This window comes from Paraburkholderia phytofirmans PsJN, from assembly GCF_000020125.1.
Lineage (GTDB): Bacteria > Pseudomonadota > Gammaproteobacteria > Burkholderiales > Burkholderiaceae > Paraburkholderia > Paraburkholderia phytofirmans.
In genome coordinates, this window is record NC_010681.1 from 1,944,849 (window position 1) to 2,054,748 (window position 109,900).

Sequence of the window (109,900 nt, forward strand, 5' to 3'; positions counted from 1 at the left end):
CGCGGACGCCACCGCGCGCGCGAGCGTTTCGCCGTCAACGCCGGAGTGAGAGAGCGGAAGCACAGCGCGAGCGTTGCGCTGCCGTTCAGCTCGATGTCCAGATCGTGCGCGACGAACATCGAATCGGAATCGAGACGCTTCACCCCGTCGAGCCAGACTTCGGCGATGGTGGCGAGGCCATGCAGACGCAAGCGGCGACGGCCGGTGCCTTCGAGCGCGAGGCAATACCAGTGGTCGTCGAAAGCGAGCGGCGGCGGGTGCGCGAGGTCCAGCAGACCCGCGGCGCGGCGCGCGCTCGCAACGGTGCCGGGCACTTGCGCGGCGAGCCAGCCGTGCGTGGGTAAATCGGCGGGCGAGGCGCACGCGCCCGCGGGCGTGCTGACACACTGCCAGCCGGTATCGAGACGCCGCGGCCAGAGCGTTTGCGATACGCGCGCCAACGATGCGCCATTGGCATCGGCATCGGTTTGCGCGGCCTCGTCAGGCGTGGGCGCGAGCACACCGCTCGCGCCCCCTTCATCAGGCACAAGGTCTATCGTCAGTCCATCCACGGCAAATCCCCGAGAAGTCCGCGAAGCCGCGCAAGGCGTGTTACAGCACCAGCGCGGCGAGCGGCGGCAGCGTCTTTTCGTAAGCGCTTTCGAGCACGTCGAAGCAGTCTTCGCACAGATCGCGGCGCCCGCGGGTAATCGCCCGCACGAGCCGGAACTGCATCACCATCGACTCCGACGCGATGCTCTGCGCCGCTGCCGGAATCGACGCCGGCACCTCGAAGCCTTGCGCGGAGAGCCACGTCAGATACTTCGAGAGAAACTCGAAGTTCGCGCCGAGTTGCCGCATCAGGTTGAACGAGTACGGGTGGAAGAACTTTTCGCCACGTTCGAGCAACGTCTCGAGATGTGCGGGAAATGCGGCACGCCACTGAGTAATCGGATTGCTAAGCGGCCGGCGGCTCAGGTGCGCACACAGCAGTTCCGCCGAAGCCTCCGCGAGCGCGGTGCCTTCGAGCGCGGGCCGCGACTGCTTGGCGAACTCCACATACGGAAACAGCAGATCAGCCTGCTGCTGGAACTGCGGCAGCTTGCGGAACACGCCGTCGTAGTCTTCACCGTCGAGCAGATGATAGCCGGTGTTGTGAAAGTAGCCGAGACGGCGCGCGTCCGGATCGATGAAGTCGATGCCCACAGTGGTCTTCGGATGCTCGCGCCGGTACGACGTGGCGCGCGTATTCGGCAGGTAATAGCCGTCCACTTCCACCAGCACCGTATGACCGCGCAAGGTCTGCGCGAGCACGCGTGCTTCGAGCGAATCGTAGATGGCCAGTTCCTGCACCTGAGTGCCGTAGAGCCGTTCGAGATCTTCGAGCGGAAACTTGAAGAACGTAAACTGATCGCCTTCGAAATCCTGCGTGACGGTAAAGCCGAGCGCCGCGCGCGGTTCTAGCCCGAAGCCGTGCAGCAGTTCGATCCACAGATCGACGTAGCAGTTTGTCTCCTGCCATACACGCTCGCCCTGATGCAGCGCGTGCGGCGCATGCTCGCGCAAGCGCGCTGCGGGCGCTGCGGGCGAGGTAACGGCGCCGCCGGCAGCGGGCAGATCGACGTGGCGGCTCAGCGGAAAAGCGCCATTTGCGCCGTTCGCGCCATTCGGCACGGGTATCAGAGACGGATTCATACGCGCTCTCCGGAATCGTGCTCCGTGTCATCGGACGCCGTTCGCATGGTTTCCATGCCATGCGCCACACGCGCCTGGGTATCGCCCCACAGCAGCGCACGCACGTCGTCTGGCCACGCGTTCACGTCGAGCCCATGATGACGGAATAGCGCGAGGGTGATCCGTTCCATGCCGAAACCGACACAACCCGTATGCGCGATCGCGCCGTCTTCGCACTCGATCTTCCAGATCGCGCCGAAGTGCTCCATGTGATAGTTGAACGACAGGCACGCCGTCTTGCCGCGCGGATCGGCCACCGGAATCAGCAGTTCGAACTTCAGCGCCTGGGCACGCTGGCTATCGGCGACGATCTTGCCGCCGCGGCCGAAGAACGGGTCGTTGGCGAGATCCACTTCGACCGGCAATTGCAGCAGATCGATAAGCAGCGAGCCGCGCTCGATCCACATCTGCCGGAACGCCATCACCTGCTCGGCGTTGCCCAGGCGCACGTATTCGCGCTGGCGGAACATCTGCATGCGGCCCGGATCCAGCGACGGCTCGTGACGGAAGCAATACGACAGCACATCGATCGTGCGGCCGCCGGCCGGCAACGGACCGCGCCGCGCCATCACCGGATAGATCGGGTAGCAGGCGGCCGGCGTGAGCACGACGCGAGTCGGCTTCTGCTGCGCCATCCAGTCGTCGCTGCGATCGTCGTCGCGTTCGGTCATGGCGTCGTCGAGCGCGCGCAACAGGCGTTGGTGGCCCATGTCGTTGCCGCAGAACGAGTGAATCGTGCCGGCCAGGTTCGGGAAGCTCTTCAGATACTCGCTGTCTTCGAAGTCGGTGCGGCGCATGGCGGGCGGGAAACGCAGCAGTTCCGGCTGCTGATCCGCGCCGAGATGCGTGATCGCCACGTTCAGGCGGTCCACCACGTCTTCGAAAATCTGACTGCGGCCATACAGGCCGTTTTCGCCGGTGTCGATCAACAGGCCCGCGGCCAGCAGTTCGTCGCGAAAGCTCGGCGCCTCGGCTGCCTGAGCAGCGGCGGCAAGGGCGGCGGTATCGGTCATCGTGTTCATATCAGGCTCTCCCCGGGGCGGCAGGTCGTTGCGCGAGCAACAGGCTCGCGGTGTTCTGCGCAATGCGGTCGTTATTGATCATCAGCGGCGCGGAATGCAGGTCGCGCAAATGGCGCCCGACGCTGTACGGCGTGCCGTTCTTGTAGCCCGCCATGCCGCAGATCATCAGCACTTCGTGCACGACCTGCAGCCCGGTGGTGGAGATACTCGTCTTCAGCGTGTTCATGTCGGAGGCAAAGCCGAGCATGGCCGCGAGCGGCGCGTCGGCTTGCGAGCCGCCATGGCGCGCGTGGTGAGCGGTGCGTGCCGCCTCCAGCGCGACCGCGAGGCGCGCCTGCATCATCTGCAGCAGACCGACCGCTTCAGCAAGGCGCAAACCGGCCGGCGGTACCACACCCGGCTTCGCGCGCGCCTGCGCGCGGAAGAACGCTTTCGCGCGATTCACGGCGTCCGTGGCCACGCCGGTCCACACCGAGGCCCACAGCGTGTGCGAGACCGGCAGCATGGTCTGATCGGCGATCTCGGCGAAGGGCGTCGGCAGGATCTGTTCGGCCAGACCCGTGGCGACGAGCCGGAAGCCCTCGCTGCAGGTGCCGCGCATGCCCATCGAATCCCAGCCGCCGCGCTTTTCCAGTTGCGTATCGGAGCGCAACGCGACGATCAGCACCTGGTCGGCTGCGGCCGATTCGGCGGTGCGGCGAGCGGTGACGAGAATGCCATCGGCGTGCGCGCCATACGAAATCGTCGGTGCGAGCTTTTCGATGCGAAAGCGCGCACCGTCGAGTTCGACCGAGCAGGCGCTGGTGCGCATATTGCCGCCGATGGTTTCCTCGGACGTGGCCGACGCCAGCAGCCACTGCTGCTTGACCAGTTGCACGAGCAACTGCCGATGCCATACCGCGTCGCTGCCGTGCGCCTCGATGCACGCCACCTGGATCTGGTGCATTGCATACACCATCGCGGTGGAGGCGCAGCCTTGCGCGAGCGTTTCGCAGATCGCGCCGACGTCCGCGAGCGAGAGGCCCGCGCCGCCGAACTCGGTCGGCACCATCACCGAGAGCAGGCACTCGCGCTTGAGCGCCTCAAATGCTTCGCTCGGGAAACGCGCCTCGCGATCCACCGAATCCGCGAACTGCGCGGCCACCGCCGCACAGCGTTGCGCGGCCGCGCGCCAGCCTGGTTCGGTTTCGACCGCGGTTAAGCCGAGCGACGTATCGGCGCCTTGCGCCGCACCGTGCGCGTGCCTCGAGGCGGGCTCTGCCGCCGCATCCAGCAGCGGGGCGTTCATGCTGCCGCCTTCGCCTGTTGCAGCTCGGTGACTGCGGCGGCCATCGAATCGATGCTGGAGAACAGGCGCCGCGTCAGCAGACGGTCCGGAATCTCAATGCCGAATTCGTCTTCGATTGCGAGCATCAGATGCACGGTCGCGAGTGAGGAGAGGCCTGCGGCGTAGAGGTCGGCGTCGTCGGCCAGCGTCTCCGCCGGGACGTCCAGGCGGGCCGATTCGGAAAGGATGCGGCGCAAGGCGTTTTTCATGATGTGGTCCCCTAGTTGTTCAACGTTCTCGGATGGTGCGGACTTCGATCGAACCCACGTGATCGTTTTTTTGTCCATTGCCACGACGCATACCGGCGTGGTCCATATGTGGGGCTGCGTTTCAGGCGGCGTGCCGTGATGCCATGCCCCGACGTCCGTATTTAAGATTTGTCAACGCCCAGCGTCAGTGCGATGGCGCACGGAAGCACGCGTTTCACGGACGTACCTTGTAGCCATCAGAACGGGCCAGCCTATGCAGCCAGGCCGTCAAAGCCGGCGCGCCGTGTCGGCGTCGTTGAACTTATTGACCGCTGGGGGAAGGCGATGAACTGGAAAACGCTGGAATTCGATCAGCTTTCGGCACGCGAGCTGTATTTGATCTTGCGGGCGCGCAGCGCGGTGTTCGTGGTCGAACAGTCGCATGTCTGTCTCGACGCCGATGGCCGTGATGAAAACGCGGTGCACGTCTTCGCCGTGGAGGACATGTCGCGGCCGATGCCGATTCTTGCCTACGCGCGCCTGCAACCCGGCGACGCCGAAGATCCGGAGATCACCATCGACAAGGTGCTGACGAGCCCGCTGCGGCGCGGCGACGGCACCGCCGAACTGTTGATCGAACGCGTGCTGCAGGCGATTGTCGAGCGTTGGCCGGGCCATGCCGTGCGTGTCAGCGCGCCGCTCGGTCTGCGCGGCTTCTACGAGCAATTCGGTTTTCGCAAGACGGAAGGGCCTTATCTGGAACACGGCGTGCCCTTCATTGGCCTGACGCGCCAGGTGCGCGGCAGTCAGCCGCTTTTCGGCGGACGGCGCCGTGAGCGTGACAGCGCGGTGCTCGTCAATACGTTCGAGATGCTGTGATCGGGTGGATGCGCGTCATGCCTGCCAGCGCACGGAATGTCTTTTCCCAAGCCAATGCCGCGCGCTCGATGTTCGCGCGGTGCGGGCCGTATGACAGCCGACTGCGTTGCCATGTTTACGCAAACGCGTGCGACGCGCATTCTCCTTTGCATCGGACTCCGAGACAATGTGGCGGGACGTACATATCAACCATGCAACGTTTGTTGTAATGGCTTGAAAAGCGGGAACCTTGTGAGGAGCGTGGCGTGCGGCCAGTAGCGTTCGATGACCGTTTCGGCTGGCGCCATCCGGCGAGCGGGCCGGGCGGCGGCCGGCGGCCCAAGGTCACGGCTATGGCCACGCAACGCTTTGTAAAGCGCTCGCGCAGGTTTCGTCTATTCGGGGAAGCGTAATGCATGCGCAAGGATTGTCCAGCGCACATACGCTAAGGGGAGCGCGTAGTGAACAGTCAATCCGAGTTGGACCGCATCAATCGAGTTGCATGGAATTCGTCCGACGCCGAACGCGTGATGACGTTCGGGAAGAACTTCTCCGATCCCGGGGAACAGGCTGCCTTCGATTGGCTCGCACCGCGTTGCGCGGGTCAGCCCTTACTCGATATCGGGATCGGCGCCGGCCGCACGATTCCATTGATGACGTCCATCTCCGACGACTACATCGGCGTCGACTACACACAGAAACTGCTCGATCTCGCGAAGGCGCGCCATCCCGGACGCGACCTTCGGCATATGGACGCGCGTGACATGTCCGAGCTGCGTTCGGATCATTACGGGCTTGCCGAATTTAGCTGGAACGGTATCGACTGCGTCGACTACGACGATCGCGTGAGGATTCTCGAGGAGATGTATCGGGTGGTGCGGCCCGGCGGGTATGTGCTGTTTTCGTCGCACAACCGCGGCGGCCCCGGCTACCGCGAGAACATCTGGCAGCTGCTGCCGCAATTCTCGTTCAATCCGCTCAGACTCGGCTGGCGCACGCTGCGCTCCGCACGGCGCTTCCAGCTCGGCACGCTGAACTATCTGCGCAACGTGAAGCTGAATCACGACTACGGCGGCTACGCGGTCAAGACCGCGGCGGCTCACAACTTCGGCATTGTGATCGTCTACACGACGCTGCGCGAGCAGCGCCGGCAACTGGCGCAAGTCGGCTTGCAAATCGATGCCGTGTTCGGCAGTTCCGGCGGCGAGCGCATTCCCGACGACGTGGAAGAGAGCGACGCGTGGTGGTTTCACTTCATCGCGCACAAACCGCTCGCCGCCCGTCGCTTCGACTGACGATGTCCTTCGGACGAAGGCACGCCGTATAGGTAGCACGGTAGTACGCACGGCAACATAGAACAATGAACCGGACCAGTTAGACCGGATAGGGGACCCGCACATGAATCGCATCGTAGAACCAGGCAATCCGCTTGCGTCGACCAGGGACGTCAGCGAAACGGCCACACGTTTATCCGTGCAGCCGGTGATTTTCGCAGATGGCTTGGGCGCACGATCGTGGCCGTTGTCGCGCGAACGCAATCCGAAACGCTCGGTCGACCGCATGGGCGACGCGTCGCTGCTTGAATCCACGCTGAGAACCACGCTGAGCCGGCTCGACGCGTCGTTCGTCGCGGCGCACCACGTTACGCCGGCGTCCAGTCCACGATCCATTGCGGCACCCTTGATGGTCTGCTGCGAAGACCTGCATCGGCAATCGCGCGAACCGCTGGAGCGGCTCGCCCGTTCGGGCCGGTCGGTGCGCATGGTGCTCCAACCGATAGCTCGCGATACCGCGCCCGCGCTGACCATCGCTGCGCTCGCCGCGCGCGCGGCGGCCGTGGAGGGCGACGATCCGCTCATCGTCGCGTTGCCGGCGGATCATCCGATTGCCGATCACGTTGCGTTCGGCGTGGCGCTCGCCGAGGCGCTCGAGCACGCGACGCACGGTGCGCTCGTCGCGCTCGGCGTGCCGCCCAGGCGCGCGGAAACCGGCTTTGGCTACATCCGCACGGGGGCCGCGCTCGGCAAACGGGGCGCGCGCGTCATCGAACGGTTCGTCGAGAAGCCCGATCCGGAACTGGCTGAACGCTATGCCGCATTGGGCAATTACTGGTGGAACAGCGGCCTGTTCGTGGTGCGCGCGTCGGTGTGGCTCGCGGCCATCGCGCTCTGCCATCCCGCAATCGCCGAGGCCTGCGCGGCCGCGTTCGAGCGTGCCACGGTCGACGGCGACGGCACGCTGCACGTGGCGCGCGATCAGTTGGCCCTGTGCCCGTCCCGTTCGATCGACTACGCGGTGATGGAGCGCGTCGGCAGCGACGCGCGCGTGGCAGGCGTCACCGTGCCGTTCGTCGCGGGGCGCGCGCAAGCGTGCGCCTGGGATTCGGTGATACGCGTCGCGCGCGGCGAGGAATGTTTCATGCTCGCGGAGGAAAACCCGTCGACGTATGCTCCGCCCGGCGTCACGCACCGGCTGGCAAATACGGGCAGGACGCCGCGAGAAATGATCGAAGTCCAATCAGGCGGCCATCTGGGCGAAGACGACATCGTGCGTTTCGAGGACCCGTTCGGTCGCAATCTGGAGAGCGCTCATGCACGCAAACGTACTTCAGGCTGAGACGCAGTGCGTCTCGCAGGCGAGTTTCGACGAGCGGCGCTTTCGTCACGCGTTGGGACGCTTCGCGACCGGCGTGGTGGTGATCTCGACCGGCAGCGGCGACGACTTGCACGCGATGACCGCTAACGCCTTCATGTCGGGTTCGCTCAAGCCGCCGCTGATCGTCGTCTCGGTCGGGCACCGGGCGCGCATGCACGAGCGTCTGATGGACAGAGCGCTATTCGGTGTGAGCGTATTGTCGGAGGCGCAGGAGCCGCATAGCCGCCACTTTGCCGGCGAGCCGCAGAGCCGGCTCGCGCCGCGCTTCGCGCCGGTCGAAGGGCTCGCGGACGTGGTGCTGCTCGAACACGCGGCAGCGCGGTTCGCCGCGCGCGTGGTGGACCGGCATCCGTGCGGCGACCATACGCTGTTTGTCGGCGAGGTGCTGGTGTTCTCGCTCGATGAACACGCGCCGCTGATCTTTTTCGGCGGACGTTATGGATCGGTCGCAGCGTCGGATTCTATTCAGCGATCCACTGCCGCATGCGCGCAGGAATCGCCGCCCATTGCCGCGAGCGCCTCCTGATGCGCACGTCATCCGTCGTTTTCCGCCAGGTCCTGTCCGCCGACGCCGGGTGGATCAGACAAATCGTCTCGCAACGTGCGTCTTCGCACCATGCAAATTCCGCAACGCAGGCACGCTTGAGGCGCAAGCTTATGGCCCATCAAAATATGCGGCGTTACAAGGAAGAAACAATTCTTCAGAGGGATAACCCTGTCAGGAAGTTTCCCAACTGGCGCAACGGTTTTGAAGCTAGCAACGTATCGTAGAAGAACTAAGCGACATCAATAAAACGAGACATAAGGGCCGCACGACCAACAGGCTACGCGGGGGCAAACACCGCTTCGGGGAGAGTGTCATGGAACAGGGAAACAAAGATCGATCGCTCGTGAGCAAAGTCATGGATGGGCTGGTCACGGGCATCGTCGAAGAGAAATACGGCGCCATCCTGCCACCGCAGGATGTGCTGTCGAAGGAGTTCGACGTCAGCCGCACCGTCATGCGCGAGGCGCTGTCGATGCTGCTCGCGCGCGACATGCTGGACGTGCGGCCGAAAATCGGCACGCGTATCCGGTCGATGAGCGACTGGCGCATGATCGACGAAGACGTCGTGAACTGGCGTTTTCGCGCGAAACCGGATCCGCTGTTTCTGCGCGACGTGATCGAGTTTCGTATCCTGATCGAACCGCGCGCCTCGGCGCAGGCGGCCGCGCGCGGCAGCGCGGCGGATATTGCCGCGATCCGCGAGGCCTTCGAGGCGTTCCGCACGATCCGGCCGGATGAGCCGGGCTATCAGGAAGCGGACGAAATTTTTCACACCCGCATCGTGGTGGCGAGCGGCAACCAGTTCTTCAAGCAGATGGCGGCGATCATTCGCGGCGCGCTCTCGACTGTCAATCCGATCGTCACCAAAAGGGACGGGGAGGGACTGTGGGAAACCGCGGTGAAATCCCATCAGCGCGTGGTCGAAGCGATCGAACGGCACGATCCCAAGGAAGCGGAACTTGCCTCGCTTGCAATGATCGACTACACCGCGGAAGAAGTCGGCGGCCAGTTTTCAGCGGAACCGCCGGCACGCGGTTGAGCGTCGCCGCCGCGGCGGCACGCTGGTTCTTTTATTTTTTCTTGTGAGACTGTGCGATACGAAAGGGCGCGCGTTCACGCCCACGCGAGAGCGTGTGGCATGCGCGACAATAGCGCCTGTTCTGAACCGCATGGACTCGAAGGAACGATGACAATCGCAACGCAGGAAATCCCCCCGGACGGCACGATCCGCTGGGGAATCGTCGGGACGGGCCGCATTGCCCGTCGCTTCGCGGCAGGTCTCGCTCATGTGCCGCACGCGCAACTAACCGCGCTGTGGTCGCGCCGCGCGGAGCCGGCCGTGGCATTCGCCGGGGAATTCGGCGGCGAGGTGTGCGCGAGTTTCGACGCGCTGCTCGCGAGCGGTATCCACGCGATCTATATCGCCACCGTCCAGGACAGTCACGCCGACTACGCGATCGCCGCGCTGCAAGCCGGTCTGCACGTGCTGTGCGAAAAACCCGCCACCATCAATCAGCCGCAACTCGAGCGCGTGCTCGACGCCGCGCGCGACGCGCAGCGGCTCTTCATGGAAGCCATGAAGCCGCCCTTTTATCCGCTCTACAGAAAGTTGCGCGCGCATCTAGATGCCGATCCGATCGGCGCGGTCGGGCTGGTGCGGGCCGGCTGCTCGGTGCCGGGCGTACCGGACGATCATCCTTCGCTGTCGTTCGAGCATGCGGGCGGCGCGTTGCTCGACATTGGTATCTACGAGATGTTTCTCGCCGTCGACTGGCTGGGCGCGCCGCTCGAGGTGCAGACGCTTGGGCGGCTCGGGGCGACGGGTGTCGATACGTTCGCGAGCCTGAACAGCCGGCACGAGAGCGGCATCGCCCAGTTGTTCTGCGGGCTCGATCTGCACGGCAAGGGCGATGCGCTGCTGATGGCCAAAGGGGGCCACGTCACGATTCATGAGCCATGGTGGAATCCGTCGCGCGCGACGATCCGCTATACCGATGGACGCGTGGTCGAACTCGACGAACCGTTCGAAGGCGGCGGCCTGAACTACGAGACCGCGCACTTCTGCGAACTGATCCGGGCGGGGAAAATGGAAAGTCCGGTCATGCCGCACGCCAGGTCGCTGCAGATGATCGCGATGGCCGACGCGGCGCGCGCGGCGCTCGGGTTGAAGTTCGCGGGAGAGTAGTGTCGCCGGCGTCGCCGGCGTTGCCGCGTTGCGACCAGCAGCGGTGGTAGGATTTGCGCGGGCATGCGGAGAGAAAAACGCTCCACGTGCCCGCCGCTTTCGAATTCCTTCCATTGGAGCCGCCTGCCATGCGCATGCTCGGAAAACTGTGGCGCGACAACAAGAGCGTCGTCGCGTTTCTCTTCCTGATGGTGTTGTTTCGCAGCGCCGTGGCCGACTGGAACGTCGTGCCGAGCGGCTCGATGCTGCCGACGATCCGCGAGGGCGACCGGATCTTCGTCGACAAGATGGCCTACGATTTGCGCGTGCCGCTCACGCATATCGCGATCGCGCATCTGCACGATCCGCAGCGCGGCGATATCGTGACGATAGATTCGTCGGCGGCGCATGAGCTGATCGTCAAGCGCCTGATCGGCTTGCCCGGCGACAGCGTGGCGATGCGCGAGAACGTGCTGTATGTGAACGGCGTGCGCGCCGATTACCAGCCGCTCAAGCTCAAGCCGCTGCCTGGCGACGCCGCATCGCCCGGCGACTATCTGACGGAGCGCTTCGACGGCGTCACGCATACGGTGCGGCTCGCGCCGCAGGCGCCGAGCCCGCGGGATTCGTTCGGGCCGGTGGTCGTGCCGCCCGGCGAGTATCTGATGCTCGGCGACAATCGCGACGACAGCGCCGATTCGCGTTACTTCGGCTTCTTTCCGCGCAAGGAATTGATGGGCCGGACGCGCCATGTCGCGTTTTCGCTCGATCCGGACCACTACTACACGCCGCGCTTCGAACGCTTCGGCGCGCCGCTGGATGCGGCGTCTTCTGTCGCCAGCCGCTAAATCAAAAGCGTTGGGTGCTCAGTGGCGCGACGGCAGCGCAAGGCGCCGTTCGTACCAGCGTTGCACGCTTTCGAGCACCTGACACAGCACCCAGTAAACGGCGGCCGCGGCAAGATACAACGGCAGCGGCTGATAGGTCGATGCGATGATCTCCTGCGCGCTGCGCAGCAATTCGGTCACGGTGATTACCGACACCAGCGAAGTGTCCTTGATCAGGCTGATCAGACTGTTCGACATACTCGGCACGGCAATGCGCAAGGCTTGCGGCGCGATCACGTAGCGCAGCGTCTGGCGTCGCGAGAGTCCGAGACTATAGGCCGCGAGCCATTGGCCATTGTGGATCCCCAGGATCGCGCCGCGCATGCTCTCCGACAGATACGCGGCCACATTCGCGGACAGCGCGATCACGCCGGCCGGCGTCGGGTCGAGTGAAATGCCGAAACTCGGCAAGCCGTAATAGATCACGAAAATCTGCACCAGCAGCGGCGTGCCGCGCATCACGCTCACATAAATGCGCGCGATCCAGTTCAGCACGCGGTTGTGGCTGACGCCCATCAACGCGAGCACGGCGCCGGCAATCAGGCCGAAGATCATCGACAGAACCGCGAACTTGACCGTCAGGACGGCGCCCTGCGCGAGCACGGGCAGCGATTCAACGAGCAGGGAAGTGGTGGACATGAGCTGGGCGGAGGACGGGTTAGGCGCGCAAAAGCGCACATCATAAACTTGGCTGCAGAAGCGCGAAGGGCGGCATCGTCGACGATGCCGCCCTTCGGTTCAGCGAGCGTGTCTTACTTGATCGGCTTGCTGACGTCGATGCCGAACCACTTGTCCGAGATCTTCGAGAACGTGCCGTCGGCTTCGAGTTGAGTCATCGCGTCGTCGATCGCCTTGGCGAACTTCGGGTTGCCCTTTCTGAACGGAATGCCGGAAGGGTTGCCCGCGCCGACATTCGCGCCGGTGCGCAGCGGCAACTGCGAGTTCTTCATCAGGTAGGCGAGCATCAGACGGTCGTTGAGCGCCGCGTCCAGACGCCCGGCGGCCAGATCGCGCAGGTACTCGGGCGCGCCCGGATACGTCTTCACGTCGATGCCCGGCACCGACTTCGCCATGTCCATGTAGTTCGTGCCCAGACCGACGCCGAGCTTCTTGCCCTTCAGATCGTCGAGCGACTTGAACTGGCGCGTGTCGTCCTTGCGCTGGATCAGTTGCGCGGCCGAATACGTGTAGGCCGGCGAGAAGTCGAGCGCCTGCTTGCGTGCGTCCGTGATGCCGACCTGGTTGACGATCACGTCGAACTTGTTCGCCTGCAGACCGGCGATGATGCCGCTCCATTCCGTCGTAACGAATTCCGGCTTCACGCCGAGCTTGGCGGCGACCGCCTTGGCGATGTCGACGTCGTAGCCGACCAGTTCGCCCGACGGCGCTTTCGAATTGAACGGCGGGAAGGTGCCTTCCAGACCGATGCGCAGCGTGCCGCGCTGTTTGACCTGATCGAGCAGGTCGTCGGCGTGGGCGGCGACGGCGGTGAACGACGCGCCGATCAGGCCGGCGACGAGAATCTTTTTCAGCAAGCCAATTTTCATCGAGTTCCTTTTTTGTTCGTCTGGCGTTTCAGCAGACGAAAGCATACCAAAGCAGACTATCGAAATTAAAATATCGTTTGTTTATGTCTATATTACTGGCGCGGGGCGCGGGACACGAAGCTAGGGCCTGAGGCGCGGGCGCTAACGCGGTGCCCCGGGCAGGGCATAGCGTCGGAGGCAGGCGCGACGTTCAGCGCCGCTACGCTCAACGCAGCGCCTGCGCACATTCGGCGACCAGCGCCGGTCCGCGATAGATAAACCCGGTATAAAGCTGCACCAGCGACGCCCCGGCCGCGATCTTCGCGCGCGCATCGTCTCCCGAAAAAATCCCGCCGACGCCGATGATCGGCACCGTTTCGCCGACTTCCGCGCGCAGCTTGCGGATCACTTCATTCGACGCGTCGAACACCGGCTTGCCCGACAGGCCGCCGGCTTCGTCGCCATATTGCATGCCGGCGACGGCCGTGCGCGACAGCGTGGTGTTGGTGGCGATCACGCCTTCGAACTGGTGACGCAACAACGTGTCGGCAATCGACTTGATCTGCTCGTCGTCGAGGTCCGGTGCGATCTTCAGCGCGAGCGGCACGAGCTTGCCGTGCATGTCGGCCAGACGCTGCTGCTTGTCCTTGAGCGCCGCGAGCAGCGCGTCGAGTTCGCCCGCGCCTTGCAACTGGCGCAGATTCTTCGTATTCGGCGACGAGATATTGACCGTCACGTAGCTGGCGAATGGATACACGCGTTCGAGACAGTACAGATAATCTTCGGCGGCGCGTTCGATCGGCGTGTCGGCGTTCTTGCCGATATTCAGGCCGAGAATGCCGCGATAGCGCGCGGCCTGCACGTTCTTTACGAACTGGTCGACGCCCGCATTGTTGAAGCCCATCCTGTTGATCACGGCGTTCGCTTGCGGGAGCCGGAACATGCGCGGGCGCGGATTGCCCGGCTGCGCGCGCGGCGTGACCGTGCCCACTTCGATGAAGCCGAAGCCGAGCGCGGCCAGGCCGTCGATGCAGGCGCCGTCCTTGTCGAGACCCGCGGCAAGTCCCACCGGGTTGCGGAACGTCAGTCCCATCACGGTGCGCGGCGCATCCGGCACGCGCGGCGCAAACGCGCCGGCCAAGCCGGTGCGGCCGGCGGCGCCGAGCATGCGCAAGGTGAGATGGTGAGCGTCTTCCGCGTCCATGCGAAAGAGTTGGGCGCGTACAAGCGGGTAGAGGGAACTGAACACGGGACGAAGCCGGGCGGCCGGAAAATGGGAACCCGCCATTTTACCGGCTTTGGCGCCTTAATGAGACCGACTGGCTGAGACCGACTGGCGCGATCGGCGCGACCCGTCCCGCTCGCGCCTTCGCAACGGCCCGGCTACGGCTTGAGCGGCGGCCGCTTGCCGTGTATCGCCAGGTCGACCGGCGGCAGGTCCACGCTGGTGGGATCGAGCACGCACCAGGCGCCGTCGATCAAGCCTTCGAGCGGCCGGAAATTCGCCTTGTACGCCATCTTCGGACTCTCGCGAATCCAGTAGCCGAGGTACACGTAGGGCAGCTTGAGGCTGCGCGCCTGCTCGATCTGCCAATAGATGTTGTAGGTGCCGAAACTCGTGTTGGGCAGCCCCGGCTCGAAAAACGTGTACACCGACGAGAGCCCGTCACCGAGGATGTCGATCATGCTGATCATGCGCAGAATGCCCGGGGCATCCGCTTGATCGCGCAGCGGTTCGCGGAATTCGACCAGCCGCGAGTTGATCCGGCTCTGCAGCAGAAACTGTTCATATTGGTCGCGGCTGTCGCGATCCATGCCGCCGCCCGCATGCCGAGCCGATTGATAACGCATGTAGAGCGCGTAGTGCTCTTCGTCGTAGTGGAGCGGCGCGACGGTGGCGATCAGTTCGCCGTGTTTTTTCCAGACGCGGCGCTGTGTGCGGTTCGGCTCGAACTGGTCGACCGGCACGCGCACCGGCACGCAGGCGCGGCAGCCGTCGCAATACGGCCGGTACGTGAACACGCCCGAGCGCCGGAAGCCGGCCTTGACAAGGTCGGTGTAGACGTCGGAGTTGATCAGGTGACTGGGGGTGGCGACTTGCGAGCGCGCAATGCGCCCGTCCAGGTAACTGCAGGGATAGGGCGCCGTTGCATAAAATTGCAGCGCCGAAAGCGGTGAAAGAGGCAGCTCGTTGGGATGAGTCACGTTGGCAGCTCTCGAAGCGTCTCTGGTAATGCAAACCCGGCGCCTTGCGGTTGACGACGCGCGGCTCACGACCCGCGGCTCGGTAGGCGGCGGATCCGGATTCGGCCTGATTCTTTCCTACGACGCCGGCGCGACGACCTCGAGCAACGCGGTCTTGTCGAAGCGCCAGGGAATCGGCGGCGCCTCGACCGACGCGCGAACATGCGCGATGAACGACTTGCGCGTTATCTCGCGACCGCCTAGCGACGCCAGATGCGACGTGTTCTGCTGGCAGTCTATCATTTCTATTTCGTGACGGCGTAAGTGTCCGACAAGCGCGGCCAGCGCCATTTTCGACGCATCCGTGACCTCCGCGAACATGGATTCGCCGAAGAACATTTTGCCGAACGACACCCCGTATAAACCGCCCACGCGCTTGCCTTCGAACCAGGTTTCGATGCTGTGCGCGTCGCCCACGCGATGCAGCGACGAGTACGCTTCGACCACATCGGCGGTGATCCAGGTGCCGCGCTGTCCACGTCGCGGTGCCTGCGCGCAGGCGCGCATCACCGAGGCAAAATCATGGTCGACGCGGATTTCCCACGCGTCTTCACGCAGCACGCGCCTGAGCGTTTTGCGCAGCGACGGCGCCACCTTGAATTCGGCGGGGCGCAGGACCATGCGCGGGTCGGGGCTCCACCACAACACCGGCTGACCGTCCGAATACCACGGGAAAATGCCGCGCCGATAGGCGTCGATCAGGCGCGACGGCAACAGGTCGCCGCTGGCGGCGAGCAGGCCGGGCGCGCCGCTGGTCGCGCCGAGGGCGCGTTCGACGGGCGGGAACGGATCGTCAGGTCCGAGCCAGGGAACCATGCGCGCCGCTCAACCTTCGCGCAGCGAGCGGAAGATGTCGCCCGTGTGCAGGCCGAAGCTGCCGGCGGCGCGGTCGGCGAAAAAGAAACGCAGGGTCTGGCCGACCGTGGGAAAGGCAATCTCGTCCCAGGGGACTTCGTGTTCTTCGAAGAGCTTTACTTCCAGGCTTTCTTCGCCGGCGGCAATGTCGAGATCGAGCAGGCGCGCCATATAGAACAGATGCACCTGATGCACGTGCGGCACGTTCAGCAGCGAGAAGAGGTTTTGCACTTCGACGCGCGCGCCGGCTTCTTCCAGCGTTTCGCGCGATGCCGCTTCGGCGGTGGTCTCGCCCATTTCCATGAAGCCCGCAGGCAGCGTCCAGTAGCCGTAGCGCGGTTCGATCGCGCGACGGCACAGCAGCACTTTGTCGTCCCACACCGGGACGGTGCCGACCACGTTGCGCGGATTCTGATAGTGCACCGTGCCGCAACTGCCGCATACGAAACGCTCGCGGTTGTCGCCCGGCGGGATGCTCAGGCTGACGCCCTGGCCGCAGACAGAACAGAATTTCATAGGAAGGGGACGAGAAAGGGTGATAGGAGTTTATCACCGGGGCGAAGTTTTTCTCAGGTCGCAAAATCGCGGCGAGCGGGATTTGGCGTGAGGCGAGGCCGATGCTGAGGAACAAGCCGAAAACTGCGTGCGCGCGGCGTGATTGTTTTGTTCGGAATCCGGAGTATCTTGCGCGCGAGGCTCGATCCGCGGGCATGCATGGTGTCGCAAGCCAGTGGTGGGATCGGTGCTGAAAGAAAGGCACTACGACTGCGGCTGGTAATGCGCTACGCGTCGTAAAAAAACAGCGGGAAAGAAACAAAAAAGGCCTGCCGGTTAGGCAAGCCTTCAATGTTGTCTTCGACGTCTCCAACCAATTTGGTGCGCTTGGTTGCGGGGGTAGGATTTGAACCTACGACCTTCGGGTTATGAGCCCGACGAGCTGCCAGACTGCTCCACCCCGCGTCCGTCGAAGAAAAGATTATAGAACAAAGCGGATAGGGTTGCAATAGCTATTTAAGAACCGGCTTCAATCCATGAGCCTTGCATCGGCACGTGAGCGCTGAAGTCGCCGCGCGCATGGCTTGCGTCGCATGCCGGAAGGCCCGCGTAAGGCGCTGCGCTAGAATTCAGGTTCCTCTCGCGACGCCACCCCGCACGCACGGCGGCGCGCTCCAACTCTTACCTTGTTCTGAACTCCATGGATATCGCTCACGATCTGCAGGTGATTGCCGCTCAGGAACACACGCTGGTGTTCCCCCAATTCGACGCCGACCGCGCGTGGCAAGTCGGCGCGTATCTGCACGAGGTCGCCAAGGCGCGCGGTATCCCCGTCGCGATCGACGTGCGCACCTTCGGTCAGCCGCTGTTTTTCAGCCTGCTCGACGGCGCCACGCCGGACAATATCGATTGGGTGCGCCGCAAGAGCAACACGGTCGCGCATTTCCGCCGCAGTTCGTACGCGATCGGCTTGAAGTTGCAGCAGGCCGGCGGCACGCTCGCGGATAAGCACGCCCTGGCCGCGTCGGAATATGCGTCGCACGGCGGCGCGTTTCCGTTGACGGTGGCGCACGCGGGCGTGATCGGTTCGATCACCGTGTCGGGTCTGCCGCAGCGCGCCGATCACGAACTGGTGGTGGAAGCGCTGTGCGCGCATCTCGGCCACGACTACAGCAAGCTCGCGCTTGCAAAGGCCTGAGCCGATGCGGCTGCCTCCTTATGCCTTGCTCGGCATCGCCATCGTGGCCGAAGTGATCGCGACCTCCGCGATGCGGGCGTCGGAGGGTTTCTCGCGGTTGCTGCCTTCGGCGGTGGTCGTGCTCGGCTATGGCGTGGCGTTCTATTGCCTGTCGCTCACGCTCAAGAGCATTCCGGTCGGCATCGTCTACGCGGTGTGGTCCGGCGCCGGCATCGTGCTGATCACGCTGGTCGCGGTGCTGCTGTACCGCCAGGTGCCCGACGTGCCGGCCGTTATAGGACTCGGGCTGATTATTGCCGGGGTTGCCGTACTGAACATGTTTTCGAAGATGCAGGCGCACTGAGCCGCTGCATAGACACGGGCGCCGCGGGTGCTTACTTGCAGCGCACGATCATCGAACGGTTTTTCACGTTGGCCGAGACGACGTTCGTGACGCTGCCGCCCGCCGTGCCGCCTTCGTCATTGTCTTTGGACACGATGTCGTAGCCCGTCGCGCCGCAGGCCTTGCCGGCCTGCACGTAGCACGACGCCCAGCTGGAAGCGGCGTCGGCGCCGCTGCAATTCACGGCGAAGCCGGTCTGGCCGTTCGGCAGATTGATCAGCGACGTGGTGTTCGACGATGCGCAGCCGGCGAGGCTCGCCGCGCCGATCAGCACGGCGGCGGGCAGGGCGGCCACGAGCGGGCTGCGGCGAACGAGAGCAAGCGCTGCGGCGCCGGTTCGATGGCGGTTGAAGCGGCCGGCGCGGCGCAGTTGCGTCATGAAATGCATCGTGATGTTTCCTTTCAGATTGATATTCGGGTCGCCACGTGGACCGGGAGCGCCTGTCGACGCTCGGGAAGCTCACGGCGTTTCGATCGTGATGCCCGCAGCGCTGACCATCCGGCGGCTTTCCCCGCCTTCTCTCGTGGCCGCGTCTTCCCAGATGCTGATGGCTTTTGCAATGTCGATGCCGTGACTTTCGGCGTACGCAAACCATGTGTTCGCCGCATCCGGCTCGGGCAATTCGTGGTTTTGCAGAAAATATTTTCCCATATTGCGCTCGGTGAACTCGAAAAGGCGTTTTCGTGACAGCACGGTCCGTGCCGATGATCCGGTTCGACCGGCGCGGGCCGAACAAGTGCGATCGGTTGCACCGCCGGGCGGCGCCGTAGAACTAATCGGCTCGCGACGCGCCTTACTTACTGGTTGGCCGCGCGTCAATGCCGGCGACGCACTGGCCGCGCGGACGCAAGCGGTGACATGAAGGTCGACGCACAGGCAGGCGCATCGAACGCCGCTGTGCGCGGCATCCACCCTGAATTACAACGAGGAGAACGAATATGGCTGAACGGGTCAGCGGCCCTTACCGCGGTTATTACATCAGCGCCGCCGCGCGCCTCGTACCGGCGGCCGACGCGCCGGCTACGACCGCAGGCAGCGCGAGCGGGACTTACGTCGGCTCGGTGAGCCTGGCTGAACACGGTCCGGACGATCCTCATCGTATGGAAACCTTGCTCGAACTCGGCGACGGCCAGCGCTTCGGCAGCGAGGAGGAGGCGCTCGCCTTCGTCGAGCAGGCGGCGCGCGATTACATCGACCGCTTGCTGGGAGGCGCTTGATGGCGGGGCGTAAGGTGGAGCAAAGCGTCGCCGGGCGGGTCGGCAAAACTGCCGATGAAAGCTTGGCCGCAGGCTGGACCTCGGTCCGGCCGCGCGAGTACCATATCGACGTTCTCCGGCGCCGGCCGGTTCTCGCCGGCGCCGGTTTCCCGCCGGATCTTTCTGATGAGGCAACCATGGAAATTCGGTTTCCCGCGGACGCGCCTGCTTACCGCGACTCGAATCTGACCGTTGTCTTCCCCGCACTGGTGGATGGCGAACCGGTGCCGTGCGCGATCTCCGTGGAAGCGCTCGAAGATCACTTCGGCGCCTATTCCGAGGACCTGGAAGGCTGGATGCGTGCTTTCGACGCCGGACGTCCGCGCATCGAAGCGGTCGCGCGCGAGCACTTGCAGATCAGTAACGGCACGCCTGTGCTGCTGAAGAGCGGTCACTTTCCGCCGGGCAATGTCGCGGGGTGATGGCGCTGTCCGAAAGAGAATGCGGCTGCGCGGGCCGCATCGTAATTGCAGCGGATTGGCGGTCAGACGCGTTATCGTTGATGAGCATTTGCGACTGAGCGAGCCATAGCGCATTTGCATGCGCTGACCTGAAGTGCCGCACGCTGCAAATCCTCGCGCAGCTCGCCAACGCCACCCGCCACCCGCCGACTGGCTGGTGAACAGTTGCGACTGAGTGGGCCGTGCGAGAGCCATGGCGAATTTGCACGCGCTGACTGAAGTGCCGCACGCCGCAAATCCACGCAGTTCGCCAACCCAACGCAGCTCGCCAACCCAACGCAGCTCGCCAACCCCACGCAGCTTGCCAACCCAACGCCACTTGCCACACCCCGACGACCTTCGCGCCGTTGTTCAAACCGCGCTCGCGGCGCTGCCGTTTGCTCCCGCATTCGCCGATGCCGCTTCGCGCGCGGCATCGAATGCATGGCGGATCCCTTCTTCGTAGGACGTTCTGGCGATCGGGCCAATCAGTTCGGTCAACGCCGAGTCGTCGAGCACGAGCGGTTCGGTCATCAGGTAATTCATTTCCACCAGTTCCCGCATCAACGGATTGAACAGGCCGAGCACGCGCAGCAGCGTCTTGCCGGCCACCATCAGCTTGGGTTGGCGGCCCGCCAGCGCATAGGCCTGCCGTGCCACTTCGCGCTGCGTGATGGTCCCCGCGCCGGCGAGGTGCCACCAGCGTCCATATGCCTCGGGCGTGCGCGTGAGCTTTTCGACCACCGGCCCGATATCCGGCAGATAGATGAATTCATGCGGCACATCCGCAGGCCCGATCACCTGCGCGCGCTTGCCGTTTGCCGCGGCTTCGAACACGCCGTTCAGCAGGCTGCGCTCGATATTCGGGCCGTAGAAGTCGGGCAGGCGCAGCACGAGCGTCGAGAGGCCATTGTGGCCATGCGCCGCCAGCACCAGGTTTTCCTGCGCGAGGCGCATTTGCCCCTTGAACGTGTGCGGCTGCCGCGGATGATCTTCGCGGACCGGGTTGCCGCGCGCGCGGCCGTACGGATACACCGTGCCGATCAGAATGAAGCGTTCGACGCCCGCCGCCGTCACGCCCGCAAGCGTTCTCTCCATGAGCGGCGGATGCGCGGCGAACTGGTCGTAGGGCACGCCGACCAGATAGATCACCGTTTGCAGACCTTGGGACGCCGCGCGGATCGAGGCGGGGTCGTCCGGATTCCACGTGACGATCTCGGCGTGCGGATCGTGGCCGAACGCGGCCTCGAGCGGCTGACGCGAACGGCCGACCACGCGGTAATCGCGACCCGCCGCGCTGAGCGCCGCCGCGATGACCTGGCCGGCCGCGCCCGCGGCGCCGAATAAACCCACCTTGCCTGTCTCTTGCATGACTACTCCCTGAGGCGGCGCCGGATCGCGTCCGCATGATTTTGTGACTGATGGAGAGAAATTTAGTGAACACCGTTCAGTGAACAGTGTTCAGTTTAATTTGACTTTTCAGTTTGTCAACCCGAAAATGTTCGTCATGGGAATCGCTGAACGAAAGAACCGCCAGAAGCAGGCACTGCGCGAACGCATCCTCGATGCCGCGCGGCGCATCGTGATGCGCGAAGGCTTTGCCGCGTTGTCCATGCGCAAGATCGCCGACGCCATCGAATATTCACCGGCCACGCTTTACCTGCACTTCGCAAGCCGCGATGAGATCGCGCAGGCCTTGTGCGCGGAAGGCTATGCGCAACTACTGGAAACGTTTGTGCCGCTCGCGGGCATTGCCGATCCGGCCGAGCGGCTCAAGGCGCTCGGCCGGGCGTATGTGGCCTTCGGCGTTGCGCATCCGGAAACGTACCGGCTGATCTTCATGGAAGATCCGAGCTACACGGGCGCGGCGTTGGGCGGAGCGGTGAAGGGTAAGGCGGTGGCGGATCCGGCTAATGCCGGGGCGGCGTCCGGCGCTGCGGCGACGAGCGAGGACACCGGAGCCAGCGCGGCTGACGAAGCGAGCAGCGAAACGGCCGCTACCGAGGCCGACCCCGGAGAAGCCGCCTTGCACATCATGATTTCCGCGCTCGACGAACTCAAAGCGGCGGGGCGGCTGTCGGCGTCGATGGATGTGGCGGTGTGGGCCGAGGCGTTCTGGGCAAACTTGCACGGCATCGTCGCACTGAATCTGACGTGCCCCGTGTTTCCGACCGCGCCGCTCGATACCGTGGTGGGCGTTGCGCTCGACGCCTGGTTGGGCGCATCGCATGCAGAACAAGCGCCGACGGGCGCCGTGGGCAGCGCCGGCACGCGCAAGAAGAAATCGCCCGGAACGCGTCTCGAATCGGCAGCGCAACCGGACAACGATCTCGACGCTCAACCGTTAGCTAAAAAACCGGCGAAAGCCACAGCGAGCGGTGTCACCGCGCCGCCCGCCAGGCGCAAAATCACGAGCGCGTGATAACGTTCAATTCCACCTCAATTTGCGCGGTTGCGCTTAGCTCTCCATGTCCATTTCCGCCTCGCCCGACGTCAGCGACGAAGTCGCGACTTACGTAGCCAACCGCATCGGTTTCATCGAACTGGACAGGCCGAAGGCGCTCAATGCGCTGTCGACCGGCATGATTCGCGCGATGCACGCGGCGCTCGACCAGTGGCGCGAAGATCCGGACGTGCTCGCCGTCGTGGTGCGCAGCCGGCACCCGCGCGCGTTCTGCGCGGGCGGCGACATCCGCTTTCTCTATGAGTCGGCGCAGCGCGGCGAGCACGATGCGCGCGACACGTTTTTCATCGAGGAATACCGGCTCAATCACGCGATCTTCACCTTCCCGAAGCCGTATATCGCGCTGATGAACGGCGTGGTGATGGGCGGCGGCATGGGCATTTCGCAGGGTGCGCATCGCACAGGCGGTCTGCGAGTCGTCACGAATTCGACGAAGATGGCGATGCCTGAAACCCGCATCGGCCTGTTTCCCGATGTCGGCGCGGGTTGGTTTCTGGCTCGCACGCCCGGCGCGATCGGCCGTTATCTCGCGGTGACCGGCGAAACGATCGGCGCGGCCGACGCGCTTTACGCAGGTCTTGCCGACACCTACATCGACGACGCGGCCTTGCCCGCGCTGGTCGACACCTTGCGCAGCGAGCCTTTCGAGCGTGGTGCGGACGTGGTGGCGTGCATTGAACGCGAGGCGCTCGCGCATCAGGTCGTGCCGCAACCGGAGGCCTCGTCGCTGGCGCACGGGCGTGCGTTGATCGATCGTCACTTCGCGTTGCCCGATGTCGCTCGCATTCTTGCCTCGCTCCAAAGCGAGCGCGAGGCCGCCGATTGGGCCGAACAGATGATTTCGGTGTTGCGCGAACGTTCGCCGTTGTCGATGGCGGTGTCGCTGGAAGTGGTGACGCGCGCCGAAGGTTCGATGGCCGACGTGCTGCGTGGCGACCTCGATCTGACGCGCTCGAGCTTTCTGCACGGCGACACGATAGAAGGCATTCGCGCGCGCATCATCGACAAGGACAACGCGCCGCGCTGGCGCTTTGCGCGCATCGAAGACGTGAACGCCGCCGACGTCGAGAAGATGTTCGAGAGCCCGTGGCCGGCGAACGAGCATCCGCTGCGCGATCTGCGCGGTTAAACCCGAAGGATCAAAGCCGGGCGGCAAGCCATGACGCCGTGGCGCGCGGCATAGCGCTGTTGCAAACGACCGGCGGCTAAGCCGCCGCGCCGCTCATTCCTCGTCTTCGCTCGCCATGAAGGCGCGCATGAACACCAGCGCGCCCCAGCCCCACATCGCATTCGCGGCGAACCCCACGGAGAGGCGCGGCAGCATGTTGCCGCTCGGCCAGATGCCGCGCAGCGGGTCGATCACGAACACGCTCGCCGCCGTCAGCGCAATGCCGCCAAACACGAAGGCCGGCACCCACGGCGCACGCCGATGCGGCGCGACGCGCAACAGCCACGCCATCAGCACGGCCCAGAACGCACTCCAGATTGCGTTGGCGATGAACTCAGGCAAGCCGAGCGGTAAAAACGGCGCAGTGGAAAAACCGGTCGGCTCGATCATCCCGGCTGCGTGCAGCAGCGCCAGCGTCGAGTCGTGGAAGAACAGGGAAGCCAGAAAACCGGCGACGAACGGCAGGATGAGTTTTTGCATGCATTGCACCGCCAGGATACAGGCGGCGTGGTTCGCATGGCCTGTACCGGATTATTCGGAAAACGTGCGCCATTATATATAGACGTACCCCCCTTCCAGCGTACACGCCGCGCAACATCCGTATGCTTTAGCGTCGGGCTAATCACGAAAGTGGAAAACCTAAGCTAAAAAAAATCGTTCAAAAGCCGCAGCCCGATCCATAGACTGTTTCTCCATGCAGACGGCGTTTGCCGCCGTCGCCGTTTAATCGAGCGCATGACGCGCACGTTTGGTCGAGGGAAGCCGTTGCGATGTCCTGCCTGATGCCGATCTTCATCCGCCGCATGGCGCACGCGCGCCGGCCGGTCCGTTGTCGCCGCTAGCGCGCACCGGCACCGCATTTTTCCGTTTCTTTGCGCTGCACCGTCCGGCTGTGTGCCGGAGGCGTGTGCGCGGCCGGCCTGTGCGCGAACGCTCGACGCACCGTTTTCATTTAATCCAGTTTCGTACCTGCAGGAGCAGCAAATGAATGTGTTCTGGTTCATTCCGACTCACGGCGACAGCCGCTATCTCGGTACGTCCCAAGGCGCACGCGCAGCCGATTACGACTATTTCCAGCAGATCGCCGTCGCCGCCGATACGCTCGGCTACGAGGGCGTGCTGCTGCCGACGGGCCGCTCGTGCGAAGACGCATGGGTCGTCGCGTCGAGCCTGATCGCCGCGACCAAGCGGTTGAAGTTTCTGGTGGCGATTCGCCCGGGCATCTCGTCGCCGGGCTTGGCCGCGCGCATGGCGGCGACCTTCGACCGGCTGTCGAACGGGCGGCTGCTGATCAATGTCGTGACCGGCGGCGATGCGGCTGAACTGGAAGGCGACGGCGTGTTCGTCGACCACGACACGCGCTATGAAATCACCGACGAATTCCTGCACATCTGGCGCAAGCTGCTCACTGCGGCGCATACCAACGACGCGATCGATTTCGAGGGCAAGCATCTGAGCTCGAAGGGCGGCAAGGCGTTGTATCCGCCCGTGCAGAACCCCCATCCGCCGCTGTGGTTCGGCGGCTCGTCGCCGGCCGCGCACGAGATGGCGGGCGAGCATATCGATACCTATCTGACGTGGGGCGAGCCGCCCGCCGCAGTCGCGAAGAAAATCGCCGACATTCGCGCGCGCGCCGCGGCGCATGGCCGTCAGATCAAGTTCGGGATACGTCTGCACGTGATCGTGCGCGAGACCGAAGAAGAAGCGTGGGCCGCCGCCGACAAGCTGATCAGCAAGCTCGACGACGAAACCATTTCGCGTGCCCAGGCCTCGTTCTCGAAGATGGACTCTGAAGGCCAGCGCCGCATGGCCGCGCTGCACGGCGGCAAGCGTGGCGGCCGGGCGGAACTCGAGGTCTATCCGAATCTGTGGGCGGGCGTGGGCCTCGTGCGCGGCGGCGCGGGCACGGCGCTGGTCGGCAATCCGGAGCAGGTGGCGGCGCGCATGAAGGAGTACGCCGAACTCGGCATCGACACCTTCATTCTGTCGGGCTATCCGCATCTGGAAGAGTCGTATCGCTTCGCCGAACTCGTGTTTCCGTTGCTGCCGAACCGTCGCAACAAGGTGTCGAATGGACCGCTGTCGGGGCCGTTCGGCGAGATCGTCGGCAACAACTATCTGCCGAAGGCGGCGAGTTCGAGCTGAGTCTCGAACTCGCCATGCATGCCCATCGATAAGCAATGAGGAACGAGAAGCATGGCTGAATCCACTGTGAGCGCCGCGCGGCATGAAGGCGCCGAGGCCGGCTCGGGTTTGAACACGTTGCGCCGGGTTGGCGCGCATCTCGCGCCGTGGCTCGCGCCGCTCGCGATTCTGCTGGCGTGGGAATTCGCCGCGCGGAGCGGCGTGCTGTCGACGCGCGTGCTCCCTGAACCGCTCGCGGTCGTCAAGGCCGCGTGGTCGCTGATCCAGTCCGGCGAAATGTGGACGGACGTGAAGGTCAGCACGTGGCGCGCGGTGTCGGGTTTTGCGATCGGGGGCGGCATCGGCCTCGTGCTCGGACTCGCGACCGGTCTGTTCAAGCCCGCCGAGATCGCGCTCGACTCGACCGTGCAGATGGTCCGCAACATCCCGGCGCTGGCGATGATTCCGCTCGTGATTCTGTGGTTCGGCATCGAGGAGCAGGCGAAGGTGTTTCTCGTCGCGCTGGGCGTGTTTTTCCCGATCTACGTAAACACCTTTCACGGCATCCGTTCGGTGGACGCCAATCTGATAGAGATGGCGCGCAGTTATGGCGTGAAGGGCTTCGCGCTGTACCGGCACGTGATTCTGCCGGGCGCGTTGCCCTCCATTCTGGTCGGCGTGCGCTTCGCGTTCGGGCTGATGTGGGTCACGCTGATCGTCGCCGAAACCATTTCCGCGCAATCGGGCATCGGCTACATGACCATGAACGCCCGCGAATTCCTGCAAACCGATGTGGTGGTGGTCGGCATTCTGCTCTACGCGGCACTCGGCAAACTCGCCGACGTGCTGGCGAAAAGCCTCGAACGCGTCTCGCTGCGCTGGCATCCGGCATATCAACGAGGAGCGAAATCATGAACGCAACGACCTTGTCCGCCTCGTTCGGCGGGATTGCCGGCAGCGATCTCGAAGCCGAGTTGGCGCACGATCGTCATGTCGATCATGACGCGCACGAAGCCGCTGACCTCGAATATGCCGATGCGACGCATCATCATCGACCGCGCGTCGATGCGGGACTATCGCCTGGCGCGCTCGCACGCAACGACGCGCGCCGTGCCGCGGATTATTCGGTGGAATTGCGCGGCGTAGGAAAAAGCTACGGCGAACGCCAGGTGCTGGCCGATTTCAATCTGTCGATCGAGCGCGGCAGTTTCGTGGCGATTGTCGGCCGCAGCGGCTGCGGGAAATCGACCTTGCTGCGACTCGTCGCCGGGCTGGAGAAGACGACCTCGGGCGTGCTCGAAAAGCGCGCCGAAGACGGCGGCCCGATCGACACCCGCATCATGTTTCAGGACGCGCGTCTGCTGCCCTGGAAGAGTGTGCTGCAAAACGTGATGCTCGGCCTCGGCCGCAGCGCGCGTGAGGACGCACGCGCCGTCCTTGCCGAAGTCGGCCTGCTGGAACGCGCCAACGACTGGCCCGCCCAGTTATCCGGCGGCCAGCGTCAGCGGGTGGCGCTGGCGCGGGCGCTCGTGCATCGGCCGCAATTGCTGTTGCTCGACGAACCGCTCGGCGCGCTCGACGCGTTGACGCGCATCGAAATGCACGCGCTGATCGAGCGCCTGTGGCGCGAACATCGATTCACCGCGCTGCTGGTCACGCACGACGTGCATGAAGCGGTGGCGCTCGGCGACCGGATTCTGCTGATCGAAGAAGGGCGCATCGCGCTCGATCAGCCGGTGCCGCTTGCCCGTCCACGGGCGCGCGCGTCGGCCGGTTTCGCCGCGCTCGAAGAACACGTGTTGCAACGCGTACTGAAGACGGCGCCGAATGACGACGCGCTCTCCCATCACGCTTACGACTCGCGTGACGAAGGCCGTCTCAGGCGGCCGACAGAGGTTCGCTGGGCCGTTTGACATTGCTTGACTGACTGTTTCTAAATCGCTTTTCTGGAGTCACTCGATATGGGCATTTCCGCAATCAACGTACGCAATCAGTTCAAAGGCAAGGTCAAGGAAATCATCCGCGGACCGGTCGTATCCGAAGTCGATGTGGATACGCCGTTCGGTATCGTCACCTCGGTGATCACCACGCGCTCCATCGACGAACTCGAACTGACGGTCGGCTCGGAAGTGATCGCGCTGGTGAAGTCCACGGAGGTGTCGATCGCGCGCCTGTGAAGCTCGCGCTATTTCGCATTGGCGCCGCTGGCGGGCGGCGCGTGCATCATTTTGTCGTTGGTCGGCTTGCTCGGGCGCTTGATCGGCATGTTGTCAGGATTGCTCGAAGCGCCTGAGCCGGAGGCGGCCTCGGGCGGCTTGGCCATCGACGAGTTGTCGTTTTGCGGCGGTTTTTGCTGCGTGTGTGCCGGTTTCGCCGTCTGTGCGAATGCCGTCACGGTGCCGTTTATGCCGAGGCCCGTCGCCAGCGCGACGCCTGCTGTCAACACTGCCCATCTGCTTCGCTTCATATCCGTCCTCCCTGGCGCCATCGCCTCACGGTTCGGCGCCGCCGCGCTGGTGGAATCATCTTCGCCACGCATTTCGCGTGCCTCGGCGCGCGCCTGCATACGCCCCCGAAACTTGCTAGGATGAATTGAGCATGCAGACGGAGACGGCCATGTCAAAGTCATTGAGTCCCGAAGCGGTGGAAGCCTTGCGGCGTCTGAACGACGTCGGTGTCGGACAGGATGCGCCGAAGCTGGCGCAGTCCGTGACAGCCGAACTGCTGGCCGGCGGTCTGGTTGCCGAGGCGAGCGGCGGCGACGTCGAAATCACCTGCAACGGCCGGCAATATCTTTCTGGCGATTGCGATTGATCGTCAGGGCGAAGTTGGCATGACGTTCGGGTCGAATCGATCCGCGAGCCGTTAAGCGTGCTCGCCGGACAAGTCTGGCCGTCACATTGGCGGCGAAACATTGGCGACGACACATGGAGGCGAAGATGGAGCCGAAGGGTCTCGACATGGGGGATTACCAGGAGCGCTATCAGGACTACGACATCGAGGTCGCCGTCGAACAGGTGCTGACGGGCGTCAAAGCCCATTTCCGGGTGTTGCGGGGCGAGGCGGTGGTGATCGACTGGCGGCTCGTGCATATCGACACCTTATGGTGCACTGAGCATGCCGCGGCCGAAGCGGGTTTGCGCGCGGCGCGTGAAGCGATCGACGCGGGCGGCCTTGCCGCCTCGCCGCACGTTCCTTCCGCACCCGGATGAAATCGCGCACGCCTTCGGTTAAGCTGGCTGTCCCGCCATGACTAGCCGGAGACCGCTGTGCATCTCGCGCGTGCCATCCCGATCATCCGTATCTTCTCCGAGCAAAAAGCCCGCGAATTTTACGTGGACTTTCTTGGCTTTACTGTCGAATGGGAGCATCGGTTCGACGAGAATTTCCCGCTCTATGCGCAGGTGCGCCGCTCCGATCTGATCCTGCACTTGAGCGAGCATCATGGCGACGCCACGCCGGGCTCGACGATTTTCGTGCCGATGCACGACATCGACGCGTTACATGCCGAACTTCAGCGCAAAGACTACAAATACGGGAAACCGGGCGTAGAAACGTTGCCGTGGGGAAGGGTGCTGGAGACGGTCGATCCATTTGGCAACCGGATCCGGTTTTGCGAATCGCCGAAGGGTGAATAGGCGGGAGATCGGTCGCCGAGCGGTGAGCGGACGGACTCGATGCGGTGCAATGGCGCGTAAACGCAACTAGGCGCCGGCATCGATACTGCATGCGCGGCGCCCAGTTTACCGGCTGCCCTCGTGAGGCACCCGGTTCAACGGCAACTGCTTAGTGGCCGAAGAAAACCGATTGCGGGCCCGAAACCGGCTCTTTGGCACCCGATTGCGACGACACGTTGTTCACGCCGCCGTAGGCATTCGATTGAGCGTTGGCGCGTTCAGCTGCCACGGTTTGTGCGTTCTGGCCTTGTTGCGAAGCCGGTGCGCCGACCGACGGACGGTAGAACGGTGCCGGACCGTAGCCGCTAGCAAAAGCGGGAGCAGCGATCGAGGCAGAAACAGCAACCAGCAGGGCGGCGATGAGCTTGGTCTTCATGGTGTGACTCCGATAATGTTTTCGATTTCAGTTCAGGAAGGCGTTGCAGGGGGCCGGTGAGGTGTGTCTGCAACGTCGATGGAAGGCAGTGTATACCCCTACTATCAAAAATTTGTCCTGATAATCTGAAATTACTGTTCTTGAATCTGAAATAATCGGCGGAAGGCAGGCGGGGCAAGCTTCAGCGGTGGTCCGACCCCGCGGGCCAAGCGGTTTCGGGTGTCAAAGACCCGCGTCGCGGTGCGGGTTAATCGCAATGGATAGCGTGGCGCGAATCGAACGTCGGTTTGAACTCGTCGCCTTGGAGAGGATTTCGATGGACCTGTGGATTCAACCGTGCGCGGATTGCTTCGAGCTTTATGGTTTGCCGTCCGCGCATCGTCCGCATGACAAGCTGACGTTGAATAGCCGTGGAGCGGTGAAGGACGAGCGGGCGGAGGAGCACTACACGTGCGTGCGTTGTAGAGCGGCGTTCGCGCGCGTCCTTGCCGGCGAGCCTCGAAAGCAGATATGGCTGTTGCTGAACGCGGGGCAGCACTGACGGGCAGACCGTTCTGCGAGGGGCAACCGTTTCTCATGCCCTCGTGAATCGGGCTGTAAAGTTTTCGGCGCCGCTGCCGAAAACGTGAGCATGAAATATTTCTTCGACTCCAGGCTCGCCGATCGATACGGCTACGGGATGGCCGTGTATATCGCCGCCGAGACCTCCGATCTGCAGCGCGCTATCGATTTGACAAACGCACGACGTCTGCGCGCCGGCCGCCGCCTGCTCGAAGATGCTCGAATCGAGGACGTGCTTTCGGCCATGCTCAATACCGGGTTGCTGAAGGCTAGAACGGATGAGGGCGGAACGAATGTGTCGGGGGCGACTCGGTGAAGTTCGGCGGTTGGGGGTCAAACAACTGAAGCGCGGTGTAAGAGGCCGATTGTTTTCGGCCCGCGCTAAATCGATTGCAAACTAGCAAGGCCAAAACAAAAACGGCGTTGTGATTTCTCACAACGCCGTTCTTAAAACTTTTACTGCTGGAATTCTTTGGGGTGGCTGATGGGGCTCGAACCCACGACAACAGGAATCACAATCCTGGACTCTACCAACTGAGCTACAGCCACCACTGACATCTGCTTGACTTGCCGTAAAACCTGGCTCGTCGATGAAGAAACGGGATTATACGAACAAGAATTCCGTTTGCCTAGTCCTTTATTCAAAAATTTCGATAGGCTCGCGCAGATGCTGTCTTGCCTCATCGAAGATGGTCAGATCACGCGCGGCGAGGCGCTTGCTATCGGACAACACGCGTCGCCATCCACGCGCCCCTGCTTCACCACGATAAAGGCCGAGCGCATGGCGCGTGATGGCGCCGAGATACGTGCCACGCACCATTTCGGCGGCGCAATACTCGATCAACTTCGCCTCGACCTGCTCGCGCGTGAGCGGCGTTTGCGCCGCCCCGTAGAAGCGGGCATCTACATCGGCCAGCACATACGGATTGTGATAAGCCTCGCGCCCGAGCATCACACCGTCGACGTGTTCAAGATGCGCCTCGACTTCATCGAGCGTCTTGATGCCGCCGTTGATGATGATCTCCAGTTGCGGAAAGTCGCGCTTCAATTGATACGCGTACTCGTATTTGAGCGGCGGAATCTCGCGATTTTCCTTCGGGCTCAAGCCCTTGAGAATCGCGTTGCGCGCGTGAACGATGAACACATTGCAACCCGCCTCCGCAATCGTGCCGACGAAATCGCGCACGAATCCATACTCTTCCACGGCATCCACGCCGATGCGGTGCTTCACGGTTACCGGCACCGACACCGCATCCCGCATCGCCTTCACACAGTCGGCGACGAGTTGCGGCTCGTTCATCAGGCACGCACCGAATGCGCCGCGTTGCACACGCTCGGACGGGCAGCCGCAGTTCAGATTGATTTCGTCGTAGCCCCATTGCTCGCCCAGCTTCGCCGAGCGCGCGAGGTCGTCGGGTTCGCTGCCGCCGAGTTGTAGAGCGACCGGCGCTTCTTCGGGCGTGAATGCGAGATGGCGGGGCACATCGCCGTGCAGCAGCGCGCCGGTCGTCACCATTTCCGTGTAAAGCCACGTATGGCGAGAGATCACGCGATGTAGGGAACGGCAATGACGATCGGTCCAGTCCATCATCGGTGCGACCGATACGCGGCGCGGACTGGGAGTGTGAGGTGAAGACATGGGGCGGCCAGACGGCTTGATTCAAAACACCGATTTTACCGCAAGGCGTGAATTCGCTTGACCGGGGGTATCTGCCGGGAAAATGGAGCCGGGTAGCGCAGCGAGCCGGCTCCGCAGGTGCCATGCAGATCAAGACAGGCAGATCACGACAGGCAGATCACCTCAACGCCCACGTCCCCCGTGGCCGCCACCGCCGCTGCTCCACGAACTTCCCCCGCCGCTGACGCTGCTGCCGCCATGAGACCCGCCGTACCCGCCGCCATGCCAGCCACCGCCTCCGCCGTGCCAGCCGTTTCCGCCGTGCCACCCATGGCCGCCATGCCAATACCCGCCGTGATAGCAGCAGGATCCACCCCAGCCGCCATAGATGCCGACGCTGCCATAAACCGGCGCATACGGTGGCCCGTACGCATAGCCGTAGTCGGGGTAATAAGGTTGCGCGTAGCCATAGTCGTATCCGGGCGCGACCGCGCATCCGGTCAAACTGGCCGTCACCGCCAACAGTGCCATTGATGCAATGAGCCTGCTCACGATTTTCTCCTTCGCATGTGATTGAGAAAAACCGCACGCTCAAGAGTTCAGCAGCATTTGTATCCGCCAATTACGGTTTGCGCATGCCATGCAGCGTCGATCGCCCGAGCGTGTGATCGAAGGCCATGGCAGTCAGGCGCGGCGACAAGCTTTCCAGAACTTACGCATACACGGTGCTGTAACAGTTAGTTAAATTTTCGCAACGAAACTGTAGGGCGCGGCTGATAAGTTGCCTTCAGACAATTACCTTCGACTCCCGACCGCGCCGCTTGCCGGGCCGGATGAAAAGATCGCACTCGCTCACTGTCAGGACCGCTCGATGCGAAGCCTGCAAATATCCAGCCGTCAATGAAGCAAGATCCACAGCCGGCTGTCGCAAGGGAATGGCGCGCCGAAGGCGACGCCTGCGCCGCGCGCGGCGAGCTCGACGCCGCGCTCCAACGTTACGAAAGCGCCCGCGCACTCGATCCCACCGACGCGCTCGTCCAGCAGCGCCTCGCGGCCACGCTCGCCGCGTTGAACCGGTTTCCCGAAGCCGTCGTCCGCTATCACGAAGCGATCGCGCTCGATCCGCGCGACAAGGATTCGCATCACGGCCTCGGCTGGACGCTCGAGCAGATGCATCGCCTTGAACAGGCGGTGGACGCTTATCGCGAGGCGACGCGCGTGAATCCGCAAGCCGACGGCTCGCACAACAACATGGGCAACTGCCTGCAGGCACTCGGCCGTTTCGACGAAGCGCACGAAGCGTATCGCCGTGCGATCGAAGCCGCGCCGCAGGTGCCGCTGTACTACCGCAACTTCGTGCAGTCCAAGCGCCTCGCCGCCGACGATCCCGTGTTCCTCGCGATGGAGCGTCTCGTCGTCGATGCGGCTTCGCTCACGCCGGCCAATCAGGCGGAGCTTCACTTCGCGTACGGGCAGGCGCTGTCCGACGTGGGCTGCAACGACGCGTCGTTCGATCACTTTCTGAAGGGCAATGCGCTGCACCGCGCCGGCGTGCGTTACAACGAAGCGGAAACGCTCGGTCTGTTCGCGCATCTGCCCGAACTGATGACTGCCGAGCTGCTGGCCTCGAAGCGCGGTCTTGGCGACGCATCGCAGGCGCCGATTTTTATCGTCGGCATGCCGCGCTCGGGTTCGACCTTGATCGAACAGATTCTCGCGAGCCACCCGCAAGTGTTCGGCGCGGGCGAGCGCACGGAATTCGGCGAGGCGCTGGTAAACTGCATCCGCCGCGATCTGGATGATCCGTTGCGGATCGATATCGAAGCTTTGGAAGAGGTCGGCGCCGCGCCGTTGCGCGCGCTCGGCGTGGACTATCTGCGCCGCATGCGCAATGCGTTGCCGGAACTCCAGAGCAGGGCGCAAAACGACCAACGCAATCCGGCTGCGAACTACACGCACTTCACCGACAAGTATCCGTTCAATTTCATCAACCTCGGCCTGATCCATCTCGCGTTGCCGAATGCCCGTTTCATTCACAGCAGCCGCGCACCGTTGCCAACCTGCCTGTCGATTTTTTCGCGGATCTTTCACGACGTGCCGTTCAGCTATGATCTCGGCGAACTGGGCCGCTACTACCGCGCGTACGACGCGTTAATGGCGCACTGGCAACGCGTGCTCCCCGAAGGTGTGATGATCGAAGTCAAGTATGAAGAACTGGTCGACGATTTTGAAGCCAATGTGCACCGCCTGCTCGCGCATTGCGGGCTCGAATGGGACGAACGCTGTCTGTCGTTTTATCAGACCGCGCGCCAGGTGAATACGGCCAGTTCCGCGCAGGTGCGCCGGCCGCTGTATAAGACGTCGCTGCAACGCTGGCAGCCGCCGCGAGCGTTGTTGCAGCCGTTGCTCGACGGCTTGGGCTCAGAGTTGGCGGCGGCGCATCGTCACGAGACTGGCGAGGTCGAGGCAAGCGGCACGGAGCATCGCTCATGAGCGCGTCGCGCGGCGCCGTGATCTGGATGACGGGGCTTTCCGGCGCCGGCAAATCGACGCTTGCCAACGCCTTGCATCAGCGTCTGATGGAAGCGGGGCACGCGGCGATCGTGCTCGACGGCGACGTGCTGCGGCGCGGACTGAACGCCGATCTCGGCTTCACGCCCGAGGACCGCACCGAGAACTTGCGGCGGATCGCGCACGTCGCGGCGCTGTTCATGCAGCAGGGCTTCGTCGTGATTGCCGCGGTGATTTCGCCGGAGCATCGGCATCGGTGCTCGGCGCGTGAAATCGTCGGTGACGGTTTCATCGAAGTGTTCGTGAATGCTCCGCTAAACGTCTGCGAAGCTCGCGATGCCAAAGGGCTTTACGCTCGCGCGCGGCGTGGCGAGATTCCGCATTTCACCGGCATTTCCGGGCCTTTCGAAGCGCCGCTCGCGCCGGATGTCGTGATCGAGAGCGACCGGATGCCGGTCGACGAGTCGGTCGATCGCCTGCTCGCGCATCTGGCCGCAATGGGGCGTCCAGGCCATTAACGCGCGTCGTCCTGAAGCGCGGCGAGCCACGCGCAGCGCCTGACCGCACACGCAGATTTTTCACCCGGCCCGCGACGTTTCGCTATACCGTTTCGATTTCTCGGGGACAGAAAGGGTGCAGCGCCAATGCCGACATTGTCGATACGAAAAATCAGGCTGAACGTCGAAACACTGGTGCTCGCAGCCGACCTGGCGGGCACGGTGGTGTTCGCGCTCGAGGGTGCGCTCAGCGCGATCCACGGCGGTCTCGACCTGTTGGGCGTGATGGTGATTGCGTTTGTCGCGGCGCTCGGCGGCGGCGTGATTCGCGATCTGCTGATCGGCGATTCGCCGCCGAACGCGATCCGCGACTGGCGCTATCCGGCGCTCACCTTCATCACCGGGTTGCTCACCTTTATCTTCCATTCGACAGCGCAGCAGTTTCCCGTTGCGCTCGTCACCGTGCTCGACGCGGCGGGCCTCGCGCTGTTTGCCGTGGCGGGCGTGGAAAAAGCGCTGCTGTTCGGCATCCGTCCGTTTATCGCGATGTTGATGGGCACGGTCACGGGCGTGGGCGGCGGGGTGATACGCGACGTGCTGCTGGCACGCGTGCCGCTCGTCCTGCATGCCGACATCTATGCAACGGCCGCGTTCGCGGGGGCGTTCATCGTGGTGGTGGCGCGTCGTGCCGGTCTGCCGCCTGGCGCGGCAGCGTTGGCGGGCGGTTCGGCGTGCTTCGTCTTGCGCGTGCTCGCCGTGACTTACGGCTGGCATCTGCCGAAGGTGGCGCCGGTTTGAGCGAAGCGTGCCGAGCGCAGGCGCGGGCTCCTGCACGGCGCATTTCGAAGCCGCTTCGCGTTACCGCAACAGCCCGGCCGAATGATGCAAAGCCGGGTACACGCCGATAATGAACGCCGCATAGATCGCGGCCATCGTCACGCCGGCGGCGGTGCCCCAGATATCGCGCGATGCGGCGCCCTGGCGGAAATGCACAGGCAGTCCGACGACGAGGTAGCCGATCAGGAAGAAGAGAATCACCGCCCTCACGGGCGAGAGGTCGTGGCCGATAAATTCGAGCAGCGCGGACAAGCTGAATTCAGACATGGACGAACAGGCAAGATGACATGCGGACGATGGCGCGAACCACGCAGTTCGCGCGAAGACCTACGTGGATTAAAGTCCATTCGACGGCCAAGGTGCAAGCAAAAGACTGTATAAATTTGTACAGGCAGCGATTGCTTGCACGATGCCTACAGGCCGACTTTCATCCATGCCTCACGGTGCTTCACTCCGCTTTCACCGCGAGGCGATCAGCGCTTGCGCAACGGCTCGAGCAGCGACTTCAAACCGTTGTGATCGATCTCGTGCATTAACGCCAGCAGCCGGCCGATTTCGCCGGGCGGAAAGCCTTGGCTAGCAAACCAGTTTAGATAATGACCGGGCAGGTCCGCAATCACGCGGCCTTTATATTTCCCGTAAGGCATGATGCGCGTGACCAGCAGTTCGAGGTGTTCGGGATTCATGGTGGACAGGTCGACGCAGGGAAGCCGCAGCGAAATATTTCGCGCGGAAAGAAACGGGTGACATGCGCTGGAACCGCATTTTAGCGCGCCAGGCAGAGGCCGGGCGGACATGGTAACGTCTGCGCTTTTCGTTCAACCAATCCGTTCAACCAATCAACAGGACAAGTTCAATGGAATACCGCAGACTCGGCGACTCCGATGTGCAGGTTAGCCTGATCGGTCTCGGCACCATGACGTGGGGCGAGCAGAACACGGAACAGGAAGCGCATGCGCAGATCGACTACGCACTCGATCATGGCGTCAACCTGATCGACACGGCCGAAATGTACCCGGTGCCGCCGCGTGCCGAGACGCAAGGCGCGACAGAGCGCTACATCGGCACATGGCTCGCACGGCATCGCAGCGCGCGCGAGAAAATCGTGCTTGCCACCAAGATCGCCGGCCCGGCGCGTCAACCGCACAACCCCACTCATATTCGTGGCAAAGGCAACCAGTTCGACCGCAAGAATCTGACCGAAGCACTCGACGGCAGCCTGAAGCGCCTGCAAACGGACTACGTCGATCTGTATCAATTGCACTGGCCGGATCGCAGCACGATGACGTTCGGCCGCCCGGCGTATCCGTGGGTCGACGACGCCTATACGGTACCGATCGAAGAGACGCTGTCGGTGCTCGCTGAATTCGTCAAGGCGGGGAAGGTGCGTCACATCGGCGTGTCGAACGAAACGCCGTGGGGCGTCGCGCAGTTTCTGCGCGCGGCCGAAAAGCTCGGCTTGCCGCGCATCGTCAGCATTCAGAATCCGTACAGCCTCGTGAACCGCACGTACGAAGCGGGGCTGTCGGAGTACGCGCACAGGGACAACATCGGCTTGCTGGCTTATTCGCCGCTGGCCTTCGGCTGGCTGACGGGTAAGTATGAAGGCGGCGCGCGTCCGGCCGGTGCGCGCATTTCGCTGTTCGAGCGTTTTCAGCGCTACAGCAAGCCGCAAGCCGTAAAGGCGATCACGCGTTACGTCGAGTTGGCGAAGCGTCACGGCTTGTCGCCCGCACAATTCGCGCTCGCGTTTGTGAATAGCCGGCCGTTCGTGACCAGCAATCTGATCGGCGCGACCTCGCTCGATCAGTTGAAGGAAAACATCGCCAGCGTCGAGGTGAAACTTTCGCCGGAAGTGCTCGCGGAAATCGATGCGCTGCATGAGTTGCAGCCAAATCCGGCGCCTTGATGCGCGAGTGTTGAATGCATGGCTCGAGTGCGGCTCGAGTCATGTGACAATTCGAGTGCGCCGGTGGCGTGGCCGGCGCACCCACTCGCAAGCCGACACCGATTCGCGTCTACAACACTGTCACCTCGACACGCTCCGTCAGCGGATTTTCAACCTCCCGCGCACCGCATAAAGCGCGAGCAAACTCGCCACCGCACAGAACATCAGATAGAAGCCAGGCGCGAGCTTATTACCGCTTGCATCGATCAGCCACGTGATCACGAACGGCGCAAAACCGCCGAACACCGTCACGCCGATGTTGTAGCTCACCGCCAGACCGGTCGCACGCGTCTGCGTCGGGAAAATCTCCGACATCAACGCGGGCAGCGCGCCGAAATACGTCGCCTTCAATACGCCGATCCAGATCAGCGCGAGCAGCATCGTCACGAACGATGGATGCGCGTTCATATACACAAAAGCCGGATACACCGTCACCAGCATCAGCACGGCGGCCGTCGCCATGATGCGGATGCGTCCGAGTCTGTCGGACAGATGACCCGCGAACGGCGTCAGCACCGTGAGCACCACGCCGGTGGCGAGCGTCGCCGCGAAGCCGGTCGAGGCGGGCAGGTGCAGTTGCTTGATCGCGTAGGTCGGCATGTACAGGATCATGTAATTGGCCGCCGTCGAAATGATCAGCGAGCCGACCGCTAGCAGCATGCGGACCTTCTGTGTGCCGAACAGATCGCGCAGCGGCGTGCGGGCTTTCGGCTCGGCGTTGAACTCGGCGCCTTCATCCACGTAACGGCGGATATAGAAACCCACCGGGCCGATCGCGAGGCCGAACAGAAACGGCACGCGCCATCCCCACGATTCGAGTTGCGCGCTCGTGAGCTGGCTCGTCAGCAGAGCGCCGAAACCGGAGGCGAGCAGCGTCGCCATGCCTTGGCTCGCGAACTGCCAGCTACCCATGAAGCCGCGGCGCTCGGGCGCATGTTCGACCAGAAACGCAGTGGACGCGCCGAACTCTCCGCCGGCCGAAAAACCTTGCACGAGACGCGACAGCATGATGCCCGCCGGCGCCCACAGACCGATCGCGGCATACGGCGGCATCACGGCGATCGTGAGGGTGCCGACCATCATCAGCGCGATCGAGAGAAGAAGCGACGCCTTGCGCCCAGCGCGGTCCGCGAGCGAACCGAGCACGAGTCCGCCGAGCGGCCGGATCATGTACGAGATGCCGAAGGTGCCGAGCGTGAGCATCAGCGAAATCGCTTCGGTGCGCGCCGGAAAGAACAGCTTCGCGATGGTCACCGCGAAGAATCCGTAGACGACGAGGTCGAACCATTCGAGCGCGTTGCCGATCGACGCCGCGAGAATGATGCGATGGACCTTCGCGGCGGACGGCCGCGCGGCGCTGGCTTGCAGAGTGGACGTGCTCATCGTGGACGTGCCTCGTGACGGATGCGATAACGGCGTGCTGCGCCCGATTCGTTCGGGCGTCGCCTGGATTGCGTTCAGGCTGCGCTGACCGCGGACGCGCGCGGCGAGTTTTCGCCGAGATCCCAGAAGAGGCCCGCCATGATCTGCAGACCTTCACGCACGACCGGTGCGAGCAGGTGTTCGTTGGGCGCGTGCTGCGAGCAGGCCGGATATGAGTGCGGTACCCAGATGGTCGGCAGGCCGAGCGTGTCGGCGAATACTTCGTTGGGCAGCGTGCCGCCCAGATTCGGCAGCACGGCGGTCTTCTTGCCGGTGGTCTGTTCGAGCGAGTCGATGGCCCAAGTGACCCACGGATCGTCCGGGTCCAGGCGCGTGGCGGGCGCGCCGCGCTCGACGTCGATCTGCACCTGCGAGAAGCCGTGCGCATCCAGATGCGCGCGCAGATGCCGTTCGAGGTTGTCCCAATCGGTGCCGACCACGAAGCGCAATTGGCAATGCGCGAATGCCGACGACGGAATCGCATTGACCGGGTTCTCAGGGTTGCCGGCCTTGAACGCGAGTATTTCGAAGCTGTTCCAGCCGAACACGCGCTCGGGTGCGGTAAGGCCGGGCTCGCCCCAGTTGTCGTCGACATCTGGATCGCCCGGGCCGCCGCCTACCGTGATATCGGCGAGCGCGCGGCGCACCGCCTCGGGAATCGGCGGCGGACGCAAACCGTCGACGGCGATCACGCCGCGCGCGTCGACGAGGCTTGCCAACGCGTTCGCCAGTACCGTGGCCGGGTTGCGCAGCAGGCCGCCCCAATTGCCCGAATGATGCGCGCCGTCGCGCAGATTCAACGACAGCTTGAAATTCACCGAGCCGCGCGAGCCGAGGAACACGGTGGGGCGGCGCGCGGCGAGACGCGGACCGTCCGAGGCGATCAGCACGTCGGCGGCCAGTTCTTCACGGTGCGCGCGGCAGATCTCGTCGAGTCCGGGCGAGCCGGTTTCCTCGCCCATCTCGATCAGCAGCTTCGCGTTGAAGCCGAGCTTGCCGTCGCGCGCGGCCAGCACGCTTGCCAGCGCGGCGAGATTGATGCTGTGCTGGCCTTTGTTGTCGGCGGTGCCGCGGCCGAACCAGCGCTCGCCTTCGATGGTCACGGCCCACGGCGTCAGCGGCGCGCGCCACTGGCTGTCGTAGCCGCGCACCACGTCACCATGGCCGTAGATCAGCACGGTCGGCAGATGGTCGCCCTCGTGGCGCTCCGCGATCAGGAAAGGTCCGAAGCCGTCCACCGGGTTTGCGACGATGCGCGTGGTGAAGCCGAGGCCTTTAACTTCAGGCGTGATCTCATCGGTCAGATACGACAGCAGCGTGGCCGCGCGATCGTCCTCCTGACTTTCGGTGCGAAAACCGACGCGCCGGTTGAGGGTTTCCAGAAAGGCGCCGGATTCGAAATGGCGGGTGGCGTGCTCGATGGCCTGGGTGCGGCTCATGCGTGTCTCCAATGCGGACGAATGTGGGGCGGGCGGCGCGTACTCGTTTGTCTGATGACGCCCGGAGGCGGCCTGCATCTTCGAACCGATTCTAGGAGGCCGTTTTTTTTGTCACAATGATCGTCTTTCGAAGCTTGCGTTGCCGAAAAGGCAAAGCTCGCCGCGCGTGCAGAAGGCGTTTGCGGATATCGGCGCGCCGGCGCTGACCGTTGAATGGAATGGGGCATCACACATGGCACTTTCGCTGCATGGCATCGCGCTGCGCTATTTCGTCGAAGTTGCGCGCACCGGTTCGCTCAGCGACGCGTCCGCGCGGCTGCACGTCGCCGTGTCGGCGATCAGCCGGCAGGTGGCGCGGCTCGAAAGCGAGCTCGGCGTCGCGCTATTCGAGCGGCGGCCGCGCGGCATGGCGCTTTCCGAAGCGGGCGAGCGCCTGCTGGCCTACGCGCAGCGCAGCCTGCTGGAGGCTGAGCATGTGATGAAGGAGATCGGCGGCCTCGAGACCTTGCACGGCAGTATGATCAAGGTGACGAGTTCCGAAGGCTTCGCCGCCGACTTCCTGCCCACCGCGATGGCGAGCTTCCGGGCTCAGTATCCGGGCATCGACTTCACGCTCTCGGTCATGTCGCCGGGCGAGGCGACCCGCCAGGTGCGCGACGGCGACGCCGACCTCGCGTTGACCTTCAGCCTCGCGCCGGAAAAGGGCGTCAAAGTCGAGCACACGGAGCGCGCGCCGGTGCTGGCGCTGCTGCGCGCCGATCATCCGCTGGCCGCGCGCGCGAAGGTGTCGCTCGCCGACTTGCAGCGCTATCCGCTCGTGCTGCCCGAGCCCGGCACGACGATTCGTCAGTTGATCGACATTACCTGCGCGCTCGAAGGCGTCCTGCTCGAGCCCGAGCTCACCTGCAACAACAGCGGCGCCATGTACCGCTACGCGCAGAAGTCCGGCGCGATCATGTTCACGGGTCTGCTGTCCGTGCGTGACCGTTACGCCGGCGATGGTTTTGTCGTGATGCCGCTAACGCATCCGCAGATGCGCCAGCGCAGCATCCAGGTGCAGACCATGGCGGGGCGTGAGTTGCCACAGTCGGTGAGGGCGTTCCGGGATCATCTGATCGCGGAAATCGCGGGTGCGAAGCCGGTGGATGCGACGGCCTCGAAGGCTGCTCGAAAGCGTGGCAGAAGCACGCGCTGACAAAGGCAATGCATGCGAAATCCATTCGACGTCCACGCGGCACGACAATGTTTGCGGCCGGCCATGCACGGCGAGACAACCGGGCGGCACGCGTGCGCTAGCGATCCATCCGCTACGAATTGAAAGGCAAATGTCCCAGCCGGATCGCGAATCACGACCTAAACTGTGGTGGACGGGGCGGGCTGAAGGCGCGGACTGCACGGCCGGCAATGCTGCAGTGCAGGCGTCCATGGAGTCCTGTTGAGGACACCAATGGTAGGATTCAGCCCGAAAAATGGAGAGCGGCGCGCGCTCGGATTCGCGCGCCGTCCACAACAGAGCGATAGGACTCAGGACATCGAATGGCGCAACAAAAAACAAACCCAAAACTTGAGCAGGCGCTGACGCGCGGGGACCTGGCGATCCGTCAGGCGAATTCGGCGCGGGCCACCGCACTGCTGCGCGCGTTGGGCAAGATGATCGTGGACGCGTCGGCGACGATCGGCGTGGAAGCCTTCACCCTGATTCCCGACGGCGACAAAATCTACGATCCGGCCGATGGGCTGTGGCCGCAGGAACTGCAGGTCTCTCTCGATGGTCCCGTCGAAGAAGCCGATCCGGACGAAGTGCGCACGGTCCGCCTGATCTCCGACGATCCGGGCACGGTGTTCCGGGTCGAGTGGCAGCGCGCCGACGGCAAGATCGGGCGTCAGGACGGCGGCCCGTTCGCCACGGTGGCGTTTATCTCCGACGTGGACATTCCGTGGACGGATGACGAGGACTGAGCGAGCCCGGCTCGCGGCAGGCGCTGATGTTTCGTCGAGCGAGGCGATCAGCGCCTGTGGTGCGTTATGGTCGACGGCCGGGAAACCTACTTCATCATCCGGCGGCGAAACAGAATCGCCGACACGATAAACCCGCCGAGCGCATACGCGGCCAGCACGGCCACATGCAACAGCGCATTGTCGACGGGCCGACCGAGCATGGCCGGCCGCATCAAGTCGACGGCATGCGCCAGCGGCAGCAACTGCGTGGCGCCTCGCGCCACGGCAGGCAGTTGCGAGACCGGAAAGAACACGCCGGATAGCAACAGCATCGGCGTCAACACCAGCGTCTGGTAAAACATGAAGAAGTCGTACGAAGGCGCGAGCGCCGTCACGACCATCGCGATGCTCGCGAACGCGAGCCCGGTCAGCACGATGACCGGCAGCGCCAGCAGCATCGACGGAAAATTAGCGTAGCCCAGAGCGCCCGCCACCAGCATGATCGCCGCGCCTGAGAGCACTGACTTGCTGGCTGCCCAGATCACTTCGCCGAGCACGATGTCGCCGAGCGTGAGCGGCGTATGCATGATCGCTTCCCACGTGCGCTGCACGTGCATGCGCGAGAAGCCCGAATACATCGACTCGAAACTCGCCGACATCATCACGCTCGAAGCCACCGTGCCCGCCGCGAGAAACGCGATATACGACACGCCGTCGACATGGCCGACCATCAGCCCCAGCCCGAAGCCGAGGCCGAACAGATAGATCATCGGGTCGGCCAGGTTGCCGAACATCGAGGCGATCGCGAGTTTCTTCCACACCAGATAGTTGCGGCGCCACACGGCGATCCAGTTCGTCGCGTTCGCGGGAGAGGCGGCGAAGGCTTCCTGTTTCGATGGCGTATCGCCCGGGGTTTCGTAAGTGCGTGCGTCCATTGCGTGTCTCGTGCGTCTCGTGCGTGTCCCTGCGTGATTTCCGTCAGGGCGTCGTTGTCGTTGCAGCGCGTCGCGTGCGATGCCGGTCTCCACCGATGCGCTCTAGTCCTGCATCTCGCGGCCCGTGAGCCGCAGGAACACATCCTCCAGATTCGCCGGTCGATGCAGATAGCGCAGATCCGCGCGCTGCTTGAGCCGCGCGTGCACCGGCTGCGCGTCGTTGACGTAGCAGAACAGCGTCTCGCCGCTGATCTCGGTGCGCTCGACGAGCGGCGCCAGTTCATCGCGCAACGCCACCGGATCGGGTCCGAAGATCTCGATTACATCGCAACCGATCTCGGAGGCGATCAACGCGCTCGGCGCGCCTTCGGCGATCTTGCGCCCTTCTTCGATCACGCACAGCCGGTGGCAGAGGCGTTCGGCTTCTTCCATGAAGTGCGTGGTCAGCAAAATGGTCTTGCCGCGCGCGAGCAGCGAGCGCAGCCGCTCCCAGATCAGATGGCGCGCCTGCGGGTCGAGACCGGTGGTCGGTTCGTCCATGATCAGCACGTCGGGATCGTTGACGAGCGCGCGCGCCAGCGTGAGGCGCCGCTTCATGCCCCCGGACAGCTCGCTCACGCGCGCGTCCGCCTTGCTCTCCAGACGCGCGAATTCGAGCAGCGACGGCACCATGGCGCGGCATTGCGCGGCGCTCAAGCCGAAGTAGCGGCCGAACACCAGCAGGTTCTCGCGCACCGTGAAATCGGGATCGAGATTGTCGAACTGCGGCACCACGCCAACGCGCGCCCGCGCCACGCGCGCGCGGCCTGGGATCGGCTCGCCGCACAGACGGATCGTGCCCGCATCCGGCGCCGCGATGCCGAGCAGCATGCGCAGCGTGGTGGTCTTGCCCGCGCCATTGGGGCCGAGCAGGCCGAAGCACTCGCCGGCGTTGACATGAAACGACAGTCCATCGACGACCGTTTTTTCGCCGTAGCTTTTTTTGACCTGATGAAATTCGATGGCGGCTTCGGGCATGGATCGAACGAGTCTCCAGGGAAAGGCGTGAATGACCTGAGTGGCCGGTTGCGGCGGCCTATTCTAGGGCATCGGCGCGACATTGTTGGTTTGCCCCGACAATCCGAAGCGGGTTTCTTGCACTGCGGCATCGGCCTGCGGAGCCTCTCCAGGCGGCGCGTGCACCTGTTTATGGTGCGGTTAGAGGGCGGTTAGAGGGCGGTCAAGGGCGCTCGGCGCACAGTTAGCGTTTTCCATCCCTTGCAACCTGAATTGCGGCGCACCATGATTAATTGAGAATCGCGCGTCCCGCGCGAAGGGAGAAAAATCATGGCGAGCTACCAGAAAATCCTGCTGTGCTACGACGGCTCGCGCGAAGGCCGCAAAGCACTACGTTGCGGCGCCGACCTGGCGTTGGATCTGAAAGCGGAAACGCATTTGCTGTCGGTGGTCGACATGCGTTCGAGCATTGCGCAAAGCGCGGGCCTGCTGACCGACGTGGCCTGCGGCAGTTTCGAAAAGACCGCGCGCGATATTCTGCAGGAAGGCGTGGACTGGCTCACGGAGCGAGGCGTGACAGCACAGGGGCATTTCGCATTTGGCCATCCGATCGATGAGATCGCCAACCTCGCCAATGAACTGCATGTCGATCTGGTAGTGGTCGGCCACCGGTGCCGCACGGGTTTGTCACGATGGTGGATGGGCGCGGGCAATACGCCGCTGCTCGACCGTGTTTCGTGCAGCATTCTGGTGGCGTGTTCTTCGGCGCAGGAGCAGCAGCAAGCGGCGGCTTGAGGCGTATGTCGGTCACCGAGGCCGGGTGGTCGACTGGCGGCCGGGTAATCCGGCCGCACCTACCTGGTGGCCGCGACGTCATAACGAAGTCGCTGCACGACTCGCTGAACAATTGGCGCGACCGAAGGATCCGCGCCAAACAAAGCCGACCTGCCGCGATCACTCGTTCAGGTTGACCGCTGCCAGCTTCCAGGTGAATACACCCTCGCGCTGAAAGATCGCCGAGTAACGCGCGTCGCCGGCGCCATGTTGGTACGTGACGACGAATTCGTTGAGGCCGCGATAGCCCGCCGTGGTCTGCGGCGGCTGCGGGGGCGTGGCGTCGGCATTTCCATTCGCCGCGTTGCCGGCAGGCGGCGCAGCCGGTGCGGCTGCTGTCGCGGCGGCGTCCGGCGGATTGCTCGCGGCCGGCGGCGCGGGCGGCCGCTCACCCGGATCGCCGCGCGGCGGCATGCCGTTCAGCAAGGCCGCGACGCCGTCCGGAGTGGCATACGCATCCACGAGCGGACCGATCAATGCGACGCCGATCATCGCGCCAATGGCGGCCAATGGATTGCCGTTGCTATGCGCGCCAAGCCGGCGTGTCAGCAGGCCGGCGACCTGTTCCTTCAGGCTCTCGCGCAACGCAGGGAAGTCGACGTACTGATTGACCGTCTGCGCGTTGCGCGCATCGGCCGCGCGTTTGAGATTGTTCAGCGCGATGTACGGTGACGCGTAAGCAAACCCCAGTGCGGCGATCACCACGATCACGACTAGCGTGACGATCAGCGGCTTTGTGGCGCTGCCTCTGCTGCCGCGTTGGCTACGTTTCGGAACTGCCATCGAGTGGGACTCTCCATCAGGTGTGATCTAACGTGGACCGCGGCCACGCGAAAACGATCCCACGCAATGCAATCTCTCGCCGCCCCGTTCTAGAACCGCCTGGACATCAAGACTCAAACACCGCGCCGTGCACGTTCGCTTCATCGGCGATGCAGCGGTCGATCATGCGGCAAACCGCGTCCATTGTGCCGACCATGATGAGACGCGACGGCCCGTGATAGACCCGCACCGGTGCGCGACGCGCCGGTTCGGCCGTATTCAAACCCGAATTCAACGACACGCGGGCAAACGCCGGCAACGACGACGGCAAGCTCGACGCGGCCTCGGGCGAGTCGAACAGCGACGGCGTGCTGAGCGTGGCCGACTCGATCAACGAGCAGGGCACCAGCTTGCGAAGATGGCGCAGACGACCGAACTGGCGAAAGGGCAGCAGGCGGGCAAGACGTTCCATGAGACTCTCCAGACGATGCGACATTGATGCGACGCGAATGCAACATTGATGCGACATTGACGCGGCTTTTTATTCTGTCGAACGGGCAAGCGGCTTAGAACTCGCCGGGGCGAATGAGCCCCACGGCGATGCCCTCCAGCGCGAATTCCGCACTGCCGGTTTCAACGAAGATGTTTTCGTAATCGGGGTTCTCGGCGATCAGTTCGAGCCCGTTCGGCCGGCGCTTCAGGCGCTTGACCGTGACGTCGTCGCCGAGCCGGGCAATGATGATCTGGCCGTCTTTCGCTTCGCTGCGCTTTTGCACCGCGAGCAGGTCGCCGTCGAAGATGCCCGCGTCGCGCATGGACAGCCCGCGCACTTTCAGGAGGTAATCCGGCTTGCTCGAGAACAGCGCCGGGTCGCAGGCGTAGTGCTGCGAGATATGTTCCTGCGCGAGGATCGGGCTGCCGGCGGCGACGCGCCCGATCAGCGGCAGCGACAGTTGCATGATGCTGGCGTGCGGCAGGGTGAACTGGTGCGGCGAGTCTTCCGGACCGGCCAGCAGGCGAATGCCGCGCGATGCGCCGGCCGCGAGTTCGATCACGCCCTTGCGAGCGAGCGCGCGCAGATGTTCTTCTGCGGAGTTGGCCGAGCTGAAACCCAGTTCGGCGGCGATCTCCGCGCGGGTGGGCGGAAAGCCGGTGCGTTCGATAGCCCTGCGGATCAGATCGAAAACCTGCTGCTGTCGTGCGGTGAGTTTGGTCATGGCGCCACTGTATGTATGAACAGGTGACTGTATTTTTATACAGTATTCGGCGCAATTCAAGCTTTACTTTAAGTTCGGGGTGAAGGGTGGCGTTCCAGCGTCGTCGAGCGATGTTCCAGCACCCGTTTTCGTGCCGCAACGCCTTATCCAGCTGCTGTTACCACTTTTGAGTATTAAAAAATGAAGAAACATTATTTTTAATGATGAAAGCCCTTCGATAGACTGGCCTCCAGTTGGCGCTCATGTGCACGTGACCGCGACGTAAAAGAACACCACACGCTGTTTCAGCGGACACAACGCGGAGAAAGTCGATATGAATCACCAACGCACGGGGCTGGCAGGCAGGACGAAACAACTCATCGCGGCGCTCGCATTGGGCGCGGCGGGCGCGCTCGGCGTAATGGCGCAGGCGCACGCCGCAGACACGACGCTGCTGAACGTGTCCTACGACCCGACGCGCGAGCTGTATCAGGACGTCAATCAGGCGTTCGGCAGGGAGTGGAAGGCGAAGACGGGCGAGACGATCACCTTCAAGCAGTCGCACGGCGGCTCCGGCGCGCAGGCCCGCTCGGTGCTCGACGGCCTGCAGGCCGACGTGGTGACGCTGGCGCTCGCCTACGACATCGACGCACTCGCTAGCAAGGGTTTGCTCGACAAAGGCTGGCAGAAGCGCTTGCCGGACAACGCGTCGCCGTACACGTCGACGATCGTGTTTCTGGTGCGCAAGGGCAACCCGAAGCACATCAAGGACTGGGACGATCTGACCAAGCCGGGTGTGTCGATCGTGACGCCGAATCCGAAGACCTCGGGCGGCGCGCGCTGGAACTACCTCGCGGCGTGGGCGTATGCGGAGCATCAACCGGGCGGCAATGATCAGAAGGCGAAGGAATTCGTCGGCAAGCTGTACAAGAATGCCGGCGTGCTGGATTCGGGCGCGCGCGGCGCGACCACCAGCTTCGTGCAACGCGGTATCGGCGACGTGCTGATCGCATGGGAAAACGAAGCCTTCCTGTCGCTGAAGGAATTCGGTCCGGAGAAGTTCGAGATCGTGGTGCCGTCGGTGAGCATTCTGGCCGAGCCGCCGGTCGCGGTGGTGGACAAGGTGGTCGACAAGCACGGCACGCGCAAGGTCGCCGAAGCGTATCTGAACTTCCTGTATAGCGAGCAAGGCCAGGAGATCGCGGCGAAGAACTTCTACCGTCCGCGTTCGAACAAGGTGCCGGCCGAGCTGACGGCCAAGTTTCCGAAGCTGAAGCTCTACACGGTGGACGACTCGTTCGGCGGCTGGGCCAACGCGCAGAAGACGCATTTTGCCGACGGCGGTGTGTTCGATTCGATCTATCAACCGCAGTAACACGCCCGCTGCCGGAGTCGGTAAAGGCATCGGCATAGGCAAGACGACGCGGCAACGCGTCACTCCCGAGCGCGCCCCATGGGGCGCGCTTTTGGCCGCCAGGGCCCGGCGGCCGGCAACACGAGCATCAACCTGAACGAGTAACGAGCATGACGACGTTGACCTTCCGAAAACCGAGCGCGTTGCCCGGTTTTGGCCTGACACTCGGCATCACGGTGGCTTATCTGAGCCTCGTGGTGCTGATCCCGCTTGCGGCGACCTTTCTCAAGACCGCTACGCTCGATTGGAGCCAGTTCGTGCGCGCAGTCAGCTCACCGCGCGTGCTCGCGTCGTATCGGCTGACATTCTTTTCCGCGCTCGGCGGCGCGCTGATCAACGCGGTGTTCGGCTTTCTGGTCGCCTGGGTGCTGGTGCGCTACACGTTTCCGTTCAAGCGCATCGTCGATGCCGTGGTCGATCTGCCGTTCGCGCTGCCCACCTCGGTCGCCGGCATTTCGCTCGCGGCCGTGTATGCGGGCAACGGCTGGATTGGGCAGTTCCTCGAACCGCTCGGCCTGAAGATCGCGTTTACGCCGGCGGGCGTGCTGGTCGCGCTGACCTTCATCGGTTTGCCGTTCGTCGTGCGCACCGTGCAGCCGGTGCTCGAAGAGTTCGAACGCGAGCAGGAAGAAGCGGCGGCGTGTCTCGGCGCCTCGCGCTGGCTGACGTTTCGCCGTGTGGTGTTGCCGGCGGTGTTTCCGGCTCTGCTGACGGGCTTCGCGCTGGCATTCGCCCGCGCGCTCGGCGAGTACGGCTCGGTGATTTTCATCGCCGGGAACGTGCCGATGAAGTCGGAAATCACGTCGCTGCTCATCATCACCAAGCTGGAGCAGTATGACTATGCGGGCGCGACAGCGCTGGCGGTCGTGATGCTGGTGGTGTCGTTCCTGATGCTGCTCTTCATCAATACCTTGCAGTGGTATTTGCAACGTCGCACGAGCCGTGGCGGCGCAGGCCCGGCGCCTGCCGCCGCGAGTGTCGCGGCGATCGGTGCCGGCGGAGGTGCGCAATGAGCCGCGATTCCGTAAAGAATGCAGGCGCGGCAGCAGCCGTGGCCGTGGCGCCGCGCGCGCCGCTGAACGTTGCGCGCCGGCCCGATCCGGTCACCGAGCCGCCTGTCGTGCGCTGGATTCTGACCGGCGTCGCGCTGCTGTTTCTCGCGCTGTTTCTGGTCGTGCCGCTCGCCGCCGTGTTCTATCAGGCGTTGAACAAAGGGCTTGGTTTCTATCTGGAATCGCTCGCCGATCCGGACGCGCTCTCGGCGATCAAGCTCACCGTGATCACCGCCGCGATCGCGGTGCCGCTGAACCTCGTGTTCGGCCTCGCGGCTTCGTGGTGTATCGCCAAGTTCGAGTTCCGCGGCAAGGCGCTGCTGACCACGCTGATCGATCTGCCGTTCTCGGTGTCGCCGGTGATCTCGGGATTGATCTATGTATTGATGTTCGGCGCGCAAGGCTGGTTCGGCCCGTGGCTGCAGGATCACAACGTGCAGATCATTTTCGCGGTGCCGGGCATCGTGATGGCGACGATCTTCGTCACGTTCCCGTTCGTCGCGCGTGAACTGATCCCGTTGATGCAGGCACAAGGCAACGACGAAGAAGAAGCCGCGCACGTGCTCGGCGCGTCGGGCTGGCAGATTTTCCGCCGCGTCACGCTGCCCAACGTCAAATGGGGCCTGCTGTACGGCGTGATTCTTTGTAACGCGCGGGCGATGGGCGAGTTCGGCGCGGTGTCGGTGGTGTCGGGCCATATTCGCGGCCAGACCGACACCATGCCCCTGCACGTCGAAATTCTCTACAACGAATACAACTTCTCGGCGGCGTTCGCCGTGGCGTCGGTGCTAGCGCTGCTCGCACTCGTGACGCTCGGCCTGAAGCTGCTCGCCGAGCGCCATATGTCGGCGGAACTATCGGCCGCGCGCGACGTGCCCGCTTACGCCGGCCCAGTCACGCCACCGGACAGTGCAAAACCCGCAACACCCGCAACACCCGCAACACACACGCAAGCAATGCAAGCCACGCATGCATCGCAGCAACACCCGCTCAAGCAAGGAGAGCTGTAATGGGTATCACCGTTCGTAACCTGCAGAAGCGCTTCGGCGATTTCGTCGCGCTCGATAACGTCTCGCTCGACTTTCCGCCGGGTGAACTGGTTGCGCTGCTCGGGCCGTCGGGTTGTGGCAAGACAACCTTGCTGCGCGTGATCGCGGGACTCGAATACGCCGACGGCGGCCAGGTCGTGCTGCAAGGCCAGGACGTGGCGACGGTCGGCGCGCGCGAGCGGGAAGTGGGCTTCGTGTTCCAGCATTACGCGCTGTTTCGCCATATGACGGTGTTCGAGAACGTGGCGTTCGGCTTGCGCGTGAAGCCGCGCAAGGAGCGTCCCTCCGAAGCGGTGATCCGCGAAAAGGTGCATGAACTGCTCAAGCTCGTGCAACTCGACTGGCTCGCGCAACGCTATCCGTCGGAATTGTCGGGCGGCCAGCGGCAACGTATTGCGCTCGCGCGCGCGTTGGCGGTGGAGCCGAAAGTGCTGCTGCTCGACGAACCGTTCGGCGCGCTAGATGCGAAGGTGCGCAAGGAACTGCGCAGCTGGCTGCGGCGCCTGCACGACGATCTGCATATCTCGACGATCTTCGTCACGCACGATCAGGAAGAAGCGCTCGAAGTCGCCGATCGTATCGTCGTGCTCAATCGCGGCCACGTGGAGCAGGTGGGCAGTCCGCAGGACGTGTACGACCATCCGCAGACCTCGTTCGTCTACGAGTTTCTCGGCGCGGCGAACCGTCTGCATGGCAACGTCGATGCGAGCGGCTTCGTCGTGGATGGCGCGGCGTTGCCGGTTTCCATCAAGGCCGATTTCAGCGGCCCGGCGTTCGCCTATGTACGTCCGCACGATCTGCAGTTGTATCCGCAGGCGTCGGGCCATCGCGAGGGCATTGTCGTCGACGTGCGGCGCGTGGTGACGCTGGGCGGCTCGGTGCGTGTCGAACTCGCGGGCCGCGAAGGCAACCTGCTCGAAGCCGAACTCGACCGTGAAGCGTGGCGCGATCTGCAGCTCTCCATCGGCGACGGCGTGACGGCGGTGCCGCGTGCATTGCGCGTTTTTCCCGCACAATGAGCGCAGTCAGGCGCGCACAACAGCGACACGACCCGGCGTTTCAATCGAACTCAAATAACTTAACTCTGGCAAAACCGGAGACATCAAGATGAATTTTCAGCAATTGCGCTTTGTGCGCGAAGCCGTGCGCCAGAACATGAATCTGACCGAGGTGGCGAACGTGCTGTACACGTCACAGTCGGGCGTATCGAAACAGATCAAGGATCTGGAGGACGAACTCGGCGTCGACATTTTTATTCGACGCGGCAAGCGTCTCACGGGCCTTACCGAGCCGGGCAAGGCCGTGCATCAACTGATCGAGCGGATGCTGCTCGACGCCGAAAATCTGCGCCGTGTCGCGCGCCAATATGCCGATCAGGATAGCGGCCACCTCGTCGTGGCGACCACTCACACGCAGGCGCGCTATGCGCTGCCGAAGGTGATCCGTCAATTCACCGAGGTGTTCCCGAAAGTGCATCTGGCGCTGCGCCAGGGCAGTCCGCAACAGATCGCGCAGATGATCATCAACGGCGAAGCGGACATCGGCATCTCCACCGAAGCGCTCGACCGTTTCCCGGATATCGTCACGTTCCCGTGCTATTCGTGGCATCACGTGGTGGTGGTGCCTAAGGGTCATCCGCTGGTCGGCAGGCCGAATCTGACGCTCGACGAGATCGCCGAATTCCCGATCGTCACTTACGACCAGGACTTCACGGGCCGCTCGCATATCGACCAGGCCTTCGCGAAAGCGGGCGCGTTGCCCGACGTCGTGCTGACCGCGATCGACGCCGACGTGATCAAGACCTACGTGGAACTCGGCATGGGCATTGGCGTGGTCGCGGCGATGGCCTACGATCCGAAGCGCGACACGGAACTGGTCGCGCTCGACACGCAGCATCTGTTCGAGGCGAGCACGACGCGGGTCGGTTTGCGCAAGGGCGCGTTCCTGCGCGCGTACGCGTACCGGTTGATCGAGATGTTCGCGCCGCAATTGAACGAAGCGGATATCGCCGCGCAGTTGCGCGAAGCGGTTTGACGGATGCGCCGGATCGTCGCGGTCCGGCGCCATGCACGAACGTTGCCGCACGAATCCGTCGCGGCGGCCGGTTAGTACGACTTTCATGCGGGCCGCGGCTGGCCTTAGTGCAGACATCGCGCTAACTTGTGGCGCGCATGCACCTGCCTCATCAAACCCGAAACGAACGGACATCCGTTTTTTCACGCATGGCGGCGCGCGGCGCATCGCTTACAATCGCCGCCATGAATACTTCGACTTCTTCTTCCGCTATGCCTTCAGACGAAGGCGCCATGCCACTGCTGCCGCGCATCGTCGTGCTGGCGACCGGCGGCACGATTGCCGGCGCGGCCGCGAGCGCCACCAACACCTCGGGTTATCAGGCCGGTGTGATCGGCGTCGAGCAACTGCTGGCCGTGGTGCCGGCCTTGTCCACGGTGGCGCGCATGGAGCGCGAGCAGATTGCCAGCGTCGACAGCAAGGACATGGCGATGCCGCTGTGGACCACGCTCGCGCAACGCATCAACACGCTGCTCGCCGACGATGAGATCGACGGCGTGGTGGTCACGCACGGCACCGACACGCTCGAAGAAACCGCCTACCTGCTGCATCTGACCATCAAGTCGGACAAGCCGGTCGTGCTGACGGCGGCCATGCGCCCGGCCTCGGCGCTCTCCGCCGATGGCCCGTTGAATCTGCTGAATGCCGTGACGGTCGCGGCACAGGCGAGCGCGCGCGGGCAGGGCGTGCTGGTGGCCTTCAACAACAGGATCCACAGCGCCCGCGACGTGGTCAAGACGAGCACCTATGCGGTCGATGCGTTTCATTCGCCCGAAATCGGCGCGCTCGGCTGGGTGCAGGATGGCCGCGTCGAATTCCAGCGCGGTGTGGTGCGTCCACATACGCTCGCAACCGAATTCGTGATCGGCGCGCAGTGGCCGCATGTGGAGATCGTGCTGAGTTACGCGGGCGTGTCGCGCATTGCCGTGGATGCGTTGGTTGCCGCCGGAGTGCGCGGAATCGTCGTGGCGGGTACGGGCAACGGCTCGATTCACGCCTCGGTGCAGCAGGCGCTCGCCGATGCCGCCTCGCAAGGCGTCGCGGTGGTGCGCGCGTCGCGCGTGGGTTCGGGGCACGTGATGCGCAACGGCGCGGCCGCCGACGACGCACTCGGTTTCGTCAGCGCAGGTTCGCTGAATCCGTACAAGGCGCGCGTGCTGCTGATGCTGGCATTGGCCGCGGGCGCCACCGGGCCGATGGCGTTGCAGAAAATATTCGATACGTACTGATCGATTCAGCGTGGACAGGACGGCTTCGAAGTCAGAAGCGTGTTCCGCACATGAAGCCTGAATGACAACGCGGCGCCCAGGTCATCGACCCGAGCGCCGCGTTGTCGTTTCAGCTTGAGGCTTATCGTTAGCGCCGCAACGAGGCGGCGTCGGCAAGCAGTCAGTTCGCCAGATCCGGCGGCAACTTGCCGCCGTTAGCTGCCAGTGCCACCATCACCTGCTTGTGCAGCCAGATGTTCATGCTTGCCGAATCGTTCGTGTCGCCGGTGTACTTCAGTTCCCTGGCGAGTTCCTTGCGATGCTCGAGGCTGCTGTCGACGCCGAGCGCTTTGAGCGTGTCGACGATCGACGTGCGCCAGTTCAACGTTTGACCGCTTTCGCTCACGAACTGGTCCATGACGACAGCGACGTCGACATCGGCGAGCGGCGCGGGCGCCGGAGTAGCCGCGGGTGCGGCGGCTTGCGCCGCGGCCGGATCCGGTGTCGGCTCGACAGCGGGCGCAGGCTGGTCCGGTTTCGCTTTGCCAAAGAGCTTATGTACGATGTCACCAAAGATGCTCATTCTGAATCCTTTGCAGAGGGGTTATTGGCGCAAGCACATGCCGCTCACGGGTTGAACACTGGTTGGGACTCGGGCGAATTAAGCAGAGGACACGCGATGCCTTGATCGGCAAGCCGCACCTGAACGCTGACACGCCCGCAACCAGACTCAACGAGTGTAGGAGAAAAGCGCGGACCGATGTGTCAAAAAAGGTCGAGCAAAGGGGACGGAGTTGCAAGCAAATGCAAGCGGACTTGCGGGCCTGCGTACGATTGGAGCCGCAAGCAGAGACGCCGGTGAGCGGCATGCGTGATGCATCCGCTGCGAGAGTTTGGCCGAAAAAGCATAAGCATCGTTAAACATGAAATCCGACAGCCGGACACCCGACGACGACGTCTGACCGACCAAGGCTTCCCCGGCGCCGCCGGGTGCCGCTGCGGACCCCACTTGCCGCTCTCAGCCCAGAGCGGCACGATTTGCCCGTTGCGCCGTGCATGTCGCACGACGAAGCGGGCGCCCCACCTTCAACTGCCATGACGTTGATATTGCAACGATCAGGGCAGTCCGTATCACTTCCTCATGCCGCCTTGGCTTCGCTGCCCGGCGCTTGCGCGACTTCGAAATTCGCCATGATTTCGAGCGCGCGCACCATCGCCGAGTGATCCCATGCCTTGCCGCCGTTCGCCGCGCACACGCTGAACAGTTGCTGCGCGCTTGCCGTATGCGGCAAGGCGATGCCGAGTTTGCGCGCGCCGTCGAGTGCGAGGTTCAGATCCTTCTGGTGCAGCTCAATGCGGAAGCCCGGATCGAACTTGCGCTTGGTCATGCGCTCGCCGTGCACTTCGAGAATCCGCGACGAGGCGAAGCCGCCCATCAAAGCCTTGCGCACACGTTCCGGATCGGCGCCCGAGCGCGCGGCGAACAGCAGCGCTTCGGCCACCGCTTCGATATTCAGCGCGACGATGATCTGGTTCGCGACCTTGCAGGTCTGACCCGCGCCGTTCTCGCCGATCAGCGAAATGTTCTTGCCCATCAGCTCGAACAGCGGCTTGGCCGTAGCGAACGCTTTTTCGGGACCGCCCACCATGATCGTCAGCGACGCCTCACGCGCGCCGACTTCGCCGCCGGAAACCGGCGCATCAAGATAGTCGACGCCGAGCGCGTTGATCTTCTTCGCGAATGCTTGCGTGTCGAGCGGCGAGATCGAGCTCATGTCGATCACGAGCTTGCCCTTCGAGAGGCCGGCCGCCACGCCGTCGTCGGCGAACAGCACGTTGGCGACATCCGGCGTGTCCGGCACCATGATGATGACGATGTCGGCGGCTTGCGCGACAGCGGTCGAATTCGCGACGACGCTCGTCGTTTTGCTCAGATCTTCCGGCACCGGGTACGCGCCATTCACGAACAGCGAGTGACCGCCCTTGATGAGGTTGCGCGCCATGTGCGCGCCCATGATGCCGAGGCCGATAAAACCGATCTTTGCCATGTGTCTAAATCTCCAGTGTTGTTGGGTGTCCCTCGAGGGACTTCCTTCGGGGCGTCGAGCGCCTGATCCCGCCGGGCAATCAGGCGATGCGGCGCTCAGGCGGCGGCGTGCGCCGCGCCGCGGGTTTGCCCGGCCACGCTCTGCACCCAGCCGAGGCCGGCGGTGGTCGTCGTGCGCGGTTTGTATTCGCAGCCGACGTAGCCGTCGTAGCCGAGCGTGTCGAGCAGATCGAACAGGAACGGGTAGTTGATTTCGCCGGTGCCCGGTTCGTTGCGGCCCGGGTTGTCGGCGAGCTGGATGTGCGCGATCTGCGGCAGGTTCTTCCTGATGGTCGCCGCGAGTTCGCCTTCCATCCGTTGCATGTGATAGATGTCGTACTGCAGGTACAGGTTGTCCGAACCGACCGCGCGAATCACGTCGAGGCCTTCGCCCGAATGGTTCAGCGCGAAACCCGGAATGTCATAGGAATTGCACGGCTCGACCAGCAGCTTGATGCCGGCCTTCTTCAGTTCGCTCGCGGCGAAGCGCAGGTTGTCGACGATCGTCGAGCGCGCCTTGTCCGCATCCACGCCGGCCGTCGGAATGCCGACGAGGCAGTTCAGTTGCGGCACCTTGAGTGCTTTCGCGTATTCGATCGCGCGGCCCACGCCTTCCTGGAATTCGCTCACGCGATCCGGCAGGCACGCAATGCCGCGTTCGCCGGCTTCCCAGTTGCCCGCGGGCAGGTTGTGCAGCACCAGCTTCAGGCGGTTCTGCTGCAGACGTTCGCTCAATTCAGCGATCTGATACGGATACGGAAACAGAAATTCGACGGCGTGAAAGCCCGCGTCCGCCGCGGCCGCAAAGCGGTCGAGGAACGGGACTTCGTTGAAGAGCATGGTGAGATTCGCTGCAAATTTCGGCATGGTGCGTCTGTCTCTCTGGTCGGTCAGGGGAATGGCTTCGTGAGGCGGTTCGGTGTTGCCGAACCGCGCCCACGTGATGCTCGATTTTTTAATGCTTCGATCGACTTGCTCAGTCGAGCATGCTGATCGCGGTCGGTGCGTCCTCGCGCTTCGCAGCCAGTTCTTCGAACTCGTTGATCGCGTCGATCTCGGTGCCCATCGAAATGTTGGTCACACGTTCGAGAATCACTTCGACGATCACCGGCACGTTGAACTCGGAGAGCATCGATTGCGCCTTCAGCAGCGCGGGCTTCAGTTCTTCCGGTTTGAACACGCGGATCGCCTTGCAACCCAGACCTTCGGCGACGGCAACGTGATCCACGCCGTAGCCGTTCATCTCCGGCGCGTTGATGTTCTCGAAACCGAGCTGCACGCAGAAGTCCATGTCGAACGCGCGCTGTGCCTGGCGGATCAGGCCGAGGTACGAGTTGTTCACCACCACATGCACGTACGGCAGCTTGAATTGCGCGCCCGCTGCCAATTCTTCGATCATGAACTGGAAGTCGTAGTCACCCGAGAGCGCCACGATCGGACGCTGCGGATCAGCCGCACGCACGCCGAGCGCTGCCGGAATCGTCCAGCCGAGCGGGCCGGCCTGGCCGCAGTTGATCCAGTTGCGCGCCTTGTAGACGTGCAGGAACTGCGCGCCGGCGATCTGCGAGAGACCGATCGTGCTCACGTAGCACGTGTCGCGGCCGAACACCTGGTTCATCTCTTCGTAGACGCGCTGCGGCTTCATCGGCACATTGTCGAAGTGCGTCTTGCGATGCATCGTCCGCTTGCGCTCCTGGCAATCGGCGACCCATGCGCTGCGGTCCTTCAGCTTGCCCGCGGCTTTCCATTCCTTTGCCACTTCGACGAACAGTTCGAGCGCGGCCTTCGCGTCCGACACGATGCCCAGATCCGGGCCGAACACGCGGCCGATCTGCGTCGGTTCGATGTCGACGTGCACGAACTTGCGGCCCTTCGTGTACACCTCGACGCTGCCCGTATGACGGTTCGCCCAACGGTTGCCGATGCCGAGTACGAAGTCGGAGGCGAGCATCGTCGCGTTGCCGTAGCGGTGCGAGGTTTGCAGGCCGACCATGCCGGCCATCAACGGATGGTCGTCGGGAATCGCGCCCCACGACATCAGTGTCGGGATCACCGGCACGCCGATGGTTTCGGCGAACGTGACGAGCAGGTCTTCAGCGGCTGCGTTCAACACGCCGCCACCCGAGACGATCAGCGGCTTGTCCGAGTTATTCAGCAACGTGAGCGCGGCTTCGATCTGCTTGCGCGTCGCTTTCGGCTTGTAGACCGGCAGCGGTTCGTAGGTGTCGATGTCGAATTCGATTTCGGCGAGCTGCACGTCGATCGGCAGGTCGACCAGCACCGGACCCGGACGGCCCGAGCGCATCAGGTGAAAAGCCTGCTGGAACACGCGCGGCACGAGTGCCGGTTCACGCACGGTGACGGCCCACTTGGTGACGGGCTTGGCGATCGACTCGATATCGACGGCCTGGAAGTCTTCCTTGTACAGACGCGCGCGCGGCGCCTGGCCCGTGATGGCGAGAATAGGAATGGAGTCGGCCTGAGCCGAGTACAAGCCGGTGATCATGTCCGTGCCGGCGGGGCCCGACGTCCCGATACACACGCCGATGTTGCCCGGTTGAGCGCGCGTATAGCCTTCGGCCATATGCGACGCGCCTTCGACGTGGCGCGCCAGCACGTGGCTGATGTTGCCTGCCTTGCGCATGGCCGAGTAGAACGGGTTGATCGCTGCGCCCGGAACGCCGAATGCGGTGTCGATGCCTTCTTTTTCGAGCACCAGCACGGCTGCGTCGACGGCTCTCATCTTGGCCATGAATGTCTCCTGAATGTCTTGGGGATGGGCGAATTAAAAGTGTTGAGTGGACTTTAGGCCTGACGGAAAGGTTTGATAAGATCAGTGCGGGTCGCTTATTTCGAAACAAAAAGTATGGAATGGCCCGCGAACTGGCATCGGGGCGCGCGCTGCGTGGGATCGGAGTAAGCGCTAAAGCGCCAACTCCGATCGACCGCCTTGCATGGGATCGGAGTAAGGCGCTAAAGCGCCAACTCCGATCGACCGCCCTGCGTGGGATCGGAGTAAGCGCTAAAGCGCCAACTCCGATCGACAGAGGAGACAACAATGGACCGCTTCAAACAGATCGAAACCTTCGTGCGCGTCGCGGATGCCGGCAGCCTTGCGGCGGCCGCGCTGGAGGAGGGCGTGTCGCCGGTGATTCTCGGCCGGCGCATCGACGCGCTGGAAAAGCGCCTCGGCGTGAAACTCATGTACCGCTCGACGCGCCGGCTCGTGGTCAGCGAAGACGGCGCCGCGTTTCTGGAGCGCTGCCGGGGTCTTCTCACCGAATGGGATCAGGCGGAAAACGAACTGAGCGCCGGGCGGCGCGCGGTCAACGGCCATCTGATCGTGTCGGCGCCGGCCGCGTTTGGGCGCAAACACGTCGCACCGCTCGCGCCGGTGTTTCTCGCCGACAAGCCGGAATTGCAGGTGTCGTTCAATCTGACCGACCGGGTGGTGGATCTGGTGCGCGAAGGTTACGACCTGTCGATCCGCATAGGCGGCGCGGTGGATCCGAACTTCGTGGCGGTCAAGCTGGCGTCGAACCGGCGGGTGGTGTGCGGCACGCCGGAGTATTTTCGCCAGCACGGCAGGCCGAAAACGCTCGAAGACCTGCCGCAGCACAACTGTCTCGCATTCAATCTTCAAGGCGGACAGAACCGCGGCTGGTATTTCCGCCGCAACGGCAAGCTGGCGACGGTGCGGGTGGGCGGCACGCTCGACTGCAACGACGGTGAATTGCTGCACCGCTGGGTATCGGAAGGTCTCGGGCTCGGCTGGCGCTCCACGTGGGAGATCCAGCAGCAGCTGGCGCGCGGCGAGCTGGAAACCGTGCTCGACGAGTTCGCGCTGCCCGACTACGACATTCTCGCCGTCTACCCGCAGCAGCGGTATGTGCCGGCCAAGGTGCGGTACTTCATCGATTATCTGAAAGAGGTCTACGCGAGCGAGGATTACTGGAACCGGCCGGCTTACTAGCCGTAGCCGCGCCCGGCGATCCCGGCCAGTTTTTTGCGGATTCTGCGCGGCGGCGGGAATAAACTCGGCAAATGGCCGGTTATCCATTGCAGAGAGTGTCCCGGCGAGCTGCATCGCATAGCCCGCAATGCCCTGGAGGGCCGAGGTGGTCCAGACCGATTCAGAACCTGTCCGCGCGCACGGCGAGTCCGAAGCAGCGAGGAGCCGGCGCTTTCAGCAGTTGGCGCTGCCGCACCTCGATGCCGCGTACAACCTTGCGCGCTGGTTGTGCGGCAACGCGAGCGATGCCGACGATGTCGTGCAGGAAGCGTTCATGCGCGCATTCCGCTTCTTCGACACATTTCGCGGCGACTCGGCGCGGCCGTGGCTGCTGGCAATCGTCCGGCGCACCTGGTACACGGAATGGCGACGACGTTCGTCGTCGCACGAGACGGTGGAGTTCGACGACACCATGGACGACGCCTCGTTCGACGGCTGGAGCGTCGGCGGCGCCGATCCGCAGGCGCTCCTGATCCGCGACGAGGACACGAAGCGCGTGCATGAGGCGCTTGCGCAACTGCCGGTCGAATATCGGGAAGTGCTGATGCTGCGGGAGCTGGAGGAAATGGGTTACAAGGAGATCGCGGCGGTGGCCGACGTGCCGATCGGCACGGTGATGTCCCGGCTCGCGCGGGGGCGTCGCAAGCTTGCCGCGTTGCTCGCGGAGAAACAGGGGGGCGCGACTGCCTCGCACAGGTCGTCGGCGTGCGCGGCGTCCGGCCCGGGCAGATCGGCCACGGCGAGCGTGACCCCATTGCGGGCGTCCGCCAACGGCCGACCACTCAACTCGCCAGGCGGCACCGCCGCCGGCAGCGCTCAGGAGACGCCAGATGGACTGTAATGAAGCGCGGCCGCTCCTCGACGCGAACGCCGATCACGAATTGCCCGCGCCGGATGCCCGGCGTGTTCAGCAGCACATCGAGAGCTGCGACGGCTGCCGGCGCGAAAGCGAGAACCTGCGGGCCTTGAGCGGCGCGGTGCGGGCGGCGCCTTACCATCGTGCGCCGCAGTCGCTGCGCGAGCGGATCATCGCGGGATTGCCGTCCGTCGACGAGCCGGTCGCGGCGGCCGAGGCGTCCGAGGTGCCGCTTGCCCATGTCGAGGCGCCGCCGCGCGAACGTGCGCGGCGCGGCTGGCTCGATCGTTTGCTGGACGGCATGCGGGCGCCGCAAGGTGGCTTCGGCTTGCCGACGGGCGCGGGCGGCGGCGCGGTCGGATCAGGCGGCGTGTTCGGGCGCGGCTGGCTGATGGTGCTGGTGCTCGTGCTGGGCGCGGCGGCGGCGGGCGTGGCGCTGAACCTGCGCCGGCCGGCGGACTTCGGACCGTTCGCCGACGAGCTGATAGAAAGCCACGTGCGCGCGCAGGTCTCAGGGCGCGACATCGACGTGATTTCGACGGATCGGCATACCGTCAAGCCCTGGTTCAACGGCCGGCTGGACTATTCGCCGCCGGTCGAGGATCTCGCGGCGAACGGCTTCGCGCTGGAGGGCGGCCGCCTCGATTACCTCGCGCATCAGCGGGTGGCCGTGCTGGTGTACCGCTACCAGAAGCACGTGATCGACGTGTACGTCTTTCCGCAGACCGCCGCCAGCGGCACGGTGCCGGCGACGCTGGGCCGCGAAGGCTATTCGATTGCGCACTGGAACGCGGAAGGCATGACCTGGTGGGCGATCTCGGACGCCGCGCCGGATGCGCTGAAGGGGCTGGAAGTGGCGCTGAAGGCGCGTCTGCAAAGCGGCAGCGAGCGCACGGAAGCGGGCTCATAGACTGGCTGGAAACGGCCACTGGGCGGCCTTGGCGGCCCGCAGGCCGCCGGGCTGTACCGGTTTGGCTGTTCAGGCCTCGCCAGCCGTTTCAGGCTGACCGGCGCGAGAGGCTGCGTCCGCTCTCGTCGCGGCGCCACCGCCTAAACCCTTGAAAACACACCCGATTCGCGCCTCGCAATAACGGGATATCTTGCAACCCGGCCCTAATCGGGTTACACTCTTTGGCTTCACACTTGCCACACCGGTTCGACGCCCGGGTGGCTTTAATCCATAAGTCAGCACAAGGAGTGAATATGCGTCATTACGAAATCGTATTTATCGTGCACCCGGATCAAAGCGAGCAAGTGCCCGCAATGATCGAGCGTTACAAGTCCACGATCACCTCGCACGGTGGCCAGATCCACCGTATCGAAGACTGGGGCCGTCGCCAACTGGCCTACATGATCGAGAAACTCGCCAAGGCTCACTACGTCTGCATGAATATCGAATGCGACCAAACCACGCTCGACGAGCTGGAACACGCATTCAAGTTCAACGACGCTGTTCTGCGTCACCTGATCGTCAAGATGAAGAAGGCCGAAACCGGCCCGTCGCCGATGATGAAGGAAGTGCAGCGCGAAGAAGCCAAGAAGTCGGCTGCTACGCAACCGTCCGAAGCGCAGGCTTAAGACACACTATTTAAGCTACCAGATCAAAGCGTCGTTCTCGTCGAAGGCTACATGAATCGGCTGCAACTTACGGCCAGCGTCGTCGAACGCGAACCGGTGCGGTACACCCCCGCCGGCGTTCCGATTGCAGGCTGCACGTTGCACCACCGCACGGAAGTCGTCGAGGCAGGTATTGCCCGGCAAGTCGAACTGACCATGCAGGCGGTAGCCGCAGGCGAGGCGAGCGGTAAGCTGGAAAGTTGTCAGATGGGCGTGGAAACGCTCTTCACAGGCTTCCTGGCGAAAAAGCACCGCAACGCAAGAACTCTGGTATTTCACATCACAGCATTGCAGGACATTGGAAAGGACTGAACATGCCCCGCCCGACTGGTAAGAAATTCGACAAGCGTCGTCAGCAACAAAATCCGCTCTTCAAGCGCAAGAAGTTCTGCCGTTTCACGGCCGCTAATGTCGATCATATCGACTACAAGGACCTCGAAACGCTGAAGGACTTCATCGGCGAAAACGGCAAGATCACGCCGGCGCGTCTCACGGGTACGAAGTCGCACTATCAACGCCAGCTGGATACGGCAATCAAGCGCGCACGTTTCCTCGCGCTGGTGCCGTACACCGACCAGCACAAGGCCTAACCCGACGACGCGATAAGGAGTCTCCGAATGCAAATTATTCTTCTGGAAAAAGTCGTCAATCTGGGCAACCTGGGCGATATCGTGAAGGTCAAGGACGGTTACGCACGTAACTTCCTGATCCCGAACAAGCAAGCTCGCCGTGCAACGAAAGAAGCTTTGGCTGAATTCGAAGTGCGTCGCGCAGAACTGGAAAAAATCGCCGCTGAAAAGCTGGCCGCAGCTACCGCTCAAGGCGAAAAGCTGGGTGGCTCGACCGTTCAGATCAATCAGAAGGCTGGCGTCGACGGCCGTCTGTTCGGTTCGGTGACGAACGCGGACATCGCTGAAGCCCTGGTCAAGCAAGGCTTCGCAGTGGAAAAGGCGCAAGTGCGTCTGCCGGAAGGCCCGCTGAAGCTGGTTGGCGAGCACGCAGTCCAGGTCTCGCTGCACACCGACGTCGTCGTCGATGTGACGGTGGCTGTGATCGGCGAACACGTCTAAGCCGACCGTCTAGCATCACATAGCATCTGCCAGGAGTTTGCTGGCGAAAGGCAGGGGCCGGGGAACCGGCCCCTGCCTTTTTTGTGCCCGTTTTTTGTTTTTCCCGCTCGCCGCGGCCGCCTGATTACCCGATAATCCCTCTCCATGAACGCACCGTCCAAAGATCCCCAACTCGAGTCGCTGAAAGTCCCGCCGCATTCGATCGAGGCCGAGCAATCGGTGCTGGGCGGCCTGCTGCTCGACAATGCCGCGTGGGACCGCATCGCCGATTTCCTGTCGCAGAGCGATTTTTACCGCTACGACCACCGCATCATCTTCGAGCACATCGGCAAGCTGATCGCGGCCACGCGCCCGGCCGACGTGATCACCGTCTACGAGGCGCTCGGCACCTCGGGCAAGGCGGAGGAGGTTGGTGGTCTCGCCTACCTGAACGCGCTGGCGCAGAACACGCCGAGCGCGGCCAACATTCGCCGCTACGCGGAAATCGTGCGCGATCGCGCGGTGCTGCGCCGGCTGGTCTCGGTCGCCGACGAAATCTCGGCCGACGCCTTCAATCCGCAAGGCAAGGAAGTCCGCCAGTTGCTGGATGAGGCTGAGTCCAAGGTGTTTTCGATCGCCGAAGACGGCGCGCGCGGCACGCAAGGCTTCCTCGAAATCGGACCGCTGCTGACGGAAGTCGTCGAGCGGATCGATACGCTGTATCACACGGCCAACCCGAGCGACGTGACCGGCACGCCGACCGGCTTTGTCGATCTGGACCGCATGACTTCGGGCATGCACGGCGGCGAGCTGATCATCGTCGCCGGCCGTCCGTCGATGGGTAAAACGGCGTTTTCGATGAACATCGGCGAATACGTGGCGGTCGAGTACGGCTTGCCGGTCGCGGTGTTCTCGATGGAAATGCCGGGTTCGCAACTCACCATGCGTATGCTTGGCTCGGTCGGACGGCTGGATCAGCACCGTATGCGCACCGGGCGTCTGACGGACGAGGATTGGCCGAAGCTCACGCATGCCGTGCAGAAAATGAGCGAGGCGCAGATTTTCATCGACGAGACCGGCGGTCTGAACCCGATGGAATTGCGCTCGCGCGCGCGCCGCTTGTCGCGCCAGTGCGGCAAGCTGGGGTTGATCATCATCGATTATTTGCAGCTCATGAGCGGATCGTCGTCAGGTGAAAACCGCGCCACCGAAATTTCGGAAATCTCGCGTTCGCTAAAGAGTCTCGCCAAGGAACTCGACGTACCGGTGATCGCGTTGTCGCAGCTCAACCGGGGTCTCGAACAGCGCCCGAACAAGCGGCCGATCATGTCGGACTTGCGCGAATCCGGCGCTATCGAACAGGATGCCGACGTGATCCTGTTCATTTACCGCGACGAAGTGTACAACCCGGACAGTCCGGACAAGGGCACGGCCGAAATCATCATCGGTAAGCAGCGGAACGGTCCGATCGGCCCGGTTCGGCTCACGTTCCATGGTCAATTCACGAAGTTCGACAACTTTGCCGGCGCGCAGAATTTCTACAGCGACTAAAAACGCAAATTCGCGCAGAAGTGAAGCGATAACTGGAGCGTCGTTGTAACGACGCTTCTCAAAGTGCGGCTTGGGTCTCCCAACGGTACAATGTGGCGGTTTTATGTCAGCCATAATGTGACCAATTTTCGGGATCCCAATGTTCGGTCGATTCATGCCCACCGAGGGCAAGTTCTTTGAAATTTTCAATGCGCACGCAACGTGCATCGTCTCGGCAAGCCGCGAACTCGAGCTGCTGATCGACAACCTGCAGGACGCCGAGACTCATAAGCAAAACGTGCAGAAAGCCGAGAAGGCCGCTGACAAGCTCACGCACGAAACCATCGACCTGCTGCACAAGACGTTCATCACGCCGCTCGACCGTGACGAGATCCACAAGCTGATCACCACGATGGACGACATCCTCGACCTGATGGAAGACGTCGCCACCGCAATTTCGCTGTATGACGTGCAAGCCGTGACCTCCGAGGCGAGCCAGTTGGCGCATATCTGCACGGCAACCTCCGAGCGCGTGCAGTTCGCGGTGAGCCTGCTGTCCGACATGAAGCAGGCGAGCCAGATTCTGAAGGCCTGCGAAGACATCGACCGTCTGGAATCGGAGGCCGATCGCGTGCTGCGCTCGGCCATGTCGAAACTGTTCCGCGAAGAAGACAACGTCAAGACCCTGATCAAGCTCAAAGCGATCTACGAATTGCTCGAAACGATCACGGACAAGTGTGAAGATGTAGCGAACATCATCGAAGGCATCGTGCTGGAAAACGCATAATGCAATCGATACAACTCGCAATCTGGGTCGTCGTCGGCCTGGTCGCCGTCGCGCTGGTTTTCGACTTCATGAACGGCTTTCACGACGCGGCGAATTCGATCGCCACGGTCGTCTCGACCGGCGTGCTGAAGCCGCAGCAGGCGGTGGCTTTCGCGGCGGCCTTCAACGTCATCGCGTATTTCGTGTTCCACCTGAAAGTGGCCGCGACTGTCGGCAAGGGCACGATTGACCCGAACATCGTCGATCATTACGTGATTTTCGGGGCGCTGGTCGGCGCGATCGGCTGGAACATCATCACCTGGCACTACGGCATTCCGTCGAGCTCATCGCATGCGCTGATTGGCGGCCTCGTGGGCGCGGCGCTCGCCAAGTCGGGCTGGGGCTCGCTTAACTTCGACGGCCTGATGAAGACGGTGGCCTTCATCTTCATTTCGCCGCTGCTCGGTTTCGTGCTCGGCTCGTTCTTCATGCTGGCGGTGTCGTGGATCTACTTCCGCACGCCGCCGAGCAAGGTCGACCGCCGTTTCCGGCGCTTGCAACTGGTGTCGGCGGGCTTGTACAGCCTCGGTCACGGCGGCAACGACGCGCAGAAAACCATCGGCATTATCTGGATGCTGCTGATCGCGACCGGTTATGCGTCGTCTTTCGCGGACGCGCCGCCGCTGTGGGTGATCGGCGGCTGCTATCTCTCGATGGGCATCGGCACGTTGTTCGGCGGCTGGCGCATTGTGCGCACGATGGGGCAGAAGATCACCAAGCTCAAGCCGGTCGGCGGTTTTTGCGCGGAGTCGGGCGGCGCGATCACGCTGTTCACCGCCTCGTGGCTCGGCATTCCGGTGTCCACCACGCACACCATTACCGGCGCGATTGTCGGGGTCGGCGCGACGCAGAAGCTGAGCGCGGTGCGCTGGGGCGTGGCCGGCAATATCGTGTGGGCTTGGATTCTGACGATCCCGGCTTCCGCGGCGCTCGCCGGCGCCGCCTGGTGGCTCGGCCACCGCTTCCTGTAAAGTGCGCGGCGGCGCTGCCCGCCGCGCTATCAAACTGTCTGGGTTCGAAGCGCGCCGTCTAGATTAGCGGCGCGCTGGCTCCATCCATCGGGACGATCGCGCCCGTCACATAGCTCGCGCGGCGGCTCGCCAAGAACAGCGCGACGTCGGCAATTTCCTCCGGTTTGGCAAAGCGTCCGAGCGGCACTTTGGCCTGCCCGCGCGCGAGCGCTTCCGCGCTCTCGATGCCTTGCTGCGTGGCTTCCAGCTTGACCGCTTCCTCGATACGCTCGGTTAGGGTCGCGCCGGGATTGATCGCGTTGATGCGGATGCCGTAACGCGCGTAATAGTGGGCGAGGCCGACGGTGGCGAGCATCAGCGCGGCGTTCGCGGCGCCACCGGCAATATGGATATCGCTCGCGATCTTGCCGCCCATGCCGATGATGTTGACGACGGCGCCTGGCTCGCCGCCGTTGCCGGCCTTGACGCGCTCGGCCATGCGGCGCAGTACTTCCTGCTGGGGATAGATGTAGGGGAAGTATTTCGCTTCCATGGTGGCGCGGAACGCGTCGGCGTCGAGCGTTTCCGGGTCGTAGCGGCGCGCGGCGCCGGCGCTGTTGATCAGTATGTCGATCGGACCGACCGCGGTGCTGACTTCTTCGACGATATCGGCGGCGCTGTGCGGTTCGTGCAGATCGGCGCGGGTTCGGTGCACGTGCAGGCCTTCCTGCTTCAACTGCTCGAAAGCGCGTGCGAGGTTGGCGGGATCGCGCGACACGATCGCGACTTTCGCGCCCTCGAGCGCAAACGCGCGGGCGCAAGCGAACCCGATTCCCTTGCTGCCGCCCGTGATCAATACCACCTTGTCTTTGAGCCCGAGATCCATCGTCGTCACCCGCTGTCGGAAGAATATCGATGACGATAGCAGATCAGCGGGGGCGGTGTCGTGGTGAGGTGGAGTATCGTGATCGACTTGGCGTAGCTCGTTGCTCGCGCGCTGACGGGCTAGTCGTATAACGAAATACCGACGCCGGGCGGCCCGGTCTGGGCTGGGTCTTTAGTGGGTGCCAAGGGTGAGTTGTGGTGCGTCGCGTGATGCTAAACGGCTGAACCGCTGAACGTCACTGCCGGATCCACATGCGCTACTTACGGCGTCATAGGCCGCAAAGCGTCGACGCAGAAGCGGCCTGACTCGGGCTCGTGCGCGCAAAGCCGGCGTCGCGGCGTCAGAAATTGCCGTTGGCGAAGCGGGCGATCGGGTCGTCGTTGGTTTGCGTAGGCGCGGGCATGCCGCGCGCGCCCGTCGAAGCCCGCATGATCTGCACGCTGCCGTTTTCATCGGCTTGCTGCGCTTGGCGAGCCTGGCGCGCCGCGACGGAAGCGGGCGGCGGCGGCTCGAACGCGTCGGCGGCGGCGTCGATTGGATCGGGCGCACGGGAGGTCGCCATCTGCGGCGCCGTGCGTGAAGTGGCCGCCTGTTGTTGGGCGGCGCCGGCGTTGGCGTCGAACGCGCTGGCTTGTGCAGCCGGAACCGGCGTCGGCGACACCGCGCCTGCCGCACGCGCCTGCATCTGCGCTGCGCTCAGTGCCGGCGGTGGCGGTTCGAACGGATCGGCTTGCGGCGCGGCTGCGGTCGTTGGCGATTGCGCCTCGATTGTCGACGGCGCGCGCGGCGTTGCCGCGACGCGGGCCGTCTGCGTCGATTGCGGTTGCGATTGGAGTTGCGGCGCGCCAGCGGCATAAACTGGCGGCGGCTGTGTGGCAGTCTTTGCCGACGTCGGCGCCACGGTCTCCGCCTTGCCTGCATACGCTGGCGCACCCGCCGCCGCAGTACCAGTCACACCGGCATACGCCGGCGCCGTCCGCGCCCCCGGCGAAACAGCGCGTTCAGGCTGCGGCGCCGCCGCCTGATAACTCGGCGTATCGAACGGCGCCGGCGTCGCGGCCGGGGCGGCCACGCGGCGAATCCCGTCGAAACGCTTGGCCCAGTAAGGATTGGTCAAATAGTCGAGCCGCACCGTGCCGCCGGTCGACGGCGCGTTGACGAAACGCAGCTTGCCCACATAAATGCCGACGTGCGAGTGCGCGCGCCCCGTCGTATTGAAGAAAATCAGATCGCCCGGCGCGATCTCGTCCGGCTCGATCGATTCGCCGCGCCCGCTCATGTCGGCCGTCGTGCGCGGCAGGTTCACGGAGGCCGCACGCAAAACCACATAGCGAACCAATCCGCTGCAATCGAAGCCGCTATCCGGCGTATTCCCGCCCCAACGGTATGGAATGCCGACGAGACTCATTGCCTGAATCGAGATTTCCTCGCGGCCAATGCTGTGATCGACGAAATTCGGGAAGCCGGGCGGCGGAGCGTGATAAGCGCCGTTCGCCACCACGACCGAACTGCCCGAGCGCGACGACGTTTTCTGCGGCGCACCGGCACAGGCGGCGAGCAGCAGAACGATCAGCAGCGAAAAGGCGAGTCGGCGCATGAAGACGGGGAGAGCGGTAAACGCCCATTTAACGGCGAACGATTTCGGGATGGTAGCCCTTGGGCGCTTCCTCGGGCAAGAATTCTTGACAAATTACTTGAAGTTCGTGCGCTAAGTGTTGCCCGGCGAGAACGCCGGGTCAAGAAAAAAAAACCGCGCCCGGATTGCTCCGGGCGCGGCTTCTGGCTAAAGCTAACAGTCTGAAACTTAAAGAATTTCCGACGCGTAGTCGGCAAGGCGCGAGCGTTCGCCGCGCGCCAATGTCACATGCCCGCTGTGCGCCCAACCCTTGAAGCGATCCACCACGTACGTCAAACCGGAACTGCCTTCCGTCAGATAAGGCGTATCGATCTGCGCGATGTTGCCGAGACAAATGATCTTCGTGCCCGGACCCGCGCGCGTGACCAGCGTCTTCATCTGCTTGGGCGTCAGGTTTTGCGCCTCGTCGATGATCAGATACTTGTCCACGAACGTGCGGCCACGCATGAAGTTCATGCTCTTGACTTTCAGGCGTGAGCGGATCAGTTCCTGCGTCGCGGCGCGGCCCCATTCGCCGGCTGCGTCGTCGGTTTTCTGCAGGACTTCGAGGTTGTCGTCGAATGCACCCATCCACGGCTGCATTTTTTCCTCTTCCGTACCCGGCAGGAAGCCGATGTCTTCGCCGACCGGGACCGTCGCGCGCGTCACGATGATCTCGTTGTAGCGCTTGTCGTCCAGCACCTGCGCAAGACCGGCGGCAAGCGCGACTAGCGTCTTGCCGGTGCCGGCCTGACCCAGCAGCGTGACGAAGTCGATCTCCGGATTCATCAACAGGTTCAGCGCGAAGTTCTGCTCGCGGTTGCGCGCCGTGATGCCCCACACGTTGTTCTTGTGGTGGCCGTAGTCGCGCAAGGTTTGCAGCAGCGCCGTCTTGCCGTTCAGTTCGCGCACTAGCGCGTGAAACGCCGGCTCGCCGTTCTGCGGCTCCAGATAGACGAACTCGTTGACCAGCATCGAGGCGCACAGCGGACCCGTCACACGGTAGTACGTGGTACCGGTCTTGGTGTCCTGCCAGCTCTCCATGCCCTTCGCGTGCTTGGTCCAGAAATCCTGCGGCAGCGCGCGGATGCCGGAATACAGCAGATCGCTGTCTTCGAGCACCTGGTCGTTGAAGTAGTCCTCAGCGGGCAGGCCGAGCGCATGCGCCTTGATGCGCATGTTGATGTCTTTCGACACCAGCACGACCTGGCGATCCGCCCGGTCGCGCTGCAGCGCGCGCACCACGCCGAGGATCTGGTTGTCGGCCTTGCCTTCCGGCAGACCTTCCACCGGCTCGATGGCGTTGAGCTTGGTCTGGAAGTACAGACGCCCGGAAGCCTCGCGGCTGCCCAGACGCGCGAGCGAAATGCCGTCGGATATATTGCCGGCGTTCGCCACCAGCGCGTCGAGCGTGCGGCTCACCTGGCGAGCGTTGCGCGCGACTTCCGACATGCCTTTCTTGTGGTTGTCGAGTTCCTCCAACGTCATCATCGGCAGATAGACGTCGTGTTCCTCGAAGCGGAACAGGCAGCTCGGATCATGCATCAGCACGTTCGTGTCGAGCACGAAAAGCTTCTGCATTTCCACCGGCTCATTGCCAGCACCGCGTTTCTTGGCGGTGCCGCGCGTGCTCGGCGCGGCAGCCGTGGGCGTGCTCGCCTCAGCCTGCTTCGCGCTCGGCGCGCGGGCGACGACCGGCTGCGCAGCCGGTTCGGCTTGCGGACGGCTGGCAGGAACCGGCTGCAGCAGTGCGGCGGTCTGTTTGGTTTTGCGACTACGCGCTGGCGCAGCCTGTTCAGCGGATGCGGACGCAACAGCGGTAGCCGACGATGCCGGCACGGGCCGCAAGGTCGTCGCGGCATTGGCGGCGTGCGCCATGGGGGTGGCGACGTTCGCGCGGCCGTAGTCGGCCGACTCTGCGGATTCCCCAACCACCGCCTGTTTCTTCGCGGCGGAGCGCGCCGGGCTGGCGGCTTTGGCCTTGTATTCGTCAGGCGGCAGGAGATTGCCGAGCTTGCTGGGGGGGGTAGGCAAAGGCATGGTTTCCCTCGAATTAATCGGGTCACATATCGTGCGCCGCCTGTCGCATTCTGCCGGTGCCAGTGAGTGCGCACGCAGATTGCGCCCGGAGGCGCGCATTCGGTCTAGAGATGCCGGTTCGCCTGGTCTTCGATCGGCTCCTTAACGGATGCGCGCGGCCGAGTGAACGAACGGCTGCGCGCAATTAAAAAAGCCGCCGCCCCGGCGTACGGGGCAAGCGGCTCGCCTACAGTGCTCGCGTTGCACCTCGCGACTCCGACGGAACCCAGGAAACGGGAAGCGGCCGTCAAGTCTGGCGCAGCGGCAAAAATTTGGGGTGTACATGCACTCATTGCAACCCAATATAACGCGCCTCAAAGCGCTTGTACAGCCTCCAGAATATCGTCGACGTGGCCCGGCACTTTCACGCCACGCCACTCCTGGCGCAGCACGCCTTCAGAGTCGATGAGGAACGTGGAGCGTTCAATTCCCCGTACCTCTTTGCCATACATTTTCTTCATTTTGATGACGTTGAAGAGCGCGCAGAGCGTTTCTTCAGGGTCCGAGATCAGCGGGAAGGGCAATTCGAGCTTTGCCTTGAAGTTGTCATGCGAGCGCAGGCTGTCGCGCGACACGCCGAGTATTTCCGCACCGGCCTTCTTGAACTTCGGATACAGATCGCGGAATTGCAGACCTTCGGTCGTGCAGCCCGGCGTGTTGTCCTTCGGATAAAAATACAGCACCACCTTCTTGCCCCGCAGCTTGGACAGCGTGATCTCGCCACCGGTAGCAGGGGCGGTGAAGTCGGGGATGGGTTGGTCGACTGCAATGGGCACGAGGTTCTCCGGTTGTGATGGCCTGCGCCGGATGAATGCGGCGGCGTCGGCCTGGCATCGAGACTTTGGGGGATGGGGCGGCCGGCGCGCGGCATGCTCTCGCGCGGCGGACGGATCGTCAGGGCCGGCTGCGGATCGACCAGTCAGGGCTGGACAATCAACTCGCCGGAGCGCCCTGGAATTTCGCCCCATGTAACAGGGTACGATGGCAGCGTGCTGCGGTCTAGCGTTGCGTAGTAATCGCCCATCGTCGCGAAGGTGTGGCCTTGCGCGCGCCAGCCTTCCAGAAGCTGCTCGAAGATCGGCGCGAGCTTTTGCCCTTCGAGTTCCGCGTGCAGCGTGAACACTTGGTCGTGCGGATTGTTTTCCGTGTGCTTCAACATCCATGCGGCGACGTTGTGCGTTTCGACACCGTCCACGCCGAGCACTTCGTCGAGCGTGGGCAGCGTGGTGGGCATCTGCACGTGCGAGAGCGTGCGGCCGCCGACCACCGGCAGATACGGCGAGTGGCCGCGCCCGTCGGACGCGTAGTGCATGCCCCAGGCGTCGATCTGTTCGAATGCGTGGCCGTTCATCTGCCAGCCGGCCGCGCCGTGCGTAACCGGCGGCGCGCCGAACACTTCGACGAAGCGGTCGTGGCTTTGCTGCATCTGCGCCGTGGTCCATGCGCGATCTTTCGTACGCACGTTGTCCTGCCAGTACACGTGATCCCACGTATGAATGCCGCATTCGAAGCCGGCTTCATGGATCGCGCGCATCTCCGCCGAGGCCTTGGCGCCGATGTCCGGACCGGGCAGCAGCACGCCGTACATTAACTGCTTGACGCCGTAGTGTTCGACCACCGAAGTGCGCGACACCTTCTTCAGAAAGCCCGGCCGCAGCACGCGGCGCATGGCCCAACCGGTGTGGTCGGGCCCGAGGCTGAAGAGGAAAGTGGCGCGCGCCTTGAAGCGGTCGAAAATGCGCGCGAGATTCGGCACGCCTTCGCGGGTGCCGCGTAGCGTGTCGACGTCGATCTTCAGGACGATGCGAGCCAAGGATCGGCCCTTATTGCTGTTCGACGAGCGCGCGCGCTTCGCCGACGTGGCCGCGATACGCTTCGAAAATCTTGCGCAGTGCTTCGTCGAAGGTCGACTTCGGCGCCCAGTCGAGTTCCTGCATCGTGTTGTCGATCTTCGGCACGCGGTTCTGCACGTCCTGGTAGCCCGCGCCGTAGTATGCGCCCGACGAGGTTTCAACCAGTTGCACCTGCTTGGCCGTGTCCGCGTATTCGGGGAATTCGGCGGCGAGCGTCAGCATCTTGTGCGCGAGTTCACGCACCGAGAAATTGTTGGTCGGGTTGCCGATGTTGTAGATCTTGCCCGTGGCGACGCCGTCCTTGTTCTCGATGATCTTCATCAGCGCGCCGATGCCGTCGTCGATATCCGTGAACGCACGCTTTTGCGCGCCGCCATCGACGAGGCTGATGTTCTCGCCGCGCACGATATGGCCGAGGAACTGCGTTACCACGCGGGAGCTGCCTTCCTTCGGCGTGTAGATCGAGTCGAGGCCCGGGCCGATCCAGTTGAACGGACGGAACAGCGTGAAGTTCAGGCCTTCCATGCCGTAACCCCAGATCACGCGGTCCATCAACTGCTTGGAGCAGGCGTAGATCCAGCGCGGCTTGTTGATCGGGCCGTACGACAGTTGCGACTCTTCCGGATCGAACTGCTCGTCCGTGCACATGCCGTAGACCTCGGACGTGGACGGAAACACGAGGTGCTTGCCGTACTTGACGGCCGAACGCACGATCGGCAGGTTCGCCTCGAAATCCAGTTCGAACACGCGCAACGGCTGCTTCACGTAAGTGGCGGGCGTGGCGATCGCGACCAGCGGCAGGATCACATCGCACTTCTTGACGTGATATTCGACCCACTCCTTGTTGATCGTGATGTCGCCTTCGAAGAAGTGCATCCGTTCATGATTGATGAGGTCGCCCAGACGTTCGGTCTGCATGTCCATCCCGAACACTTCCCAATCGGTCGTTTCGAGAATGCGCTTGGACAGGTGATGGCCGATGAAGCCGTTCACACCCAGAATCAGGACTTTTTTCATTGATGACGGGGAGTTTGGATGAGCTGGGCAAATTCGGCCGGAGTGACGACAGTCTCGCTGCCGTCGTGCTGGTGCCGCAATTCGTGGATGGCGATCGCGCGGCCGTCGCCGCATATCGCGAAAACGGCATTATCGCTTACGTGCAGGCCCGGGGGCAAATCCGAGCGAAGCGCGCCGGGCACGGCCAGGCGCGCGCGCGCGACGATGAAACGCCGCTCGCCGATATCCGTGAAAGCGCCAGGGTAGGGCGGCGCGACCGCGCGGATCAGGTTGTAGACCTGCTGCGCCGTTTGCGTCCAGTCGATGCGGCCGTCTTCCGGCTTGCGGCCGCCGTAATAGCTGCCCTGCGCGATGTCGTTCGGCAGATGCGGCGCCTCGCCCGCCAGCAGGGACGGCAGCACGCGCCACAGCGTTTGCTCGGCGGCCACGGTGACCTTGTCGAAGACTTGCGCGGCGGTGTCGTCGGGCAGGATCGGCACCGGCGTTTGAGCGAGGATCGCGCCCGCGTCCGGCTTGGCGGCCATTTCGTGCAGCGTCGCGCCGGTTTCCGTTTCGCCGTGAATCACCGCCCAGTTGGTCGGCACGCGCCCGCGGTACTTCGGCAGCAGCGAGCCGTGCATGTTGTAAGCGCCTCGTGCGGCGAGCGCCAGCACGTCGGCCGGCAACATGTGGCGGTAGTAGAACGAGAAGATGAAATCCGGGCGCGCGGCGCTCACCGCGGCGCGCAACTCGGGGCTCTTCGGATCGCTCGGCGTGACGACCGGAATGCCGTGCTCGGCGGCAACCGAGGCGACGCTGCCGAACCAGATGTTTTCGCTCGGATTGTCTTCGTGCGTAACGACGAGCGCCACGTCCACGCCGCGCGCGAGCAGCACCTGCAGGCAGCGCACGCCGACGTTGTGATACGCGAATACGACGGCGCGTGGCTTCATGGATTCGGGCCCTGATCGAGGAGCGGCGCGGCCTGCACGGCTTGCACGACGGTCTGGCGCGGCGCTTCGGTCACGGTCGTGCCGTCGCGCTGTTCGAGAATGGTCTGCACGAGATAGCGCGGACGCGCGCGCACCTGCTGATAGATCCGGCCGATATATTCGCCGAGCAGGCCGAGCGCAAAGATGATCACGCCGAGCAGGAAGAAGGTGATGGCGAACAGCGTGAACACACCTTGCACTTCCGCGCCGATGATGAAGCGCCGGATCAGCAGCAGCACGAACAGCGCCGCCGAGCCGAGCGACAGGATCACGCCGATGAACGACAGCCATTGCAGCGGCACGACCGAGAAGCCGGTGACGAGGTCGAAGTTCAGGCGGATCAGCGAGTACAGCGAGTACTTCGATTCGCCGGCAAAACGCTCTTCGTGCGCGACCTCGATTTCCACCGGATTCTGCGCGAAGGTGTAAGCGAGCGCCGGAATAAATGTGTTGATTTCGCCGCAGCGGTTGATCGTGTCGATGATGTGCCGGCTATACGCGCGCAGCATGCAGCCCTGGTCGGTCATCTTGATGCGGGTGATGCGCTCGCGCAGCCGGTTCATCGCGCGCGAGGCCTTGCGGCGCCACAGGCTGTCCTGGCGTTGCAGGCGAATCGTGCCGACGTAGTCGTAGCCTTCGCGCATCTTGTTGACCAGCTTGCCGATTTCTTCCGGCGGATTCTGCAGGTCGGCGTCGAGCGTGATGACGATCTCGCCGCGCGATTGCTCGAAGCCCGCCAGAATCGCCATGTGCTGGCCGTAGTTGCCGTTGAGCAGAATCACGCGCGTCGTGTCGGGACGCGCGCGGAACTGTTCGGCGAGCAGGGCGGCGGATTTGTCGCGGCTGCCGTCGTTGATGAAGATCACTTCATAACCGGTGCCGAGCGCATCGAGCGCCGGATACAGGCGCGCGAATAGCGCGGCCAGACCGGCTTCCTCGTTGTACACCGGGATGATGACCGACACTTCCGGCGTATCCGACGCTGCAGCGCGATGTTCCGAATAAATCATTTCCGCTTATTTTCCGTATTGTTCGCAAATTTCATTGACCGCGCGGCACACGCGCTCCACGTCGCCTTCGTTCATCAACGTGAAGAGCGGCAGCGTAACGTTGGTCGCACCGAACTTCTCCGCATGCGGGAACATGCCTTCCTTGAAGCCGCGCGCGCGATACAGCGAGAACAGATGGATCGCCGGGTAGTGCACGCCCGAACCGATGCCGCGTTCTTTCAATTGACCCATGAAGCCGGCGCGGTCGATCGACAGTTTGTCGAGCGGCAGCGTGATCTGGAACATGTGCCAGTTGCTGTTTTCATAGTCAGCAAACGGCAGGCCGACGCCGAGTTTTGCCGCCGCGCCGCCTTCGAAACCGGCGAAATACGCGCGCACCAGTTTGCGGCGCTGCGCGAGGAAGCGCGCCAGATGCGGCAGCTGGCCGAGGCCGACGCACGCGGCGACATCCGTCAGGTTGTACTTGCCGCCCAGCACGTCGCAGTCCATGCCGTCGAAGCCGGTACGCGTGATGCCCTGTAGGCGGTACTTCTGGGCAAGGATGGCTTCCTCTTCGTTGTTCAGCACCAGTGCGCCGCCTTCGATCGAGGTCAGGTTCTTGTTCGCGTGGAAGCTGAACGAGACCATGTCGCCCAGCTTGCCGATGCGCTCGCCTTTCCACGTCGAGCCGAACGCTTGCGCCGCGTCTTCGATCACGCGCAGCTTGTGCGCGCGGGCGATGGCGTAGAGGCGGTCCATGTCGACCGGCAGGCCCGACAGATAGACCGGAATCAGCGCTTTGGTGCGCGGCGTGATGGCTTTTTCGAGCAGGTCGAGGTCGATATTGCGCGTGACCGGGTCGATGTCGGCAAACACCGGCGTCGCGCCGACTTCATAGATCACGTTGCTGGTCGACACCCACGAGGCGGGCGTCGTGATGACTTCGTCGCCTTCGCCCACGCCGGCGATACGCAGGCCGATTTCCAGCGTCGCCGTGCCGGAATTGAACGTGCGCACCGGACGCCCGCCGCAGAACTCCGAAAGCGCCGCTTCGAACTTCTGGTTTTGCGGACCGGTGGTGATCCAGCCGGAGCGCAGCACGTCGGCGACGCCCTGAATCGTTTCCTCATCGATCTCGGGTTTGACAAAGGGCAAGAACGGGACTGTTGACTGGGTCATGAATGCTTCGCTCGATTGAAGGGGCGCTACCCGAAGGGCGCGCAGGACACCACACACTACGCGCAAAACCCGGGACCGCGGCGAAAAAGGGCGCAACCGCACAGCATACCGTGGTCAACCTTACGGATTCCTTAGCCGGCCGGGTTCTCCGCTTACGGTATCTTTTGCCGGCTGCATCTTTCCAGTCGGCGCTGGCGAGAAACAGTAATAAATTGTGTCCGGCACGTCGTTGCCCGGACCGCGGCGCCTAGCTGCGCGCCAGCACCACCACGCCGACCAGGATGATGCCGATGCCGATCAGCTTCTGTATCGACAGCACTTCGCCGAACAGGTACCACGCCGCGAAAGCATTGACGATGTAGCCGAGCGACAGCATCGGATAGGCGATCGACACGTCCACCCGCGACAGTCCGATGACCCACACTGCCACGCTGATCACATAACAGGCCAGCCCGCCGATGATCGGCGGCTGGGTTGCCAGGCGAAAGGCGATGGGCAGGATGTTCGCACGGCTGAATTCGAAGTGTCCAACGGCATTCGTACCGGCTTTGAGCAGCAACTGCGCACCAGCGTTCAACGTGACGCCAGCAAGAATGCAAAAGAGGGAAATCGGGTTCATCGAACGGTTAGATCCTGATATGGGGTCATTGTTGTGCTTTTTCTACCGGGGCCGACGCCGGTGTCGGTGCTTCGGCGACGGGCGCGCCGGGCAAAGCGGGCGTGGCCGGCGGCTTTTCCACCACCACGCGACGCGAGTCGCGGGCGATGATCTGCATCGGCAGGCCTTCCTTGAGGAGCCGGTCGTAGGTCTGCGGCGGGATCAGAGCAAGCGCGTAACGGTCGGCCTTCCAGCGCTCGACCCAGGCGTCGATGGAGGGAATCCATTTCTGCGGCTCGACGGACACGCCGAAGGCCAGTTCGTCAGGATGCTCGACCATGATCATGGTGTGGTCGACATAGAACGGCATCGTGTGGTCGAGCACGCCGACCGAGTAGAACGGCGTATCCGCCGGCAACTTCGCGATCTCGGTCTTGATGGCCGGCGCGAGCGGCGCGCCGGAGCTCAGGCGGCCGAACACGTCGTGGCCCGTGCCGGCGATGGTGCCGAGCAGCAGCCACGCCGCGCCGAAGGTGGCGACGGCGCCCAGGCTGCCGGCCCGGCTGCGGCGATTCAGCCACAACGCGGCGAGCGTCAGCACGAAGGCGACGGCCAGCGCCGCCAGCACCCACGTGCGGAACTCGGCGTACAGTTCGGCCGGGTTGCGCGAGCTGCCGAAACGCGACATGAACAGCGCGGCGAACGCGGCGACTACGAGAAAAAGTGCATAACCGGCGAGGTGGCGGCGTAACTGGTCACGCGTGACAAGCGGCAGATACATGCCGATCAGGAGCGCGATTGGCGGGGCGATCGGCAGCGTGTAGGACAGAAGCTTCGAGTGCGACGCGCTGAAGAACAGGAAGATGAAGACGGTCCACGTCAGCATCAGCGTGACAGGTGCAAAGCCGTTCGGCTGGCGCGGCAGGCGCCACGCGTGGCGCACGCTCTGCAGCGTGACCGAAAGCCACGGCAGAAAGCCCACGATCAGCACCGGCACGAAATAATAGAACGGCCCGGGGCGGTTTTGCTCCGGCGTCAGATAGCGTTTGAATTGCTGAACGATAAAGAAGAAGTTCAGGAACTCCGGGTTGCGCTGCTGCACCAGCACGAACCACGGCGTGACGATCGCGAAGAACACGATCAGGCCGCCGATCAGATGCAGGCGCTTCCACACGGCCCAGTCGCGCGCGATCACGGTGTAAAGCACCAGCACCGCGCCCGGCAGGATCACGCCGACGAGGCCCTTGGACAGCACGGCCAGCGCCATCGAACCCCAGCACACCCACATCCAGCCGCGCACGCTGCCGGTCGGCAGGTTGGGGCGCTGCGCAAGCATCAGCGCGCACAGCGTCAGTTCCATCCAGAACGACAGGCCCATGTCGAGCGTGTTGAAGTGGCCCATCAGGTTCCAGTACGGCGAAGTCGCCAGCACGATTGCCGCGAACACGCCGGTCGCCGTGTTGAACACGCGCGCGCCCGTAAAGCCGACCAGCAGCACGCCGGCAAAGCCCGTCAGCGCCGTGTAAAGGCGCGCCTGCCATTCGCCGATGCCGAACCACGCGAACGTGAGCGCGTTCGCCCAGGTTTGCAGCGGCGGCTTTTCGAAATACTTGTAGCCGTTGTAGCGCGGCGTGATCCAGTCGCCGGTGACGAACATCTCGCGCGCCATTTCGGCGTAGCGGCCTTCGTCGCTAGGCAGCAGATGGCGCCAGCCGAGCGGCACGAACCAGATCACGGCAAGGGCCAGCACCAGCAGCAGAATCGTGGTGCGGTTGAGCGGTAGCCTCGTCGGCGTATCGTTCATGGATTTCAACCTTTATGGCGACGCCGCGCAGGCGGCGAAGCGGTGTTGTTCGGAAATGGCGACCGGTCTGGCGCGGCTGTCAGTGAGGCGGCCGGCGGCTTGCTCAGCAGTCGGCCTCAAGCGCACGCGTATCAGACTGTCCGCGCCGTGTTCCAGTTGCCTTACCTCGTGTCGTCGGCTTCGACGGTGGTGCTGCGGCACCTTCCGTCGACAGATTCCTCTCGGCTCGCGCGGGCGTGCTCAGGCTCCGGTCCAGCAATCGATGGCGCGCAGTGTACGTTATCGGCCGTGACGCGGCCAGGGCGCGCAGTTCAGCCGGCGGCGCGAACGCGTCAGATACGAACGCGCAGCGGCCTCGCCGCGCATCGCAAACCGCGCGCACGTAGCCGGCGCCGGCCCGGCTCTAGGCCTCGATCAGCAGCGCGGCCGCGACCTTGCGGCCCTCGGCCATCAGAATGTTGTACGTACGGCAGGCGGCTTTGAAGTCCATCGTCTCGACGCCGATGCGCTTCGCGGTGAGCGCGGCCGTCAGCCGCGGATGCGGAAAGCGCAGCCGTTCGCCGCTGCCGAACACGACCACTTCGGGCGCGGCGTCGATCAGCATGGCAAAGTGCTCGGCGCTCAACTGCTCGAAAGAGGAGACGGGCCAGGCGATGACCGGTGCGTCCGGCAGCACGAGAATGCTGCCCGAGTGGCGCACCAGATTGATTTCGACATAGTCGGCGCCGTAGCCGGTCACGGTGTTGAGGGCGCCGCTCGAATCCTGATGTAGTTTCAAATTGGTTTTCCGAAGTCGTCGTGAGACATCATGCGTGTGGGCGGCCTGACCGATGCAGCCGGGGCAGGGCGATTCGACGCGAATGGCACACGCGCATTGGGCAATAGCGGGACAGAAGCGGCCGAAAAGGCTTGCCGTTGCGGTTGGTGCATTGCGGAAGTCGGCCAAAATCCGCTAAATTATAACTTTTTAGCCGCCTCGCGGCGCCCCTCGCTCATGTGCCGCCACAAGCCGCGCTGAGTTCACGGGTGCGGCCCACCGGCTACCCGCCTGGTTTTGCCCGCTTTCGGCCGCTTTCGTCGGCATTGTCTGTGTGTTTCCTCTCGCAGCTGTAACCGGTGCAATTGACCGCTCGCGCGCCCGAGGAACGCACGTCTGTTCGCCCCCGCCATCAACCAGGATGAAGTGCCCGCCGTGAAACCGATTCTCAAATCCAACAAGTTGTTGAATGTCTGCTATGACATTCGCGGGCCCGTCCTCGAACATGCCAAGCGGCTCGAAGAAGAGGGCCACCGCATCATCAAGCTGAACATCGGCAATCTCGCGCCGTTCGGCTTCGACGCGCCGGACGAAATCATTCAGGACATGATCCTGAACCTGCCGGGTTCGTCGGGTTATTCCGATTCCAAAGGTGTGTTCGCCGCGCGCAAGGCGATCATGCATTACACGCAGCAAAAAGGCGTGCACGGCGTCGAGCTGGACGACATCTACATCGGCAACGGCGCCTCCGAATTGATCGTGATGGCGCTGCAAGGGCTGCTGAACGACGGCGACGAAGTGCTGCTGCCCGCGCCCGACTATCCGCTGTGGACCGCCGGCGTGAGCCTGTCGGGCGGCACGCCGGTGCACTATATCTGCGACGAATCGAATAGCTGGATGCCCGACCTCGACGACATTCGCGCGAAAATCACGCCGAATACGCGCGCGCTCGTGGTCATCAACCCGAACAATCCCACCGGCGCGCTCTATTCGGACGAGCTGCTGCTCGGCCTGATCGAGATTGCCCGCCAGCACGGCCTCGTGATCTTCGCCGACGAGGTCTACGACAAGATCATTTACGACGGCAAGAAGCACACGTCGATGGCGGCGCTCTCCGAAGACGTGCTGACCGTCACGTTCAACAGCCTGTCGAAAAGCTACCGTTCGTGCGGTTACCGCGCCGGCTGGATGTTCATCTCGGGCTTGACCGCCGGTGAAAACCGCCGTCACGCCAAAGACTACTTCGAAGGGCTCGGCATTCTGGCGTCCATGCGTCTGTGCCCGAACGTGCCGGGCCAGTACGCGATCCAGACCGCGCTCGGCGGCTACCAGAGCATCAACGACCTGATCGTGCCGACCGGGCGCCTGTACAAACAGCGCGAACTCGCCTATGACATGTTGACGGCGATTCCCGGCGTGAGCTGCGTGAAGCCCGAAGCGGCGCTGTATATGTTCCCGCGTCTGGACCCGAAGATCTACCCGATCCAGGATGACCAGCAGTTCATCCTCGACCTTCTACTGGAGGAGCGCGTGCTGCTCGTGCAGGGCACCGGCTTCAATTGGAAAACGCCGGATCACTTCCGCGTCGTGTTCCTGCCGAACGTGGACGATCTCGCGGATTCCATCAACCGGATCGCGCGCTTCCTCGACGGTTACCGCAAGCGTCACTCCGCCTAGCGCACAATAGAGCGTACGACGCGGCTCCCACCGCGTCGCGCCGTCCGCCGGGCGCCACCCGTTTCCCTTTTAATCATCTACTCGAAAACACACGCTGCATGGAACCGATCAAAGTTGGACTGCTGGGCTTCGGCACGGTAGGCAGCGGCACCTTCACGGTACTGCGCCGCAATCAGGAAGAAATCAAACGCCGCGCGGGCCGCGGCATCGAGATTGCGCGCATTGCCGTGCGCAATCCCGCCAAGGCGACCGCGGCGCTCGGCAGCGAAGCCAGCACCGTGGCGCTGACCGATGACTTCAACGCGGTGGTCGACGACCCGTCGATCGATATCGTGGCCGAAATGATCGGCGGCACGGGCGTGGCGCGCGACGTCGTTCTGCGCGCGATCAAGAACCGCAAGCACGTGGTCACGGCCAACAAGGCGCTGCTCGCGGTGCACGGCACGGAGATCTTCGAAGCGGCGCGCGCCAACGGCGTGATGGTGTCGTTCGAGGCGGCGGTGGCGGGCGGCATTCCGATCATCAAGGCGCTGCGCGAAGGGCTGACGGCCAATCGCATCCAGTACATCGCGGGCATCATCAACGGCACCACGAACTACATTCTCTCGGAAATGCGCGATCGCGGGCTCGACTTCGCGACCGCGCTCAAAGCCGCGCAGGAACTGGGTTACGCCGAAGCCGATCCGACCTTCGACATCGAAGGCGTGGACGCCGCGCACAAGGCGACCATCATGAGCGCGATCGCGTTCGGCGTGCCGGTGCAGTTCGACAAGGCTTACGTCGAAGGCATCAGCAAGCTCGCGGCGATCGACATCAAATATGCCGAGGAACTCGGCTACCGCATCAAGCTGCTCGGCATCGCGCGCCGCACCGACAAGGGCATCGAATTGCGCGTGCATCCCACGCTGATTCCCGAGAAGCGCCTGCTGGCCAACGTGGAAGGCGCGATGAACGCGGTGGTCGTGCACGGCGACGCGGTCGGCACCACGCTCTATTACGGCAAGGGCGCGGGCGCCGAGCCCACCGCTTCCGCCGTGGTGGCCGATCTGGTCGACGTGACGCGCTTGCATACGGCCGACCCGGAGCATCGTGTGCCGCATCTGGCGTTCCAGCCGGACAGCCTGTCGAGCACCCCGATCCTGCCGATCGACGAAGTCACGAGCGGCTACTACCTGCGTCTGCGCGTGGCGGACGTGACCGGCGTGCTGGCCGACATCACGCGCATTCTGGCCGACACCGGCATTTCGATCGACGCGCTGCTGCAGAAGGAATCGGAGCAGGTCGATGCGAACGGCAAGGGCGAGACCGACATCATCCTGATTACGCACGAAACGGTTGAAAAGAACGTCAACGCCGCGATCAAAACGATCGAAGCATTGAAGACCGTCGTCTCGCAAGTCACGAAGCTGCGCATGGAAGCACTGAACTAGGCCGAACTATGAACTACCTCTCAACGCGCGGCGCCGGAGCCGGCGAGCGCCACACCTTCTCCGACATCCTGCTGGGCGGTCTCGCGAAAGACGGCGGCCTGTATTTGCCCGCGGAATATCCGCGTGTCACTGCTGACGAACTGACGCGCTGGCGCACGCTGCCGTACGCGGACCTCGCCTTCGAGATCCTGTCGAAATTCAGCGACGACATTCCCGCCGACGACCTGCGCGCGCTCACGCGCAAGACGTACACGGCGGCCACGTACTGCAATGTTCGCGACGACGAAAGCGCCGCGCAGATCACGCCGTTGAAGACGCTGGGCGTCGAGAACGGCGCGCCGCTGTCGCTGCTGGAACTGTCGAACGGTCCGACGCTCGCGTTCAAGGACATGGCGATGCAGTTGATCGGCAACCTGTTCGAATACGCGCTCGCGAGACACGGCGAAACGCTGAACATTCTCGGCGCGACCTCGGGCGACACCGGCAGCGCCGCGGAATACGCGATGCGCGGCAAGCACGGCATCAGCGTGTTCATGCTGTCGCCGCACAAGAAGATGAGCGCGTTCCAGACCGCGCAGATGTACAGCCTGCAGGACCCGAACATCTTCAACATCGCGGTTGAAGGCGTGTTCGACGACGCGCAGGACATCGTCAAAGCCGTCTCGAACGATCACGCGTTCAAGGCGAAGTACAAGATCGGCACGGTCAACTCGATCAACTGGGCGCGCGTGGTGGCGCAGGTCGTGTACTACTTCAAGGGCTACTTCGCGGCCACGAAGTCGAACGACGAGCGCGTGTCGTTCACGGTGCCGTCGGGCAACTTCGGCAACGTGTGCGCGGGTCACATCGCGCGCATGATGGGCCTGCCGATCGAGAAGCTGGTCGTGGCGACGAACGAAAACGACGTGCTCGACGAGTTCTTCCGCACCGGCATTTACCGCGTGCGCAAGGCGGCCGAGACGTATCACACCAGCAGCCCGAGCATGGATATTTCGAAGGCCTCGAACTTCGAGCGCTTCGTGTTCGATCTGCTCGGCCGCGATCCGGCGCGCGTGCTGCAATTGTTCCGCGACGTCGAAGAGAAGGGCGGCTTCGACCTTGCGGCGAGCGGCGATTTCGCGCGCGTGAAGGAGTTCGGTTTCGTGTCCGGTAGCAGCACGCATGACAGCCGCGTGGACACGATCCGCGACGTGTTCGAGCGTTACGACACGATGATCGACACGCACACAGCCGACGGCCTGAAGGTGGCGCGCGAACATCTGCAGCCCGGCATTCCGATGATCGTGCTGGAGACGGCGCAACCCATCAAGTTTGGCGAGACGATCCGCGAAGCGCTGTTGCGCGAGCCGGAGCGGCCGGCGGCGTTCTCGGGCCTGGAGGCGCTGCCGCAGCGTTTCGAAGTGCTGCCGGCGGACGTGCAGCGTGTGAAGGACTTCATTGTGGCGAACGCGGGCGCGTAAGCCTCGGCTGTCGTTCAGCGTGAGCGGTTCGGCGGCTCACGCCGACTGTCCGATGCGCTGCACGCTGTCCATGTGCGTCGCCGGCTTGGCGAGCGGCAAGCGAGGAACATGCGTTCGCTGTTTAGCATGCTCTGCACGAACAGACGCGCACCATGTGCTCGGGAAAACGACGCTTGCCGCGGAACCTCGCGGCAAGCGCTCAAATCCCAAAAATGTCCGCATAACCCCAGACCGCCCAGGCTATCCGCTTCGACCGCTACAATATTCTTTTAACCTGCGGCTTCGAGACCTGAGATGTCCACACCCACGCCCCGCGCGCCGATGCTCGCCACCGCCGAAGCCCTGGCGACTCTGCTGAGCGCAGCGAGCCCGATTGCGGGCACCGAGTCGATCCCCACGCTGGCAGCGCTGAACCGCGTACTCGCGACCGACGTCACGTCGCCGCTCGACGTCCCGCCGATGAACACCAGCTCAATGGACGGCTACGCGATCCGCACGGCGGATCTGACGGCGCAGGGCAACAACCGTTTGCCGGTCTCGCAGCGCATTCCGGCAGGTCACGCGCCGGAGCCGCTGAAGCCCGGCACGGCCGCGCGCATTTTCACCGGCGCTACGGTGCCGCTTGGCGCGGACGCAATCGTGATGCAGGAGCAAACCGAAGCCGCCGGCGCGGACGTCGCGATCCTGCACAGTCCGCAACCGGGCGAATGGATCACGGCGCAAGGCGCCGATATCCGCAGCGGTTCGGTCGTTCTTCCGGCGGGCACGCGGCTCACGCCGCAGGCGCTGGGACTGGCCGCCTCGGTCGGTTGTGCCGAACTCGTGGTGCGGCGGCGCGTCAAGGTGGCCGTGTTCTTCACCGGCGACGAGCTCACCATGCCCGGCGAGCCGCTGAAGCCGGGTGCGATCTACAACTCGAATCGTCTCACGCTGCGCGGCCTGCTGGAGAAGCTCGGTTGCGAGGTCAGCGACTACGGCATCGTCGCGGACAAGCTCGACGCGACCCGCGCGACGCTGCGCGAAGCGGCCGAGGCGCATGACCTGATCTTGACTTGTGGTGGTGTATCGGTGGGCGAGGAGGATCACGTGAAGCCGGCGGTGGAGGCGGAGGGGCGGCTCGCGATGTGGCAGATCGCGATGAAGCCGGGCAAGCCGCTCGCGTTCGGCGCGGTGCGGCGCGCGGCGCCGCGCGGTGAGACCGTGGCGGAGCCGTCGGCTTCGGCTTCAGCTCCGGGCGCGGCAGAAACCTTCTTTATCGGTTTGCCGGGCAATCCCGTGTCCAGCTTCGCCACCTTCCTGCTGTTCGTGCGGCCGTTCATTCTGACTCTCGCCGGTGTGCAGGCCGTGGCGCCGCGCGCGCTGTCGCTGCGGGCGGACTTCACGCAGAGCAAGGCCGACCGCCGCAACGAATTCCTGCGCGCGCGGATCAACCCGGCCGGCGGCCTCGATCTGTTTCCGAATCAGAGTTCCGCTGTGTTGACGTCGACAGTGTGGGGCGACGGCCTGATCGACAATCCGCCAAATCACGCGATCAGCGCCGGCGAGACCGTGCGTTTCTTTCCTTTTTCCGAATTGCTGAACTGAGCGAGGCCGGTAAGCACCGGCGGCATCCCGATGAAGATTCAACTCCGATATTTTGCGAGCGTGCGTGAAGCGCTCGACCTGGCCGACGAAACCGTCGATCTGCCCGACGGCATCGCGACCGTCGGCGATGTGCGCGCCTGGCTGCGCGTGCGCGGCGGCATCTGGGCCGACACGCTGGCCGAAGGCCGCGCGCTGCGCATGGCCTGCAACCACGTGATGACCGGCGCCGGCACTCGCGTCACCGAAGGCTGCGAAGTCGCGTTTTTCCCGCCGGTCACCGGCGGCTGAGCCGCCGCGCGACAACGCCACAACGCCACGGCGCCGCTTAACCATACAGGAGCCCTAGATGCCCGTTCGCGTCCAGACGGAAGACTTCGACCTCACTGCCGAGGTCGCCGCGTTGCGCGCGCGCAATCCGAAGATCGGCGCGGTGGCCTGCTTTGTCGGCACCGTGCGCGATCTGAACGACGGCAACACGGTCGAGACGATGGAGCTCGAACACTATCCCGGCATGACGGAGAAGTCGCTGGAGGCGATCATCGTGAGCGCGCGCGAGCGTTGGCCGGGCATCGAGGTGTCGATCGTGCATCGGGTCGGCAAGCTCTATCCGCTCGACCAGATCGTGATGGTGGCGACCACGGCTGCGCATCGCGGGGAAGCCTTCGTATCGTGCGAATTCGTGATGGATTATCTGAAGACCCAGGCGCCGTTCTGGAAGAAAGAGAAGACCGAGGCCGGCGAGCGCTGGGTCGATGCCCGCGTCACCGACGACGCGGCGCTCGCCCGTTGGGGCATCAAGTCAGGCAATCGGACCGAAGGATAGGGCGCGCGTTTGGGCGTGGCGATCTGCGGGCCAGAAAAAGCGTCTTGGCGAGTCTCACACGCCGGTCTGAAACGCTTTTAAGGCTGTCGATGCTTGCTCTAGGGTTCACGCCGTGCCGTCGTAGCGGTTCAAAGCAGTCCATCAGCCAGAACCGGGCTGTCTCACTCGTCCCGCGCCCGGCCGACGATCCGCGTCGGAAACGGTTCGCCGGGCGGCCGCGCCGCGTGGCCATCCTCACCGTCGCGCGGACGCCGCTTCGGCGCGACGCGGTCCAGCAACGCCTTTTGTTCCTCCGGGATCTTGTAGTCCCAGCCGAAACGGCTCAGTTGCAGACTCTGCGCGATACGCAGCGCCGGCTCCATGAAGCGGACCGCCGCAGCCGGCTGATAACGCGATTCGACCGTATCCAGAAACAGATACAGCCAGCGGCTGAAGTGCTGCGGCTCGATGCCCTCGAGCGGCTGGTGCGCCTGCTGCACGTTGCCTCGGTATTGCTTTGCGCCGAGCACGAGGCTGCCCCAGAAGGTGCACATCTTGGGCAGGTGATCGTCCCAGCGGCCCGCCAGCGTCGCCTCGAAGACCGGGCCAAGCAACGTATCGGCACGCACGCGGTCGTAGAAGCCGTAGACGAGGTCGCGGATATTCGCCTCAGTGGGCTCGGCGGCGCGCTTGACCACCGGCGCGGCAGGGAAGGACGGGTTCATGCAGATTCCAAAAATGCAGCGATTTATCGCGTATCGCCACATGGTGCCACGCAGCGTCGGAAATGGCCTCAAATTGAGCCCGAACGTGCGGAAGTAGGATGCGAATACCCCGCTTTTCGTAAGAATGCCCCAGGCAGGAAACGTTACCATTACTGCGATTCACGCACTCCGCCTGTCTGCGCAGAACTGGAAAATATGCGTAGCGCCTGCATCTTAGGGCGAACCGACGGCCCACGGCAACCCTTGCATCGACGCGGTTATCTCCCGGATCGCGGCTTGCGCTCATTGCAATACCTGCACTCATGAGACTGACCGACTATACGGATTACTCACTACGCGTCCTGCTCTACCTCGCTGTTAGAGGCGGCGGGTTGTCGACGATCCAGGACATTTCGGACGCGTACGGCATTTCCAAGAACCACTTGATGAAGGTCGTGCAGCAGCTCGGCGAACTCGGCTGGGTCGAAACCGTGCGCGGCCGCAACGGCGGCCTGCGGCTCGCGGAGCAGACGAATGCGCTGACTGTCGGCGAAATCGTGCGCGCGACGGAAAGCGACTTTGCGCTGGTGGGTTGCTTTCCGGACCAGCACGGCGAGCGCCGAGGCTGCGTCATTACGGCGCAATGCCGTCTGCGAGGCGCGCTCGAAGCGGCGCGCAATGCCTTTCTCACCGAGCTCGACCGTCATACTATTGGCGAGGTGGCGCAGCCGCACGGCCCGCTCGCCGCGCTGCTCGGCTTGAGCCAGGTGATTCCGATCACGCCGGTCGCGAACACTAGCGACGGCTCGACGTCCGCCGCATGAATGCGCCGGGCATTTCTCGCGCGTCAAATGTTAAATAGTTGTTGCTTGAGGCAAAAAAACGCTTGAAACCTGGATAAAACGCCTCATTTTGGTGGTAATCGAAATTGGAGGTCTCTTGATGAGAATCGACAAACTCACCACTAAATTCCAGGAAGCACTGGCCGATGCCCAGAGTCTGGCCGTCGGCCACGACAATCAATATATCGAACCGGTTCACGTCCTGTCGGCGCTCGTCGCTCAACACGACGGCTCGGCGCGCTCGCTGCTCTCGCGTGCCGGCGTGCATGTGCAGGCGCTGCAAACGGCGCTTGGCGACGCCATCACGCGTCTGCCACAAGTGCAGGGCACGGACGGCAACGTGCAGATCGGCCGCGAGCTGACCGGTCTGCTGAACCAGGCCGACAAGGAAGCACAAAAACTCAACGACACGTTCATTGCGAGCGAGATGTTCCTGCTCGCGGTCGCGGACGATAAAGGCGAGGCCGGCCGTCTCGCGCGTCAGCACGGCTTGTCGCGCAAGTCGCTGGAAAGCGCGATCGTCGCGGTGCGCGGCGGCTCGCAAGTGCACAGCCAGGACGCCGAAAGCCAGCGTGAAGCGCTGAAGAAATACACCGTGGATCTGACCGAGCGCGCGCGGGCCGGCAAGCTCGATCCGGTGATCGGCCGCGACGACGAAATCCGTCGTTCGATCCAGATCCTGCAACGCCGCACCAAAAACAATCCGGTGCTGATCGGCGAACCGGGCGTGGGCAAGACCGCGATCGTCGAAGGTCTGGCGCAGCGGATCGTCAACGGCGAAGTGCCGGAAACGCTCAAGGGCAAGCGCGTGCTGTCGCTCGATATGGCGGCTTTGCTGGCCGGCGCCAAATATCGCGGCGAGTTCGAAGAGCGTCTGAAGGCCGTGCTGAGCGACATCGCGAAAGACGAAGGGCAGACCATCGTCTTCATCGACGAAATTCACACCATGGTCGGCGCGGGCAAGGCCGAAGGCGCGATGGATGCGGGCAACATGCTCAAGCCGGCGCTCTCGCGCGGCGAGCTGCATTGCGTCGGCGCGACCACGCTCGATGAATATCGCAAGTACATCGAAAAGGATGCCGCGCTCGAACGCCGCTTCCAGAAGGTGCTGGTCGACGAGCCGACGGTGGAAGCGACCATCGCGATTCTGCGCGGCTTGCAGGAAAAGTACGAGCTGCATCACGGCGTGGATATCACCGACCCGGCGATCGTCGCGGCGGCGGAACTGTCGCATCGCTACATCACGGACCGCTTCCTGCCGGACAAGGCGATCGACCTGATCGACGAAGCCGCTTCGAAGATCAAGATGGAAATCGACTCGAAGCCGGAAGAGATGGACCGGCTCGACCGCCGTTTGATCCAGTTGAAGATCGAGCGCGAAGCCGTCAAGAAGGAAAAAGACGAAGCGTCGCAAAAGCGTCTGCAGTTGATCGAGGAAGAAATCGAGCGGCTGAATCGCGAATATTCGGACCTCGAAGAAATCTGGACCGCGGAAAAAGCCGCGGTGCAGGGCAGCGCGCAACTGAAGGAAGAGATCGAAAAGACGCGAGCGGAAATCACGCGCCTGCAACGTGAAGGCAAGCTGGAGAAGGTTGCCGAGTTGCAGTACGGCAAGCTGCCGGGTCTCGAAGCGCAGTTGAAGGAAGTGACCAAGGCCGAGGCCAGCGAGCAGAACAATCCGACGCGTCCGCGCCTGTTGCGTACACAGGTCGGTGCGGAGGAAATCGCTGAAGTCGTGTCGCGTTCCACCGGCATTCCGGTGTCGCGCATGATGCAGGGCGAGCGCGAAAAGCTGCTGCAGATCGAAGAGAAGCTGCACGCGCGCGTGGTCGGCCAGGACGAGGCGATCAGTGCGGTGGCCGACGCGATCCGCCGTTCGCGCGCGGGTCTGTCGGATCCGAACCGGCCGTATGGTTCGTTCCTGTTCCTCGGTCCGACCGGAGTGGGCAAGACGGAGTTGTGCAAGGCCCTGGCGTCGTTCCTGTTCGATTCGGAAGATCATCTGATCCGTATCGATATGAGCGAATTCATGGAGAAGCACAGCGTCGCGCGCCTGATCGGTGCGCCGCCGGGATACGTCGGCTATGAAGAGGGCGGTTATCTGACGGAAGCCGTGCGTCGCAAGCCGTATAGCGTGATCCTGCTCGACGAAATCGAGAAGGCGCATCCGGACGTGTTCAACGTGCTGCTGCAAGTGCTCGACGACGGCCGCATGACCGATGGACAGGGCCGTACCGTGGACTTCAAGAACACGGTGATCGTGATGACGTCGAACCTCGGTTCGCAAGTGATCCAGTCGATGGTCGGCGAGCCGCAGGAAGCGGTGAAGGACGCGGTCTGGGAAGAAGTGAAACTGCACTTCCGGCCCGAGTTCCTGAACCGGATCGACGACGTCGTGGTGTTCCATGCACTCGACCGCTCGAACATCCAGTCGATCGCGCGGATCCAGTTGCAGCGTCTGCACGAGCGGCTCGCCAAGCTCGACATGCAACTGGTGGTGTCGGATTCGGCGCTCGAGCATGTGGGCAAGGTCGGCTACGATCCGCTGTTCGGCGCGCGGCCGTTGAAGCGCGCGATCCAGCAGGAGATCGAGAACCCGGTCGCCAAGCTGATCCTGGCCGGCAAGTTCGGTCCGAAGGATGTGATTCCGGTCGAAGTGGAAGACGGCAAACTGGTGTTCGAACGCGTCGTGCATTAAGCGGATCGCGTTCTTCTTCGAAGGCAGGAACGGCGGCAGTCGAGCCGTTCCTGGCGAGGTAAAAAAACGGCAACGAAGGCGACTTCGTTGCCGTTTTTTCTTGCCCGTCCCGATTACGCGAAAACGGGCAGGCGAGGCCGCTTTGTTACGCGTTGCCCTTGCCGAACAGTGCCGACAAACCGCCGAGCGCGCCGAGCACGGTGGTGGCGTTCAGCTTACCCTCAGCCGGCACTTCGCCTTCCGGCGTGGCCGCGTTGACGACGTGCGGCAGAATCTGCGAGAGCAGGCCCGTGACCTCGTCCGGTTGCACGCCGGCTTTCGCCGCGAGGTTGGTCACGGTTTCCGAGCCGAGTACGCTGTGCAGCGCGTCGGCCGCGATCGGCTGATTCTCTCCGTTGCTGACCCACGAGGTCACCACGTCGCCGAGGCCTTTTTCCTTGAAGCGTTCGATCAGGCCGTTCAGGCCGCCCGGCTGGCTATTGACGAATTCGAGTGCGGCCGAAACCAGGGCTTGCTGGCCACCGCCTTCAGGGGATTTGCCAACCAGGGAACCGAGTGTGTCGAGTAGGCTCATGACGGTCTCTCTTGAATGCCGACACGTGCTTGACGGGTCAGCGGGTAAAAACGCCGCGCGGTTGCGCGGCGCCGTGGAAGGAAGGCGGGCGGCGGCGCGACGGCGCCGATGGGTGCATTCGCGTGGGCATCACGCGGGTATCACCTGGACCGTAGCGCTGCCGGCGCTCAATCCTGTTTCGTACTCCGTTTCATTCTGTCCGGTCCTCGTTGCGTACTGTCAGGCACCGCCCGAAGCCGCCGCAGCCGATGCGGCCTTGCTCTTTTTCGCTTTCTTCTTCGAAGCCTTGCTGTCGGAGGCGCTAGCCGGCGCCGCTGCAGTCGTCGCGGCCGGAGCGGACGCCGCCGCCGCGTCGGATGCCGCAGCCTTGCTCTTCTTCTTCGACTTCGACGCCTTCGCGCCGGAAGCGTCCGACGGCGCGGCCGGCGTCGTGTTCGCAGCCGTGGTCGGCGCCGCCGTAGGTGCGGCAGGCGCCGGTGCTGCCTTGGTGCTGGCTGAACTGGTCGGCTTCGTGGCGGGTTTGGCGCCACTCGGCGGCGTGGACGAGCCGTTGATCGTCAGGCCGGCCGCCTCGAGGTTGGTTACCGACTTGGTGCCGATGCCCTTGACGCGCGTGGCGAGATCGTCGGCGTCCTTGAATGGGCCATTCTTGGTGCGTTCGTCGATGATCGCTTTCGCATGCACCGGGCCGATACCCTTGACCGATTCGAGCGCCGCCTGGTCGGCGGAATTCACTTCGACGGCCGCCGCAAATCCGGCCGACAGCGACAAAGCCAAAGCAAGGCAAAGCATTAGAAGCTTCTTCAGCATGGCAAGCACTCCATTGTGGGCAAAAAAGTTAGCCGCGAAGGGACGACCCGTACACAACCCGGACGATAGCATCCTGTCAGCTTTCACTGCGCTTAAGCATAGAACAAATTGCGCGCCCTTATTTGCCGACGCGGACGATTTATACCGATCGATTCATGACAAGTAAATCAGTGTGAACAAGATTTAAACCTTTTGCCTCGTTATTAGGCTGATATGAGTTTATCGATCAAATCCATGTGCCATAAAAAATGACAACGCAGACAAATGACAGCAAGACGCGCTTGACTTAGAGTGCACTCGAAGTCCTAACCTGAGTTCCGTCATGTCGAATATCTCGAAAGCACTCACCATCGGGCAGGTCGCTGAAACGATCGGCGTCTCGACGCATACGCTGCGGTATTACGAGCAGGCCGGGCTGATTCGCGAGGTCGGCCGCACGCAGGCAGGGCATCGGCTGTATTCGCCGGCCGATCTCGACTGGCTGCGCTTCGTGATGCGCCTGAAGGCGACTGGCATGCCGATCGCCGGCATGCAGGCGTTCGCGGCGTTGCGCGCGCAAGGCCAGCCGACCATGGGCGCGCGCCGCGACCTGCTGGTGGCGCATCGGGATGCGGTTTTGGCGCGGATCGCGGAGTTGCAGAGCAACCTCGGCGCGATCGTCGACAAGATCGCGTACTACGAAGCGGCCGGGCGCGCGCCCGCCGCCGAACATTCGCCACGACAGACCGACGAAACCCACGCGCATTCACATTCGGAAGAGGACTCACCATGGACCACGCACACAACGACCGCTACACCCGAGGCTGGGAAAAACTGAAGCAGATCGACGGCTCGACCGGAGAGCAGGTGATCGCCGCGCTCGCGCCGATCGCGCCGGATTTCGGACGTCTACTGATCGAATTCGGCTTCGGCGATATTTACAGCCGGCCGCAGCTCGATCTGCGTGCGCGTGAGATTGCCACGATCGCGTCGCTCGCCACGCTCGGTTGCGCGCAGCTGCAGTTGAAGGTGCATATCGAGGCGGCGTTGAACGTCGGCTGCACGCGCGAGGAGATCGTCGAGGTGTTCATGCAGATGGCGCTCTATGCGGGCTTTCCAGCGGCGCTGAATGCGTTGTTTGCCGCGCGCGAGATTTTTGAGCGCCGTGATCAGGCGGGGAATGACGTGCAAGCGGCGAGTGCGACGCGGGTGGTGGAGGAAGAGGTGCACGCGGCCGCGGGTCGATAGCCGTGAGGCACTGGCGACAACAAGGGTAGGGCAAGCGGCTGCTTTGTGCGGCCGCTTTCTGTTCAGGTGTGGGCGCAACTAACGGTCTGTTTCAGGCAACCGCTGCAATGGCGTGTCAGTGGCCGAGCCTCGTACTAAGGCTTACCAGTGCAACGTCGCCCATTTTCCATCTAGGATCAACGGAGGCTTACTTAGGAGCCAGGCCGGGAATTATCCGGCGAAAGATCAAACCGAGGCTCACTAGCGCCAAGCCGGCAATTCTCCCGGCCCAGGATCAAACTGCGGCTTACCAGCGCGAAACCCAACATTTTCGCCGCCCACACAGCCCCATCAAGCCGCCGAATCCACCTGAAGCGCCGCCTCGGCACGCAGATACCGCTTGCTCACCACGCGCCAGTACATCAGCAAGCCAACGCCCGCAATCGCCAGACTCGCGGTATTCGCCACCCAGAAGCCACGCGCGCCGGTCAGCCATTCCGGCGTGCCGCCGGTCACGTTGAAACCGAGTACATAACCCCCGCCGAGCCCCACGCCCCACAACGCCACCGCGTAGATTACGGTCGGCACGACCGCCACCTTGTAGGCGCGCAGCACGAACGCAGTGGTGATCTGCAAGGCATCGAACAGGTGATAGCACACGACGATCAACACCAGCGGCAACGCCGCCGTCACGACCTGCGCATTCGGCGTATAGCCTTCGATGATGTACGGCCGCAGCACCAGCACGATCGCGCCGTAACAGCAGGCAATCGCCATCGCCATCATGATGCCGTGACGCGACAGCGTGCGCGCCGCTTCCGGACGATGCGCGCCGAGCGCTTGCGCGACCAGCGTCGACGAAGCGATGCCGATCGACAGCGGCGTCATGTACAGCACCGCGCCGATATTGCCGGCGATCTGGTGGCCGGCGAGCGTCGTCGTGCCGAAGCGCGCAATGAAGAGCGCCATGAACGTGTAGGAGGTGACTTCGATCAGATACGACAGGCCCATCGGAATGCCCAGCCGCAGTTGCGCCGCCTGGCGCCGCCAGACCGGCCAGCAGAACTGGCTGAAGATCGCGAACGGCATGAACACTTCGACACGCGTCAGCAGCAGCATGCCGAGCGCGGCCAGCGCCCAGTTGATCATGGTGCTGGCGAGCGCGCAACCCGGCCCGCCGAGCGCCGGCACGCCGAATCCGCCGAAGATGAACCACGTATTGAGCGGCACCTTGAGCAGCAGCGCGCCGATCTGCAGAATCATCACGAGCCGCGGCTTGCCGACCGCGTTGGTGACCGAACTGTAGACCCGAAAAGCGAGGCCGGCCGGCAAGCCGAAAGCCAGAATCCGCAGGTACGCGACGGTGCGCTCGTGCAGCGCCTCGGGCACGCGCGCGACCTGCAACACGGGGCCCGGGAAGAACAGGATCAGGAAGCCGATCACGGTCAGCGCCAGCGCCAGCCACAAGGCCTGGCGAACTTCCTCGCCGATCTCGATGTAGCGGCGCGCGCCGTAAAGTTGCGCGGTAATCGGTTGCAGCGCGGTCAGAATGCCGGTCAGCCCGATATACACGGAGATATAGATCGACGAGCCGAGGCCGAGCGCGGCCAGATCCACAGCGGAGTAACGGCCGACCATCGCCGTGTCGATCACGCCGAACGCGATGATCGCCAACTGGCCGATCAGCACCGGCCAGGCGAGGCCGGCGATTTTCCGTACGTCGGCGAACATGCTCAGTCGGACTTCTTGTGCCAGCTGCGGCGTTTGACGACCGGCGGCTTCGGACGGTCGATGCGCACGTACAGACGGAAGCGTTCGTCGCGGTCGGCCACGCGGCGGCCTTCCCACACCAGCTTCCAGACGAAGTCGGACATCGCGCTCGGTTCGCCGTAGTCCTGCGTATCCTGACGCAGGATCACGTCGCAGTCCTGGTCGAAGGAGAAGTGCATGTCGCCGAAATAAGCGAAGGTCGCGATCTGCGCATTGCCGAGGCGCACCGGCGAGATGCAGGTGTAGTCGTCCGGCAGATGGGCGGCGATCTGTTCGGCGACGTCCTTATAGGTCCGGCTGTAGTTGACGACCGGCAGCCACAGCGTCATGAGCAGCACCCACATGAGGGTGGTGCCGGCGCTCGAGAGCACCACGCTGCGCCACAAGACTTTCGGATGGCGCGCGAGCCGCCACTGCACCAGCACGAACCAGCAGACCGTCACGGCGACCGCGCACACGAACGACAGGATCTTGAACTGCGGCGCGAAGCCCGGCGCGAGACGCGCGAGATTGCGCGCGAGCGGATGCGGGAAGCCGGTCAAGCCCGCGATATAAACCAGCCAGACGAAGCTGCCGAGAATCGTGAAGCTCAGGAGCGCGAACCAGTCGATTGCGTTGATCGCGCCGCGCTTGAGCGTGGGCAGCGCGAACGCGGCCAGCACCGCGAGCGGCGGTAGCAGCAACATGTAGAGCCGGTTCGATTGATGGCTCTGCAGCACGACCAGCACGAACAGCGGCCCGATCACCGAAAGCGGAATGGCCACGTGCGGCGCGCGCCGCAGCCCCGACCAGCTGAACCACGCCCACAGTGCCAGCGGCCATGCCGGCCACGTGAAAAGCGGCAGGTTTTTCAGCGCATAGCCGGCGACCGAGCCGGGCGGCCCGGCGAAGGAGCTCAAGCTGACGTGCACCCATTGATTGAGGTACCAGACGGCGTCGACGGGGAAGGCGGCGAGCGCGGCGATCGGCCACGCCACGGACAGCACGAGCGCCACCGGCAGACCCGCCAGCAGCAGCCAGCGCGAGCGCGTTTCGCGCACGATCAGCGTCATCGCCAGCGTGCCGAGCAGCAGCGCGCCGACCAGCACCGGGCTGCTCGCCAGAGTGACGAGGGCGATGGCGAGACCCCAGATCAGCGCGCCCTGAATCGGCTTGTCGATCATGCGCACGAGCCCGTACACGAGCATCGCGATGCCGAAGAATTGTGCGAGTTGCGGCGTAGTTTCGTGGCCGCGCTCGGCAAGGCCGAAGCAGGCGAGCAGGATCAGCAGCGCGCCGTCGGCGAGCGTGCGGCCGTAATCGCGCGGCTCCGGCTCGCCGCCGAACGCGTATTTGAATGGCTGGACTTCGGCGCGCCGGCCGAGCAGGTAAGCCGCATACCAGACGAACGCGCAGCCCGCGCAGAACATCAGGCCCGTGAAGACGCGCGATGCGTTGCTCGCGTCGACCCACGGCGCGAGCAGGCGGATCGCGCTGGCGCCGAACCAGTAGCCGAGCGGGCCGTCTTCAGTGAGGTATTTGCCGACCAGATTCGGCAGCAGCCAGTCGTGCGCGCCGCCGTTCGCCATGGTCCACATGACGCCGAAGCCGGCTGCATCCTCGTTCTTCCACGGATCGCGGCCGAAGAGTCCGAACGATGCGTAGACGATACAGATGGTCAGCAGCAGCCAGCGCGGCAACGCACTGGTCGCTGAGGCAGTGAGGCGAACGACAGGTCTCATGCGGTGTGTGGATATTGGATAAGCGGTGCAGCCAGGGCCGGACGGCATGTCCGGCTCGAAGGCCAATTTGGAGCATCCGGCATTGTAGTCGTGCCGTGCGATGCGCGTCACGGCCGGTAACGGCTCGCAACGTGGTTGGAAACGCTGTAACACGGTTTGGGTGGCGCGCCGTGCCGTGCGCTTTTCGCCGCCGCATTGGCTATGGATGGATAGCCCGGCGACAAAAAAGGGCAGCTCGCGCTGCCCTTTTTGCTCCTGCTGCGCTGCCGGCCAAAGCCGGCGACGAGCCAGGTATTACTTCGCGACTGCCTTGCCGGTAGCGCGCGAGCCGAACTTGTTGCGGAACTTCTCGACGCGGCCTGCCGTGTCCATGATCTTTTGCTGGCCGGTGTAGAACGGATGCGATTCCGACGACACTTCGATCTTGGCGAGCGGGTAGGTCTTGCCTTCGAATTCTGCGGTTTCACGCGTCTGGATGGTCGAGCGCGTCACGAACTTGAAGTCGTTCGACACGTCGATGAACAGAACTTCGCGGTAATCCGGGTGAATGCCTTCTTTCATGATCTTTCCTTTAATCTGGCGGTAGCCAACCCGCGTGCGGTCGTATTTAACGAGCCGCATCTAGGCGCGAGCCACTTGCCTGTGGTCGAAAAACGGCGATTATGCCAGAAAATCAGTCGCTTGACGACTTTTGCCGCGGTTTTTGCTAGCGGCACGCGCCGTTTTCACGGCTATCTGGCACGCTCGGCGGCCGTCATGCATATGGGCGCCGGCCCTTGCCCGGCGGGCGTTCGCGTCAGGCGGGCGGCGTGAACGTCATACCGACCCGTGCCGGATCCTGCCGGTAATACTGCGCGAGCAGCCGGTAAAGCTGCGGATACTCGGCTTCGAATGCCTCCGGCTGAACGAATAGCGCCTCGCTGCAAACGGCAAAAAATTCCGACGGATGATCCGCCGCGTACGGATCGATCAGCGAGTCGCGCTCGAAGCGCGCCCAGCGACGCTCCAGCACTGCGTCGACCCTGGCGCAGAAGTGGTCGTAAGCATGGTCGAACACGTCGGCCCAAGCCTGGGAATCGAGCGGCGCATGCCAGCGGCGCATAAGCGGCGGGTGGCCGTCCGCTTCGCCGTTCAGCATGTCGATCTTGTGCGCGAATTCGTGAATCACGACGTTGTAGGCGTCCGAGCCGTCCGTCATTTGCGCGTCTTCCCACGACAGCACGACCGGCCCGCCTTCCCATGCTTCGCCGCTCGCATCCTGTTCGACTTCGTGCACGACGCCGTCCTGATCCTCGACCGTCTTGCGGATCACGAACTCGCCCGGATAGACGATCACGCCGACCCAGCCGCGATACAGATCGAGGCTCAGGTTCAGCACCGGCAAGCAAGCCTGGGCGGCGATCGCCACGGTCATCGCGTCGGTGAGTTCGAGTTCGTGCGCGGTCGAAAATTCTTTTTGCGCGAGGAACAGGCTCGTCAGTTCGCGCAAACGCACGAGGTCCGGCGCAGCGAGGCGCGCGAGGAATGGCAGGCCGTCGAGCGTGGCTTGCCAGAGCGAATCGTCGATCGCGTAGTCGCGTAGCGCGCGCTCGCGCCGGCGTGTGCCGAACCATTGAGTCAGTTTCGAGAGCATGGCCTGAAGCAACCTTTAGTCGATCTGTTTTTGCCACGCGGCAAACAGGCCGCCGCAAATCGCCACGCCGATCAGAAAGTAGAAGCCGTCCAGCGAGGTCAGAAAGCTGGCTTGTTGCGCCACCGTGCGGCTGATTTCCACGAGCGCCAGCGAGTGCGCCTCGGAGGGCGAGCGGCCGGCGGCGGCAAAGCCTTTCGTCAGCGCGGCAAGCGAGTTCTGGAACACAGGATTGTACGGATTCACGAACTCCGCGAGGCGAGTTTCATGCAACGCCTGGCGATGCTGCTCGACGATGATCACGGAGGCCGTCGCGAACGACATGGTCAGTTGCCGCACGATGTTTTTCAGCCGGTAGCCGTGGGTAAATTCTTCGATGGCGAAAATTCTGAATGTCAGATTGGCGACCGGCAGCACGATGAATAGCAGCAGTAAGCCGCGCAGCAGTAACGGCAGCATCAATGCCGCCTCGCCGACGCCGGGCGACATGCGCGTCATTAGTGCCGCGGCGAACGCGGCGACCGCGAAGCCGGGCACGATGATCCGCTTCTTACGCGGCAGCAGCTTCGCGTAACGCAAATAGACGAACAAGGCGCTCGCCGAAATCAGCGACGTCACGCCGACCAGTTGCCCGGTGTTTTCGACCGGATAGCCGAGACCGCTCTCGAGGAAGCGCGAGATCAGATAGCTGAACACTGTCGAGATGTAGTAGTAGAACATGTACAGCACGAGCCCGACCTGGAACACCTTTTCGCGCAACGCATGCAGGCGCACGAGCGGCGCGGGATGATGCCACTGGTGATAGGCGAACCAGCCTAGCGCGACGATCCCGGTGACGGTCAGCAGAATCAGCCCGGGCGACGCGCTGAACAACTGGAAGCGCACCTGCTGCATCACGATCTGCAGCGCGCCTTGCGCGAACGCGAAGATGATGTATGGCCAGAAATGCGCCGCGCCGCGCTCCTCCGGCAGACGGTTGCCGGAGTCGGGCAATGCGAGCAAGGCCAGCACGGCGAATAGCACGCCCACCGGCGCCGTGCAGGCGAACAGCGCACGCCAGTCGAAATGCCCGACCAGCTGGCCGCCGATCAGCGGCGCCAGCGCACTGCTCAGGACGATCAGTATGAGAAATGCCCGGGTGGCCGCGGGACGCTGCTGCGGCTTGAAACTCATCTGAATCAGGATGCGGCAGGTGCCCATCATCGGGCCGATGAAGTAGCCTTGAAAGCCACGAGCGAACGCCAGTTCGATCGACGATTCGCACAGCGCCGCGGCCACTGACCCGCCGGCATAGAGCAGCATGCAGCCGGCCACGTAGCGCCGGTAACCGAAGCGCTCGACCCACCATTGCTGCTGCAGGATGCCCAGCACCGCCGCGACCGCATAGGCGCTCGACGCCCACACCAGTTCATCGGGCGAGGCGTTGATGCCGCCCGCGATATAGCTGGTGAAAAACGAGAAGATCGAATTGTCGAAATAATCGAGGCCGGTGACGACGGCCAGCACCCAGGGGAAGAAATCGCCGCGCAGTTTTTCGACGCTGAACAACGACGCGCGGGGCGATATGGTGCTCATGAGGATTTGCCCGGCGTGGATACGCCCGGAGTGGGCGCGTCCGGTTCTGTTGCCTGTTTTGAAGGTGTCGCGTTGCCTGCCTTGGCGCGCGCATTGCGGCGCTGTTCGAGCAACGCCTCCGCATTCTCGCCGGCGAGGCGCCGTTTCAGGTAGTCGAGGTCGGGGCTCAATTCGGCGCGCAGCTTCTGTGCTTCCTTCAGTTCGCGGCGCACGCTTTCGATGCGCGCGTCGAGTGCTGCGACCTGCTGCTCGATGGCGTCGTGAATCTGCTGCAGCGATTCGGTCGAGTAGCGATGTCCGCCGTCGACGGATTCCAGCGGACGCTTGAGCATTTCGGTGACGCTGTGCAGCGAGAAACCGAGCGAGCGCAAACGCAGAATGCGGCCGAAGCGCTTCAGATCGTCCTCGTCGTAAAGCCGGTAGCGGCCTTCGCTGCGCGTGGGCGACACGAGGCCGCGTTCCTCGTAGTACTTCAGCGTGCGCGGTGTGACGCCGAGACGTTCGGCCGCGTCGCGCACCGTGAGCAGAGTGGGTGAGTCCTTCGACATAGGTGTGTGACTGACATGACGGACTGGTGGCATTGTACTACAACGTGTACGTTCACGTACAGGTTGCAGCGATGAGCGATTCTCCGTCGACACCGGACCCCTGGTCTGTGCGCCGTGCGCGGGTGGCAAATCGAAGGGCGAAAAAAAGCCGCTCGTTTGCGACGAGCGGCTTTTCTACGCGGTGCGTATGCTGCGATTGCTGCGGCTATATCAGCCCAATTACTTAGCTGCCGCCGCCACGACGCATCATGTCGAAGAACTCGGAGTTGCTCTTCGTCTGGCGGATCTTGTCGAGCAGGAATTCCATCGACTCGACTTCGTCCATGTCGTGAATGAACTTGCGCAGCACCCAGATCTTTTGCAGCACTTCGGGCTTGATCAGCAGTTCTTCACGGCGCGTGCCGGACTTGTTCAAGTTGATCGACGGATAGACGCGCTTTTCAGCAAGACGGCGCTCAAGGTGCACTTCCATATTGCCGGTGCCCTTGAATTCTTCGTAGATCACGTCGTCCATGCGGCTGCCGGTTTCGATCAGCGCCGTGCCGATGATGGTCAGCGAACCGCCTTCCTCAATATTGCGCGCCGCGCCGAAGAAGCGCTTCGGACGTTGCAGCGCGTTGGCGTCGACACCGCCGGTGAGCACCTTGCCCGAAGCCGGCACGACCGTGTTGTACGCTCGCGCGAGACGCGTAATGGAGTCCAGCAGAATCACCACGTCGTTCTTCATTTCGACGAGGCGCTTGGCTTTTTCGATCACCATTTCGGCGACCTGCACGTGACGCGCGGCGGGTTCGTCGAACGTGGAGGCGATCACTTCGCCCGCCACCGAACGCTGCATTTCGGTCACTTCTTCCGGGCGTTCGTCGATCAGCAGCACGAACAGCACGACATCAGGATGGTTCTGCTTGATTGCATGCGCGATGTGCTGAAGCATCACGGTCTTGCCGGACTTCGGCGACGCAACCAGCAGGCCGCGCTGGCCTTTGCCGATCGGCGCGATCATGTCGATGATGCGGCCCGTGACGTTTTCCTCGCCACGCATTTCACGTTCGAGCAGCAGCACCTTGTTCGGGTGCAGCGGCGTCAGATTTTCGAACATGATCTTGTGCTTCGAGGCTTCCGGCGGCTGGCCGTTGACCTTGTCCACCTTCACCAGCGCGAAATAACGTTCACCGTCTTTCGGCGTACGCACTTCGCCTTCGATCGTGTCGCCCGTATGCAGGTTGAAGCGGCGGATTTGCGACGGGCTGATGTAAATATCATCCGTGCTGGCGAGGTACGAGGTTTCCGGCGAACGCAGGAAGCCGAAGCCGTCCGGCAGCACTTCGAGCGTGCCGTCGCCGAAGATCGTGTCGCCCGTTTTGGCTCGTTTTTTTAGAATGGCGAACATCAATTCCTGCTTGCGCAGGCGGTTCGCACTTTCGATCTCGAGGCCATTGGCCATCTCGATCAATTCGGACACGTGCAGAGTCTTAAGCTCGGATAAATGCATACGGAGAACCCGCAGGAGAAGGTGCGACGAAATGGAATCTGGGAGGAGAGTGAGCGGAACCGCTCAAGGACTTACACGTCTTTTCGACGTTTTGCGGATTCTAGCATAGCACACGCCAGTTTCCGCCGGTGCGACGGCATGGCATCTTTCTTGTTGAGCGTGTTGCCGGCTGACAACACGCTCAACACTGCGCCCGCGGGCCTCAGAAGCCTCGCAGTGCGCCGTTATGACGCTTTACAGGTTACCGTCGAGGAACGCGGTGAGTTGCGATTTCGACAGTGCGCCGACTTTCTGCGCGGCGACAGCGCCGTTCTTGAACAGGATCAGCGTCGGGATACCGCGCACGCCGAACTTGACCGGCGTCGATTGATGCTCGTCGACGTTGATCTTGGCGATTTGCAGGCGATCGGCGTAATCCTTCGCGACTTCGTCGAGGATCGGCGCGATCATCTTGCACGGACCGCACCATTCGGCCCAGAAATCGAGCAGCACGGGTTTATCGGATTTCACGACGTCCTGTTCGAACGATGCGTCGCTAATATGCTTGATTTGTTCGCTCATTGTATGAATACCTCTATCGGTTCGAGGCCCGCCTGAATTGCTCGCCACGATACGTCAAAACCTAAGGAAACTTCCGTTCGCTTTGCCGCAACCGAAGCTTTGCCGACACACGCCGGAAAAGGTAAAAACCCATTTCGGAATATGCGGAAGGCTCGCGTTTGCGGGTCATCCGTACGGCAGTTTAGCTTAATTCGCTATGCGTTGCCGGGGGCGATAGCACTCATCAGGGCAGTAGGGCCAATGGCTGCCGATGAAGTCCCACCGTGGCTCTTCAAACCATGACGCAACGTATCTGGTGGCTTGCCGGCCAAACTCAAGTGGCTGCAATGCGACTCGCCGCGAGTTCGTCTATATGACGCGGAAGTAGTGATTCAGCGCGTCGTTGGCGCTTTGCTCGTATTAACAGTCGCACGACGGCTCAAGCGGTGATAGAATGTTTCGTGACGGGCCTCCTCGCATGGAGGGATGGTCAACCTGGTCAGGTCGGGAACGAAGCAGCCACAGCCGTTTTCCACCAGTGCCGAGGGTCGGGCTCGTCACCTTCCTTTTTCTGATTGTTCTGTCGGTTCTTGTTGGTCTCCGCGGGTTCTTCCGCAAACGCATTCCATCTCCTGTTTTACCCTTAGCGCAGCGGCATGCAGCCATCTCTACTGATGTTTCTCGCGCGCTTCATCTATTTTTTTCTATCGGTCCGTTAGTCACTTCCAATGAAGTGGCAGCGTGCGTTCGTGCGCCGTCGCGAATCGGTTTTGCGCAGCATCGTTACTGATACAATTTCCGGATGACCTATCAAGTTCTCGCACGCAAATGGCGGCCGAAGGATTTCGCTTCGCTCGTCGGACAGGAGCACGTGGTGCGCGCGCTCACGCACGCGCTCGACGGCGGCCGTCTGCACCATGCCTATCTGTTTACCGGCACACGCGGCGTTGGCAAAACCACGCTGTCGCGCATCTTCGCCAAGGCGCTGAATTGCGAAACCGGCGTGACTTCCACGCCATGCGGCGTGTGCCGCGCGTGCCGCGAGATCGACGAAGGGCGCTTCGTCGATTATGTCGAGATGGACGCGGCGAGTAATCGCGGCGTCGACGAAATGGCGGCGCTGCTGGAGCGTGCCGTCTACGCGCCGGTGGATGCGCGCTTCAAGGTCTACATGATCGACGAAGTGCACATGCTGACCAACCACGCCTTCAACGCCATGTTGAAGACGCTGGAAGAACCGCCTGCGCACGTCAAATTCATTCTCGCCACGACGGATCCGCAAAAGATTCCGGTCACGGTGCTCTCGCGCTGTCTGCAGTTCAATCTGAAGCAGATGCCGGCTGGCCACATCGTCTCGCATCTCGAACATATTCTCGGCGAAGAGAAGGTGCCGTACGACGCCCAGGCGCTGCGTCTGCTCGCGCGCGCGGCCGACGGCTCGATGCGCGACGCGCTTTCGCTGACCGATCAGGCGATCGCCTATTCGGCTAATCAGGTCAATGAAGAAGCCGTGCGTGGCATGCTCGGCGCGCTCGACCAGAGCTACCTGATTCGTCTGCTCGACGCGCTCGCGGACGGCGACGGCGCCGCAGTGCTGTCGGTCGCCGACGAGATGGCGTTGCGCAGTCTGTCGTTTTCGACGGCGCTGCAGGATCTGGCGAGTTTGCTGCACCGGATCGCGTGGGCGCAGTTCGCGCCGTCGTCGGTACTGGACGAGTGGCCCGAGGCGGCCGACCTGCGTCGCTTCGCCGAAGCGCTGAGCGCCGAACAGGTGCAATTGTTCTATCAGATCGCGACGATCGGTCGAAGCGAACTGGGTCTCGCGCCGGACGAATACGCGGGCTTCACCATGACGCTCTTGCGCATGCTGGCGTTCGAACCGGCGCCCACGGGCGGCGGCGGTGGCGCCGCGGGTTCGGCGCGTGCGCCTGGCCAGGCGGGGGCGAACGGAGCCAAACGTGCTGGCGCGCCGGCCGTGGCCGCGCGACAAGGCGCTTCGGGTTTGCCTGCGACGGCAGCCGCGACGCCTGCATCGGCGAGTTCGCGTGACGCGAGCGTGAACGCTACCGCGCCGGTGCGTGAGACGCGGCCTGGCGATGCCGCGGCGGTGGACGAGGGCGCTGCGGTTGGCGCATCGGTTCAGGCTGCGCAGCGAGCCAATGGCGCAATTGAAGTGCCGGCTGCAGTTGACAGTATTCAGGCCACGCTGCCGGATTCTGTTCAAGGCGTAACGACAGAGCAATCGCCCGGTGCAGAGCCGGCGCTGGTTGCTCACGAGGTAAATCCAGCGCCGTTGTCCGCAGTGGGCGATGCCGCCGCGGCATCCGCGTCGCCCGCAACTCCTACCGCCGCCTTGGCGCCGTGGGATGACGCGCCCACCGACTCGGCCGCTAACGAAGCTTCCGTAGCCGCTGTCCCCAACGGTTCTGAGACGAACGACGTCGCCGCACCTCTCGACGACTCAGCACCCGCGTCTTCGTTGAGCGCACCCGCAGCGGCTGCGCTCGCACGCACCGAGCAGGCCGCAGCAGCGTCGCAAGAGTCGCAGGAGCCGCCGCCCGCTGCCGACAGCGCACCGCGTCGCGCGGGTGGCGCAAGCGCCGCGCTCGACGTCTTGCGCAGCGCCGGTTTGAAAGTATCGTCGGACCGTGGCCGCGCGACTGCGGCAGCGACCGCGAAGCCCGCCGCGCCCGCTACGCCAAAACCGGCCGTGCCGCGCGTCGTCGTTCCCGTGCCGACACCGGGCGCACCGCGCCGCGCGCCGCAGCAGGATGCCGCGCCGGCAGCATCGGCAGCACCCGCCGCTCGCACGTCCGCATCTTCAGCGCCCGCACAGCGCAACGGCGCCGAGCAGAACGGCGCGTCGGCGCCGCCGTGGGACGACATGCCGCCCGACGAATACATGCCGCTCACCGCCGCGGACGAAGGCTATTACGGCCTGCCGGACGACGGCTACATGCCCGTGTTCGACAGCGGCCCGGACGACGTCCGCGTGAATTCCGCCGCCGCCCCCGCGCCGGCGCCGGTGGTCGATCAACGTCCACTGCCGGCCGCCGTGCCGCTCGATCCGCTGGGCTTCAAGGGCGACTGGCCGGCGCTCGCCGTCGACTTGCCGCTCAAGGGCATTTCGTATCAGCTCGCGTTCAACAGCGAACTCATGGCGCTCGAAGGCAACACGCTCAAATTGAACGTGCCGGTGCCGCAGTACGCGGAAGCGTCGCAAGTCGCTAAACTGAAAGCCGCGCTCGCCGACAGGCTCGGCCAGACTGTCGACGTGCTCGTCGAAGTCGGTCCGGCGCGTCGTACGGCCGCCGCGCACGACGCCGCCTTGCGCGCGAAGCGCCAGCAGGAAGCGGAGCGCGAGATCGGCGCTGATCCGTTCGTGCAGTCGCTGATCCGCGAGTTCGGCGCGAGCATCGTACCGGGCTCCATTCGCCCGATTACTCCGGACGCCGGTTCGAACGGCGCGCCGTCGGTCCACTGATTCGCCGCGCGACACACCATAGCGCGCCCGATTTCCGAATTTCACGCTATCAAGAAGGAGCATGTCCATGATGAAAGGCCAACTCGCCGGGCTGATGAAGCAAGCGCAGCAGATGCAGGAAAACATGAAGAAGATGCAGGAGCAACTCGCGCTGATCGAAGTCGAGGGGCAGTCGGGCGCTGGTCTCGTGAAGGTGACGATGACCTGCAAGAACGACGTGCGCCGCGTATCGATCGACCCGAGCCTGCTCGCCGACGACAAGGACATGCTGGAAGACCTGGTCGCCGCCGCGTTCAACGACGCCGTGCGCAAGGCCGAAGCCACCGCTCAGGAAAAGATGGGCGGCATGACTTCGGGTCTGCCGCTGCCGCCGGGCTTCAAACTGCCGTTCTGAACGACACCGTTGCAAGGCGGCGGGTCAGGCGCCGCGGCGGTGTTCGCCGCGGAGTGAACGGCACGCGCGAGTTGCGCATGCTGCAGTTGCCACAGGTGCTGCATTCGCCGCGCGCGTGTTCCGGCTTGTCCCAACTGGCCGTCGTTCGGCCGAGGCGTGCATCGTGCGTCCTTGTGCCGTTGCGCCGGCCGTCGCCGGGATGATGGAAACCGATCGAATCAACCGCATCGCCACCCGAATAGCCGGGCACTACCCACTTCGACGCCGATCCGCATGAAACAACCTTCCGCCTTGTCGGCGCTCGTCGAAGCGCTGCGCGCGCTGCCCGGCGTCGGGCCGAAGTCCGCGCAACGCATGGCGTACCACCTGATGCAGCACGATCGCGACGGCGCCGAAAAACTCGGCCGCTCGTTGCTGTTCGCGACTGAGCATCTGCAGCACTGCGAGAAGTGCAACACCTTCACCGAAGCGCAGATCTGCGAGGTCTGCCTCGATGAGGAGCGCGATCCCACTTTGCTGTGCGTCGTCGAAACGCCTGCCGACCAGATCATGCTCGAGCAGACCATGACCTATCGCGGCCTTTACTTCGTGCTGATGGGGCGTCTGAGTCCCCTCGACGGCATCGGTCCGAAGGAGATTCATTTCGACCGGCTGGTCCGGCGCGCTTCGGATGGCGTGATCAAGGAAGTCGTGCTCGCCACCAATTTCACCAACGAAGGCGAGGCGACCGCACATTACCTCGGGCAGACGCTCAAGGCGCGCGGCCTCGCCGTCACGCGCCTTGCGCGCGGCGTGCCGGTGGGCGGCGAACTCGAATACGTGGACGCCGGCACGATCGCCCGCGCCATGCTCGACCGTCGCTCGATGTAGCGCAAGGGAACGACTACGGCGCTGTGAGATACGCTTCGGAATCGGAGCTGCAAACAACTTGTATGAGACAAGGGCGCGCTGTGGGGACGGAGAGGGCGGTAAGCACCAGCTCCGGATCGACTTAAGGGCTTTGCATGGGACCGGAGTAAGGCGCTCAAGCGCTAACTCGGGTCGACCGCTTTGCATGGGACCGGAGTAAGCGCTAAAGCGCTAACTCCGGTCGACAAAGGAGACACATGAGCGCCATCCCAGAATCAGGCGCGAGCGCCGCGCCGCAAGATAAAACCGGCCCGCTCGCCGGCGTCAAGGTGCTGGAACTCGGCACGCTGATCGCCGGCCCGTTCGCCGCGCGTTTTCTCGGCGAGTTCGGCGCCGACGTCATCAAGATCGAAGATCCCAAGGGCGGCGACCCGCTGCGCAAATGGCGCAAGCTCTATCCCGAAGTCGGCGGCACGTCGCTCTGGTGGGCCGTGCAGGCGCGCAACAAGAAATCCGTCACGATCAATCTGAAGGCCGAAGAGGGCAAGGAGATCGTGCGGCGCCTCGCGAAAGAAGCGGATATCGTCGTCGAAAATTTCCGGCCGGGTTTGCTGGAAAAACTCGGGCTCGGTTACGACGTGCTGTCGGCGGAAAACCCCGGCCTCGTCATGGTGCGGCTGTCCGGCTACGGTCAGACCGGTCCGTATCGCGACCGGCCCGGTTTCGGCGCGATTGCCGAATCGATGGGCGGCTTGCGTCATATCACCGGCTACCCGGATTTGCCGCCGCCGCGCATCGGCATTTCAATCGGCGATTCGATCGCCGCGCTGCACGGCGTGATCGGCGCACTGATGGCGCTGCATCACAAGCAGGTGAACGGCGGCAAAGGGCAGGTCGTCGACGTCGCGCTGTACGAGGCCGTCTTCAACATGATGGAAAGCGTGGTGCCCGAATACGGCGTGTATGGCATGGTGCGCGAGCGCACCGGCGCGTCGCTGCCGGGCATCGTGCCGTCTAATACTTATCCGTGCCGCGACGGCAGCATCGTGATCGGCGGCAATAGCGATCCGATCTTCAAGCGCCTGATGATCGCGATCGAGCGCGAGGATCTCGCGAACGATCCGGCGCTCGCGCACAACGACGGCCGTGTGCCGCGTACCCAGGAAATCGACGGCGCGATCGCTGGCTGGCTCGCCACGCGCACCATCGACGAAGCGCTCGCCGTGCTGAACGCCGCCGACGTGCCGGTGGGCCGTATCTACAGTGTGGCGGACATGTTCACCGATCCGCAGTTCATGGCGCGCCAGATGATCCAGCGTTTCAAGTGGCAGGACGGCCGCGAAATCACGCTGCCGTCGGTCACGCCAAAGCTCTCGGCCACGCCGGGCGAGACACGCTGGCTCGGCCCGGAACTGGGTGAACATACCGATGAAGTCCTGCAATCGCTAGGTTATGATGCAGACCACATTGCAAGGTTGCACGCGCAACAGATCGTTTGAGTAAGCGCGCCGCGCGGCATGCCTGCCGCGCGTGATTCACGGTTGCCGCGTATGCGACGTCGCGCAAGCCGTGGCTCGAA

General features: G+C 63.5%; 114 protein-coding genes, 2 tRNA genes, 1 other RNA gene and 1 pseudogene (1 of these 118 running past the window's edge). 60 read left to right on the plus strand and 58 right to left on the minus strand.

Annotated features, from left to right (window positions below):
- The 5 genes in view from BPHYT_RS08495 to BPHYT_RS08515 are tightly spaced (at most 40 nt apart) and all read right to left on the minus strand, a layout consistent with a single transcriptional unit that may run on beyond the window.
- Nucleotides 1-551: the beginning of a glycosyl hydrolase 2 galactose-binding domain-containing protein gene (locus tag BPHYT_RS08495; protein ID WP_012432732.1), read on the minus strand. It extends 2,098 nt beyond the left edge of the window; only the first 551 of its 2,649 coding nucleotides appear in the window; its start codon is at nt 549-551; the stop codon falls past the left edge of the window.
- Nucleotides 552-591: 40 nt separating this feature from the next.
- On the minus strand, nt 592-1,674 hold the full coding sequence (locus tag BPHYT_RS08500; RefSeq protein ID WP_012432733.1) for a DUF1839 family protein: 1,083 nt from the start codon (nt 1,672-1,674) through the stop codon (nt 592-594).
- Nucleotides 1,671-2,735 (minus strand): amino acid--[acyl-carrier-protein] ligase, encoded by a 1,065-nt coding sequence (locus tag BPHYT_RS08505; protein ID WP_012432734.1) that lies wholly within the window; start codon nt 2,733-2,735, stop codon nt 1,671-1,673. Before BPHYT_RS08505 ends, BPHYT_RS08500 begins: the two co-directional genes overlap by 4 nt.
- A 1-nt stretch (nt 2,736) precedes the next feature.
- On the minus strand, nt 2,737-4,023 hold the full coding sequence (locus BPHYT_RS08510) for an acyl-CoA dehydrogenase family protein (RefSeq protein WP_012432735.1): 1,287 nt from the start codon (nt 4,021-4,023) through the stop codon (nt 2,737-2,739).
- A complete protein-coding gene (locus BPHYT_RS08515) occupies nt 4,020-4,271 on the minus strand; it encodes an acyl carrier protein (RefSeq protein WP_012432736.1) in 252 nt (83 codons plus the stop codon). The genes BPHYT_RS08510 and BPHYT_RS08515 overlap by 4 nt, the downstream gene beginning before the upstream one ends.
- Before the next feature lie 324 nt (nt 4,272-4,595).
- Here BPHYT_RS08515 and BPHYT_RS08520 point away from each other — a divergent pair, with 324 nt between their 5' ends.
- The 7 genes from BPHYT_RS08520 to lepB all read left to right on the plus strand — a co-directional run bounded on the left by BPHYT_RS08520 (nt 4,596) and on the right by lepB (nt 11,322).
- Nucleotides 4,596-5,129 carry a GNAT family N-acetyltransferase gene (locus BPHYT_RS08520; RefSeq protein ID WP_012432737.1) on the plus strand — a complete coding sequence of 178 codons (534 nt, stop codon included), beginning with the start codon at nt 4,596-4,598 and terminating at the stop codon, nt 5,127-5,129.
- A gap of 440 nt (nt 5,130-5,569) precedes the next feature.
- Nucleotides 5,570-6,403, plus strand: coding sequence for a class I SAM-dependent methyltransferase (locus BPHYT_RS08525; protein WP_012432738.1), 834 nt, complete (start codon nt 5,570-5,572; stop codon nt 6,401-6,403).
- A 103-nt stretch (nt 6,404-6,506) separates the two neighbouring features.
- Nucleotides 6,507-7,724: a sugar phosphate nucleotidyltransferase gene (locus BPHYT_RS08530; RefSeq protein ID WP_012432739.1), complete on the plus strand. Its 1,218-nt coding sequence runs from the start codon at nt 6,507-6,509 to the stop codon at nt 7,722-7,724.
- Nucleotides 7,699-8,289 carry a flavin reductase family protein gene (locus BPHYT_RS08535; protein WP_012432740.1) on the plus strand — a complete coding sequence of 197 codons (591 nt, stop codon included), beginning with the start codon at nt 7,699-7,701 and terminating at the stop codon, nt 8,287-8,289. The genes BPHYT_RS08530 and BPHYT_RS08535 overlap by 26 nt, the downstream gene beginning before the upstream one ends.
- A 334-nt stretch (nt 8,290-8,623) precedes the next feature.
- Nucleotides 8,624-9,349 carry a FadR/GntR family transcriptional regulator gene (locus BPHYT_RS08540; RefSeq protein ID WP_012432742.1) on the plus strand — a complete coding sequence of 242 codons (726 nt, stop codon included), beginning with the start codon at nt 8,624-8,626 and terminating at the stop codon, nt 9,347-9,349.
- 147 nt (nt 9,350-9,496) lie between these two features.
- Nucleotides 9,497-10,495 carry a Gfo/Idh/MocA family protein gene (locus tag BPHYT_RS08545; RefSeq protein WP_049869161.1) on the plus strand — a complete coding sequence of 333 codons (999 nt, stop codon included), beginning with the start codon at nt 9,497-9,499 and terminating at the stop codon, nt 10,493-10,495.
- A 128-nt stretch (nt 10,496-10,623) separates the two neighbouring features.
- Complete coding sequence (gene lepB / locus BPHYT_RS08550) at nt 10,624-11,322, plus strand: signal peptidase I (RefSeq protein WP_012432744.1); 699 nt, start codon at nt 10,624-10,626, stop codon at nt 11,320-11,322.
- 18 nt (nt 11,323-11,340) lie between these two features.
- On the opposite strand, the gene BPHYT_RS08555 is transcribed toward lepB, so the two are convergent.
- The 7 genes from BPHYT_RS08555 to BPHYT_RS08585 form a co-directional block, all read right to left on the minus strand.
- Nucleotides 11,341-12,000, minus strand: a complete 660-nt coding sequence (locus BPHYT_RS08555; protein ID WP_012432745.1) for an amino acid ABC transporter permease — start codon at nt 11,998-12,000, stop codon at nt 11,341-11,343.
- 113 nt (nt 12,001-12,113) lie between these two features.
- Nucleotides 12,114-12,908, minus strand: coding sequence for a cystine ABC transporter substrate-binding protein (locus tag BPHYT_RS08560; protein ID WP_012432746.1), 795 nt, complete (start codon nt 12,906-12,908; stop codon nt 12,114-12,116).
- A 205-nt stretch (nt 12,909-13,113) separates the two neighbouring features.
- Nucleotides 13,114-14,175: a quinone-dependent dihydroorotate dehydrogenase gene (locus BPHYT_RS08565; RefSeq protein WP_012432747.1), complete on the minus strand. Its 1,062-nt coding sequence runs from the start codon at nt 14,173-14,175 to the stop codon at nt 13,114-13,116.
- A 95-nt stretch (nt 14,176-14,270) separates the two neighbouring features.
- Nucleotides 14,271-15,092 (minus strand): arginyltransferase, encoded by an 822-nt coding sequence (locus BPHYT_RS08570; RefSeq protein WP_012432748.1) that lies wholly within the window; start codon nt 15,090-15,092, stop codon nt 14,271-14,273.
- Nucleotides 15,093-15,209: 117 nt separating this feature from the next.
- Complete coding sequence (gene aat, locus BPHYT_RS08575) at nt 15,210-15,947, minus strand: leucyl/phenylalanyl-tRNA--protein transferase (protein WP_012432749.1); 738 nt, start codon at nt 15,945-15,947, stop codon at nt 15,210-15,212.
- Nucleotides 15,948-15,956: 9 nt separating this feature from the next.
- On the minus strand, nt 15,957-16,502 hold the full coding sequence (locus BPHYT_RS08580; protein ID WP_012432750.1) for an NUDIX hydrolase: 546 nt from the start codon (nt 16,500-16,502) through the stop codon (nt 15,957-15,959).
- 367 nt (nt 16,503-16,869) lie between these two features.
- Nucleotides 16,870-16,946: transfer RNA gene (locus BPHYT_RS08585), tRNA-Met, on the minus strand.
- Nucleotides 16,947-17,181: 235 nt separating this feature from the next.
- Between BPHYT_RS08585 and BPHYT_RS08590 the strand changes: the two genes are divergently transcribed.
- Nucleotides 17,182-17,679 carry a heme-degrading domain-containing protein gene (locus BPHYT_RS08590; RefSeq protein ID WP_012432751.1) on the plus strand — a complete coding sequence of 166 codons (498 nt, stop codon included), beginning with the start codon at nt 17,182-17,184 and terminating at the stop codon, nt 17,677-17,679.
- A 10-nt stretch (nt 17,680-17,689) separates the two neighbouring features.
- On the plus strand, nt 17,690-18,022 hold the full coding sequence (locus BPHYT_RS08595) for a DMT family transporter (protein ID WP_407669187.1): 333 nt from the start codon (nt 17,690-17,692) through the stop codon (nt 18,020-18,022).
- 31 nt (nt 18,023-18,053) lie between these two features.
- Here BPHYT_RS08595 and BPHYT_RS08600 read toward each other — a convergent pair whose 3' ends face one another.
- Both BPHYT_RS08600 and BPHYT_RS08605 read right to left on the minus strand, forming a co-directional pair.
- A complete protein-coding gene (locus tag BPHYT_RS08600; RefSeq protein ID WP_012432753.1) occupies nt 18,054-18,449 on the minus strand; it encodes a hypothetical protein in 396 nt (131 codons plus the stop codon).
- 72 nt (nt 18,450-18,521) lie between these two features.
- Nucleotides 18,522-18,713 carry a hypothetical protein gene (locus tag BPHYT_RS08605; RefSeq protein ID WP_012432754.1) on the minus strand — a complete coding sequence of 64 codons (192 nt, stop codon included), beginning with the start codon at nt 18,711-18,713 and terminating at the stop codon, nt 18,522-18,524.
- Between the two features lie 287 nt (nt 18,714-19,000).
- Here BPHYT_RS08605 and BPHYT_RS08610 point away from each other — a divergent pair, with 287 nt between their 5' ends.
- Both BPHYT_RS08610 and BPHYT_RS08615 read left to right on the plus strand, forming a co-directional pair.
- Nucleotides 19,001-19,279, plus strand: coding sequence for a hypothetical protein (locus BPHYT_RS08610; RefSeq protein WP_012432755.1), 279 nt, complete (start codon nt 19,001-19,003; stop codon nt 19,277-19,279).
- 176 nt (nt 19,280-19,455) lie between these two features.
- Nucleotides 19,456-19,740: a DUF1488 family protein gene (locus tag BPHYT_RS08615; protein WP_041758889.1), complete on the plus strand. Its 285-nt coding sequence runs from the start codon at nt 19,456-19,458 to the stop codon at nt 19,738-19,740.
- Between the two features lie 390 nt (nt 19,741-20,130).
- On the opposite strand, the gene BPHYT_RS08620 is transcribed toward BPHYT_RS08615, so the two are convergent.
- On the minus strand, nt 20,131-21,129 hold the full coding sequence (locus BPHYT_RS08620; protein WP_012432757.1) for an NAD-dependent epimerase/dehydratase family protein: 999 nt from the start codon (nt 21,127-21,129) through the stop codon (nt 20,131-20,133).
- 136 nt (nt 21,130-21,265) lie between these two features.
- On the opposite strand from BPHYT_RS08620, the gene BPHYT_RS08625 reads away from it, so the two are divergent.
- Complete coding sequence (locus BPHYT_RS08625; protein WP_041758891.1) at nt 21,266-22,180, plus strand: TetR/AcrR family transcriptional regulator; 915 nt, start codon at nt 21,266-21,268, stop codon at nt 22,178-22,180.
- 46 nt (nt 22,181-22,226) lie between these two features.
- Complete coding sequence (locus BPHYT_RS08630) at nt 22,227-23,351, plus strand: enoyl-CoA hydratase/isomerase family protein (RefSeq protein ID WP_012432759.1); 1,125 nt, start codon at nt 22,227-22,229, stop codon at nt 23,349-23,351.
- A 93-nt stretch (nt 23,352-23,444) separates the two neighbouring features.
- Here the strand turns inward: BPHYT_RS08630 and BPHYT_RS08635 are convergent, their stop codons facing one another.
- Nucleotides 23,445-23,870 (minus strand): hypothetical protein, encoded by a 426-nt coding sequence (locus tag BPHYT_RS08635; protein ID WP_012432760.1) that lies wholly within the window; start codon nt 23,868-23,870, stop codon nt 23,445-23,447.
- 504 nt (nt 23,871-24,374) lie between these two features.
- Here BPHYT_RS08635 and ssuD point away from each other — a divergent pair.
- From ssuD to BPHYT_RS08655, 4 genes are read left to right on the plus strand one after another with little or no spacing between them, the layout of a single operon-like run.
- A complete protein-coding gene (gene ssuD / locus BPHYT_RS08640) occupies nt 24,375-25,535 on the plus strand; it encodes an FMNH2-dependent alkanesulfonate monooxygenase (RefSeq protein WP_012432761.1) in 1,161 nt (386 codons plus the stop codon).
- A 51-nt stretch (nt 25,536-25,586) separates the two neighbouring features.
- The gene (gene ssuC / locus BPHYT_RS08645) at nt 25,587-26,429 is read left to right on the plus strand and encodes an aliphatic sulfonate ABC transporter permease SsuC (protein ID WP_012432762.1); all 843 of its coding nucleotides are present in this window, start codon (nt 25,587-25,589) and stop codon (nt 26,427-26,429) included.
- Nucleotides 26,426-27,427, plus strand: coding sequence for an ATP-binding cassette domain-containing protein (locus tag BPHYT_RS08650; RefSeq protein WP_012432763.1), 1,002 nt, complete (start codon nt 26,426-26,428; stop codon nt 27,425-27,427). The genes ssuC and BPHYT_RS08650 overlap by 4 nt, the downstream gene beginning before the upstream one ends.
- Nucleotides 27,428-27,475: 48 nt before the next feature.
- Nucleotides 27,476-27,691 carry a TOBE domain-containing protein gene (locus BPHYT_RS08655; protein WP_012432764.1) on the plus strand — a complete coding sequence of 72 codons (216 nt, stop codon included), beginning with the start codon at nt 27,476-27,478 and terminating at the stop codon, nt 27,689-27,691.
- 8 nt (nt 27,692-27,699) lie between these two features.
- On the opposite strand, the gene BPHYT_RS08660 is transcribed toward BPHYT_RS08655, so the two are convergent.
- Nucleotides 27,700-27,981, minus strand: a complete 282-nt coding sequence (locus BPHYT_RS08660) for a hypothetical protein (RefSeq protein ID WP_012432765.1) — start codon at nt 27,979-27,981, stop codon at nt 27,700-27,702.
- Between the two features lie 149 nt (nt 27,982-28,130).
- Here BPHYT_RS08660 and BPHYT_RS08665 point away from each other — a divergent pair, with 149 nt between their 5' ends.
- The 3 genes from BPHYT_RS08665 (at nt 28,131) to BPHYT_RS08675 (ending at nt 29,152) form a co-directional block, all read left to right on the plus strand.
- Nucleotides 28,131-28,328: a hypothetical protein gene (locus BPHYT_RS08665; protein WP_041758893.1), complete on the plus strand. Its 198-nt coding sequence runs from the start codon at nt 28,131-28,133 to the stop codon at nt 28,326-28,328.
- Between the two features lie 125 nt (nt 28,329-28,453).
- A complete protein-coding gene (locus BPHYT_RS08670) occupies nt 28,454-28,726 on the plus strand; it encodes a DUF6566 family protein (RefSeq protein ID WP_012432767.1) in 273 nt (90 codons plus the stop codon).
- A gap of 57 nt (nt 28,727-28,783) precedes the next feature.
- Nucleotides 28,784-29,152: a glyoxalase superfamily protein gene (locus BPHYT_RS08675; RefSeq protein WP_012432768.1), complete on the plus strand. Its 369-nt coding sequence runs from the start codon at nt 28,784-28,786 to the stop codon at nt 29,150-29,152.
- A gap of 148 nt (nt 29,153-29,300) precedes the next feature.
- On the opposite strand, the gene BPHYT_RS08680 is transcribed toward BPHYT_RS08675, so the two are convergent.
- Nucleotides 29,301-29,567, minus strand: coding sequence for a hypothetical protein (locus BPHYT_RS08680; RefSeq protein WP_012432769.1), 267 nt, complete (start codon nt 29,565-29,567; stop codon nt 29,301-29,303).
- Nucleotides 29,568-29,883: 316 nt separating this feature from the next.
- Between BPHYT_RS08680 and BPHYT_RS08685 the strand changes: the two genes are divergently transcribed.
- Nucleotides 29,884-30,108, plus strand: a complete 225-nt coding sequence (locus BPHYT_RS08685) for a hypothetical protein (protein ID WP_012432770.1) — start codon at nt 29,884-29,886, stop codon at nt 30,106-30,108.
- Nucleotides 30,109-30,198: 90 nt separating this feature from the next.
- On the plus strand, nt 30,199-30,444 hold the full coding sequence (locus BPHYT_RS08690) for a hypothetical protein (protein ID WP_012432771.1): 246 nt from the start codon (nt 30,199-30,201) through the stop codon (nt 30,442-30,444).
- A gap of 157 nt (nt 30,445-30,601) precedes the next feature.
- On the opposite strand, the gene BPHYT_RS08695 is transcribed toward BPHYT_RS08690, so the two are convergent.
- The 3 genes from BPHYT_RS08695 to BPHYT_RS08705 form a co-directional block, all read right to left on the minus strand.
- A tRNA-His gene (locus BPHYT_RS08695) sits at nt 30,602-30,677 on the minus strand.
- Nucleotides 30,678-30,765: 88 nt separating this feature from the next.
- The gene (dusA, locus tag BPHYT_RS08700; protein ID WP_012432772.1) at nt 30,766-31,767 is read right to left on the minus strand and encodes a tRNA dihydrouridine(20/20a) synthase DusA; all 1,002 of its coding nucleotides are present in this window, start codon (nt 31,765-31,767) and stop codon (nt 30,766-30,768) included.
- 162 nt (nt 31,768-31,929) lie between these two features.
- Nucleotides 31,930-32,298 carry a hypothetical protein gene (locus BPHYT_RS08705; protein ID WP_012432773.1) on the minus strand — a complete coding sequence of 123 codons (369 nt, stop codon included), beginning with the start codon at nt 32,296-32,298 and terminating at the stop codon, nt 31,930-31,932.
- Between the two features lie 348 nt (nt 32,299-32,646).
- Here BPHYT_RS08705 and BPHYT_RS08710 point away from each other — a divergent pair, with 348 nt between their 5' ends.
- The 3 genes from BPHYT_RS08710 to BPHYT_RS08720 all read left to right on the plus strand — a co-directional run bounded on the left by BPHYT_RS08710 (nt 32,647) and on the right by BPHYT_RS08720 (nt 35,552).
- Nucleotides 32,647-34,239, plus strand: coding sequence for a tetratricopeptide repeat-containing sulfotransferase family protein (locus BPHYT_RS08710; RefSeq protein ID WP_012432774.1), 1,593 nt, complete (start codon nt 32,647-32,649; stop codon nt 34,237-34,239).
- Nucleotides 34,236-34,775, plus strand: coding sequence for an adenylyl-sulfate kinase (gene cysC / locus BPHYT_RS08715; RefSeq protein ID WP_012432775.1), 540 nt, complete (start codon nt 34,236-34,238; stop codon nt 34,773-34,775). The genes BPHYT_RS08710 and cysC overlap by 4 nt, the downstream gene beginning before the upstream one ends.
- 126 nt (nt 34,776-34,901) lie before the next feature.
- On the plus strand, nt 34,902-35,552 hold the full coding sequence (locus BPHYT_RS08720) for a trimeric intracellular cation channel family protein (RefSeq protein ID WP_012432776.1): 651 nt from the start codon (nt 34,902-34,904) through the stop codon (nt 35,550-35,552).
- Nucleotides 35,553-35,612: 60 nt separating this feature from the next.
- Here BPHYT_RS08720 and BPHYT_RS08725 read toward each other — a convergent pair whose 3' ends face one another.
- Entirely contained in the window at nt 35,613-35,858 is a 246-nt protein-coding gene (locus BPHYT_RS08725; protein ID WP_012432777.1) for a hypothetical protein, read from the minus strand.
- Nucleotides 35,859-36,064: 206 nt separating this feature from the next.
- Nucleotides 36,065-36,277 carry a DUF3820 family protein gene (locus BPHYT_RS08730; protein ID WP_012432778.1) on the minus strand — a complete coding sequence of 71 codons (213 nt, stop codon included), beginning with the start codon at nt 36,275-36,277 and terminating at the stop codon, nt 36,065-36,067.
- 170 nt (nt 36,278-36,447) lie between these two features.
- On the opposite strand from BPHYT_RS08730, the gene BPHYT_RS08735 reads away from it, so the two are divergent.
- Nucleotides 36,448-37,500 carry an NADP(H)-dependent aldo-keto reductase gene (locus BPHYT_RS08735; protein WP_012432779.1) on the plus strand — a complete coding sequence of 351 codons (1,053 nt, stop codon included), beginning with the start codon at nt 36,448-36,450 and terminating at the stop codon, nt 37,498-37,500.
- Between the two features lie 138 nt (nt 37,501-37,638).
- On the opposite strand, the gene BPHYT_RS08740 is transcribed toward BPHYT_RS08735, so the two are convergent.
- Nucleotides 37,639-38,922: an MFS transporter gene (locus BPHYT_RS08740; protein ID WP_012432780.1), complete on the minus strand. Its 1,284-nt coding sequence runs from the start codon at nt 38,920-38,922 to the stop codon at nt 37,639-37,641.
- A gap of 74 nt (nt 38,923-38,996) precedes the next feature.
- Nucleotides 38,997-40,400 carry a M20 family metallopeptidase gene (locus BPHYT_RS08745; RefSeq protein WP_012432781.1) on the minus strand — a complete coding sequence of 468 codons (1,404 nt, stop codon included), beginning with the start codon at nt 40,398-40,400 and terminating at the stop codon, nt 38,997-38,999.
- 232 nt (nt 40,401-40,632) lie between these two features.
- Between BPHYT_RS08745 and BPHYT_RS08750 the strand changes: the two genes are divergently transcribed.
- Nucleotides 40,633-41,595 (plus strand): LysR family transcriptional regulator, encoded by a 963-nt coding sequence (locus tag BPHYT_RS08750; protein ID WP_012432782.1) that lies wholly within the window; start codon nt 40,633-40,635, stop codon nt 41,593-41,595.
- A gap of 341 nt (nt 41,596-41,936) precedes the next feature.
- The gene (locus BPHYT_RS08755; RefSeq protein ID WP_012432783.1) at nt 41,937-42,359 is read left to right on the plus strand and encodes a hypothetical protein; all 423 of its coding nucleotides are present in this window, start codon (nt 41,937-41,939) and stop codon (nt 42,357-42,359) included.
- Nucleotides 42,360-42,445: 86 nt separating this feature from the next.
- Here BPHYT_RS08755 and BPHYT_RS08760 read toward each other — a convergent pair whose 3' ends face one another.
- Together BPHYT_RS08760 and nodI are read right to left on the minus strand one after the other, a co-directional pair.
- The gene (locus BPHYT_RS08760; RefSeq protein WP_012432784.1) at nt 42,446-43,273 is read right to left on the minus strand and encodes an ABC transporter permease; all 828 of its coding nucleotides are present in this window, start codon (nt 43,271-43,273) and stop codon (nt 42,446-42,448) included.
- A 102-nt stretch (nt 43,274-43,375) separates the two neighbouring features.
- Nucleotides 43,376-44,290 carry a nodulation factor ABC transporter ATP-binding protein NodI gene (nodI, locus tag BPHYT_RS08765; protein ID WP_012432785.1) on the minus strand — a complete coding sequence of 305 codons (915 nt, stop codon included), beginning with the start codon at nt 44,288-44,290 and terminating at the stop codon, nt 43,376-43,378.
- 309 nt (nt 44,291-44,599) lie between these two features.
- Between nodI and BPHYT_RS08770 the strand changes: the two genes are divergently transcribed.
- Complete coding sequence (locus tag BPHYT_RS08770) at nt 44,600-45,064, plus strand: universal stress protein (protein WP_012432786.1); 465 nt, start codon at nt 44,600-44,602, stop codon at nt 45,062-45,064.
- Nucleotides 45,065-45,223: 159 nt separating this feature from the next.
- Here the strand turns inward: BPHYT_RS08770 and BPHYT_RS08775 are convergent, their stop codons facing one another.
- From BPHYT_RS08775 to lexA, 3 genes are all read right to left on the minus strand, one after another.
- Nucleotides 45,224-45,886 carry a DUF2939 domain-containing protein gene (locus BPHYT_RS08775; protein ID WP_012432787.1) on the minus strand — a complete coding sequence of 221 codons (663 nt, stop codon included), beginning with the start codon at nt 45,884-45,886 and terminating at the stop codon, nt 45,224-45,226.
- 106 nt (nt 45,887-45,992) lie between these two features.
- Nucleotides 45,993-46,337 (minus strand): hypothetical protein, encoded by a 345-nt coding sequence (locus BPHYT_RS08780; protein WP_012432788.1) that lies wholly within the window; start codon nt 46,335-46,337, stop codon nt 45,993-45,995.
- Nucleotides 46,338-46,431: 94 nt separating this feature from the next.
- Nucleotides 46,432-47,082: a transcriptional repressor LexA gene (lexA, locus tag BPHYT_RS08785; protein ID WP_012432789.1), complete on the minus strand. Its 651-nt coding sequence runs from the start codon at nt 47,080-47,082 to the stop codon at nt 46,432-46,434.
- Between the two features lie 313 nt (nt 47,083-47,395).
- Here lexA and BPHYT_RS08790 point away from each other — a divergent pair, with 313 nt between their 5' ends.
- The 5 genes from BPHYT_RS08790 (at nt 47,396) to BPHYT_RS08810 (ending at nt 52,610) form a co-directional block, all read left to right on the plus strand.
- Nucleotides 47,396-48,436 (plus strand): sulfate ABC transporter substrate-binding protein, encoded by a 1,041-nt coding sequence (locus tag BPHYT_RS08790; RefSeq protein ID WP_012432790.1) that lies wholly within the window; start codon nt 47,396-47,398, stop codon nt 48,434-48,436.
- Nucleotides 48,437-48,585: 149 nt separating this feature from the next.
- On the plus strand, nt 48,586-49,488 hold the full coding sequence (gene cysT / locus BPHYT_RS08795) for a sulfate ABC transporter permease subunit CysT (protein ID WP_012432791.1): 903 nt from the start codon (nt 48,586-48,588) through the stop codon (nt 49,486-49,488).
- Complete coding sequence (gene cysW / locus BPHYT_RS08800) at nt 49,485-50,537, plus strand: sulfate ABC transporter permease subunit CysW (protein WP_012432792.1); 1,053 nt, start codon at nt 49,485-49,487, stop codon at nt 50,535-50,537. The genes cysT and cysW overlap by 4 nt, the downstream gene beginning before the upstream one ends.
- Nucleotides 50,537-51,595, plus strand: coding sequence for a sulfate/molybdate ABC transporter ATP-binding protein (locus BPHYT_RS08805; protein ID WP_012432793.1), 1,059 nt, complete (start codon nt 50,537-50,539; stop codon nt 51,593-51,595). Before cysW ends, BPHYT_RS08805 begins: the two co-directional genes overlap by 1 nt.
- Nucleotides 51,596-51,683: 88 nt before the next feature.
- Nucleotides 51,684-52,610: a CysB family HTH-type transcriptional regulator gene (locus tag BPHYT_RS08810; protein ID WP_007182122.1), complete on the plus strand. Its 927-nt coding sequence runs from the start codon at nt 51,684-51,686 to the stop codon at nt 52,608-52,610.
- A 151-nt stretch (nt 52,611-52,761) separates the two neighbouring features.
- On the opposite strand, the gene BPHYT_RS39435 is transcribed toward BPHYT_RS08810, so the two are convergent.
- Nucleotides 52,762-52,884: a hypothetical protein gene (locus BPHYT_RS39435; protein ID WP_274378467.1), complete on the minus strand. Its 123-nt coding sequence runs from the start codon at nt 52,882-52,884 to the stop codon at nt 52,762-52,764.
- On the opposite strand from BPHYT_RS39435, the gene BPHYT_RS08815 reads away from it, so the two are divergent.
- Nucleotides 52,835-53,878, plus strand: coding sequence for an asparaginase (locus BPHYT_RS08815; protein WP_041758897.1), 1,044 nt, complete (start codon nt 52,835-52,837; stop codon nt 53,876-53,878). The two genes, BPHYT_RS39435 and BPHYT_RS08815, sit on opposite strands and share 50 nt — an antisense overlap.
- A gap of 160 nt (nt 53,879-54,038) precedes the next feature.
- Here BPHYT_RS08815 and BPHYT_RS08820 read toward each other — a convergent pair whose 3' ends face one another.
- From BPHYT_RS08820 to gcl, 4 genes are all read right to left on the minus strand, one after another.
- Entirely contained in the window at nt 54,039-54,440 is a 402-nt protein-coding gene (locus BPHYT_RS08820; RefSeq protein ID WP_012432795.1) for a DUF3597 domain-containing protein, read from the minus strand.
- A 556-nt stretch (nt 54,441-54,996) separates the two neighbouring features.
- Nucleotides 54,997-55,905: a 2-hydroxy-3-oxopropionate reductase gene (locus BPHYT_RS08825; RefSeq protein WP_012432796.1), complete on the minus strand. Its 909-nt coding sequence runs from the start codon at nt 55,903-55,905 to the stop codon at nt 54,997-54,999.
- A gap of 95 nt (nt 55,906-56,000) precedes the next feature.
- Nucleotides 56,001-56,810: a hydroxypyruvate isomerase gene (gene hyi, locus BPHYT_RS08830; protein ID WP_012432797.1), complete on the minus strand. Its 810-nt coding sequence runs from the start codon at nt 56,808-56,810 to the stop codon at nt 56,001-56,003.
- A gap of 109 nt (nt 56,811-56,919) precedes the next feature.
- The gene (gene gcl / locus BPHYT_RS08835; RefSeq protein WP_012432798.1) at nt 56,920-58,695 is read right to left on the minus strand and encodes a glyoxylate carboligase; all 1,776 of its coding nucleotides are present in this window, start codon (nt 58,693-58,695) and stop codon (nt 56,920-56,922) included.
- 306 nt (nt 58,696-59,001) lie between these two features.
- Between gcl and BPHYT_RS08840 the strand changes: the two genes are divergently transcribed.
- The 10 genes from BPHYT_RS08840 (at nt 59,002) to BPHYT_RS08885 (ending at nt 66,804) form a co-directional block, all read left to right on the plus strand.
- Entirely contained in the window at nt 59,002-59,916 is a 915-nt protein-coding gene (locus BPHYT_RS08840) for a LysR family transcriptional regulator (protein WP_012432799.1), read from the plus strand.
- A gap of 145 nt (nt 59,917-60,061) precedes the next feature.
- Nucleotides 60,062-60,796, plus strand: coding sequence for an RNA polymerase sigma factor (locus BPHYT_RS08845; protein WP_012432800.1), 735 nt, complete (start codon nt 60,062-60,064; stop codon nt 60,794-60,796).
- On the plus strand, nt 60,786-61,721 hold the full coding sequence (locus BPHYT_RS08850; RefSeq protein WP_012432801.1) for an anti-sigma factor family protein: 936 nt from the start codon (nt 60,786-60,788) through the stop codon (nt 61,719-61,721). Before BPHYT_RS08845 ends, BPHYT_RS08850 begins: the two co-directional genes overlap by 11 nt.
- A 293-nt stretch (nt 61,722-62,014) precedes the next feature.
- Nucleotides 62,015-62,389 (plus strand): 30S ribosomal protein S6, encoded by a 375-nt coding sequence (gene rpsF, locus BPHYT_RS08855; RefSeq protein ID WP_006048823.1) that lies wholly within the window; start codon nt 62,015-62,017, stop codon nt 62,387-62,389.
- A 51-nt stretch (nt 62,390-62,440) separates the two neighbouring features.
- Nucleotides 62,441-62,740, plus strand: coding sequence for a primosomal replication protein N (gene priB, locus BPHYT_RS08860; protein WP_007182110.1), 300 nt, complete (start codon nt 62,441-62,443; stop codon nt 62,738-62,740).
- 2 nt (nt 62,741-62,742) lie between these two features.
- Entirely contained in the window at nt 62,743-63,018 is a 276-nt protein-coding gene (gene rpsR / locus BPHYT_RS08865) for a 30S ribosomal protein S18 (RefSeq protein ID WP_012432802.1), read from the plus strand.
- Nucleotides 63,019-63,045: 27 nt separating this feature from the next.
- Complete coding sequence (gene rplI / locus BPHYT_RS08870; protein ID WP_012432803.1) at nt 63,046-63,498, plus strand: 50S ribosomal protein L9; 453 nt, start codon at nt 63,046-63,048, stop codon at nt 63,496-63,498.
- Nucleotides 63,499-63,642: 144 nt separating this feature from the next.
- Nucleotides 63,643-65,028: a replicative DNA helicase gene (locus BPHYT_RS08875; protein WP_012432804.1), complete on the plus strand. Its 1,386-nt coding sequence runs from the start codon at nt 63,643-63,645 to the stop codon at nt 65,026-65,028.
- A gap of 139 nt (nt 65,029-65,167) precedes the next feature.
- Nucleotides 65,168-65,794, plus strand: coding sequence for a DUF47 domain-containing protein (locus tag BPHYT_RS08880; protein ID WP_012432805.1), 627 nt, complete (start codon nt 65,168-65,170; stop codon nt 65,792-65,794).
- A complete protein-coding gene (locus tag BPHYT_RS08885; RefSeq protein WP_012432806.1) occupies nt 65,794-66,804 on the plus strand; it encodes an inorganic phosphate transporter in 1,011 nt (336 codons plus the stop codon). Before BPHYT_RS08880 ends, BPHYT_RS08885 begins: the two co-directional genes overlap by 1 nt.
- Before the next feature lie 58 nt (nt 66,805-66,862).
- On the opposite strand, the gene BPHYT_RS08890 is transcribed toward BPHYT_RS08885, so the two are convergent.
- The 12 genes from BPHYT_RS08890 to BPHYT_RS08945 form a co-directional block, all read right to left on the minus strand.
- Nucleotides 66,863-67,669, minus strand: coding sequence for an SDR family NAD(P)-dependent oxidoreductase (locus BPHYT_RS08890; RefSeq protein WP_012432807.1), 807 nt, complete (start codon nt 67,667-67,669; stop codon nt 66,863-66,865).
- A gap of 340 nt (nt 67,670-68,009) precedes the next feature.
- The gene (locus tag BPHYT_RS08895) at nt 68,010-69,266 is read right to left on the minus strand and encodes an NlpC/P60 family protein (protein WP_012432808.1); all 1,257 of its coding nucleotides are present in this window, start codon (nt 69,264-69,266) and stop codon (nt 68,010-68,012) included.
- A 207-nt stretch (nt 69,267-69,473) separates the two neighbouring features.
- Nucleotides 69,474-71,324, minus strand: coding sequence for a PhoH family protein (locus BPHYT_RS08900; protein ID WP_012432809.1), 1,851 nt, complete (start codon nt 71,322-71,324; stop codon nt 69,474-69,476).
- A 353-nt stretch (nt 71,325-71,677) separates the two neighbouring features.
- A complete protein-coding gene (locus tag BPHYT_RS08905) occupies nt 71,678-72,139 on the minus strand; it encodes a peroxiredoxin (protein ID WP_012432810.1) in 462 nt (153 codons plus the stop codon).
- A 143-nt stretch (nt 72,140-72,282) separates the two neighbouring features.
- The gene (locus tag BPHYT_RS08910) at nt 72,283-73,176 is read right to left on the minus strand and encodes a polysaccharide deacetylase family protein (protein WP_012432811.1); all 894 of its coding nucleotides are present in this window, start codon (nt 73,174-73,176) and stop codon (nt 72,283-72,285) included.
- Nucleotides 73,177-73,186: 10 nt separating this feature from the next.
- Nucleotides 73,187-74,233, minus strand: coding sequence for a bifunctional UDP-4-keto-pentose/UDP-xylose synthase (locus BPHYT_RS08915; protein WP_012432812.1), 1,047 nt, complete (start codon nt 74,231-74,233; stop codon nt 73,187-73,189).
- On the minus strand, nt 74,230-75,165 hold the full coding sequence (locus BPHYT_RS08920; protein ID WP_012432813.1) for a formyltransferase: 936 nt from the start codon (nt 75,163-75,165) through the stop codon (nt 74,230-74,232). The genes BPHYT_RS08915 and BPHYT_RS08920 overlap by 4 nt, the downstream gene beginning before the upstream one ends.
- Nucleotides 75,162-76,214, minus strand: a complete 1,053-nt coding sequence (locus BPHYT_RS08925; protein WP_012432814.1) for a glycosyltransferase — start codon at nt 76,212-76,214, stop codon at nt 75,162-75,164. Before BPHYT_RS08925 ends, BPHYT_RS08920 begins: the two co-directional genes overlap by 4 nt.
- A gap of 6 nt (nt 76,215-76,220) precedes the next feature.
- Nucleotides 76,221-77,372 carry a DegT/DnrJ/EryC1/StrS family aminotransferase gene (locus BPHYT_RS08930; RefSeq protein ID WP_012432815.1) on the minus strand — a complete coding sequence of 384 codons (1,152 nt, stop codon included), beginning with the start codon at nt 77,370-77,372 and terminating at the stop codon, nt 76,221-76,223.
- A 247-nt stretch (nt 77,373-77,619) separates the two neighbouring features.
- Nucleotides 77,620-77,991, minus strand: coding sequence for a DMT family transporter (locus BPHYT_RS08935; RefSeq protein WP_012432816.1), 372 nt, complete (start codon nt 77,989-77,991; stop codon nt 77,620-77,622).
- A gap of 25 nt (nt 77,992-78,016) precedes the next feature.
- Nucleotides 78,017-79,774, minus strand: a complete 1,758-nt coding sequence (locus tag BPHYT_RS08940) for an ArnT family glycosyltransferase (RefSeq protein WP_012432817.1) — start codon at nt 79,772-79,774, stop codon at nt 78,017-78,019.
- Between the two features lie 403 nt (nt 79,775-80,177).
- Nucleotides 80,178-80,552 (minus strand): Mth938-like domain-containing protein, encoded by a 375-nt coding sequence (locus tag BPHYT_RS08945; RefSeq protein WP_012432818.1) that lies wholly within the window; start codon nt 80,550-80,552, stop codon nt 80,178-80,180.
- 405 nt (nt 80,553-80,957) lie between these two features.
- Here BPHYT_RS08945 and BPHYT_RS08950 point away from each other — a divergent pair, with 405 nt between their 5' ends.
- From BPHYT_RS08950 to moaE, 6 genes are all read left to right on the plus strand, one after another.
- Complete coding sequence (locus tag BPHYT_RS08950; RefSeq protein ID WP_012432819.1) at nt 80,958-82,208, plus strand: pyridoxal phosphate-dependent aminotransferase; 1,251 nt, start codon at nt 80,958-80,960, stop codon at nt 82,206-82,208.
- 98 nt (nt 82,209-82,306) lie between these two features.
- Nucleotides 82,307-83,638: a homoserine dehydrogenase gene (locus tag BPHYT_RS08955; protein ID WP_012432820.1), complete on the plus strand. Its 1,332-nt coding sequence runs from the start codon at nt 82,307-82,309 to the stop codon at nt 83,636-83,638.
- An 8-nt stretch (nt 83,639-83,646) separates the two neighbouring features.
- Complete coding sequence (gene thrC / locus BPHYT_RS08960) at nt 83,647-85,098, plus strand: threonine synthase (RefSeq protein ID WP_012432821.1); 1,452 nt, start codon at nt 83,647-83,649, stop codon at nt 85,096-85,098.
- A 294-nt stretch (nt 85,099-85,392) separates the two neighbouring features.
- Entirely contained in the window at nt 85,393-86,682 is a 1,290-nt protein-coding gene (locus tag BPHYT_RS08965) for a molybdopterin molybdotransferase MoeA (protein WP_012432822.1), read from the plus strand.
- Nucleotides 86,683-86,712: 30 nt separating this feature from the next.
- Nucleotides 86,713-86,970 (plus strand): molybdopterin converting factor subunit 1, encoded by a 258-nt coding sequence (moaD, locus tag BPHYT_RS08970; RefSeq protein WP_012432823.1) that lies wholly within the window; start codon nt 86,713-86,715, stop codon nt 86,968-86,970.
- Between the two features lie 58 nt (nt 86,971-87,028).
- The gene (gene moaE / locus BPHYT_RS08975) at nt 87,029-87,505 is read left to right on the plus strand and encodes a molybdopterin synthase catalytic subunit MoaE (RefSeq protein WP_012432824.1); all 477 of its coding nucleotides are present in this window, start codon (nt 87,029-87,031) and stop codon (nt 87,503-87,505) included.
- A 161-nt stretch (nt 87,506-87,666) separates the two neighbouring features.
- Here the strand turns inward: moaE and BPHYT_RS08980 are convergent, their stop codons facing one another.
- Nucleotides 87,667-88,209, minus strand: a complete 543-nt coding sequence (locus BPHYT_RS08980) for a group III truncated hemoglobin (protein WP_041758396.1) — start codon at nt 88,207-88,209, stop codon at nt 87,667-87,669.
- Between the two features lie 302 nt (nt 88,210-88,511).
- On the opposite strand from BPHYT_RS08980, the gene BPHYT_RS08985 reads away from it, so the two are divergent.
- The gene (locus BPHYT_RS08985) at nt 88,512-89,012 is read left to right on the plus strand and encodes an Rrf2 family transcriptional regulator (RefSeq protein ID WP_012432826.1); all 501 of its coding nucleotides are present in this window, start codon (nt 88,512-88,514) and stop codon (nt 89,010-89,012) included.
- Nucleotides 89,013-89,130: 118 nt separating this feature from the next.
- Nucleotides 89,131-91,728, plus strand: a complete 2,598-nt coding sequence (gene clpB, locus BPHYT_RS08990) for an ATP-dependent chaperone ClpB (RefSeq protein ID WP_012432827.1) — start codon at nt 89,131-89,133, stop codon at nt 91,726-91,728.
- Between the two features lie 145 nt (nt 91,729-91,873).
- On the opposite strand, the pseudogene BPHYT_RS08995 reads toward clpB, so the two are convergent.
- Both BPHYT_RS08995 and BPHYT_RS09000 read right to left on the minus strand, forming a co-directional pair.
- A pseudogene (locus BPHYT_RS08995) lies at nt 91,874-92,308 on the minus strand (YidB family protein); the annotation flags it as partial.
- 213 nt (nt 92,309-92,521) lie between these two features.
- The gene (locus tag BPHYT_RS09000) at nt 92,522-93,112 is read right to left on the minus strand and encodes a ComEA family DNA-binding protein (RefSeq protein ID WP_012432829.1); all 591 of its coding nucleotides are present in this window, start codon (nt 93,110-93,112) and stop codon (nt 92,522-92,524) included.
- Nucleotides 93,113-93,434: 322 nt separating this feature from the next.
- On the opposite strand from BPHYT_RS09000, the gene BPHYT_RS09005 reads away from it, so the two are divergent.
- Complete coding sequence (locus tag BPHYT_RS09005; protein WP_012432830.1) at nt 93,435-93,929, plus strand: MerR family transcriptional regulator; 495 nt, start codon at nt 93,435-93,437, stop codon at nt 93,927-93,929.
- Entirely contained in the window at nt 93,881-94,339 is a 459-nt protein-coding gene (locus BPHYT_RS09010; RefSeq protein WP_012432831.1) for a carboxymuconolactone decarboxylase family protein, read from the plus strand. Before BPHYT_RS09005 ends, BPHYT_RS09010 begins: the two co-directional genes overlap by 49 nt.
- 330 nt (nt 94,340-94,669) lie before the next feature.
- Here BPHYT_RS09010 and BPHYT_RS09015 read toward each other — a convergent pair whose 3' ends face one another.
- From BPHYT_RS09015 to trxA, 8 genes are all read right to left on the minus strand, one after another.
- On the minus strand, nt 94,670-96,049 hold the full coding sequence (locus tag BPHYT_RS09015; protein ID WP_012432832.1) for an MATE family efflux transporter: 1,380 nt from the start codon (nt 96,047-96,049) through the stop codon (nt 94,670-94,672).
- Nucleotides 96,050-96,051: 2 nt separating this feature from the next.
- Complete coding sequence (locus BPHYT_RS09020; protein WP_041758398.1) at nt 96,052-97,809, minus strand: ArnT family glycosyltransferase; 1,758 nt, start codon at nt 97,807-97,809, stop codon at nt 96,052-96,054.
- Nucleotides 97,810-98,103: 294 nt separating this feature from the next.
- Nucleotides 98,104-98,370 (minus strand): type B 50S ribosomal protein L31, encoded by a 267-nt coding sequence (locus tag BPHYT_RS09025; protein WP_012432834.1) that lies wholly within the window; start codon nt 98,368-98,370, stop codon nt 98,104-98,106.
- A 235-nt stretch (nt 98,371-98,605) separates the two neighbouring features.
- Nucleotides 98,606-99,442: a M90 family metallopeptidase gene (locus tag BPHYT_RS09030; protein ID WP_012432835.1), complete on the minus strand. Its 837-nt coding sequence runs from the start codon at nt 99,440-99,442 to the stop codon at nt 98,606-98,608.
- A gap of 15 nt (nt 99,443-99,457) precedes the next feature.
- Nucleotides 99,458-101,014, minus strand: coding sequence for an MFS transporter (locus BPHYT_RS09035; RefSeq protein WP_012432836.1), 1,557 nt, complete (start codon nt 101,012-101,014; stop codon nt 99,458-99,460).
- The gene (locus BPHYT_RS09040; protein ID WP_012432837.1) at nt 101,011-101,562 is read right to left on the minus strand and encodes a MerR family transcriptional regulator; all 552 of its coding nucleotides are present in this window, start codon (nt 101,560-101,562) and stop codon (nt 101,011-101,013) included. The genes BPHYT_RS09035 and BPHYT_RS09040 overlap by 4 nt, the downstream gene beginning before the upstream one ends.
- 223 nt (nt 101,563-101,785) lie before the next feature.
- Nucleotides 101,786-103,054 (minus strand): transcription termination factor Rho, encoded by a 1,269-nt coding sequence (gene rho, locus BPHYT_RS09045; RefSeq protein ID WP_006048863.1) that lies wholly within the window; start codon nt 103,052-103,054, stop codon nt 101,786-101,788.
- A gap of 234 nt (nt 103,055-103,288) precedes the next feature.
- A complete protein-coding gene (gene trxA / locus BPHYT_RS09050) occupies nt 103,289-103,615 on the minus strand; it encodes a thioredoxin TrxA (protein ID WP_006048864.1) in 327 nt (108 codons plus the stop codon).
- Nucleotides 103,616-104,057: 442 nt separating this feature from the next.
- Between trxA and ffs the strand changes: the two genes are divergently transcribed.
- The 5 genes from ffs to BPHYT_RS09075 all read left to right on the plus strand — a co-directional run bounded on the left by ffs (nt 104,058) and on the right by BPHYT_RS09075 (nt 109,820).
- Nucleotides 104,058-104,156, plus strand: an RNA gene (gene ffs, locus BPHYT_RS36900) — signal recognition particle sRNA small type.
- A gap of 240 nt (nt 104,157-104,396) precedes the next feature.
- Nucleotides 104,397-107,078: a DNA polymerase III subunit gamma/tau gene (locus tag BPHYT_RS09055; protein WP_012432838.1), complete on the plus strand. Its 2,682-nt coding sequence runs from the start codon at nt 104,397-104,399 to the stop codon at nt 107,076-107,078.
- A 67-nt stretch (nt 107,079-107,145) separates the two neighbouring features.
- Complete coding sequence (locus tag BPHYT_RS09060; protein WP_007182071.1) at nt 107,146-107,472, plus strand: YbaB/EbfC family nucleoid-associated protein; 327 nt, start codon at nt 107,146-107,148, stop codon at nt 107,470-107,472.
- Between the two features lie 273 nt (nt 107,473-107,745).
- On the plus strand, nt 107,746-108,342 hold the full coding sequence (gene recR, locus BPHYT_RS09070) for a recombination mediator RecR (RefSeq protein WP_012432839.1): 597 nt from the start codon (nt 107,746-107,748) through the stop codon (nt 108,340-108,342).
- Nucleotides 108,343-108,578: 236 nt separating this feature from the next.
- Entirely contained in the window at nt 108,579-109,820 is a 1,242-nt protein-coding gene (locus BPHYT_RS09075) for a CaiB/BaiF CoA transferase family protein (RefSeq protein WP_012432840.1), read from the plus strand.
- Nucleotides 109,821-109,900 lie beyond the last annotated feature (80 nt).

Excerpts from the sequence above, each read along its gene's own strand:
- BPHYT_RS08500 (WP_012432733.1), bottom strand. The coding sequence starts at position 1,674 with ATGAATCCGTCTCTGATACCCGTGCCGAATGGCGCGAACGGCGCAAAT.
- BPHYT_RS08505 (WP_012432734.1), bottom strand. The coding sequence starts at position 2,735 with ATGAACACGATGACCGATACCGCCGCCCTTGCCGCCGCTGCTCAGGCA.
- BPHYT_RS08510 (WP_012432735.1), bottom strand. The coding sequence starts at position 4,023 with ATGAACGCCCCGCTGCTGGATGCGGCGGCAGAGCCCGCCTCGAGGCAC.
- BPHYT_RS08515 (WP_012432736.1), bottom strand. The coding sequence starts at position 4,271 with ATGAAAAACGCCTTGCGCCGCATCCTTTCCGAATCGGCCCGCCTGGAC.
- BPHYT_RS08520 (WP_012432737.1), top strand. The coding sequence starts at position 4,596 with ATGAACTGGAAAACGCTGGAATTCGATCAGCTTTCGGCACGCGAGCTG.
- BPHYT_RS08530 (WP_012432739.1), top strand. The coding sequence starts at position 6,507 with ATGAATCGCATCGTAGAACCAGGCAATCCGCTTGCGTCGACCAGGGAC.
- BPHYT_RS08535 (WP_012432740.1), top strand. The coding sequence starts at position 7,699 with ATGCACGCAAACGTACTTCAGGCTGAGACGCAGTGCGTCTCGCAGGCG.
- BPHYT_RS08540 (WP_012432742.1), top strand. The coding sequence starts at position 8,624 with ATGGAACAGGGAAACAAAGATCGATCGCTCGTGAGCAAAGTCATGGAT.
- BPHYT_RS08545 (WP_049869161.1), top strand. The coding sequence starts at position 9,497 with ATGACAATCGCAACGCAGGAAATCCCCCCGGACGGCACGATCCGCTGG.
- lepB (WP_012432744.1), top strand. The coding sequence starts at position 10,624 with ATGCGCATGCTCGGAAAACTGTGGCGCGACAACAAGAGCGTCGTCGCG.
- BPHYT_RS08555 (WP_012432745.1), bottom strand. The coding sequence starts at position 12,000 with ATGTCCACCACTTCCCTGCTCGTTGAATCGCTGCCCGTGCTCGCGCAG.
- BPHYT_RS08560 (WP_012432746.1), bottom strand. The coding sequence starts at position 12,908 with ATGAAAATTGGCTTGCTGAAAAAGATTCTCGTCGCCGGCCTGATCGGC.
- BPHYT_RS08565 (WP_012432747.1), bottom strand. The coding sequence starts at position 14,175 with ATGGCGGGTTCCCATTTTCCGGCCGCCCGGCTTCGTCCCGTGTTCAGT.
- aat (WP_012432749.1), bottom strand. The coding sequence starts at position 15,947 with ATGGTTCCCTGGCTCGGACCTGACGATCCGTTCCCGCCCGTCGAACGC.
- BPHYT_RS08580 (WP_012432750.1), bottom strand. The coding sequence starts at position 16,502 with ATGAAATTCTGTTCTGTCTGCGGCCAGGGCGTCAGCCTGAGCATCCCG.
- BPHYT_RS08590 (WP_012432751.1), top strand. The coding sequence starts at position 17,182 with ATGGATATCGCTCACGATCTGCAGGTGATTGCCGCTCAGGAACACACG.
- BPHYT_RS08600 (WP_012432753.1), bottom strand. The coding sequence starts at position 18,449 with ATGCATTTCATGACGCAACTGCGCCGCGCCGGCCGCTTCAACCGCCAT.
- BPHYT_RS08605 (WP_012432754.1), bottom strand. The coding sequence starts at position 18,713 with ATGGGAAAATATTTTCTGCAAAACCACGAATTGCCCGAGCCGGATGCG.
- BPHYT_RS08610 (WP_012432755.1), top strand. The coding sequence starts at position 19,001 with ATGGCTGAACGGGTCAGCGGCCCTTACCGCGGTTATTACATCAGCGCC.
- BPHYT_RS08615 (WP_041758889.1), top strand. The coding sequence starts at position 19,456 with ATGGAAATTCGGTTTCCCGCGGACGCGCCTGCTTACCGCGACTCGAAT.
- BPHYT_RS08620 (WP_012432757.1), bottom strand. The coding sequence starts at position 21,129 with ATGCAAGAGACAGGCAAGGTGGGTTTATTCGGCGCCGCGGGCGCGGCC.
- BPHYT_RS08625 (WP_041758891.1), top strand. The coding sequence starts at position 21,266 with ATGGGAATCGCTGAACGAAAGAACCGCCAGAAGCAGGCACTGCGCGAA.
- BPHYT_RS08630 (WP_012432759.1), top strand. The coding sequence starts at position 22,227 with ATGTCCATTTCCGCCTCGCCCGACGTCAGCGACGAAGTCGCGACTTAC.
- BPHYT_RS08635 (WP_012432760.1), bottom strand. The coding sequence starts at position 23,870 with ATGCAAAAACTCATCCTGCCGTTCGTCGCCGGTTTTCTGGCTTCCCTG.
- ssuD (WP_012432761.1), top strand. The coding sequence starts at position 24,375 with ATGAATGTGTTCTGGTTCATTCCGACTCACGGCGACAGCCGCTATCTC.
- ssuC (WP_012432762.1), top strand. The coding sequence starts at position 25,587 with ATGGCTGAATCCACTGTGAGCGCCGCGCGGCATGAAGGCGCCGAGGCC.
- BPHYT_RS08650 (WP_012432763.1), top strand. The coding sequence starts at position 26,426 with ATGAACGCAACGACCTTGTCCGCCTCGTTCGGCGGGATTGCCGGCAGC.
- BPHYT_RS08655 (WP_012432764.1), top strand. The coding sequence starts at position 27,476 with ATGGGCATTTCCGCAATCAACGTACGCAATCAGTTCAAAGGCAAGGTC.
- BPHYT_RS08660 (WP_012432765.1), bottom strand. The coding sequence starts at position 27,981 with ATGAAGCGAAGCAGATGGGCAGTGTTGACAGCAGGCGTCGCGCTGGCG.
- BPHYT_RS08665 (WP_041758893.1), top strand. The coding sequence starts at position 28,131 with ATGTCAAAGTCATTGAGTCCCGAAGCGGTGGAAGCCTTGCGGCGTCTG.
- BPHYT_RS08670 (WP_012432767.1), top strand. The coding sequence starts at position 28,454 with ATGGAGCCGAAGGGTCTCGACATGGGGGATTACCAGGAGCGCTATCAG.
- BPHYT_RS08680 (WP_012432769.1), bottom strand. The coding sequence starts at position 29,567 with ATGAAGACCAAGCTCATCGCCGCCCTGCTGGTTGCTGTTTCTGCCTCG.
- BPHYT_RS08685 (WP_012432770.1), top strand. The coding sequence starts at position 29,884 with ATGGACCTGTGGATTCAACCGTGCGCGGATTGCTTCGAGCTTTATGGT.
- BPHYT_RS08690 (WP_012432771.1), top strand. The coding sequence starts at position 30,199 with ATGAAATATTTCTTCGACTCCAGGCTCGCCGATCGATACGGCTACGGG.
- dusA (WP_012432772.1), bottom strand. The coding sequence starts at position 31,767 with ATGTCTTCACCTCACACTCCCAGTCCGCGCCGCGTATCGGTCGCACCG.
- BPHYT_RS08710 (WP_012432774.1), top strand. The coding sequence starts at position 32,647 with ATGAAGCAAGATCCACAGCCGGCTGTCGCAAGGGAATGGCGCGCCGAA.
- cysC (WP_012432775.1), top strand. The coding sequence starts at position 34,236 with ATGAGCGCGTCGCGCGGCGCCGTGATCTGGATGACGGGGCTTTCCGGC.
- BPHYT_RS08720 (WP_012432776.1), top strand. The coding sequence starts at position 34,902 with ATGCCGACATTGTCGATACGAAAAATCAGGCTGAACGTCGAAACACTG.
- BPHYT_RS08725 (WP_012432777.1), bottom strand. The coding sequence starts at position 35,858 with ATGTCTGAATTCAGCTTGTCCGCGCTGCTCGAATTTATCGGCCACGAC.
- BPHYT_RS08730 (WP_012432778.1), bottom strand. The coding sequence starts at position 36,277 with ATGAATCCCGAACACCTCGAACTGCTGGTCACGCGCATCATGCCTTAC.
- BPHYT_RS08735 (WP_012432779.1), top strand. The coding sequence starts at position 36,448 with ATGGAATACCGCAGACTCGGCGACTCCGATGTGCAGGTTAGCCTGATC.
- BPHYT_RS08740 (WP_012432780.1), bottom strand. The coding sequence starts at position 38,922 with ATGAGCACGTCCACTCTGCAAGCCAGCGCCGCGCGGCCGTCCGCCGCG.
- BPHYT_RS08745 (WP_012432781.1), bottom strand. The coding sequence starts at position 40,400 with ATGAGCCGCACCCAGGCCATCGAGCACGCCACCCGCCATTTCGAATCC.
- BPHYT_RS08750 (WP_012432782.1), top strand. The coding sequence starts at position 40,633 with ATGGCACTTTCGCTGCATGGCATCGCGCTGCGCTATTTCGTCGAAGTT.
- BPHYT_RS08755 (WP_012432783.1), top strand. The coding sequence starts at position 41,937 with ATGGCGCAACAAAAAACAAACCCAAAACTTGAGCAGGCGCTGACGCGC.
- BPHYT_RS08760 (WP_012432784.1), bottom strand. The coding sequence starts at position 43,273 with ATGGACGCACGCACTTACGAAACCCCGGGCGATACGCCATCGAAACAG.
- nodI (WP_012432785.1), bottom strand. The coding sequence starts at position 44,290 with ATGCCCGAAGCCGCCATCGAATTTCATCAGGTCAAAAAAAGCTACGGC.
- BPHYT_RS08770 (WP_012432786.1), top strand. The coding sequence starts at position 44,600 with ATGGCGAGCTACCAGAAAATCCTGCTGTGCTACGACGGCTCGCGCGAA.
- BPHYT_RS08775 (WP_012432787.1), bottom strand. The coding sequence starts at position 45,886 with ATGGCAGTTCCGAAACGTAGCCAACGCGGCAGCAGAGGCAGCGCCACA.
- BPHYT_RS08780 (WP_012432788.1), bottom strand. The coding sequence starts at position 46,337 with ATGGAACGTCTTGCCCGCCTGCTGCCCTTTCGCCAGTTCGGTCGTCTG.
- lexA (WP_012432789.1), bottom strand. The coding sequence starts at position 47,082 with ATGACCAAACTCACCGCACGACAGCAGCAGGTTTTCGATCTGATCCGC.
- BPHYT_RS08790 (WP_012432790.1), top strand. The coding sequence starts at position 47,396 with ATGAATCACCAACGCACGGGGCTGGCAGGCAGGACGAAACAACTCATC.
- cysT (WP_012432791.1), top strand. The coding sequence starts at position 48,586 with ATGACGACGTTGACCTTCCGAAAACCGAGCGCGTTGCCCGGTTTTGGC.
- cysW (WP_012432792.1), top strand. The coding sequence starts at position 49,485 with ATGAGCCGCGATTCCGTAAAGAATGCAGGCGCGGCAGCAGCCGTGGCC.
- BPHYT_RS08805 (WP_012432793.1), top strand. The coding sequence starts at position 50,537 with ATGGGTATCACCGTTCGTAACCTGCAGAAGCGCTTCGGCGATTTCGTC.
- BPHYT_RS08810 (WP_007182122.1), top strand. The coding sequence starts at position 51,684 with ATGAATTTTCAGCAATTGCGCTTTGTGCGCGAAGCCGTGCGCCAGAAC.
- BPHYT_RS08815 (WP_041758897.1), top strand. The coding sequence starts at position 52,835 with ATGAATACTTCGACTTCTTCTTCCGCTATGCCTTCAGACGAAGGCGCC.
- BPHYT_RS39435 (WP_274378467.1), bottom strand. The coding sequence starts at position 52,884 with ATGGCGCCTTCGTCTGAAGGCATAGCGGAAGAAGAAGTCGAAGTATTC.
- BPHYT_RS08820 (WP_012432795.1), bottom strand. The coding sequence starts at position 54,440 with ATGAGCATCTTTGGTGACATCGTACATAAGCTCTTTGGCAAAGCGAAA.
- BPHYT_RS08825 (WP_012432796.1), bottom strand. The coding sequence starts at position 55,905 with ATGGCAAAGATCGGTTTTATCGGCCTCGGCATCATGGGCGCGCACATG.
- hyi (WP_012432797.1), bottom strand. The coding sequence starts at position 56,810 with ATGCCGAAATTTGCAGCGAATCTCACCATGCTCTTCAACGAAGTCCCG.
- gcl (WP_012432798.1), bottom strand. The coding sequence starts at position 58,695 with ATGGCCAAGATGAGAGCCGTCGACGCAGCCGTGCTGGTGCTCGAAAAA.
- BPHYT_RS08840 (WP_012432799.1), top strand. The coding sequence starts at position 59,002 with ATGGACCGCTTCAAACAGATCGAAACCTTCGTGCGCGTCGCGGATGCC.
- BPHYT_RS08850 (WP_012432801.1), top strand. The coding sequence starts at position 60,786 with ATGGACTGTAATGAAGCGCGGCCGCTCCTCGACGCGAACGCCGATCAC.
- rpsF (WP_006048823.1), top strand. The coding sequence starts at position 62,015 with ATGCGTCATTACGAAATCGTATTTATCGTGCACCCGGATCAAAGCGAG.
- priB (WP_007182110.1), top strand. The coding sequence starts at position 62,441 with ATGAATCGGCTGCAACTTACGGCCAGCGTCGTCGAACGCGAACCGGTG.
- rpsR (WP_012432802.1), top strand. The coding sequence starts at position 62,743 with ATGCCCCGCCCGACTGGTAAGAAATTCGACAAGCGTCGTCAGCAACAA.
- rplI (WP_012432803.1), top strand. The coding sequence starts at position 63,046 with ATGCAAATTATTCTTCTGGAAAAAGTCGTCAATCTGGGCAACCTGGGC.
- BPHYT_RS08875 (WP_012432804.1), top strand. The coding sequence starts at position 63,643 with ATGAACGCACCGTCCAAAGATCCCCAACTCGAGTCGCTGAAAGTCCCG.
- BPHYT_RS08880 (WP_012432805.1), top strand. The coding sequence starts at position 65,168 with ATGTTCGGTCGATTCATGCCCACCGAGGGCAAGTTCTTTGAAATTTTC.
- BPHYT_RS08885 (WP_012432806.1), top strand. The coding sequence starts at position 65,794 with ATGCAATCGATACAACTCGCAATCTGGGTCGTCGTCGGCCTGGTCGCC.
- BPHYT_RS08890 (WP_012432807.1), bottom strand. The coding sequence starts at position 67,669 with ATGGATCTCGGGCTCAAAGACAAGGTGGTATTGATCACGGGCGGCAGC.
- BPHYT_RS08895 (WP_012432808.1), bottom strand. The coding sequence starts at position 69,266 with ATGCGCCGACTCGCCTTTTCGCTGCTGATCGTTCTGCTGCTCGCCGCC.
- BPHYT_RS08900 (WP_012432809.1), bottom strand. The coding sequence starts at position 71,324 with ATGCCTTTGCCTACCCCCCCCAGCAAGCTCGGCAATCTCCTGCCGCCT.
- BPHYT_RS08915 (WP_012432812.1), bottom strand. The coding sequence starts at position 74,233 with ATGAAAAAAGTCCTGATTCTGGGTGTGAACGGCTTCATCGGCCATCAC.
- BPHYT_RS08920 (WP_012432813.1), bottom strand. The coding sequence starts at position 75,165 with ATGAAGCCACGCGCCGTCGTATTCGCGTATCACAACGTCGGCGTGCGC.
- BPHYT_RS08925 (WP_012432814.1), bottom strand. The coding sequence starts at position 76,214 with ATGATTTATTCGGAACATCGCGCTGCAGCGTCGGATACGCCGGAAGTG.
- BPHYT_RS08930 (WP_012432815.1), bottom strand. The coding sequence starts at position 77,372 with ATGACCCAGTCAACAGTCCCGTTCTTGCCCTTTGTCAAACCCGAGATC.
- BPHYT_RS08935 (WP_012432816.1), bottom strand. The coding sequence starts at position 77,991 with ATGAACCCGATTTCCCTCTTTTGCATTCTTGCTGGCGTCACGTTGAAC.
- BPHYT_RS08940 (WP_012432817.1), bottom strand. The coding sequence starts at position 79,774 with ATGAACGATACGCCGACGAGGCTACCGCTCAACCGCACCACGATTCTG.
- BPHYT_RS08955 (WP_012432820.1), top strand. The coding sequence starts at position 82,307 with ATGGAACCGATCAAAGTTGGACTGCTGGGCTTCGGCACGGTAGGCAGC.
- thrC (WP_012432821.1), top strand. The coding sequence starts at position 83,647 with ATGAACTACCTCTCAACGCGCGGCGCCGGAGCCGGCGAGCGCCACACC.
- BPHYT_RS08965 (WP_012432822.1), top strand. The coding sequence starts at position 85,393 with ATGTCCACACCCACGCCCCGCGCGCCGATGCTCGCCACCGCCGAAGCC.
- moaD (WP_012432823.1), top strand. The coding sequence starts at position 86,713 with ATGAAGATTCAACTCCGATATTTTGCGAGCGTGCGTGAAGCGCTCGAC.
- moaE (WP_012432824.1), top strand. The coding sequence starts at position 87,029 with ATGCCCGTTCGCGTCCAGACGGAAGACTTCGACCTCACTGCCGAGGTC.
- BPHYT_RS08980 (WP_041758396.1), bottom strand. The coding sequence starts at position 88,209 with ATGAACCCGTCCTTCCCTGCCGCGCCGGTGGTCAAGCGCGCCGCCGAG.
- BPHYT_RS08985 (WP_012432826.1), top strand. The coding sequence starts at position 88,512 with ATGAGACTGACCGACTATACGGATTACTCACTACGCGTCCTGCTCTAC.
- clpB (WP_012432827.1), top strand. The coding sequence starts at position 89,131 with ATGAGAATCGACAAACTCACCACTAAATTCCAGGAAGCACTGGCCGAT.
- BPHYT_RS09000 (WP_012432829.1), bottom strand. The coding sequence starts at position 93,112 with ATGCTGAAGAAGCTTCTAATGCTTTGCCTTGCTTTGGCTTTGTCGCTG.
- BPHYT_RS09005 (WP_012432830.1), top strand. The coding sequence starts at position 93,435 with ATGTCGAATATCTCGAAAGCACTCACCATCGGGCAGGTCGCTGAAACG.
- BPHYT_RS09010 (WP_012432831.1), top strand. The coding sequence starts at position 93,881 with ATGGACCACGCACACAACGACCGCTACACCCGAGGCTGGGAAAAACTG.
- BPHYT_RS09015 (WP_012432832.1), bottom strand. The coding sequence starts at position 96,049 with ATGTTCGCCGACGTACGGAAAATCGCCGGCCTCGCCTGGCCGGTGCTG.
- BPHYT_RS09020 (WP_041758398.1), bottom strand. The coding sequence starts at position 97,809 with ATGAGACCTGTCGTTCGCCTCACTGCCTCAGCGACCAGTGCGTTGCCG.
- BPHYT_RS09025 (WP_012432834.1), bottom strand. The coding sequence starts at position 98,370 with ATGAAAGAAGGCATTCACCCGGATTACCGCGAAGTTCTGTTCATCGAC.
- BPHYT_RS09030 (WP_012432835.1), bottom strand. The coding sequence starts at position 99,442 with ATGCTCTCGAAACTGACTCAATGGTTCGGCACACGCCGGCGCGAGCGC.
- BPHYT_RS09035 (WP_012432836.1), bottom strand. The coding sequence starts at position 101,014 with ATGAGCACCATATCGCCCCGCGCGTCGTTGTTCAGCGTCGAAAAACTG.
- BPHYT_RS09040 (WP_012432837.1), bottom strand. The coding sequence starts at position 101,562 with ATGTCGAAGGACTCACCCACTCTGCTCACGGTGCGCGACGCGGCCGAA.
- rho (WP_006048863.1), bottom strand. The coding sequence starts at position 103,054 with ATGCATTTATCCGAGCTTAAGACTCTGCACGTGTCCGAATTGATCGAG.
- trxA (WP_006048864.1), bottom strand. The coding sequence starts at position 103,615 with ATGAGCGAACAAATCAAGCATATTAGCGACGCATCGTTCGAACAGGAC.
- BPHYT_RS09055 (WP_012432838.1), top strand. The coding sequence starts at position 104,397 with ATGACCTATCAAGTTCTCGCACGCAAATGGCGGCCGAAGGATTTCGCT.
- BPHYT_RS09060 (WP_007182071.1), top strand. The coding sequence starts at position 107,146 with ATGATGAAAGGCCAACTCGCCGGGCTGATGAAGCAAGCGCAGCAGATG.
- recR (WP_012432839.1), top strand. The coding sequence starts at position 107,746 with ATGAAACAACCTTCCGCCTTGTCGGCGCTCGTCGAAGCGCTGCGCGCG.
- BPHYT_RS09075 (WP_012432840.1), top strand. The coding sequence starts at position 108,579 with ATGAGCGCCATCCCAGAATCAGGCGCGAGCGCCGCGCCGCAAGATAAA.